We start from the raw sequence: 113,623 nt of genomic DNA on the forward strand, positions 1-113,623 counted from the left end.
AACTGCCCCTGGCTTCGCCAATGGACCGACAGCCCGTGGTGGTCATCGCAGAACGTGGTTCGCGATCACTACCGGAACTCGTCCAAGCCGGCTGGGAGATCGTTGGCTTCAACGTACACAACGGTGAGAACACCATACGTCGAGACCATATACTCAACAAAGATCCCGGCAAGCCCGGCGCATGGCATTGCCAGGGGAATCGCATTAGGCCGAGGCCGGCCGGTTCTGGGGTAGCGTAGGCGGGTTTTGACGATTCGAATGTCGGGGACACGAATCCAGAGGAGGTCCCCGTTGTCCTGGTTCGAGTTGACCTTCGCCGAGCTGCCAGATCCGCGGACCGGCAATGCCACGCAGCATGATTTGATGGAGGTGCTGACGATCGCGCTCACGGCGTCGATCGCCGGTGCGCAAAACTGTACCGAGTTCGCGGCTTTCGGTGTCGATCGCAAAGACCTGTTCGACGAGTTCCTGGATCTGAACAACGGCATCCCCAGTCACGACACCTTCTCCCGGGTGTTTCGGCTGTTGGACCCCGAGGCTTTCACCGAGTGTTTCGGCCGGTTCCTGGAGGAGATGAACCAGGACAGCCGCGGGATCATGGCGATCGATGGCAAGACCCTGCGCCGGTCGTTCGACGCGGCGGCCAACCGGTCGCCACTCGAGGCGGTGACCGCGTTCTCCGCGGAGGGAGGCGTCGTCCTGGGCCAGAAAGGTTTCCGGTCGGGCGACGGCGATAGCGAGATCACGGCCGCGCGGGCGCTTCTGGCGTGCCTGGATCTGCGCGGGGTTCTGGTCACCGCGGATGCGATCCACTGCCAGGACGAGACCGTCCGGACGGTGCTGGAGCAGGGCGGCGACTATCTCCTGGCGTTGAAGGACAATCGCCCCGCGTTGCACAGCGAGGTGGCGAAGCTCTTTGAAGCTGCCGAAGGCCACGGCATCGAACCGCTGGTGACGACCGACAAGGGCCACGGGCGGATCGAGGTCCGGCGACACTATGTCAGCCATGATCTCAGCTGGCTCAACGGACCCAAAACCGCCGCAGGGCTGCCAGAGCTACCGCCTGGGCTGGGCTGCCTCGCGATGGTGGAGGCCGAGGTGACACGCAACGGCCAGACCACCATAACGCGGCGCTACTACCTTGGGTCCGCAAAGATGACCGCCCAACGCTTCGCCGAGGCCGTGCGCGGTCATTGGCGGATTGAGAACAGCCTACATTGGGTCCTCGACGAAACCTTCGATGAGGACAGAGCCCGCAACCGGGCCGACAACGCCCCCGAGAACCTCGCTGTGTTGCGCAAGCTGGCCCTCAACTTGCTACGCAACGCGCGACGGGATCTCTCCATCAGCCTGAAACGCAAGCGGGTCGGCTGGTCCAACCAGATCGCCTACGACATCCTCGGCCAAATGCGATAGCCCTGCGTCCCCAGAACCTGGCTTGGCATGCAGATGGACTACGACCTGGCGCAGGCCGAAGCCAAGGCCGATGCGATCGAGGTGACGGCCATCCCCCGACCGGCCGACGATGGGGAGACAAACGGTTCGCGCCGCTGAGCCCAGCCGCCTATGGAGACCCCCGAAGTCCGAGCCCGCCGCCACTGCCCCGTACGAGTTCGGCACACGGCACACAGAAAGCCCCGGCGCAGCGATGGCGCCGGGGCGGCAAATCGCCGGTCGAGCCAGGCGGATCGCGCCGCGACCCGCCTGGTTTAGAGGCTAGACCGTCTTGCGGCGGCGGGCCACGACGCCCAGCCCCGCAAGGCCGAGGCCGAGCAGGCCCAGGGTCGCCGGGACCGGAACGGCCGTGCCGGTGCGGAAGTTATCGAACGCGAGACCGATGCCGGTCTGCTTCGAGCCGGAGAAGACAAAGTCGATCCGGTCGAACGCCGAGCCCGAGTACTCGAACAGCCACGGCAGGCCGTCCAGCGAGCTGGCGCCGTTGGTCGTGCCCTCGGGACTTTCCAGCGTGGCGACCACGCCGCCGGCCAGGCTGAACACGACGTCCCACTTCTCGGTACCCTGAGAGCTATTGCCGTCGATGTCCCAGATCTCGCCGGAAGCGGCGCTCGATGGCGTATCGTAGACAACGCTCAGAAAGGTGTCGCCGGGGCCGCGATTCGAGAAATCGTCATTGGTCCGCAGGAAGTAGCTCCCAAGCCCCGGCGTCGGCGTCCCGGTCTCCGCATCGCGCGCATTCAACTGGTCGTTCAGAAAGCCGTCCGGCCGGTTCGTGCCGCTCTCCTCAAGGACCGCGCCGCTGAACGTCACGCCGTCCGTCGCCTGGTACTGGCCGGTGAGGGTGTCGTTGTCGGACAGGCCGCGCGACGGGGCATCCTCGAAGTCAATGAAACCGGCCAGAGCCGGCGACGACATCGCCACCGTGCCCAGCAGGACAGCGGCGAAGGCGGTTTTCGAGCGGTTGGGCATCTTGGTATCCCACTGTTGTCGGTGTTCCGCACGGATGCGGCTCACCCGTTGGCATTCAATAAGCGTGCCAATCGAGCAGGACCTTGATCGGAAACGCAAAAACGACACCAGCCCGCATACTGCAATAACCGCTGTAAACCACCACGACGTCCGCGATAAGCAGATCGAAAGATGTGTAAACCACCCCGACACCGCTAGTGGTATTCCCCAAATACCTTAGCCATGCATCATGCCGGTCGGGTTAACCTACGCCTGAACGCCCATCGGCCCCATGGCGGCGCGTTTCAGCGATCCCTATACTCGCGCGCACCATGACCGCAGCTGAGCCGCCCGCCCCCTCCCCATCCGAAAGTCGTCCCCAGGCCCGCCTGCGGGTGCCGCGCGCGCCCGCGTTGGCCCCCGGGCTGTCGGGGGCCGGCTGGCTGGAAACCGATGGCGAGGTGCTGCGCCTTAGCCACGACGACGCGCTGGCCAAGGCGCGCGCCTCAGCGCCGTTGGTTTGCCACGCGCCGGCAACCGCCCGGCGGCTGGGCGCACGGCCGGATTTCGAGTTCTTCGATGTGCTGGAACTCTACGCCTTCGTCCGGCCGGCCAGCTTCTGCACGCCGACCCCACGTGGACTGGCCGACGCGCTCGACCTGCCCCGCCCGGACGAGCTGGAGGACGCGGCGAACACCATCCACCGCGCGATGGCGCAGTTGCTGCGCGAACTGGCGGCGAGCGGCGCGCGCGACCGGGACGCGGCCGGCATCGCCTGGCCGATGGCGCGCGCGGGCTGGAAATGGGGCCCCTACGTCCTGGGCGCGCTGGGCGTGGAAGACAGCGAAGCCGGCCCGCCGCGCCGCGGTGTCGGCCTGCGGGTGTGGGAGCGGTTCGGCGAGTGGTCGGACTCCGCGCCCGAGGCCCCACCCGGGAACGACGGCGTCAGCGCGCAGGAGGCCCGCTGGCGGCTGTCGCAGCTACTCGGCCCCAACGCCGAGGCACGCCCGCAGCAGGCGGACTATGCCAGCGCCGTCTCGCAGGCGTTCCAGCCCCGCGAAGCCGAGGACAGCCCGAACCTGGTACTGGCGGAGGCCGGCACCGGGGTGGGCAAGACGCTGGGCTACGTCGCCCCCGCCAGCGTCTGGGCGCAGAAGAACCAGGGTCCGGTCTGGCTGTCGACCTTCACCCGCAACCTGCAGCACCAGATCGACACCGAACTCGACCGCCTGTTCCCGGAGATGCGGGACAAGCAGCGCAAGGTCGTGGTGCGCAAGGGCCGCGAGAACTACCTCTGCCTGCTGAACTACGAGGAGGCAGTGCGCGGCATCGAGGTACGCCCGCAGGACGCGCTCGCGGTCGGGCTGATGGCGCGCTGGACCCAGCGCACGCGCGACGGCGACATGGTCGGCGGCGACTTCCCCGGCTGGCTGCCGGACTTGGTCGGGCGCGGGCGCACACTAGGCCTGACCGACCGGCGCGGCGAATGCATCTATGCCGCCTGCCCGCACTACAAGAAGTGCTTCATCGAAGGCTCGATCCGCCGCGCGCGCCGGGCGGAGATCGTGGTCGCCAACCACGCGCTGGTGATGATCCAGGCCGCGCTGGGCGGCGGCGAAGAAGGCACGATCCCGCCGCGCACCGTGTTCGACGAGGGGCACCATGTCTTCGATGCCGCCGACAGCGCATTTTCCGCGCACTTGAGCGGGCGCGAGACGGTGGAGCTGCGTCGCTGGCTCTTGGGCGCCGATCGCTCCAGCCGCTCGTCCAGCCGGATCCGCGGCCTGAAGCGCCGGGTAGAGGATCTGCTGGGAGAAGATCCGGACGTCCCGGAGGCGCTGGAAGAGACGCTGCGCGCGGCCCGCTGCCTGCCGGCTGAGGGCTGGCACGGGCGCCTGACCGAGGATGCCGCGGCTGGCCCGGCCGAACGCTTCCTGGCGGCTGTGCGCCAGCAGGTCTACGCCCGCGTCAGCCGTCCGGGCGATCCCTACAGCCTGGAAACCGAGCTGCGGCCGGCGATCCAGCCGCTGGTCGACGGCGCGGGCGAACTGGACACGGCACTGGAGGCGCTCTACCGGCCGATGAAGCGCCTGCACGACGGGCTGTACGCCCGCCTGGACGCGGACGCCGAAGACCTGGACAGCGACACCCGCCGGCGGATCGAGGCGACCTGCCGTTCCTTGACCCGCCGCGGGCTGCTACAGGTCGGCGCCTGGCGACAGATGCTGCAGGCCGCGCAGGACGCCGCCAGTCCGGAAGCCTACGTTGACTGGCTGATGGTCGAACGCGCCGACGGCCGGGACATCGACGTCGGTCTGCACCGCCACTGGGTCGATCCAACGCAGCCGTTCGCGCAGTACGTCGCCCAGCCGAGCCAGGGCATGGTGATCACCTCCGCCACGCTGACCGACGGCTCCGGCGACCGGGAGAGCGACTGGCAGGCCGCCGAACTGCGCACCGGCGCCAGCCACCTGCCCGCCCCCGCGATCCGGGCGGAGGTGAAGTCGCCGTTCGACTACGCCGCCAACACCCGTGTCCTGGTGGTGACCGACGTCCGCAAGGATGACATGACCCAGGTCGCCGCCGCCTACCGCGAGCTGTTCCTGGCCGCCCACGGCGGCGCGCTCGGCCTGTTCACCGCGATCAGCCGTTTGCGCAAGGTCCACGAGCAGATCGGCCCGGCGCTGGAGGAAACCGGCCTGTCACTGTTCAGCCAGCACGTCGACGGGCTCGACGTCTCGACCCTGGTCGACATCTTCCGGGCGGAGGAAGACGCCTGCCTGCTCGGCACCGACGCGGTGCGCGACGGCGTCGACGTGCCGGGACGCAGCTTGCGCCTGATCGTGTTCGACCGGGTGCCCTGGCCGCGCCCGGACATCCGGCACAAGGCCCGGCGGGAGCTGTTCGGCAAGCGGCGTTACGACGACATGCTGACCCGCCTGCGCCTGAAGCAGGCGTTCGGTCGCCTGATCCGCAAGGGCGACGACCACGGCGTGTTCGTCCTGCTCGATCCGATGATGCCGAGCCGCCTGGCCGGCGCCTTCCCCGAAGGCGTCGAGGTCGAACGCGTCGGCCTGGCGGAGGCAGTGCGGCGGACACGCGGGTTCCTTGGTAGCGAGGACGGCTAGGCTCCCGTGACCCCGGCGCCAACAGTCCCGGCGACCGGGCTCAGCCTGCCGGGATTTCCGGGATATCTACCGCCTTGCCCCGGGGGATGTCCCGGTTGCGGTCGTACATCGGCAGTTCGCAGGTCTCGCCCGCCCGGGTCTGGTCGTCCTGGCAGAGGACGTCGAGCGCCGTGCCCGGCGCGATCTCGGGATCGTCGAGCCGGACGATCGCGACCCCGCACTGCAGAAAGGGCGACCAGGCCGACGAGCAGACGCGGCCGACCGACACGCCGTCCTTGATCAGGTTCCGGCCGATCCGGGCCACGCCGCCCGGAACCCGCAGGCCCCAGGTACGGCAGCGCTGGTCCGCTTTCTCCAGCGCGGCCTTGCCGATGAACTCGCCCTTGTCCAGCCGGACCATCGCGCCGAGGCCGGCTTCGTAGGGCGTGACCGTCTCGTCGAAATCGGACCCCGCGTTAAGCAGCCCACCTTCGATCCGCCGCGCGCCGCCAACCGCGACCGGCGTGAGGTCGTAGGGTTTCCCGGCCTCCAAAATACGCGCCCCCACCGCGCGCACATCGATCTCAGGGCCAAGATAGACCTCCCACCCGAGTTCGTTGGTAAAGCCGGTGCGGGTCACGACGACGTCCTGGCCGGCAATCGTCACCCACGCGGCATCGAAATAGCGGAACGGCTCCGGGTAGGGACCGTCGACCGCGGCCTCCAGGACTTTGAGCGAGTCGGGGCCCTGGACCTGACTGATCCAGACATCCGGGTCGAAAATCTCGACATCCAGGCCGCGGGCGTGCGCCTTCAGCCACTGCGTCAGGTCGCCGTCGGCCTGTCCGTACCAGAAACGGTCGTCGGCGAGGCGAACGAGCACGCCATCCATCATCACCCCGCCGGCGTCGTCGCAAGCGATCTGGTAGCTGCATCGCCCGACCTTCACCTTGGCGATGTCGCGGGTGAAGACGGCATTCAACAGCCGTTCCGCATCCGGGCCACGCACCTCGATCGGCAGCTCGCCGGTATGCCGGAGGATGACCTCGCGCCGCAGCTTCCAGTAGGCCTCTTCAGCCGAACCGCTGGTCATGGTCATCGCGGTCAGCCGTCGGTTGTACATCGTGTATTCGGGGTCGTAGGGCAGCTCCTGATGGACCAGCGGGTGCGGCGCCAACGTGCGCGCGAACTCGCTGGCGCGCGTTGCATCGCTCGCCAGCGGCAGGACGGCGAAGCGAACGTTTTCCTGAAGCTTTGACATGCGTTCCGTCCGATCTGTCGTGTGCGGTTGGTTGCCTACTCGGGCGCGGGTGCCAGGCAGCAAGAATGCCTGACGTGCCGCACATCCCCCGAGGACAGCCGAAATAGCCTCAGACGTTCATTTAGACTGAACGTTCTGTCCATAAAATCGACGAAGCCTTGACGATGCAACCGCCGCAGCGTGGCAACCGGTCGCCTTCCGTCTAACATAACGCGCAAACGTGCCACGCACGGCCCAGACGTATAACGGACACGCCTGCTGCATTGACGCGGGTGCCAGCGGCGGGCGATAGCTGCCGCGCGATGACAACGAACGAAGCGAGCAGCACCGCGTCATGATCGACCATCACGCCGCCCTGATCTACACCATGGTCCTCGTCTCCGCCGCCGACCGCGAGATGAGCGACGACGAACTGGAGCACATCGGTAACGTCGTCAGCCACTGGCCGGTGTTCCACGACTTCGACCGCGACAAGCTGTCGACCTACGCGCAGGACTGCGCCGAACTGTTGCGCGGCGAGAATGGTCTCGACACCGCGATCGAGACCATTCGGGCAGCCCTGCCGCACAAGCTGATCGAGACGGCCTATGCGCTCGCCTGCGACATCGCGGCCGCCGACGGCTTCGCCTCGCAGGAAGAACTGCGCCTGCTGGAGATGCTGCGCCACGAACTCGCCGTCGGCCGGCTGGAAGCCGCCGCGATCGAGCGTGCGACCCGCGCCCGCCAAATGACCCTTTAGGGGCGCCAACACGCCGCGCTCGATGCAGGGCGGCTGCGCTATTCCTACACGTGCATGACAGGGCTGGACGTACTATGCTGCGGCGCAGCATCGTGAGGCCTTGTCATGCCCGATTCCCAACCTGTTCCCGACAGCAACACCCCCGCCAGCCAACCACCGCATGCCCGCCCAGCGGACGCGGTCGCTGCGGACCTCGCCACCGATACCGAATCCGGCTTATCAGCTAGCGAGGCCCGCGAGCGGCTCACCCGGCACGGTCCCAACCGCCTGCCCACGGCGGCACGGCGCGGGCCGCTCAAGCGTTTCGCACAGCAGTTCAACAACGTCCTGATCTACGTCCTGCTGGCTGCCGGTGCGGTCACGGGCGCGCTCGGCCACTGGATCGACACCGGCGTGATCCTGGGCGTGGTGCTGATCAACGCGGTGATCGGTTTCCTGCAGGAGGGCAAGGCGGAGAACGCACTGGCCGCGATCGCGGCCATGCTGTCGCCGCAGGCCAACGTCACCCGCGGCGGCCAGCGCCAGCAGGTGCCGGCGGAAGATCTGGTACCGGGCGACCTCGTTCACCTGGCGAGCGGCGACAAGGTACCGGCCGACCTGCGGCTGGTGCGCGCCCGCTCCCTGCAGGTGCAGGAAGCTGCCCTGACCGGCGAATCGCTGGCGGTCGACAAGGACCCGCAGCCGGTCGCCGTCGACGCGGATCTGGGCGACCGGCGCGGCATCGCCCATTCCGGCACGCTGGTCGTCTCCGGACGCGGCACCGGCGTGGTGGTCGCCACCGGAGCGGCGACCGAAATCGGCCGAATCTCCAGCATGCTGTCGCGGGTGGAGACCCTGACCACCCCGCTACTCCAACAGATGGCGGTGTTCGGCCGCTATCTCACCGCCGGCATTCTGGGGCTGGCGGCGATCGCCTTCGGTTTCGGCGTGCTGGCACGCGGCTACGGTCTGGACGAAATGTTCCTGGCCGCCGTCGGCCTGGCAGTGGCGGCGATCCCCGAGGGCCTGCCCGCGATCATGACGATCACGCTGGCGATCGGGGTCAGTGCGATGGCCCGGCGCAACGCGATCATCCGCCGCCTGCCGGCGGTCGAGACGTTGGGCGCGGTCACGGTGATCTGTTCGGACAAGACGGGCACCCTGACCCGCAACGAAATGACCGTGCGCCGGGTGGCCACGCAGGACGCCACCTTCGCCGTCACCGGCGAGGGCTACGGCGCCGACGGCGAGATCACACGCGACGACACGCCGGTGGCAGCCGTCGACCACCCCGCACTCACCGCGGCGATCTGCGCCGGCGATGCCTGCAACGACGCGGAGCTCTCGCCCGACCCCGAAGTCCCGGGCGACATGCGCCTCAGCGGCAATCCGGTGGATGGCGCCCTCAAGGCGCTGGCGCTCAAGAGCGGTGGCACGCCTGCCGGCCGACGGGCCGACACCATCCCGTTCGAAAGCGCGCACAAGTTCATGGCCAGCCTGCAGGACCGTGGCGACGGCCAGCGGGTGGTCTGGCTGAAGGGCGCGCCGGAACGTGTGCTCGCCCTGTGCGATCAGGCGCGCAGCGACGGCGGGGATGTGCCCCTCGATCCGGAGGCTTGGCAGGCCCGGATGGACACACTCGCCGGCCAGGGCTACCGCCTGCTGGCGGTCGCCGAGCGCGCGACCCACGACGGTCACCAAGAGCTCTCCTTCCCGGACATCGAGCGCGGCGGCTTCACGCTGCTCGCCCTGTTCGCGCTGCTCGACCCCGCACGCTCGGAAGCGGCCGACGCCGTGGCTGACTGCCGGTCGGCCGGAATCGCGGTGAAGATGATCACCGGCGACCATGCCGCCACGGCTGGCGCGGTCGCGCGCGAACTCGGCATCGGCGGCGACCGGCCGGCGCTCACCGGGCGCGAGCTGGACCAGATGGACGACGCGCAGCTGGCCGAGGCGGTGGCGCACACCGACGTGTTCGCCCGGACCACGCCGGAACACAAGCTGCGCCTGGTCAGTGCCCTGCAGGCCAAAGGCCAGGTCGCCGCGATGACCGGCGACGGCGTCAACGACGCCCCGGCGCTAAAGCGCGCCGACGTTGGCGTCGCAATGGGTCAGCGCGGCACCGAGGCGGCCAAGGAGGCCGCGGAGATGGTGCTGGGCGACGACAACTTCGCCTCGATCGCCGCGGCGGTGCGCGAGGGGCGGATCGTCTACGACAACCTGAAGAAGGCGATCCTGTTCATCCTGCCCACCAACGGCGGCGAGGCCTTCACGCTGTTGGCCGCGATCGCGTTCGGCACGCTGCTGCCGATCACCCCGGTGCAGATCCTATGGGTGAACATGGTGACGGCCGTGACGCTGGCGCTCGCGCTGGCGTTCGAAGCGGGGGAGCCGGGCGTCATGCGCCGGCCGCCGCGCCGGCGCGACGAGCCGATTTTGTCAGGCTTCCTGGTCTGGCGGGTGGCGTTCGTCTCCGCCCTGCTGGTGCTGGCGGTGTTCGGGCTGTTCGCGCTCGCCCGCGACCGCGGCATGGCGATCGAGGAAGCGCGCACGCTCGCGGTCAACATGCTGGTGGCGGGCGAGATCGTCTACCTGTTCAACGCCCGACGGCTGAACGGCCCGGCCCTGTCCCGCGACGCGCTCGCAAGCGCCGGCCCGGCAGGCCTATCGGTGGTGCTGGTGCTGGCGATCCAGATGCCGTTCACCTACTGGGGGCCGATGCAGACGCTGTTCGGCACGGCTGGCCTGTCCGCGGGGTCCTGGATCACCATCGCCGCCGCCGGGCTTGCCCTGTTCGCCGTGGTCGAGGTGGAAAAAACCCTGCTGCGACGTTTCGCCCGCGCGCGCCGGTAGCCCGGACGCGGTTGTGGCGCGCCTCTCCCGCCGCCACCTAACAGGCGGTTGGTTTGAACAATCACGTTCGGGAAAGGAAAACACGCGCGATGACCAAGCAGCACGTCGGCTTCGTCGGCCTGGGCGCCATGGGCCGGCCGATGGCGGAGAACCTGCTGAAGGCTGGCTTCGACGTTACCGTCTGGAACCGCTCGCCCGACAAGATGCAGGCGCTGGTCGACCAGGGCGCCCGCAAGGCAGAGCGGCTCGCGGAAGTCGCCAAGCCGCATGGCATCGTTCTCAGCATGCTGGCCGACGACGCCGCGCTGGAGGAGGTCGCGCTCGGCGACGGCGGCCTGGTCGAGGCGCTGAGCCCCGGCGGGCTGCACGTCTCGATGTCGACCATTCATCCCGAAACCGCGCGCAAGCTGGCGGACGCGCACGCCGAGCATGAGGTCGGTTACCTCGCCGCCCCGGTGTTCGGCCGGCCGGACATGGCGGCCGCGGGCAAACTGTTCGTCACCTGGTCGGGCTGGCACAGCTACAAGGAGCGCGCGCAGCCAGTGTGCGCGGCGTTCGCGCAGGGCTTCTACGACTACGGCAGCGACGACGTCGCCGCCGCCAATGTGGTCAAGCTGGCCGGCAACTTCATGCTGGCGAGCGCCATGGAGGCGATGGGCGAGGCCTACGCCTTCTGCGAGCAACAGGGGATCGCCCGGGAGCAGGTCAACGCCCAGATGACCGAGACGCTGTTCGCCTGCCCCGCCTATAAGAACTACGGCGACCTGATCGCCCGGCACGCCTACGCGCCCGCCGGCTTCACCGCGACGCTCGGCCTCAAGGACATCGGTCTGGCGCTGGACGCGGGCCGGCAGGCGAAGGTGCCGATGCCGCTCGCCAGCCTGCTGCGCGACCGCCTGCTTTCCCTGACCGCCCGGGGCCACGGCGACAAGGACTGGTCCGCCCTCGGCCTCGCCATCGCCCACGACGCCGGCAACGATCCAACGGAGCGGTAAGGGGTCTTGGAAGGTTCACCACCAAGACACGATGACACCAAGGTGGTGGTATCGCATCAACGAAGTACCTTACAGAGCAATCCGGTGAATGCCATCCTTGATCACCGGCACATTGAAATTGATCAATAGACCCAGCCGGTGGCCTGTTAGCTTTAGGTATGTAAGCAGTTGAGCGCGGTGCACCGGTAGCACCGCCTCAACCGCCTTTATCTCGACCACGAGCTGATTGCTCACCAACAGATCGATCCTCAAGTCGCTGTCGAGTTTCACGCCGTCATAATAAATCGGTACAGTGAACTGCCGGGCACACTCGATACAACGTTGCCCAAGCTCATATACCAGACAACGTTCATAAACCTGCTCCAAGAGGCCCGGACCGAGAGCACGGTGAACCTTGAGCGCACTGTCGACGCAAGCGCGGGCAAGTTGATCTGTTTCTGCCGGAATCGGTTCCACCCCCGCCCCCTCCTCTTATTCGGCGAAACCTAAGCAAATCCGCACGGCCTCTTGGTGCCTTCGTGTCTTGGTGGTGCCCGTCTAACGCCGGCCGAAGAGTTTTTCGATCTCGTCCAGGCCGAGTTCGATGTAGGTCGGGCGGCCGTGGTTGCATTGACCGCTCTTGGGGGTCGCCTCCATCTGGCGCAGCAGCGCGTTCATTTCGTCGATGGTGAGCCGGCGGCCGGAGCGGACAGAGCCGTGGCAGGCCATCCGCGAACACACGCTGTGCAGGCGGTCTTCCAGGCTGAGCGTGTCGTCGCTCTCCTCAAGCTCGTCGGCGAGATCGCGGATCAGGCCCTGTACGTCGACCTCGCCTAGCAGCGCCGGCACCTCGCGCACCACCAGCGCGCCACCGCCGAACGCCTCGACCGTCAGCCCCAGACGTTGCAGTTCCTCGGCACGGTCGGCGACGCGTTGGGCGGCGCGCGCTTCCAGCTCGACCACTTCCGGGATCAACAAGCCCTGGCGGGCGACGCCGCGCGCGGCCAGCTCAGCCTTCATGCGCTCGTAGACCAAACGCTCGTGTGCGGCATGCTGGTCGACCAGCACCAACCCACGCTCGGTCTGCGCCACGATATAGTTCTCGTGCAGTTGCGCGCGGGCCGCGCCCAGCGGATGCTCCGTGCCAGTGGCCGGTGCCTCGGCGGCCGGCGCTTCCGCCCTGGCGCTCGGTGCCTGGTCCATCTGTGGCAGGGGCGCGTGATAGGCCGCCGCGGTCTCCTGCATCCCGGCTGAAGCGTAAGCCGGCTGCCCGGGAGCATACGCGGCGCCCCCCGAACCGCCGCGCGGCGCGTACGCATACGCCCCGCTGCCGCCGCCAGGCGGGACACCCGCACCTTCCGGGCGAAACGCGCCCAACGCCTGCTCCGCAACGCTGCCAGAGGCACGATGACCAGCTTCTGCCAGCTTGTGGCGGATCGCGGAGACGATCAGGCCACGCACCAGCCCGGGCTCGCGGAAGCGCACCTCGGCCTTGGCCGGGTGGACGTTGACGTCGACCTCCGCCGCCGGCAGCTCCAGGAACAGCGCCGCCATCGGGTGGCGGTCACGCGCGAGCACATCCTGATAGGCGCCGCGCAGCGCCCCCTGCAGCAGCCGATCCTTCACGGGCCGACCGTTGACGAACAGGAACTGACTTTGCGCGTTCGCCTTGTTCAGGGTTGGCAGGCCGGCATAGCCGGTCAGACGCACGCCCTCCCGCTCCGCCTGGATCGCCATGGCGTTGTCGGCGAACTGCTTGCCCATCACCGCGGACAGACGGGTCAGGCGGGCATCGAACAGATCGCCGGCCTCGGCCGGGGGATAGCGCAGCACCTGCCGGTCGCCGTCGGCCAGGGTGAAGCCGACCTGCGGGTGCGCCATCGCCAGGCGCTGCAGCGTGTCCTGTACGTGGCTGAGCTCGGTCCGGGGCTGCTTCAGGAACTTGAGCCGCGCCGGGGTGGCGTAGAATAGATCGCGCACCTCGACCCGCGTCCCGCTTGGCAGGCGCGCCGGTTCAACCGGGCCCGCAGCCCCCGCTTCGACCCGGATCTGCCAGGCGGCGTCGCCCCCTTGCGCCCGACTGGCCAGCGTCAGACGCGAGACCGCGCCGATCGAGGGCAGCGCCTCCCCCCGGAAACCGAGCGAGCCGATGTTGACCAGATCGTCGCCGTCCAGCTTGGAGGTGCAGTGCCGGTCGATCGCGAGCTGCAGCTCGTCGGCCTCCATGCCATGGCCATCATCGGCGACCAGGATCAGCGCCCGCCCGCCGTCGCGCAGCGTCACATCGACCTGCCGGGCGCCCGCGTCCAGGCTGTTCTCGACCAGCTCCTTCACCGCCGAGGCCGGGCGCTCCACCACCTCGCCGGCGGCGATCCGATTGATCAGGCCGTCGGGCAACCGCCGCAGCATCGTCGCCAAGGCGCCCTACCCTTTGCGTTCGCGCATGAACGCCTTGGTACGTTGCTTGCCGTCCTCGACCGCCGGCTGGTCGTAGGCGTCGACACCCAGCAGGTCGGCGGCGATCGCGGTTTCCAGCATGAAGTGCTGGAACAGCGCGCCCAGACGGGTTTCGTCAAGCGCCTGCAGGTCGAGCGTGCGCACCGGCCGGCCGTGCGCCAGCAGCGAGTCGCGAGTGGCCCGCGCCTCCGCCTCGAAAAGCTGGCCCATTGTTGCGTCGGCAAGGTAGTCGGCGCCGGGCACAAGATAGGGGTCGACCGCGGCTCCAAGCTCGCCGGCCGGCACATTAACGAGCGTGAACAGCTTGTCCGCCGGCCCGTCGAGGTAGAGCTGCAGCTGGCTGTGCTGGTCGACCGTGCCGATGGCGTCGATCGGTGTGGTCCCGTTGCCCTGCTTGCCCAGGCTTTCCGCCCACAGCTGGCGGTACCAGCGGGCGAACCAGAACAGCCGGTCGCAGTAGGGCATCAGCACGGACTGGCTGACCCCAGCCTCGCGCGCCAGCGCCACCTGCACCGCCGCCCCCTGTGCCGGCGGGGCCATTGTCGGATCGTCGGTTTCGAACGCGGCGGCGTTCACAGCCGCTGCACCCGCGCGCAGTGCGTGCACGTCCAGGCCCAGCAGCATCGCCGGCAGCGCCCCGGTCGAGAGCACGGAGAAGCGCCCGCCCAGATTGGGATCGTGATCGAGCACCCCCAGCCCATGGTCACGGGCGATCTGGCCGAGCGGGCTGTCCAGGTTTTCCGTCATCACGGCGACGTGCTGGCACAGATGCGAATCGCCGTTCGCCGCGCCCAGCCAAGCCATCACGATGGCCAACTGACACAGCGTCTCGGCCGTGCCGCCGGACTTGGAGATCGCCAAAACACCGGTCTCCGCCGGATCGAGACGGGCAGCCATCGCATGGAAAGTGTCCGGGTCGACGTTGTCCAGGAAGCGCACCTCGGGCGCCCCCTGCGGCGGGCCGAATCCCCGCTGCGCCAACGCCGCGACCGCTTGCCCGCCGAGCGACGAGCCGCCGGTGCCGAGCACCAGCATCGTGTCGAATCCGGTGCCGAAATGGCGGGCCAAACGCTGGACCGGCTCCAGGTCGTCAGCCCGCTCGGCTAACTGGATGAACGCTGGCGCACTGCCGTCTCCGCACGCGGCGCGCAAGCGTGCCAGCGATTCCCCGGCACGGGTCAACCACGGCTTCAAACGTTCCGGCGGCAACCCCTCTGGAGCGGAGCCGCGTGCGAAACAACCATCGATGTCTTGAGTATAGGGCACTGTCATGATGCTTCATAACCTAGCAGACTGCTGCCTGAACTGCCATCGGCCCCATGTCCTGATCCGCTGGATCAACACACGCGTAACACGCGTTTTACACCACACCTTAACCTCTACGCGTGTTTCGTGTCGTGATAACGCGGCCACCGCGCACCAAACTGCGACATAGCCGCCTGTGAACCAGCAACGGACAGCTCATGCTCATCGATTCCCTCGCGGGCTTTTTCTCGTCCGACAGCTTCATGCCGCACGGCATGTGCTACCTGTGGGACCCGCTTGTACTTTGGCTGCACGCGGGGTCGGACCTCCTGATCGGGGCGGCGTACTTCTCCATCCCCGTGGTCCTGGCGCTGTTCACGATCAAGCGCCGGGACCTGCAGTATCGCTGGGTGGCCGGGCTGTTCATGCTGTTCATTGTCGCCTGCGGCACCACGCACCTGTTCGGCGTATGGACGATCTGGAACCCGGACTACGCGATCGAGGGCCTGCTGAAGGCGATCACCGCTCTTGTCTCGCTCGCCACCGCGATCGTGCTATGGCCGCTTCTGCCCAAGCTGCTCGCCTTGCCGAGCCCATCCATGCTGGCGCAGTCCAACGCCGAGCTGCAGGCGGAAATTGACCGGCGTCGGGCAGCAGAAACGCGGTTGCAAAACCTCAACGCGGAGTTGGAAAGACGGGTCGCCGAACGTACGGCGGAACTCGAAAACAAGAATACGGCGTTTGAAGCCGAAATCGCCCAGCGCCAGGAAGTCGAACGCCAACTGGTTGCCGAACGCGACCGCGCGGAAGTCGCCAACCAAACCAAATCACAGTTTCTGGCCCTGATGAGCCACGAGTTGCGCACCCCTTTGAACGCCATCATGGGCTTTTCGGAGATGATCAAGACGGAAGCCTTCGGTCCGCTCGGCCAAGCGCGCTACCGCGAGTACGCCCACGACATTCACGCCAGCGGCGAACACCTGTTGCAGTTGATCACCGAGATCCTCGACCTTTCGAAGATCGAAGCCGGCAAGATGGAGCTGCGAGAAGAGCAAGTTGTCCTGAACGAAGTCTCCCAGGAGACCCAACGGCTGTTCCATGACAAGGCGGCGGAACACACCCTCACCTTCGCGACCGAAACGACCGAAGCGGTCACCATCACCGCAGACCGTCTGGCGTTGAAGCAAATGCTGATCAACCTGATATCCAATGCCCTCAAGTTCACGCCACTCGGCGGGCGCATCGACGTGTCCACCGACGTCGCCGACGATGGCAACCTCGAGATCGCGGTCACCGACACAGGCCCTGGGATGGACCAGACGGAACTCGAACAAGCGGTCCGCGCGTTCGGTCAGACCTCGGCAGGGCGCAAGGCTGGCGGCACAGGCCTGGGATTAACCCTGACCGCCGCGCTCGCCCATCTGCACGGCGGCCGGCTGGATATCGATAGCGAACCCGGCCACGGCACCACGATCACGATCGTCCTGCCCGGCGCGCGCATTCATAACTCTGTCACCGACACGGCCACAGCGTAGGCGCAGACCGGACGCCCACGCCGACACCCAGGCGTTTTCCGCGCCTAGCTTGCCCCGTCGCCGATCTGCGGCGCTTCGCGCGTTGGCTCGACGCCTTCCGGCTGACCGACCACGACCACGGCCAAATCATCCGGGTGCAGCAACTCGCCGGCCACACGCTTGGCCTGATCCAGGGTGACGCTTTCAATCAGCTGCTTGCGTTTGTCCATGTAGTCCATGCCCAGGTTCTCCTGCTGCATGGCCACCAGGATCGAGGCGATGTTGGACGTCGACGAGAGGCGCAGCGGGAAGGACCCGGTCATGTACGTCTTGGCGTCAGCCAGTTCTTCCTGCGTGGGGCCTTCCTCAGCCATCCGGCGCCATTCCTGGCGCACCACCTCCAACGCCTTGCCAACACTGGCGTTGCCGGTGCCGAGCCCGCCGCCCATCACCGAGGCGTGGTCGAGGGGGTGCAGATAGCTGTACACGGAATACACCAGACCGCGCTTCTCTCGTACCTCCGTGAACAGGCGGGACGCGAACTGGCCGCCGCCAAGGACGTAGTTCACCAAACTGGCGGCATAGTAATCCGGATCGTCACGCGCGATGCCGTCATGGCCAAGCACGACCCAGGACTGCGGCACGCTTTTCTCGACCACGACCGTCTCGCCCGCGCCCTTGGGCGCGACATCGGTGACCTGCGGCACGTCGCCGGTGGTTTCCGGCAGATCGGCGAAGGCGCGGTCGAGCAGCGGTTTCAGCTCTTCCGGCGTGATGTCGCCGACCACACCCACCATCAACCGGTCGCGCGCGAACCGGGTTTCCACGAAGTCGTGCAGATCCTGGCGCGTGATCCGCTGCAAGCTGGCTTGCGTGCCCGAGGTCGGCTGGCCGTAGGGATGGTCGGGAAACATCAGCTTATCCAGCGTCAGGTTCGCCACCGACCGGGGATCCTGCGAACGCCGCGCCAGACTGGCTTGAATCTGGCTCTTGATTCGCTGCACCGGCTCGGCGTCGAACCGCGGCTGGGTCAACGCGAGAGCCATCAACTCGAAGGCGCGCGCGCGATTTTCGCTCAGCGTCTTGAGTGAGCCGTAGAAGGCATCCAAGCTGGCGTCGAACGACAGCTTGATCGCCTTCTGGGAAAGTGCCTGCTGGAAGTCCTGGCTGGACATCTCCCCCGCGCCCTCGTCAATCGTGGAGGCGACGAGGTTGGCGAGACCCGGCTTGTCCTCCGGATCCAATGCGGCGCCACCCCGGAAAGCCATCCGGAGCGACAGGATCGGGTTGGAGTGATCCTCGACCAGCCAGGCAGTGATCCCCTGATCGGAGACGACCTTTTGAACTTCCGCAGCACGCACCGGGGCCGGCTGCAGGGCGACAAGCGCGGCTACCACCAACCCGGCCAAGGCACAGCGCGCCGGGGTCGTCGTCAGCGTCTTCAGCATCGTGAATGTTCCTGCTTTGGGTAAAGCGGATTAGCTGGTCGGTTCGGGCTTCAGCACCGCGGTGACCGAGGAATCCGGGTCGAGCACCTGCTTCGCCGCGGCCTCGACCTGCTCCGGCGTGACCTCGGAAATGCGCTGTGGCCAAGCCTCAATGTCCTCGACCGTGCGGCCGGTCACCAGCGACTGGCCGATCACCCGGGGGGCGGTGTTGACATCGTCCTGGGCGTAGACGGCATCCGCGCGCAGCCGGTCGATCGCGTTGGCGACCTCTTGCTTGGTGACGCCTTCGCTCAACAGCGTCTCGATCTCCGCGCGCAAGGCCTGCTCGGCCTTGGCGAGATCGATATCCGGGCGCGGCGAAATGTAGAAACCGAAGTCGGTGGTATCGACCGAGCTGGGCGAATACCAACTGCCAGCGGACACCGCGACGGCATCTTCCACCACCAGACGTTCGTACAGCCGGCTGGTCGGGCCACCGCCCAACACCTCGCTCAGGAGCTGCAAGGCGTAGGGCGTCACCGCGTCGTCCGCGGTGTTGTAGCTGGGCGCCAGATAGCGGATCGACAGGGAGGGTTGGCGCACCCGCGAACTCTCCAACTCAACCCGGCGCGGGGCGTTCTGCTTCGGCTCGGCGATCCGGTCGCGGTCGGGCACCTCGGCTTTTGGGATCGGCCCGTAATACTTCTCCGCGAGCGGCCGGACCTCCTCGGCCGTGACGTCGCCAGCGATCACCAACACCGCATTGTTCGGTGCGTACCACCGCTCGTAGAACGCCTGCATGTCGTCGGCCGACACGGTTTCCAGCGTCTGCTTCCAACCGATGATCGGCGTGCCGTAGGGGTGGTGCAGAAACAGCGAGGCGTTCGCCATCTCAGACAACTTGCCGGACGGGTTGGTCTCCACCCGCTGGGCGCGCTCTTCCATGACCACCTGGCGTTCGGTCTTCACGTCTTCGGGCTGGAGCTCCAGGTTCTCCATCCGGTCGGCCTCAAGCTCCATGATCAGCCCGAGCCGATCCTTGGCGACCGTCTGGTAATAGCCCGTGTAATCGTAGCTGGTGAAGGCGTTCTCGCGCCCGCCATTGCGCGCGACGATGTCGGAGAACTCGCCGTCCGGGTGCTTCTCCGTACCCTTGAACATCATGTGTTCGAGGATGTGGGCGATACCGGCCTTTTGGATCGGCTCGTCGGCGCTGCCGACCTTGTACCAGAGCATCTGGGTGACGATCGGCGCGCGGCGGTTGGTGACCACCACCACCTGCAACCCATTGTCGAGCGTGAAAGTCTCCGGATTAAAGATCTGGGCGCGCCCCTGGCCGGGGGCGGCAACTGCAGCGACCGCGAGCGCGAACACGCCCAGGGCGGCCGTCAACAAACGGGGAAATCGGTGCATCGGATCCACGAACCTCGCGCGGGTGAACGGGCACGGGTCACACCGGCAGGTCGCGACGCCCGATCAAACGGGCCACGATGCACGCCGGCGTTCCGAGCGACCATATGGCGACCGCGCCGCCCGTGGGCAACACGATCAAACATGACGATCTTGGGGCAGCCGGCACGACAGTCCGGCCGGCGCTACAGACCGCCCAGGATCCCGCGGTCTTCGCGCTCCTGAATGGGCACCTCGCCGTCCTCGAGCGGCTTGCCCTGGGCACGGTTCTCGCGCAGGCGTCTGGCTTCCGCCTGGGCATCGACGACCTCACCCGGCTGCTCGGGATCGCGCCAGAAAATATAGTCGTCGAGCGGCCCCTGCAGGTCTTCCGCCCGCTCCGCCGCCTCGCGGGCCACGGTCTGGCGGATGTCGGCAGGCGCCGCCCCGGCGTTGGCGTTGGCGAGCAGCCGCTGCTCGCCGTCACTCAGACCGCCACGACCGCCCGGCATCCCCGGTTGTTCCTGGCCTGTGGCCGGCGATGCCAACAGAGCCTGCTGGGCGCGCACCCGCGGGCTGGTCGCCTGCGGCCGCCCGCCGCCGGCACGTGGTGGCGGCAGCTCGCTCAAGCTGGGCGGCATTTCGAGCGGCTCATGCTCCGCGACCTTGAACTCGTCAGGCGCGGTCTGCTTGAGCCCCAGGCTGGTGCGCCAGCTGTCGCTGCAGCCGGCAAGCGCAGGCAGCGCCAGCAGCAGGACCGTGACGAGGCGGATTGGGCGGCGGTGTGTCATGGCGCGGCTCGGCGCTCCATCAATCGGCATCAGTGGGCGGGGCTCGGCGCACGGGCGTCCCAGAGAGGGGTGCACGCGCCTGACTGTTACGCGCTTTCCCGGTCCCGGCGCAAGAAGGCGTCGAGCAAGAGCACGCCAACTCCAACCACGATCGCGCTGTCAGCGACATTGAAGGCGGGCCAGTGCCAGCCGGCAGCGTGGACATCCAGGAAATCGACCACGGCGCCGAAGCGCAGACGATCGATCACGTTGCCGATCGCCCCGCCCACGATCAACCCGATGGCAAGCGCGGTCCAACGCCCGTGCCTCCCGGTGTGGAGCCAGTACAGCAGCCCACCGGCGACGATCGTGGCGAACGCCGACAGAAGCCACGGCTGCCAAGGATTCCCAGCCCCCAGCAAACCGAACGACACGCCGGGGTTCCAGACCAGCACGAGGTTGAAGAACCCAGTGACCTCGATCCGCCGCGGCGGCTGCATCAGGTCCAGAATCCACAGCTTGCTGACCTGGTCGGCGACCAGAACCACCGCCGCCATGACGAGGCCGAACCGGAACATGGTAGATGCCCTTGCGCGCTTACCGAGAGAAGCAGGTATTTCGCATCGACCCGCCGGCTATTCCGCCGCCGCGCCCAAGGCGTGGACAGCGTCGGCACAGCGCGCGCAAGTCTCCGGCGCCTTGGGATCACGATCGACCTCGGGCAGCACCTGCCAACAGCGCTGACACTTCTGCCCCTCGGCCAGGCCGGGCTTGACCGCCACGCCGGGCACCTCCTCCAGGCGGTAGGCATCCTCCGGTCCGGCGCCCTGCTCGACCGTGATCTGCGAGGTGATGCAGACCAGCGCCAGGTCGACGTCGGCGACCGCGTCCAGCAACGCGTCGTCGTTGATGTAGACGGTCGGGTGCGCCTGCAGGCTGGCGCCGATGCGCTTGGCCTCCCGCTCGCGTTCCAGCGCGCCGGTAACCACCCGGCGAACCTTGCGGACCTTGGCCCACTTGTCCGCCAGCGGCTGATCCGCCCAGGCGTCGGCCACCTCCGGGAACAGGCGCTCGTGCACGCTCGCTTCCGGTCCCGTGCCGCGCGCCCACCAGGCCTCCTCTGCGGTGAACGCCAGGATCGGCGCCAGCCAGGCGGTCAGGTGGTGGAACAGCGCGTCCAGCACCGTCCGGCAGGCCTTGCGCCGGATGCTGTCCGGCCGGTCGCAGTAGAGCACGTCCTTGCGGATGTCGAAGTAGAAGGCCGACAGGTCGATCTCGCAAAAGCGGTACAGCTCGCGGTAGACGCTCATCAGGTCGTAGCGCCGGATCGCCGGCATGATCGCCCGATCGATCTCCCACAGGCGGTGCAGCACCCAGCGCTCCAGCTCCGGCATCTCGGCCGGCTGGACGCGCTCGCTCTCGGTGAAGCCGTCCAGGTTGCCGATCAGGAAGCGCAAGGTGTTGCGCATCCGCCGATAGGCATCGGCCTGGTAGCGCAGGATCTCGTCGCCGATCCGCAGATCCTCGCTGTAGTCCGAGGCGACCACCCAGAGACGCAGGATGTCCGCGCCCTTCTCCGCCATGATGTCTTGCGGGGCGATCACGTTGCCGAGCGACTTCGACATCTTGCGCCCGTGCGGGTCGAGCACGAAGCCGTGGGTCAGCACGCCCTCGTAGGGCGCATGCCCGCGCGTGCCCGCGCTTTCCAGCATGGAGGTGTGGAACCAGCCGCGATGCTGGTCGGAGCCCTCCAGGTACAGGCTGGCCGGCCACTTCAGGTCGTCGCGCGCCTCCAGCACGAAAGCGTGGGTGGAACCGCTGTCGAACCAGACCTCGACGACGTCGAAGACCTGCTCGTAGTCCTGGGCGTCGTAGGCATTGCCCAGGAATCGCTGAGCGTCCGAGTTGAACCAGGCATCGCCGCCTTCCTGTTCGAACACCTGCGCGATGCGCTCGATCACTTGGGCGTCGCGCAGCGGCTCGCCCGTCTGCTTGTGCACGAAGATCGGCAGCGGCACGCCCCACTTGCGCTGACGCGACACGCACCAGTCGGGGCGGTTCTCGATCATCGAGTAGAGGCGGGTCTTGCCCGAGGCCGGATAGAAGTCGGTCTCCTCGATCGCCGCCAGGGCCTTCTTCCGCAGGTCGTTCGTCTCCATCGAGATGAACCACTGCGGGGTGTTGCGGAAGATCAGCGGCACCTTGGAGCGCCAGGAGTGCGGGTAGGAGTGGCGCAGCTTGCCCTGCGTGACCAACTTGCCCGCGTCCTTGAGCGCGTCGATCACCCGGCCGTTGGCGTCGCCGTGCTTGCCCTCGGGCGTGTAGACGCGCGCGCCGGCGAACAGCGGTACGCTCTCGACGAAGTAGCCGTCGGCGTCGACGTTGTGCGGCATCGCCAGGCCGTGCTGACGGCCCAGCAGCCAGTCGTCTGTGCCGTGCCCGGGGGCGACGTGCACGAAGCCGGTGCCCTGGTCCATCGTGACGAACCCGCCGGCCAGCAGCGGCACGTCGAACTCGTAGCCCTGGCCGCGGAAGGGGTGCGCCGCCAGCGTCCCGTCAAGCTCGGCGCCCTTGAACTCGGCGACCACCTTATAGCCGTCGATCGCGGTGTCGCTCGCCACCTGTTCTACCAGGGCCTTACCGACGACCAGCTTCTCGCCCGTCTGCGCCAGACTGCCCTCGCCCGGCTCGGTTACCTCGATCACCGCATAGGTCTCCTCGGCGTCGTAGGCGATCGCGCGGTTGCCCGGGATGGTCCAGGGCGTGGTGGTCCAGATCACCACACTGGCGTCGGACAGCGCCGCGTGGCTGGCGGTGACGACCGGAAAGCGCACCCAGATCGTGCGCGAGGTGTGCTCGTGGTACTCGACCTCCGCGTCGGCGAGCGCGGTCTTCTCCGCAACCGACCAGAGGACCGGGCGGTCGCCGCGATACATCCCGCCGTTCTGCAGGAACTTGCCGATCTCGCGGACGATCTGCGCCTCGACCGGGTAGGACATCGTCAGGTACGGGTCCGCCCAATTGCCGACCACGCCGAAACGCTTGAACTCCTCGATCTGCTGGGAGATCCAGTAGTCCGCGAACTCCCGGCACTCCCGGCGGAACTCGACCGGATCGATGCTGTCCTTGTCCTGGCCCTGTTTGCGGTAGCCCTCCTCGACCTTCCATTCGATCGGCAGGCCGTGGCAGTCCCAACCAGGAACGTAGTGGGCGTCGTAGCCCAGCATCTGCATCGAGCGGTTGATCGCGTCCTTCAGGATCTTGTTGAGCGCGTGGCCCATGTGCAGATGGCCGTTGGCATAGGGCGGGCCGTCGTGCAGGACGAACTTCTCCCGGCCCTTGGACTGTTCGCGCAGCCGCCCGAACAGGTCCATCTCGTCCCAGGCCTTAAGCGTTTCCGGCTCGCGCTGCGGCAGGCGCGCGCGCATCGGGAAATTGTCGGCGCGGGGCAGGAAGACGGTCGATTTGTAGTCGACGCTCATTATGCGAAAACTCTCGAAAACAGCGCGGATGACGACGGGCGCGCGCTCGAAGCGCAACTAAAGCCGGTGGCGTGCAGGCAGCTGACGGCCGTGCGCGCTTTGAGCGCGCGCGACTGTATCAACGCCCTGAAAGCGGTCAAGGCACAGGCGGTGCCCACCGATCCGAAACCGCCGTCCGCCTTGCGACCTCGCCAGCCATCCCTGCGACCGAAACGCCACAGAGGCGTCATCCCTGGACGCTTGCGTTGCGGGATCAACTGTGGATATTGCATGCGGTCTTAACGCCACCGCAAGAAATCGTTCGCTTTCGCGGGACAACTCAATGGCCAAAAAGCCGACTGAACTGTCGCTGTTCCTGCGCCGCTGGATCGCGCACCCGCTGCGCGTTGGCGCGGTACTGCCTTCATCACCCAGCCTGTGCCGGATGGTCGCACGCAATACGGTAACCAGCCCCGATGAGCTGGTGATGGAACTGGGGGCGGGCACCGGCACGGTGACCGATTACCTGATCGCCGCCGGCCTACCGGAAGAACGGCTGATCCTGGTCGAGCTGGACCCGGACTACGTCGCTTACCTGCGCACGCGTTTCCCCAAGGCGACCGTGATCGAGGGCGACGCCAGCCAGCCGCGCAAACTGCTCGAGCCCGACTTGGTCGGCAAGCTGGACACGGTCATCTCCGGCATTCCCGCGCTGCAGTTCCCGCTGGCCAAGCAGCGCGCCTACATGGACGAGTGCTTTTCGATCCTGCGCGAAGGCGGGCAGGTGCTGCAGTACACCTATTCGCTGAAATCGCCGCTGCCCTACGAGAAGCTGCAGATGACCGGCCGGCGGCTGGGTCTGACGTTGGCCAACCTCCCGCCAGCACACCTCTGGTGCTACCTGCGCCCCGAGCCGGCACTCGCCGCCGCGGCAGAGTAGCCGAACCGTCGGCGTGAACGCGCCCCATCCTGTTTGAAGCGAGGACCAGGTCGGGCAAGGTCAAGGCACCTTGCCCGACCTGGCTTTAGCGCCGGATTATGACCTCGTCGTCATCCGCCCGGGCTTCCCACCCGTAACGGGCCAGTTCGGGGTCGCTGTGCTCCTCCTGCGGATAGCCGACGCAGAGGTAGGCGACCAGCGACCAGCTCTCCGGCACTTCCAGGGTACGGCGGACGAGCTCTGGTTCCAGGATCGACACCCAGCCAACACCGATCCCCTGTGCCCGCGCGGCGAGCCAGAGGGTATAAACGGCCGTCACCACCGAGTAGCGCAGCGTCTCCGGCATCGTCTGCCGGCCCACGCCGTGGCCCCGCTGCGTGGCTTCCGCGGCGAACACGGCCAGATGCTCCGGCGCTTCGCGCAGGCCAGAGAGCTTGAGGCGGGCATAGGCCCGTGCCCGGTCACCCGAGTAGGCCTGCAAGGCTTCCGCGTTACAGCGTTCGAAGTTCTCCGCGACAGCCGCCCGGCGGTCGGGATCATGCACCGTGACAAAGCGCCACGGCTGCGAGAAACCGACCGACGGCGCCAGGGTCGCCTGCCGGATCAGCGCGTCGAGCGCGCCCTCGGGCAAGGAATCCGGCCTGAACCGACGCACGTCGCGCCGCCAGGCGAACAGCTCGGCAAGTTGCGCGCGGAACGCGGCATCAAACTGCGGCGGACCATCCGCGGAAACATCGGCATTCGGCTGAGCGGGGGAAGTGCTGGGTGTCATCGGCGCGCTCGACTCCTTCGCATCCTTGGTCGGGGCGCATGACAGCCGAGTTCGTGCCGCCTCGCAAGCCGGGATGGCGCGTGCAATCGACGCCATGGGCGCGCGTACGCGTATTCGATTGGCGTGTGTGCCGAACTGGATATCACCTGCCTGTTCGCCACGGCCACCGCCCAAACACAGAACGCCACGCCCTGAGGGCGGGCGTGGCGTTCTGTCAAAGCGGCGCTTTCGTGTTGCGCCCTACATGTCGTCGGTTTCTTCCTCGACCTCGTCGCCGGCGTTCTCAACATCCTGCTGCATGCCGTCCCAGGTGTTGGAGCAGGCCCCCAGCGCGATCAGGGCCGTAACCGACAGAACGCTGGCGAATTTGCGAAACATGGTGTCCTCCCTTGTCATGGTGCGCAGTTAAACGTGACTGCGCTTACGAGGGACCAGATGCGCGCCTAGAAATTCCCCACAAGGCTTGCCATAGCCCATAAACGCAGTTGTCACGTAAGCGGGATGCGGGCCTAGGGTCTGCTCCGCCCTACGTCACGCACAACACGGCCGCGATGATCACGGCAAGCCAGCGCAAACCCCGTGCGACGCCTGGGTCGCCATCGGAGTTCTCCGCCGACCGCCAGACACCGATCATGGCGAGCAGGTTGTACGGCACGGAGATGGCATAGCCGACCACCAGTCCCGTGATCGGGAGATCCCGCGTCACCAGGACCAGATTGAGCGCGGTGGTCATGCCATTGACCAGCACGCCGCCCAGGATCAGCCAGCCCCAAAACGCCGCGCCCAGGGCAACCTCGCCGCGCCAAAGGCGTTTGATGTCGCTCAGAATATTAGACGCTCCCCGGTTGGTCGGATGATCGCCGCAGAAGGACATGGCTCCGGCGCCAAACTCCGTCATCCCTATGCGCGATGACTAGGCGCGGCCCTCCCTGCCACAGCCCGGTGGCGACCATATGTCGCACCCCAGTATCCGGTCTGACGTCTTGCGACAGCCCGATGATCCCGAGTGTCATCGGACTTTAACATTTGACCGGATATTCCCGTGGCGACGACGCAGTTCAACCAAAGTGATGATCCCTTTGCCCGGGCGCGCGACCTGCTTCGGCGGGGGCAACTGCGCAGCGCCGAGTCCGTTTGCCGCCAGGCTCTGAGGCGCACGCCCGATCAGCCCAGCGGTCTCATGATGCTGGGCGTGATCGCCCAGCAGCGCGGCGCCCCGCAACGCAGCCTCACGTACTTGCGCCGTGCCGCCAGCAAGGCCCCGACAAACGCCGAAATCCAGTTCAATCTCGGCGTCGCCCATCAGCATCTGTCCGAGTGGCACGAAGCTGCGGAATGCTATCGCCGGACGTTGGCACTGCAGCCACGCCATCCCGGGGCGCTGAACAATCTGGCAATGGCCTATTGGGCGACCGGGGAAATCGACGCCGCCATCCAAACGTTCGAACAGTTGTTGGCGCTCAAGGGAGAGGACCCCGCCACACTCACAAATCTCGGCATGGCGCTCAGGTCCGCAGGACGCGCCGAAGCAGCCGTGGCCTGCCACCAACGGGCGATCGCAGCACAGCCGAGCCTGGCGCAAGCGCATAACAACCTCGGCAACGCGCTGCTCGACCTGCACCATCCGCAACAGGCGATGGACGCCTTTCGCGCCGCGCTGGCTCACCGACCTGACTACGCCGATGCCTGGAGCAACCTCGGCACCGCACAGGCTGCGTGCGGCCACCACCAGGACGCCGTCGCCGCGCAGTGCGCGGCGCTTGAGCGGGCGCGCGATAACGACCGTTTCTGGCAGCGTTTCGCGGCCACCCTGGAGCCGTGCACCTATGACACCGCCTCCCCGGAAATCGAGCAATGGATCGTGCAGCTGCTCGACCGCCGGTACTGCGACCCGGTGCGACTGACCCGGCCGATCCTAAGCCTATTGGAAACACATGCAGCGTTCCGTGAACTGCTGTCGCTGACCGACCCCTCGCACGATCCGGCCCGGGTATCGTTTAACGAGCTTGCGGCCCGACTCGGCCGGATTGCGCTGTTCGACCGCTTCGCGTGGTTGACCCCGATCTGCAGTCCCCAGGTGGAAGACGCCCTGGCACGCTTCCGGCAGATGCTCGTGTCGCAGGCGCGTGCCGAAGAACAGTTGTCCGCCCCGGCGCTGGCGTGTGCCGCCGCCGTGGCGGCCCAGAGCTTCCTCAGCGAATACCTCGACGTGGTTGAGGCTCCGGATAACGGTCATGTTCAGGCGGCAGCGGCACAATGCACGGCCGATCTCGCAGCCGGGCGCCAACCCACCCCCGAAATCGTCGCTGCGGTTGCCGCCTATCAGCCGCTCCATCAACTGGAAAATGGAGAGCGCCTCAACCGCTTCGATTGGCCCGAACCGATCGCGCGCCTGATCGAGCTGCAGCTCAATGAACCCGCACGGGAAGCAAATCTGCGCGCATCCCTCCCGACGCTGACCCCCATCACCGACGAAACGTCATGTGCCGTGCAGGCACAATACGAGTCCCACCCCTATCCGCGCTGGCGAAAGCTCGATGTCCCGACGGTGCCGTTGTCTCTCGATCGTTATCTGAGAGAGAACGTCGGGACCGGTCCGGTCCACGCCCTGCCCGCGCAGACAGGCGCGCGCGTGCTCGTCGCAGGCTGCGGAACCGGTCGTCACGCCATCCGCACCGCCTTTCGGTTCACAGGCTGCGAGGTGCTGGCGATCGACCTAAGCCGGAGCAGCCTCGGCTATGCGCGTCGCCAGAGCGAGGCGCTGGGCCTGGCGAACGTCTCCTATGCTCAAGCCGATCTGCTGGAGCTTGAGCAGATGGACGAGACGTTCGACGTCATCGAGAGCGTCGGAGTCCTGCACCACCTGGCCGATCCCACGGCCGGGTTGGGACAGCTTGTGAAACGCCTCCGGCCCGGGGGACTGCTCAAGCTCGGCCTGTACAGCCGCGCCGGGCGGGCGGACATCAACTGGGCACGCGCATGGACCGAACAGAACGCCATCCAAGGCGATGCGCGTGGCATCCAGCGGTTACGCGCCTGGGTCCGTGAACGGGCCGAAGCCGGCGATCCGCACGCGCGCAGTCTGTTGCGGCGGTCCGATTTCTTCGCCACCAGCCTGGTGCGGGATATGCTCCTGCATGTGTGCGAGCATCAGTTCGACTTTATGCAAATCCAACGGATGCTCGCGGAATGCGACTTGGCGTTCCTCGGCCTGGAACCCGCCAATATGGCAAGCTATCGCCGTTTCCGCACCCGGTATCCGGAGCCTGACAAACTCACGGATCTGGCGGCCTGGGCCGCGTTTGAACGCGAGCACCCGGAGATGTTTCGAGGCATGTACCAGTTCTGGTGCCAGAAACCCGGGTGATCCGACCCAACGACAGTCGGGGCTCTAGGGGAGCCTTCTAGCTTCCCGCGCCCTCGATCGGCACCGGCGGCTCGTTTTCCAGCACCCGGCGGGCGTGGCGGCAGTCCTCGGCAATTTGCAGGGAGAGTGCCTGCATGCTGTCGAACGTATGGTCGCCACGCAGGAACGCGATCAGCTGCACGCGCAGATGCTTGTTGTAGAGATCCGGGCTGACGTCGAACAGCGAGACCTCGAGCAGAACGTTGTCACCGTGCACCGACGGGCGGGTGCCGATGTAGCCCGCGCCGTCCATCCAGAAGGTGTCCGGCCCGTTGTCGACGCCCGCACGCACGGCGTAGATGCCGTGCATCGGCTCCAGGTATTCGCCGAGCGGCACGTTGGCGGTCGGAAAGCCGATCTCGCGGCCGCGCTTGGCGCCATGCTCGACGCGCCCCTCGACCTCCCAGGGCCGCCCCAGCAAACGCTGCGCCTCGCGCACCTCGCCTGCCTGCAGGCAGGCGCGCACGCGCGAGGAGGAGATCGTCTCGCCATGCTCGTCCTGCACCGCATCGAGTGCGGAGACGCCAAAGCCGTGCGTCTCGCCCAGCCGGGTCAACAGGTCGATGTCACCCTGGCGCTTGTAGCCGAAGCGGAAGCCACGCCCGACCACCACATGCGCCGCCTGCAGATCACGGACGAGCAGGTTGGTGACGAAATCTTCCGCAGGGATCTTGGCGAAGTCCCAGTCGAACTGCAGGACGAACACATTGTCGATGCCGAGCGCCTCCATCAGCCGCAACCGGGTGCGCAGAGCACTCAGCCGGAAGGGCGGCTGGTCCGGCTTGAACAGCCGACGCGGGTGCGGCTCGAAGGTCATCACGTTGCACGGCACGCCAAGCGCGCGGGCACGCGCCTGCGCCTCGGCCAGCACCCCCCGATGGCCGCGGTGCAGCCCGTCGAAGTTGCCGATCGCGACGACGCCGCCGCGCGCACTGTCGGGCAGGTCGTGGGTATGCCGGTAGACGTCCATCGTCGCTCGCTTTGCGCGCTGTCCCAGGGGCATGCCAGCCGCCGTTGGCGTGGGCGGCTCCGGTGTAGCGCGCCTTCGCTCAAGAAAAAAGGGGCCGGCGCCCGTCTGCCACAGGCACCGGCCCCTTCCCGAGCCTCGTGTTCCCCCGCCGCAAGCGAGGGGCGTGCGGTTACTCCGCCGCGTTGGTGTGGCTGTGCGGCGGCGGGACCGCGCCGACCTCTTCCTCGGGGCGGCCACGGACCTCCGCGCGGCTATTGACCATCAGGCGGGCCTCGCCATCGAGCACCGTCTTGCCGTCGACGGTGCAGACGGTGTCGACCTTGACCCGCTTCTTCTCGCGGTTGACCTCGGTCACCGTAACGCGGGCGCGCACGGTGTCGCCGATCTTGACCGGCGCCTTGAAGTTCAGGGTCTGCCCCAAGTAGATGCACCCCGGCCCCGGCAAGCGCGTGCCCAGCACCGTGGAAATGAAGCTCGCCGCCAGCATGCCGTGAGCGATCCGGCCCTTGAACATCGTCTGCTCGGCAAAGTTCTGGTTCAGGTGGACCGGATTGGTGTCGCCGGAAATCCCTGCGAACATGACCACATCGGCCTCGGTCACCGTCTTGCCGTAGCTGTCGGTCATGCCGACCTCCAGGTCCTCGATGAAGTAACCATGGAGGTCCTGCATCGCCCGCATCGGCGCGTCGCCCTTGCGCTCGTCCGTCATCGAACGCTGCCCTTCCTTGTTGCAGTGCCGCAATTCCATGCTGCAGCGCACACTACTAGTCCCACGTGACCGGAGCAAGCGTTTCAACCGCAACGCGCCGCCGACACCCTTCTCAAACACCACGCCAACGAACGGGCTAAGAGCACCAATGTCCAGCGTCCCAGGGCGGCCCTGCAATCATACCACCGGAAGATCAGCCAACGCGGATGGCCGTCGACCACCGGGTCAGCGCGCCTCTCCAACCCGCTTGCACAGGTCCTGCAGACCAGCCTGAAAAGCTTCGCGCCGGCTTTCCGGCAGATCTGCCATGGCGGCGGCCAGCGCGATCAAGGGATCGACCTGTAGGGCACGCTCGCCTTGAGCGGTAACGCTCATCCAAGCGTCCTCAGGCCCGTTGGAATCCATCCGCAAATAGCCTTGCTCGACCAACTGGCTGATCAAGGTGGACGCGCGTCCGGGTGACAGGTGATGGGCCTTGGCGAAGCCTGCGGTCGTGCGCTGCGTCGCCTCGTGCTCGGCGAAGAAGCGCAGGGCATCGATATGATAGGGTCGCAACCCGTTGCGATTCGCCTTGGCGTCGACGACGCGGGACAAAGCCCGCAGCATACGCGCAGCCTGATAGTCCGATTCAGCAACACCCGTTGTCATCTTTGCAGCCCCCTCCCCGGGTGCCGAGATATCCCTGAAGCCATCTCCGGCTGTTTACGTCACGGACGATGTTCTGGATTTTTTTCATCGACCGTGACCGCTCCACGACACGCCGAGAGTGGCCGAACTTCCTGACGACATGTTTCCGGTGATTATTCTACCATACCCATGTGATCTCGATCACACAGATGCCCGACATAGCAGGTCCGATTTGGCATGGTGTCGCGGTTGCGTCGTCTTTGAAGCTATGATTCCGAGCATGCTTGCATGCGCTGTCAAGCGCGAGGCGCACACTTCCCAGTTAGAAACTCACTCCAAACGATATCCGCGCTTTGAAACCTGCCGATTCCCACGTGCGCGCGAACCCCTTAGGGTGAAGACCGTTACGACGCAGAGAGCCGGTTGATGTCGCATTCCCTGAAGAAACCGCCAGACGCGGCCCCGGAACCGCAGAGCGACTCCGAAACGGCCGTCCGCGCGGAGGCCACCCCCCGTCCCGAGGGCGATCCGGCTCCAGCCGCCCCGTCCGATTCCGGTGCGGGCAATCAGGCGACATGCCGGCAGCCGACCGCGCGCCAGGAGCGCATCCTGGAACTGGTGCGCCGACGCGGCTTCGTCTCGATCGACGCGCTGGCGCGGACCTTCGAGGTAACGCCGCAAACGATCCGGCGCGACATCAACCAGTTGTGCGAATTGGAGCTGCTGCGCCGCTACCACGGCGGCGCCGGTCTGCCGTCCAGCGTGGAGAACCTCGCCTATCAGACCCGACAGGTACTGTGGCAGGGCGAGAAGCAGGCGATCGCCCGGGCGCTCGCCGAGCAGGTCCCGGACGAAGCCTCGCTGTTCATCAACATCGGCACGACGACGGAGGAGGTCGCCAAGGCGCTGATGGGCCATCGCGGCCTGCGGGTGATCACCAACAACCTGAACGTCGCCTCGATCATGTCGTCCAAGGCGGACTTCGAGGTGACCGTGGCCGGCGGCCTGGTCCGCACCCGCGACCGTGGCATCGTCGGCGAAGCGGCGATCGACCTGATCGGCGAATTCAAGCTGGACTTCGGGATCATCGGCATCTCCGGCATCGACGCCGACGGCACGCTGCTCGATTTCGATTACCGCGAGGTGCGCGTGGCGCGGGCGATCATGGAGAATTCGCGCCAGGTCTTCCTGGTGGCCGACCATACCAAGTTCGGCCGCAACGCCATGGTGCGCCTGGGGAGCCTGACCCAGCTCTCGGCCGTATTCACCGACCGCAGCCCGCCGGCGCCGATCCGCGACTTGCTCAAACAGTCCGAGGTACAGCTGCACATCGCCCCGGCCCCGGTCGACAGCCAGTCCGCCGCCGACGGCACCCCACGCGACCCGGACGTGGCACCCGCTGGAACGCCTTAACACGCGCAACTGGAAACCCGCCAGGAGCTCAAAACGGGTTGCACATTCTTTGGAGAGCTGATCATGACGTCGGATGACGATACGGTGACCCGAACTGTGATCGTCCCGCTCGCCCCCGCAGAAGTGTGGACGCTGTTCGTCGCCCGGTTTCAGGATTGGTGGCCACAAGCCTACTCCTTCAGTCAGGACCGGCTGTCGACGATCGGCATCGAGCCAAAGTCCGGCGGCCGCTGCTTCGAGCGTGACGTCAAAGGCCAGGAAATCACCTGGGGCACGGTCACCAAAGCGGACCCTCCCGATCACCTGGCCTTCCTATGGCAAATCACCGCGGACCGCCGGATCGAACCAGACCCCGCCCAAGCCAGCGAGGTGGAGGTCGCTTTCGAAGCCACCGACACCAGCACGCGCGTAACCCTGACCCACCGGGCTTTCCAGCGTCACGGGGACGACTGGCGCGCCTATCGCGACGGCATGGCTTCAGAGCAGGGATGGCACTACTGCCTGGACTGTCTTGCCGATGCCGCCCGAACTGCGGGTTACTCCTGACTCAGGACTTCCCATCAATCCGCGGGATGTAAATGCAGGCGCAGGCACCGCCATGCGGCCGGTTCCCGGCAACAAGCTTGCCGCGCATGCGCTCGGCCAGCGCCTTGGTGATCGCCAGCCCCAAGCCGGTCCCGGACGGCCGCACGTTCGTCAGGCCGGCCTCAACCAAGAAGGGTTCGCCTAACTTCTCCAGCAGTTTCTGCGGAAAGCCGGGTCCGCGATCCTTCACGGAAAACCGCACAGCCTGGCCGTCTTGCCCCTGTAGGTCCGACAGCGCGGCGTGTAACGAGACCTGGCCACCATCTGGCGAGAACTTCAGCGCGTTGGACAGCAGGTTGAGCAGCCCCTGGTACAGGGCGCGCCGGTCGGCGTGCACCTGCACGCCCTGCACCTCCGCCGTGTCGACCGAGATCGCGATCGACCGCTCGGCAGCGATCGGCTGGACCGCGGCGACCGCCCCGACGACCGCCGCTTGCGCGTCCTGCGCGCCAAGATCCAGCGGAAAAGCGTCGTTTTCGATCCGGGCCAGATCGAGAATGTCGTTAATCAGATCAAGCAGATAGCTACCGCTGGCGTGAATATGCTCGACATACTCACGCAGCTTCTCCGGCGAGAGCGTCGTCTGCATGGTACGCAGCAGATCGGCGAACCCCAGGATGGCGTTGAGCGGGGTGCGCAGCTCGTGGCTCATGTGCGCCAGAAATTCGCTCTTGGCCCGGTTGGCATTCTCTGCTCGGCGCAGCGCGGCCTTGGCTTCCCACTCGGCCTGCTTGCGATCGGTGATGTCGCGCACGGTGCCTTCGTAGAACAGCGGCGCGCCGCGCGCATCGCGGACCAAGTAGGCGTTTTCGGAAATCCAGATACGCTCGCCCGTGGCGTGACGGTAGACTTCGCTTTCGAAGTCGCGCACCACCCCGTCGCGTGCCAGAATTTCGCGGAAGGTATCGCGTCGGGTGGGGTCGACGTACCACTCCCGGCCGATGTCAGTCACAGCGGCGAGCTGCTCGGCCTCGGTCGCGTAGCCGTTGAGGGCGCACAGCGCCGGGTTCGCGCGCAACTGCCGCCCGTCCGGGGAAGATCGATAAATCCCCTCGCTCGCGCGCTCGAACATCCGGCGATAGTCGACCTCGGCCTCGCGCAGACGCTGCTGCGTCTCGACCAGATCGGTCACGTCGGCGAGGCTGCCGAAATAGCCAATAACCTCGCCAGCGCGGTTAATGATCGGATTGGCGTGCTCGGATGCCCAGATGGTCGCGCCGTCGATCCGCCGAACCCGCACAATGCGCCCCTGCACGGACTGACCGCGATCGTTCAGCTCGCGCACGTAGGCCTGATCATCCGGGTCGGCGTAGAACGCATCGGCGCGCTTGCCGGCCGCCATCAACTGCTCAGCCGTGTCGAACCCGAGCAACTGGGCAAAGCAGTGGTTGGCGTAGGTATACGCACCCGTGCGCGTAGTCGCGTAGATGCCCACACCGGCATCGGCCAACATGCGCAACAACGTCTCGGGTGAAAGCTGCCCCAATGGGCCGGCTTCACTCGACTGGTCGGACGCGCGCAACGCGAATGGCGCAGAATCGTCTCCGGCGCCTGCGTGGCAGTTGCCGCCCTCACCGATACCGTACGAACGCCGGGGCGCGTCGCCGGCGCGATCAGACGTCGTCATTCGCGACCTCTTACGACACGCGACACCAGTTGGGAGTGTAAAGTGTGCCGAATGACGCGTTAAGACTTACTTGACCATAGGAGTCAACTTCACCGGAGCGTGCATGCGAAGATCCACGTAATGGGTTCGGAAGCGAACATCTAAACGCTCCAATAAGCCGCCTATCGGCAACAATCGCGCCATCTCCTTTCGTATATGTTCGTTTTTGCATGTGCGAAGGCGCGTAAATTTTCACTTTCGAACGGCATTCGGTTGCACCCCCATGACAAATCACCTACGGTGCGACGAACAATCGCGCCACGGGACGTCCGGCTGAGCCGCCGCCCGGGCACGTGCCGCCGCAACCAACGGCGGGGATCACAAGGGCGGGGCGAACCCGTCCGGCGCGCCAGTGCCCAAGCGGGTCAGCCGCTTTTTGCAATGACGCGGCCAAACGGGGACCGACACCCCGTGGGGAGGCAACGTGAGTGACGCTCCGAACGCGCGTCCCGGACGCGCGCCCGCCAGCGCTGATGATACCACCTCGGCCAACCCGCGCGCCGAGGAGATGCCGGTTGACCTGCTGGTGATCGGGGGCGGGATCAATGGGGCTGGAATCGCTCGCGATGCTGCTGGGCGCGGTCTGTCGGTCGTCCTGTGTGAGCAGGCGGACCTGGCGCAAGCGACCTCGTCGGCCAGCACGAAGCTGATCCACGGCGGTCTGCGCTACCTCGAACAGTACGAGTTCCGGCTGGTCCGCGAGGCGTTGATCGAGCGCGAGGTGCTACTCGCCGCCGCGCCGCACATCATCTGGCCACTTACCTTCGTGCTGCCGCACGTCTCCAAGCTGCGCCCGGCGTGGCTGGTACGTCTTGGGCTGTTCCTCTACGACCACCTGGGTGGGCGCAAGCGCCTGCCGGGCTCGCGCGGGGTCGATTTCACCAAGGATCCCTACGGCGCGCCGCTGAAACCCGAGATCACCAAGGGCTTCGCCTATTCCGACTGCTGGGTCGAGGACAGCCGTCTGGTCGTCCTCAACGCGCAGGACGCGCGCGAGCGCGGCGCGGACGTGCTGACCCGCACCGCCTGCCGACGTGCGCGGCGCGGCGCGGATGGACTGTGGCACGTCACGCTGGAAGCGACGGGTCCCGGCGGCGAAAACCGAGACTTCAAGGCACGCGCGGTGGTCAACGCAGCCGGCCCCTGGGTAACCCAGGTGCTGGGCCAGGTCACCGGACTGAACCGACCGGTCGGGCTGCGGTTGGTCAAGGGCAGCCACCTCGTCGTCCCCAAACTGTACGAGGGCGACCAAGCCTACATCCTGCAGAACGACGACCGGCGGATCGTCTTCGCGATTCCGTATGAACGCGATTACACGCTGCTCGGGACCACCGACAAACTGTTCGAAGCCGACCCCGCGCAGGTCGAGATCGACACTGACGAGATCGAATACATCTGTCGCGCGGCGAACCGGTACTTCAGACAGCAAGTCACACCGGCGGACGCGATCTGGCACTATTCCGGCGTGCGGCCGCTGTACGACGATGCCAACGAGAACGTCTCGGCCGTCACCCGCGACTACGTGTTCGACGTCGACGGCGGCCTCCAGACAGACGCCGAGGGCGACGGCGGCGATGGCACCCCGCCGCTGCTCTCCGTGTTCGGCGGCAAGATCACGACCTATCGCAAGCTGGCCGAACACGCCCTGGACAAGCTGCTGCCGCTGTTGGGCGACCATGGTCAGTCCGCTGGGGCGTCCTGGACCCACGACGCGCCGCTCCCCGGCGGCGACATCGCGGATGCCGACTTTGACGCCTACCTCGCCGACCTGCAGCGCCGCCATGCCTGGCTGCCGGATTATCTGGCGCGGCGCTACGCCCGCGCCTACGGTACCCGGACGGAACGCATTCTGGCGGGGGCACAGAGCCTGGACGACCTGGGACCGCATATCGGCGACGAGCTGTACGGGGCGGAAGTGCGTTACCTGCAGGAGCAGGAATGGGCCCGCACCGCCGACGACATCCTGTGGCGGCGCTCCAAGCTGGGCCTGCATTTGTCCGCGGCGACCCAGGACGCGCTGGCCGCCCACCTCGGCGAAACCGGTGGCGCCAGGACCGGCGACGGCGCCCGCCTGAAATCCGCGCGCAGCCAGGGGATGGCCGCGAAATGACGCTGACGCTGACAAACGTCACCAAGACCGTCGCCGGCGAGACCCACCTCGCTGACATCTCGACGGAACTGCACCCTGGCGGGTTCTACATCCTGCTGGGACCGACGCTGGCCGGGAAAACCTCGCTGATGCGGCTGATGGCCGGCCTCGACCGCCCGAGCGACGGGCGGATCGAGATGGACGGCCAGGACGTGACCAAAACGCCCGTGCGCAAGCGCAACGTGGCGATGGTCTACCAGCAGTTCATCAACTACCCCTCGTTCACGGTCTACGACAACATCGCCTCGCCGCTGCGCCGCTCCGGCGTGCCGGCCGATCAGGTCGACCAAAAGGTGCGCGAGGCGGCCGAAACGCTGAAAATGAGCCACCTGCTGGACCGCCTGCCGGGCGAACTGTCGGGCGGCCAGCAACAGCGCACCGCGCTCGCCCGCGCGATGGTCAAGGATAGCGACCTGCTGCTGCTCGACGAGCCGCTGGTCAACCTGGACTACAAGCTGCGCGAAGAACTGCGCGTCGAGCTGCGCGAGATCTTCGCCCGGCGCAGCGCGATCGTCGTGTACGCCACGACCGAGCCGGAAGAGGCGCTGATCATGGGCGGCAACACCCTGGTCCTGGACCAGGGCCGGGTGCTGCAGCAGGGCCCGACGACGGAGGTGTTCCGGCATCCGGCCTCGATGCAGGTCGGCCGCTCCTTCTCCGACCCGCCGATGAACTACGCGCTGGGCGAGGTACAGCAGGACGGCAACGGCAACCGCGAGGCCGTGCTGGCCGGCGGCATCCGGCTGCCACTGCAGGATCACCTGTCGAAGCTGCGGCCCGGGCGCTATTACTTCGGCGCGCGCGCCAGCCATCTCTACGTCCAACGCAACCGCAACGACGACCTGTCGTTCAAGGCCTCGGTCACGCTGTCCGAGATCTCCGGCTCGGAGACCTTCATCCACGTCGATTTCGGCGAAGACCAGGACTGGGTCTGCCAGGAGGAAGGCGTGCACAGCTTCGAGCTGGGCCAGCAGATCGACGTCTTCGTGAACCCGCGCGACGTCTACGCGTTCGACACCGATGGCTGGCTGGTCGCCTCGCCCGAGCGCGAGAAGACCCGCCAGGCCGCGCAGTAGGAAAGGCCCATCGATGTCCCGGATCGTCTTGGACCAGGTCGCCCACAGCTACCTGCCCCATCCGCAGACGGAGGCGGACTGGGCCCTGCGTGAAATGCAGCACGTCTGGGAGGACGGCGGCGCCTACGCGCTGCTGGGTCCATCGGGATGCGGCAAGACCACCCTGCTGAACGTGATCTCCGGCCTGCTGCAGCCAAGCCAGGGGCGGGTGCTGTTCGACGATACCGACGTGACCTCCCTGCCCCCGCAGCAGCGCAACATCGCCCAGGTTTTCCAGTTCCCGGTGATCTACGACACCATGACGGTGGCGGAGAACCTGGCGTTCCCGCTGAAAAACCGAAAGTTCGACCGGACCTACGTCAAGCAGCGGGTCGAGGAAGTCGCCCGCATGCTCGATCTGGAAGGCGACCTGCACAAGAAGGGCGCCCGCCTATCCGCCGATGCCAAGCAGAAAATCTCGCTCGGCCGGGGCCTGGTCCGCGCCGACGTGGCGGCGATCTTGTTCGACGAACCGTTGACCGTGATCGACCCGCAGATGAAGTGGCAGCTGCGGCGCAAGCTCAAGCAGATCCACGAGCAGACCGCGAGCACGCTGGTCTACGTCACCCACGACCAGAACGAGGCGCTCACCTTCGCCGACAAGGTGGTGGTGATGTACGAGGGACAGGTCGTCCAGGTCGGCACGCCGCAGGAACTTTTCGAGCGGCCGGGCCACACCTTCGTCGGCTACTTCATCGGCTCGCCCGGCATGAACCTGCTGGATTGCCAACTCGACGGCAAGGAGGCTGTCGTAAGCGGCGGGCGCGTGCCGTTGGACGCGACGACCGCCGAACGCGCCCACAACGCGACCGGCCGCCTGCAGCTGGGCATCCGCCCCGAATTCCTGGACTTCGACGCGCAGGCCCGCGACGGCCTGCCGGTGCAGGTCGATCAGGTCGACGATCTGGGCAATTACCAGATCCTGACGGTGCGCCTGGGCGGCGAGAGCTTGAAGGTGAAGATCGCCGAGGACGCCGAACCGCCTGGAGAGGACGGAACCCTGAAGTTCCCGCCGGAATGGACCCGGCTCTACGCCGACGGACAGCTGGTCGCCTGACGACATGAAGGCCGGTCGGCCGCCGGCCGGCAAGGGATGCACGCGACGTCGCCAACGCGCCCGGACAAACCGGTGCCGTACCCAAAAAGCGACGCGCCAGGGAGGAGAGACGAGACGCCATGGATAGATGGCCCGATAACAGGGCGTGGTTCCCCCGCTTTTCTCACCAGGGCTTCTGAGCCGTCGTCGTGGGGTGCAGTCGACGGTTGCTGTGTGATCCAGAGCGACGCAGGCATGCCTGATCCTTGCGCCGCGTGGGCGCTACCAGGTCAGTTCGGGTCCAGCGTTGTTGATTGGCGGGTGACGGTAGCGCGGGTCGCGCGGATCAACGGCACAATCGGGCGTGCGCCAGGGCGAACTCCTCAGCATAGGGGCAGGCGGAGGCCATGGCGACGCGGATGCGACGAACGGTGACCGTTACCTGCGCGCCGATCTTCATGAGCTTCAGGCGCAGCGACCCGCAGGTCGCCTTCTCCAGCTGGGTGTGCGCGAGTGCGATCCGGCGCAGGGCCGCGAGCAGGACGTAGGCGATCGACGCGAACCATAGGCGGAGCTGGTTGGCCTTCATGGTCGCCGCGCTGGTGCGGTCGGCGAACATATCCAGCTGACATTCCTTGATCCGGTTCTCCATCTCGCCGCGCGCACAGTAGACCCGCTCGTAGAGCGTCCGGGCATCGACCTCTTTCGCCGGCAGGGACGTCACGACGAACCGCGGGTTGGCGCCGTTCTCGTCGCGGTTCGGCATCCACTCGGCCTTGGCTACCACTCGCCGGCGCCGGGTCCAGCTGTTCAGCGTGGTCCAGCGGAAGTCGGCAAACCGGCGGGCCGGCTTACCGGTCCGCTCCGCCTCATCCTCGGCCCAGGCCAGATCGATGTGGATCTGGTCGACCAGCCTGGCGTTGCGTGCGAGACCGAACAGGAAGTCGACCTTGTTTGTTTCGCACCACGCCATCAGCGCCTCGCGCGTAAACCCGCTGTCACCGCGCAGCAGGATCTTGACCTTAGGCCAGCGCTGGCGGATGCGGCTGACGATACGCGACATCTCCTCGACCGAACCCGCGCTGGCGTCGATGTTGGACCGGCGCAGCTTCGCCGCTATGAGGTGCTCGCCGCAGAACACGTAGAGCGGCAGGTAGCAGTAACAGTCGTAGTAGCCGTGAAAGAACCGTCCTTCCTGGCGGCCGTGGATCGGGTCGTCCGTGGCGTCCAGGTCGAGCGTGATGCGTGCCGGAGGCTTGGCGTGCGCGTCCAGGAAGAGATCGACGAACAGGTGTTCGATCGCGTCCGGATCGTGGGCGATCTTGCGGTACCGGTCGCCGTCGACCGGGGCGTGCTCCAGCCGGTTCAGCGTGCTTTTGCCGGCCAGCGGCGCGCAGCGGGCCCGGCGCGCCTCCAGCCTGCCGAGAACGGGCCCGAGCACCGGGTCACGGCGCAGGTCGTCGTGATCGTTCAGATCCTCGTAGCCGAGCGCGATGCCGAACACGCGCTGGCCGACCAGGGTGCGGACATCATGAACGACGCGACCTGCTGTCCGGCCATCCGTGAAGCAGGCGGCGAACCGGTCAACCAGGTTGATCGCCTTGTCGGTCGCGCCCAGCAGCAGCGCGCCGGCGTCCGAGGTGATCGCCCCACCGCCAAAATCCGCCACCAACTCGCGGCGATCGAGGCGTGCGAAAAGCATAGAGTCCGGGTTACACTGTGTCGGCATCGGGGGCTCCGCTGAGATCGGGTTAAGTGTCTGTTGGCGCTTACACTTTCGCCGATTTCAGACCCCGATGCACCTTCCTTCGTGAGAGATCCGGGTTCCTGGTTCTGCCGGTAGCGGTGCTGGTCGCCTTCTCGGCGATCATCCCGCTGATGACGGTGGTGAACTACTCCCTGCAGGACGCGCTTGGCGGCAGCTACTACTTCGTCGGCACGGAGTGGTTCGAGCAGATGCTCCACTCCGACGCACTGCATGGCGCGCTCAAGCGGCAGTTCATCTTCTCCTTCACCGTGCTCGCGATCGAAATGCCGCTGGGCGTGGCGATCGCGCTCGCCCTGCCCCGGCGCGGCTGGCAGGTGTCGCTCTGCCTGGTGCTGTTGGCCCTGCCGCTGCTGATCCCCTGGAACGTGGTCGGCACGATCTGGCAGATCTTCGGCCGCTCGGACATCGGACTCGCCGGCTGGGCGCTGAACGAGATCGGCATCAACTACAACTACACGGCCGAGCCGCTGGACGCCTGGCTGACCATCGTGGTGATGGAGGTCTGGCACTGGACGCCGCTGGTCGCCCTGCTCGCCTACGCCGGCTTGCAGGCGATCCCGGACGCCTATTACCAGGCTGCCAAGATCGACGGCGCGAGCGCGCTGGCGGTATTCCGCTACATCCAGCTGCCCAAGATGCGCGGGGTCTTAACGATCGCGCTGCTGCTGCGCTTCATGGACAGCTTCATGATCTACACCGAGCCGTTCGTGGTTACCGGCGGCGGTCCGGGTAACTCGACGACCTTCCTCAGCCAGTACCTGACCCGTCTGGCCGTGGGGCAGTTCGACCTCGGGCCCGCCGCCGCCTTTTCGATCATCTATTTCCTGATCATCCTGGTGTTCTGCTACGTCTTCTACCGGGCGCTCGAGGGCATCGGGAAGGGAGCGCCGTAAGCCATGGCCGTCCGCAAACGCTCGATCGCGCTCACCGTTTATCTCGTGGTGTTGATGCTGCCGATCTACTGGCTCATCAACATGTCGCTGAAGCCCAACGCGGAAATCCTGGGCGCGCTGACGCTCTATCCGCACGACCTGACGTTCCAGAACTACATCAAGATCTTCACCACGCCCGATTGGTACCAGGGCTACATCAACTCGATCATCTACGTCGGGCTGAACACGGTGATCTCGCTGGCCACCGCGCTGCCGGCAGCCTACGCCTTCTCGCGCTACCAGTTCATCGGCGACAAGCACTTCTTCTTCTGGCTGCTGACCAACCTGATGGCACCCGCGGCGGTGTTCCTGCTGCCGTTCTTCCAGCTCTACTCCACCTTCGGGCTGATCGACACGCACATCGCGGTGGCGCTTGCGCACTGCCTGTTCAACGTGCCGCTCGCCGTGTGGATCCTGGAAGGCTTCATGCGCGGCGTACCCAAGGAGATCGACGAGACCGCCTACATCGACGGCTACGCCTTCCCGCGGTTCTTCGTGCTGGTGTTCCTGCCGCTGATCCGCTCGGGCATCGGCGTCACGGCGTTCTTCTGCTTCATGTTCTCCTGGGTGGAACTGCTGCTCGCACGCACCCTGACCACGACCGCCGCCAAGCCGATCGGCGCGGTGATGACCCGCACGGTCTCCGCCAGCGGCATCGACTGGGGCCTGCTCGCCGCCGCGGGCGTGCTGACCATCGTGCCGGGCGCGATCGTGATCTGGTTCGTGCGCAACTACATGGCCAAAGGCTTCGCTCTCGGCCGTGTGTAACGGGGCCGCGTCCGGGCAAAACGCCCGAACGCGCGCGAGACGACAACGCGAAAACAGGGATAAAGAGCGGACGCCATGGATCTCAGTTGGATGGCCTGGACCACGCCGACGGCGATCTTCTTCGTCACCATCTTCCTGCTGTTGTGCGGGATGACGGTGTGGGAAGTCGTCCAGCCGACCGTGCCGCGCAAGGGCTTGCTGCCGATGGTGACGACCCGTGGCGACCGCTTCTTCATCAGCCTGCTGTCGGGCGCGTGGCTGCATCTGGCGTGGATGTACTTCACCGACATCACGCTATGGGTGCCGCTGGCGATCATGGCGGTGGGCATGGCCGTGATTCTGCGCTGGGGCTAGAGGGGGCACCCACACGCCCGGGAGCAGAGACGACGGGGACACCTTCCGCCGCGGCGCGCCAAGCGCCCAGGGCGGACGCGGACGCTGCGACGAGCAAGCCTTCCGGCGACGCAGCGCCCCCGCGGTCCCGAAACGCCAAGCACGGAAGGCGCAACGAAACCGGGGAGGTTTCAGATCATGAAATCCCGTACCGCCGACGGGTCCGGCTGGTCCCGTTTCCGGCTCCTTGCAACGACCGGGGCGATCGCCGCCACCGTGGCGCTCGCCGCGGGCACGGCCAATGCCCAGGAGATGTCGTTCGAGGAGCGGATGGACGTCGCCCGCAAGTGGGTCGAGGAAGAGTTCCAACCCTCCACGCTCTCCAAGGAAGAGCAGATGGAGGAGATGGAATGGTTCATCAAGGCCGCGGAGGAGTTCCGCGGCATGGACATCAAGGTGGTGTCCGAGACGATCGCGACCCACGAGTATGAATCAGAGACACTGGCCAAGGCCTTCTCCGAGATCACCGGGATCAACCTGACCCACGAGCTGATTCAGGAAGGCGACGTCATCGAGAAGCTGCAGACGCAGATGTACTCGGGCGAGAACATCTACGATGCGTTCGTCAACGATTCCGACCTGATCGGTACGCACTACCGCTATAAGCAGGTGGTCCCGCTGTCCGACTGGATGGAGGGTGAGGGGTCCGACGTCACCCTGCCCACGCTCGACATCGACGACTTCATGGGCAAGTCGTTCACCACCGGGCCGGACGGCAAGCTCTACCAACTCCCCGACCAGCAGTTCGCCAACCTCTACTGGTTCCGCTACGACTGGTTCCAGGACCCGGAGCTGCAGCAGCGCTTCAAGGACCGCTACGGCTACGAGCTGGGTGTGCCGGTCAACTGGTCGGCCTACGAGGACATCGCCGAGTTCTTCACCGAGCACGTCAAGGAGATCGACGGCCGCAAGGTCTACGGCCACATGGACTACGGCAAGAAGGACCCGTCGCTCGGCTGGCGCTTCACGGATGCCTGGCTGTCGATGGCCGGCGCCGGCGACAAGGGCCTGCCGAACGGCAAGCCGGTCGACGAGTGGGGCATCCGGGTCGAAGACTGCCACCCGGCCGGTTCCAGCGTGGCGCGCGGCGGCGCGACCAACGCCCCGGCCAGCGTCTATGCCCTGCGCAAGTACATCGACTGGCTCGACAAGTACGCCCCGCCGCAGGCCTCCGGCATGACCTTCTCCGAGGCCGGTCCCGTGCCCGCCCAGGGTCAGGTCGCCCAGCAGATCTTCTGGTACACCGCCTTCACCGCCTCGATGGCGAAGCCGGACCTGCCGGTAACCGACGAAGACGGCAACCCGAAGTGGCGCATGGCGCCCTCCCCGCACGGCCCATACTGGGAAGAGGGCATGAAGCTCGGCTACCAGGACACCGGCTCCTGGACGCTGATGAAGTCGACCCCGGTCAAGCGCCGCAAAGCGGCCTGGCTGTACGCCCAGTTCACGGTCGCCAAGACCACCTCGCTGAAGAAGACCCACGTCGGGCTGACGCCGATCCGCGACAGCGACATCCGGCACGAGTCCTTCACCGAGCGGGCGCCCGAGCTCGGCGGTCTGGTCGAGTTCTACCGCTCCCCGGCGCGCGTGCAGTGGACGCCGACCGGTACCAACGTGCCGGACTACCCGAAGCTGGCGCAGCTTTGGTGGCAGAACGTTGCCGAAGCGGTGACCGGCGCCAAAACCCCGCAGCAGGCGATGGACAGTCTGGCCCAGCAGCAGGATCGGGTGATGTCCCGTATCGAGCGGGCCGGCGCCCAGGAAGTCTGCGGGCCGAAGCTGAACGAGGAGCGCTCTGCGGAATACTGGTTCAACCAGCCGGGCGCGCCGAAGCCAGCCCTGGACAACGAGAAGCCGCAGGGTGAAACCGTCAAGTACGACGAGTTGATCCAAAGCTGGGAAGAGGCTCGCCAGGAGTAAGCGGCCAACTTTCCAAGACGCGCGAATAGCTTCTGCCTGAACGGCAAAGCTGGATGGGGCGGGTTCAGTTCAAGGAACCCGCCCCTTCTTTATGCAGCTATTGCAATGGGCCGATTAGGGGCTGGGCAAGCTGCGGGGCCGCGGTCGGCCCTGCGTGGACGGCCGCCACGAGCTGCTCAACGGCGCCCTGCAACCACGGCTCGACCGCCAGGGCCGTCCCTGCCGCCAGTCCAGCGGCAAACAGAAACGGCCAAAGATCAACGTGGCGCTCCAGCGCGGCGCCGCGGAGCGGCTGCGACCGGTAACCCGGGCGACGGCGTAGCACACGGCGGATCATCGCATCCTCCTGTGTTGGACCCTGACAACTTGACTGCGATGATCCGCTCAAAGCCAGTGGCCAAGCTGTGGCCGACGTCACACCCCCGTGACCAACAACTGGCATTTTACGTGCTCTCGGTCTTATTGAGTCATTTTTGTACATACCAATGATCGCACTTAGAAGCCTTCTGGATCGCCCTTGCTGAAAACTAGAACGTGTGCAAGAAGGACCCAGGAGCCGCGAATCGACGCTCTCCTAGTCAAATTGGGGAACTCCACCGGTACTATTAACCTCCGCTGGGACAGCGGCGGTTTTGGTTAGTGTGCCCTTACCATTCGGGGAACAACAAGAATGTCAGACCAGTCACAGTATAACACCGACACAGGAACAGATATTCAGACGCAACCGGTGCAAACCGACAGCGCAGATCAGGTTCCGGCCGGCCAACAAAGCCCGTCCGCCACGAACAATACTTCGATGGTATACTGCAACACGTGCGGCAAAGACATGGCCCGGCTTGCGGAGAGCTGCCCAAGCTGCGGCGCCCCCAACCCGCTCGCTAAGCCTAAACAATCTGAAAAAAGTATGGTCCCTGCTGCCCTGCTTTGCTTCTTCTTCGGGGCTCTAGGTTTCCATCGTTTCTACGTTGGGAAAATCATTACAGGCATCCTGATGATCCTGACATTTGGGGGACTGGGGATTTGGGCCCTGATCGACTTTGTCATGATCATTGTCGGTTCCTTCAAAGACAGCGAAGGGCTGCCGCTCAAGCGCTGACGCTAAGGTCGAGTGCAATTCGTGTATTTGACTCTATGCGTTTTGCGCTCGACCTGATCCACCTGCCCTCATAATTGCTGGAAACCACGTCGTGTATTGTCAGGAATGCGGAAAGGAAATTTCCGCGCAGGCGATCCAGTGTCCCGGTTGCGGATCGGAGGTACGGATCAACAGCCATATTGACCCCAATCCCAGCCCGAAAAATTACGGCGTCGCCGTCGCATTGAGCGGAATCTTCGGGGTCGTCGGCATCCACCACTTCTATCTCGGCAATATCGCCCATGGCGTGCTGGATCTGACCATGCTGATCGGCGGGATCGCCTGTCTCGAGTTCGCCGATCCAGTGCATGGCAGTGATTTATTAGCGTTTGGCGGGCTTTTGCTGTTCGCCGATATCATTCACACGCTTGTGGTCACCTACCGGCTTATTGCGGGAAAGCAACGCGATGGTCAGGGCCGGCGCGTCCTGCCCCCACAGCACGCCTGAGGGAGCTTGACGATGGGCTCCACCGTGGCTTGGTTGCTTGTGGATCGCGTGTCCCACGATCGGTGCCGCTTTCCGACCGATCGGTGTAGTCGCGGTTGGTAAAGCGGCACTGGTGCCCCCTCTCCCGCGCCCGGTTCCCGTGGTCTCGTAGTTTGGCGGACATTCCGGCTTTCGCTAGCCGCGACGACATGCCGGGCTGACGTCGCCGGCGTGCAACGGCATACTGTCCAGCATGTCGATGCACATGCAGCTCACCGATTTGGTGCTGATCCTCTCGGCCGTGGTGCCGATCGTGATCGTTTTCGTCCTGTCGGTGATCGTGGCACGGCGCACTTTCTCGATGCGCAACGCCATGCGCGCACGTAAACGCGCGGCCGGCGACGAAAGCAAGCGGGCGTAGCCCCAAGCTTCACGTCTGGCGCAAGCAGGTCGCAAGGCGTCCCTGCCCCGCGCATCTCATCCCGCGTCATCGATCCGCCGCACGAGCGCCACGCCCTTGATCAGGGCGAAGATCGGCTGCCCCGCCTGGATCTCGAGCAACCGTATCGAACGTCGGGTGACCCGGGCCCACAGCGCGGCGTTGCCGATCGCGACCCGCACGTCGACAAGGGGGCCCTCGTGCTCGGCGAGCGCGGTCACGGTGCCGGCGAGTACGTTCACAAAGCTGGTGTCGGTCGGCGGGGTGCGGGCCAGCGCGACGTCGCTGGCGCGCACGCGCAGACGCACCGTGCTCTCCGGGGGATGCGGCAGGTGCGGGACGAACAGCCGATGGCCGGAAACCGCGAGTTCACTCAGCGCATCGACGGCATGCTGCGCAACCACCCGCGCCGTGAGCAGCGTACAGGCGTCCGGTTCGCCCGTTAAGGCGCGCAAGTCGGGACGCGCGACGACCTCCTCGACCGGGCCGGCGGCAACCACCCCGCCCGCCTCGATCACGACCATGCTGTCGGCAAGCCGGACGATCTCGTCCAGCGCGTGCGAGACATAAACGATCGGCACACCGGCTTGGTCGCGCAAACGCTCGATGAACGGCAGGATGCGTTGCTTGCGCTCCTGGTCGAGCGCCGCCAGCGGCTCGTCCATCAGCAACAGCCGCGGCCCGGCGAGCAGCGCCCGCCCGAGCGCGACCCGCTGACGCTCGCCGCCGGACAGGTCGTGGGGCCTGCGTGCCAACAGGGGCTCGAGGTCGAGCAGGCCGACCACATGGTCCAGCTCTTCCGACCGAACGCCCGCGGGCGCGCGCCGGCGTCCGTAGAGCAGGTTGCCGCGCACGCTGTAGTGCGGGAATAACCGGGCATCCTGGAACACCTGTCCGATCCGGCGCTTGTGCGCCGGCATGTCGATCCCACGCGTCGTATCGAACAGGGTTGTGCCCGAAACCGCGATCCGCCCGCGCGCCGGCCGGAGCAAGCCGGCGATGGCGTGGACGATGCTGCTCTTCCCCGCCCCCGAGCGACCGTACAGCGCGGTGACCCCCCGGTCGGGACAGGCAAACGCGGCGTCCAGATCAAACCCCGGAAACCGTTTCGCGACGGCAATATCCAGCATGTTCACCTCCCGTCAGCCGGTCAGCCGGCGTCGAAGACGACGGGCCAGCAGTTCAGAAGCCGCGAGCGCCAACAGCGCCAGGCCAATCGACAGCACGACCAACCGTACCGCACCGGCTTCCCCGCCCAACTGCTGCACCAGGCTGTAGATCGCCAGCGGCAGCGTCCGGGTCTCCCCCGGGATATTCGAAACGAAGGTGATGGTGGCGCCGAACTCGCCCAGGCTGCGCGCGAAGCCCAGGATCGCGGCGACCAGCAATCCCGGCGCCGCAAGCGGCAGGGTGATCGTCAGGAAACGATCCAGAGGGTTGGCGCCCAGGCCATGCGCCGCGGATTCCAGCCGACTGTCGATCGCCTCGAGCGACAGCCGGATCGCACGGACCATCAGCGGGAAAGCCATCACCCCGGCGGCCACGGCGGCGCCCTGCCAAGTAAAGGCGAGCGTGAGGCCGACCACGTCGTTCAGCCAGCCGCCGAGGGGCCCGTTCCGGCCGAAAGCCAGGAGCAGCAGATACCCGACGACGACCGGCGGCAGCACCATCGGCAGATGCACCAAGCCTTCCAAAAGGGTCTTGCCGGGGAAGCGCCGCCGCGCCAGCAGCCAGGCGGTGGCAAGTGCAAGCGGAAGCGTCACGGTGACCGCCAGCAACGCGACGCGGATGCTGAGCAGCAGGGCCTCCCGTTCAAGCGGCGTGAGATCGGGCATTCGCGAAGCCTCCCCAATCCGGCTGTGACCGCGACGGCACAGCTACCGAGGACGATCAAGCAATGCGCGTGCCAGCCCTTGTCGCGCCCACCCCCAGCCGCTCGGCGCGGGTCACGGACAGAGTGCCCTGTCAGGCAAGCGACACTGTGTCGGATTCCCGACGTGGCGCGCGGCGCCCGCAGCGCGGTGACCACGGCTCGGCCGCGCCCGGCGCGCTGCAATCGAAGCCGGCACGCTTCTTGCTGCCAGTCGCTCAGCGGTTCAGGCGACCGCGCTGACACAAGTGTGAAGCCAGGAGGCTGGCATGGCGGTGGAAACGGGTGTCCAGGATACGCCTGCGACGGCACGGCCGCGCGCGCCCCGGCCCGGCTGCGGCGCGCGGACCGCGAAGCCAACGCCGGGCGCGGCCGCCGGCGGATGCGCCTTCGACGGCGCCAAGGTTGCCCTGCAGCCGATCGTCGATGCGGCGCACGTCGTGCACGGACCGATCGGCTGCGAGGGCAACAACTGGGACAACCGCCACGCGGCTTCCTCAGGCCCGGACCTGTATCGTCGGGGCCTGACCACCGACCTCGGCGAGTTGGACGTGATCGGCGGCGGCGAGGCGAAGCTCCGCGCGGCGATCAACCAAGCCATCACGCAATTCGACCCGCCAGCGGTGTTCGTCTACCAGACCTGTGTCTCCGCCCTGATCGGCGACGATATCCAGGCGATCTGCCACGCGGCAGCGGCGCGCCATGGCCGTCCGGTGATTCCGGTCGAGGCGGCTGGTTTCTCCGGCAGCAAGAACCAGGGCAACCGGATGGCGGGGCAGGCGCTGCTGGATCACGTGATTGGCACGCGCGAGCCTGCCTATACCACGGCGACCGACATCACGTTGATCGCCGAATACAACATCGTCGGGGAATTGTGGCAGCTGACGCCGCTGTTCGAGCGGCTCGGCATTCGCCTCTTGTCCTGCATCACCGGCGACGCGCGTTTCCAGGAGGTGGCGCAGGCGCACCGCGCCCGCGCAGCGATGGTGATCTGCGCGCAGGCGATGGGTGGGGTCGGCCGGCAGCTTCAGGAGCGCTGGGGCGTCCCCTACTTCGAAGGTTCCTTCCACGGCTTGGCCGCGACCGCGAAGGCGCTGCGCAATCTGGCCAGGCTGCTAACCGACCGCGGGGCGCCGGCGGACCTGCCAGCACGAACCGAGGACCTGATCGCCGAGCAGGAGGCCGAGGTCGCCCGACGCTTCGCCCCGCTGCGCGACCGGCTCGCCGGGCGGCGGGTGCTGCTCTACACCGGCGGGCACAAAAGCTGGGCGCTGGTGGCCGCGCTGAAGGAAATGGGCATGGAGGTGATCGGCACCTCCGTGCGCAAGGCGACCGAGAACGACAAGGCCCGCGCCCAGGATCTGCTGGGCAGCGACGGGACGCTGTTCGGCGCGATCCCGCAGCCGGAGATGTACCGCATGCTGCGCGCGGGCGAAGCGGACATCCTGCTGTCCGGCGGGCGGACCCAGTTCGTCGCGCTCAAGGCCCGCAAACCCTGGCTCGACACCAACCAGGAACGCCATCACGGCTATGCCGGTTATGCCGGTTTCCTGACCCTGGCCGAGCAGATCGACCGAACGCTGCACGCCCCGGTTTGGGCACAGATCAACCGCCCCGCGCCCTGGGAGGTCGAGCCATGAGCGCGCGCCCCACGGACGCCAAGCCGCTCACCACCGATCCGCTCAAGGTCAGCCCGCCGCTCGGCGCGGCGTTGGCGCTGCTCGGCATCGATCGCAGCATGCCGCTGCTACATGGCGCGCAAGGCTGCACCGCGTTCGCGTTGGTACTGCTGGTCCGGCACTTCCACGAGCCGATCCCGTTGCAGACGACCGCTTTGGGCGACCTCGAAGTCACGCTGGGCGGCGAAGAGAACCTGGAAGCCGCCGTGCGGACCATCGCCGAGCGCCACCGGCCGGCGGTGATCGGGGTCTGCCCGACCGCGCTCGCCACCACCCGCGGCGAAGACCTCGCCGGCGCGCTGACCCGCATCCGCGAGACCCACGCTGAGCTGTTGAGCGACACGCGGCTGCTCCACATCCCCGCACCGGACTACCTGGGCGGCCTGCAGGAAGGCTGGGCGGCGACCGTGACCAGCCTGATCGACAGCGTCGCGTCGCCCGGAAGCCAACGGGCCCGGCGAGTCAACGTGCTGGCCGGCAGTCAGTTGACGGTGGCGGACCTGGACGACCTGCGGACCACGGTCGAAAGCTTCGGCCTCGATTGTGCCCTGATCCCCGACCTCGCAAGCTCGCTTGACGGCCACATGCCGACGGCCTGGAGCCCGGTGAGCGCGGGCGGCACACCGCAGGCGACGCTGGACACGCTCGGGGACGCGATGGCGACGCTTGCCGTCGGCGCGCAGATGCGCCCGGCGGCCGAACTGCTGGAGGCCCGCACCGGCGTGCCGTCGACGGTGTTCAACACCCTGACCGGCCTGGACGCCTCGGACCAGTTGGTCGCATGGCTCAGCCGCGTCTCCGGCCAGCCGGCCGCGCAGACGGTGCGCCGGGCACGCTCCCGACTGCTGGATGCCCTGGCGGACAGCCATCTCGAAGCCGCCGGCGCGCGCGTGGCGATCGCGGCGGAGCCCGACCTGCTACGCGCGCTGGCCAGATTGTGCCACGACCTCGGTTGTCGCATCCCGCTTGCGGTGACGACGACGCGCGGCCGCGGGCGTCGGACCGGTCCCGACGATGCGTGCCCGCCGGCCCTCGCCGATCTGCCGTGCGGGCACGTGCTCGTCGGCGACCTGGACGATCTGGAACGGGAGGGCACCGCGGTTGGCGGGGTCGACCTGGTGATCGGGCCGTCACCGACCTTGCGGGCCGCCCGCGCGCTCGGCGCGCCGCTGCTGCGCGTCGGCTTTCCGCAGACCGACCGGGTGGGCAGCCAGCATCAGGCCCTAGCGGGCTATTCCGGGACGCGCGCACTCGCCTGCGCCATCGCCAACACGCTGCACGATCATCTGACGCGCGACCTGCTGGGTCCGCCAGACGGGCCGGCACGCCCGCGCGTCGGCTCGGACGCGCACGACATCGGGGCCGCCGCCGACTAGCGGCCCATCGAGCAAACCAAGGAGGCTAGCCATGAAGGTCGCATTGGCAAGCGAGACCCTGACGGCCGTCGACGCGCACTTCGCGAAGGCAGCGAACCTGGCCATCTACGACGTGACCCCGGCGGGCTGGACCTTCGTCACCGCCATCCCGTTCGATCAAGCGAATACGGCGACGGATGTCGACCGTGTGGCCGCCCGCATCGCCGCCCTGGACGGCTGCGTGCTGCTGTTCGTCAAGGGCATCGGCGGCCCGGCGGCCGCGCGTGTGGTGAAGGCGCGCGTTCACCCGATCGCGGTGCAGCAGGACACGGCTGCTGACGCGGTATTGGAGCGCGTGCGCGGCATGTTGGCGGACGGCCCCCCACCCTGGCTGGCCAAACGCCTAACCGCTGACGCACCCCAGACCGCGGCGACCAATCCCCCCGTCGCCGGAGCATAATGGACCTAGTGTGATGTCCTGGACGTGGGGGGTCCGAAGGAGGCGAAAATGACGAACGCCCTCTACACTGACCTGATCTCTGGCGGCACGGGCGAAGCCTTCGACCGCCACGTTTTCGCCGCGGTGATCGCGACCGGGTTCGCGCCGCCGGAGCGGCTGCTGACGGATACGCTCGCTCTGTCGCTGCCGGACCTGACGCGGCTGTTCACCGCCTACTTCCCGCACCGGCTGGACCTTCTGGACGTGCACCCCCGCTGGTCCGGCGAACAGGCAGACGAGTTGGAGGAGCCGTCGCTGCGCGCGCTGCTCTACAACAATCACAGCCCCGAAACGAACGCGGACCACGCCCGCTGGCTGGCGCGCATCATCGCGCGGCGCAGCCTGGGCACGCGCCACTTGTGGGAGGATCTCGGGCTGACCCGCCGGGCCGAGATCGGCGATCTGATGCGCCGCCACTTCGCCCCGCTCGCGGCGCGGAACCCCGGCATGCGTTGGAAGAAATTCTTCTACCGCACGCTGTGCGAGCAGGAAGGCGTGCTGCTGTGCAAGGCGCCGAACTGCCAGGACTGCGCGGACTACCGGCTCTGCTTCCCGCCGCCGGAGGTCCTGGCGGCCGAGGACGCCGCCCGGTCTGCCAATCCAGGCGGCGTTTGACCCCGAGACCTCCGCCCGAAACATCCGGAAAACGTCAGAACCCGAGTGCCAGCAGGGCGTCCTCGCTCATCATCTCCTTGGTCCAGGGCGGCTGCCAGGTCATGGTGACGGAGACCGCGCGAACGCCCGCGAGCTGGGCCACGGTGCGGGCGACCCATTTGGGCATGATCTCGGCCACCGGGCAGCCGGGGGCGGTCAGAGTCATGGTGATCCCGACGTCGCCGGTCTCGGAGACCTCCAGCGCGTAGATCAGTCCCAGATCGTAGATGTTGACCGGCAGTTCGGGGTCATAACAGTCCCGCAGCTTTTCGATCAGCGCCGCGCGGCTGGGCGGCGGCGCCGTCGCGTCCTGCCCGTCGACGCGGGCCGTCAGCCCTTCGGTTTCGGCGGGGTCCTCGGGACCGGCGACGATCGGGCCCGGAATCCGCGGTCGCTTGCTCATCGTACCTCTCCGCCTAGTGAACGGCTGGGAAGCGTACGGCCACACCGCTCAGCGCCAGGCCCGGCCCAGCTTCAGCATGTCGCCGACCAGTCCCCGCAACCGGCGCGTCTCGCGGAACGTGCCGGCGATCTCGCGTTCCTTCTGGCGCTTGGGCGTGCCGTCGACGCGGAACCAGGTATCGGCCGCGCGGGTCAGCAGCTTGGGATAGTCGGTGAAGAAGTGCTTATTGCCTTCCAACAGACGCGGCAAACGCCTGTATTTCTTCAGGTCCGACAGCACGAAGCTGTCTTCCAGGGCCTTGCGGTAGGCTTTGAGGGTCTTGGCTGTGAGCGGCTTGCCAGCGGCCTTGGCGGCAACGACCGTCTCGGCCGCCAGCCGACCCGAGGTCATCGCCATGTTCGACCCCTCGCGGTGGATCGAATTCACGAACTGCGCCGCGTCGCCGGCCACGACCCAACCGTCGCCATAGAGTTGCGGGATCGCGTCGTAATAACCTTCCGGGATCATGTGGGCGGCGTATTCGCGGATCTCAGCACCCGCCAGCAGCGGCGCGATCGCCGGGTGCTGCTTGAAGCGCTCCAGCAGGAAGTGCGGACGTACGCGACTTTCCGCGAAATCGCTGACCATGCAGCCGATCCCGACCGACAGGCTATCCTCGTTGGTGTAGATGAACCCGGTGCCCGCCATCCCGGCGGTGATCGTGCCCGCCGCCTCGATCACCACCCCCTGCCCGTTCTTCAGGTTGAAGCGCTGGTTGATCGTGTCTTCGGACAGGAACATCGTTTCCTTGACCGCAAGCGCGACCTCGCTCGGCTTCAACTCCCGGCGCAGGCCGGCACGGCGCCCCAGCAGGGCGTTCACACCGTCCGCCAGGACGACGACATCGGCGGTGACCTCGCCGTCGGCCCGGTCAGTGGCAACACCGGTGACGCGGCCCTCGGCATCGCGCAGCAGATCGGTAACCGTCGTTTCGCAGATCACCAGCGCGCCGGCTTCGCGCACCTTGGAACTGAACCACTGGTCGAACTTGGCGCGGATGATGGTGTACCGGCTGGCCTTGGCCACATTGGCGTCGGGCGCACGATAATGCGTCCCGACATAGGCGTCGTCGTCCAGCATCCACAGCCGCTGCTCAAGCACCTGGCGCTCCAGCGGCGCCTCCTCCCGGAATTCGGGGATCAGCTTCTCCAGCGGATCGGCGTAGAGGATCGCGCCCTGAACGTTCTTCGCGCCCGGGTACTCGCCGCGCTCGATCTGCAAGACGGACAGGCCGGCACGCGCCATCACCAGGGCGGCGCTGTTGCCGGCCGGGCCGGCGCCAACCACGATGGCGTCGAAGTGTTCGCTCATGGCGAGGCTCCTCCGGTCAAAGATGCGCGGCGTCCGGTACGGCGACGCGCGGGTCAGATTGCAGCTGACGGGCGAACGCCCGGGTCAGGGCCGGCAGCAGTTCCAGGCAGTTGCCGACCAGGCCGTAGTGGGCGAAATCGAAGATCGGCGCGGCTTCGTCGTTGTTGATGGCGAGGATCATGTCCGCCCCCTCGCAACCGACGCGGTGCTGCACCGCGCCGGAAATGCCGGCGGCAATGTAGAGGCGCGGGCGGATCGTCTTGCCGGTCTGGCCGATCTGGCGGTCGGCGGCCATCCAGCCCTTCTGGATCAGCGGACGCGAACAGCCGTAGTCGCCGCCCAGGGTCTGGGCGAGGTCGATCACGAGTTGGATATTGTCGGGGTGCTGCAGGCCGAGCCCGCCGGCCACGACGATGTCGGCGTAGGCGAGCTGCGCCTGCGCGGTGATGTCGTCGCGGACGAAATCGAGCACCTTGGTGATCACGTCCTGCTCGCTGAGATCGACGGCCTCCCGGATCACCGGGCCGCTGCGGGCGCGGTCGGGAGCCGCCATCTTCATCACGCGCGGCCGGACGGTGGCCATCTGCGGGCGGGCGCTCAGCGTCTGGATCGTGCACAACAGCGAGCCCCCGAAGGTCGGCCGCGTCGCCGCCAGCGCCCGCCCCTGGTCGATCGCGAGTTCCGTACAGTCCGCCGTCAGTCCGGTGCCCAGCCGGGTCGCCACCGCACCGGCCAGGTCACGGCCGAGCACCGTGGCGCCCAACAGCAGAATCTCCGGCGTGTACGCATCGATCAGGGCGCAGAGCGCCGAGGTGTAGGGCTCCGTTCGGTACTGGGCAAGCACGGGGTCGGTCGCCAGGCGCACCGTATCCGCGCCATAATGGAAGGCCTCAGCGGCCGTGGTTTCACTCGCGTGGTCGGCCGGGCCCAGCACCACGGCGGTCAGATCGGTGCCCAGGCTATCGGCGAGCTTGCGGCCTTCCGACAGCAGTTCCCAACTCACCGGATGGACGCGACCATGCTCCTGTTCGACGAAGACCCAGACGCCTGCGTAGGCCTTGAGCACCTCCGGCAACTCCTGGCCGCGCCGAACCCCCTTGCCGGCGGCGTTGGCGGCGGCGGTGCGGCTGCCCGCGCGCTGATTCGTGACCTCGGTCATGGAGCATCTCCTTACGCTTGAGGCTCAAGCTTGCGGCTGGCGCGCGATCGTGCCCCACAGGTCCGGATCGGCGGCCAGCAGGGTGGACACGGCCGCATCGGCGCGGGCGTCCGCGGCGTCGCCATCGGCTTCGATGAACTGCGCCTTCTCCGAGCGCGGCTGCGGCGCGAACATCTTCACCACCTTGGTGGCGGAGCCACGCAGGCCGCAGGTCGCCGTGTCCTCGATTCCCACGGCGGCAGCGTTCCAGGTCGGGATCTCCGTACGCGCCGCACGCAGCACGTCGGGCAGCGCGCCGCGGCGCAGGGTGAAATGACCATCCAGCACCGTGACCAGGCACGGCAGGCGGGTGGCCAGCACCTGCAAGCCCCCCTCCGCCCGGCGGTGAGCCGTGAGCGTCCCGGCGGCCAGATCGATCTCCGGAATCTCGGCGACATAGGTCAATTGATTGAGGCCCAGGCGCTGCGCGATGCCCGGCCCGACCTGGGCGGTATCGCCGTCGATCGTCTGCTTGCCGGTGAGCACGAGATCGACCGGCCGCTCGCGGCCGATCCGACGGATCGCGGCGGTCAGGGTGTAGGAGGTCGCCAACGTGTCCGAGCCGGCGAAGAAACGGTCGCTCATCAGCACCGCCGCATCCGCCCCGTGCCCCAGCGCCTTGCGCAGGGACTCCGCAGCCATCGGCGGGCCCATGGTCAGCACCGTGACCGTGCCGCCGACCCGATCGCGCAGCGACAGGCCGGCTTCCAGCGCTTCCAGGTCGTAGGGATTGATGATGCTGGGCACGCCCTGGCGCATGATCGTATTGGTCTTCGGATCGACGCCGATCTGTGCGCTATCGGGCACCTGCTTGATGCAGACGACGATGTTGAGGCCGTCGGTCATGGCTCAATCTCCACGGGTCGGATCGCTAATGGCATCGAGCGGGACGAAGGTGCGCCCGGCGCCGTCCGTGTCCTGGCGAAACACGGCGAAGACGCGCTCCCGCTGCGGGGTCGAGAGCTGGAAATCACGATGTGCCGCAGCCAGGCAGACTTGCATCGTGGCTCTGTCTGGCGCGTTATGGGCGGCCAGATAATCGTGGAATCGCTGCAGCACGTGCAGCCGACTCACCCGCAAGACCTTGGGGTCATAGGGGACCTGCAGCGCGTCGAAGAAATCCTCCGCCGTGGTCAGGCCGGCCAACTGGTCGTGCACGCTGGTCATCGCACCGGATCCTTCGCCAGAGACCGGTCGGCCGTGGCCGGCGCGAGTGCGACGGGACCGCCTGTGGTTAGGGCGTGCCAGCGACGCAACTCCTCGCCCCCCGGCGCCTGCTTGCTATAGCGGTAATGCGCCCGCAGCAGCGCCAGGATGCGCTGCGCCTGTCCCGGTTCGAGCGGCAGGCCGAGTTCGGTACAGGCATGCACCACGCCGGCGGTCCCGGAATGCTTGCCGAGCACCAGCGTGTGCTGCCGGCCAAGACGTGCCGGATCGAGCCCGGTATAGGTGGCGGGATCGCGCAGCAGGCCGTGAACGTGGGTGCCGCTTTCATGGCTGAACACATGCTTGCCGACCACCGCCTTGTCCGGCGGGACCGCCCGGTTGGCGGTGCCGGCGACCAGGTCGGCGATACCGGTCAGGCAGGTCAGATCGATCCCGGTGGGGTGGCCGAAGGTGGTCGCCAGGGCGACCGCGACCTCTTCCAGGGCGGCGTTGCCGGCGCGCTCGCCCAGGCCGAGTACGGTGACACTGGCGTAGTCCGCCCCGCCGGCGATCGCCGCCAGGGTATTGGCGGTCGCCAGTCCCAGATCGTCGTGGGCATGGATTTCCAGACCGATATCGCTATGCCCACGCAACCAACCGAACAGCTCGCGGGTCCGGAACGGCTCCAGGACGCCCAGGGTATCGGCGACACGGAACCGGATGGCGCCGGCGCCCTGAGCCGCCTCCAGCACCCGAGCGAGGAACGCGGGGTCGGCGCGGGAGGCATCCTCGCCGCCGACGCTGACGAGCATCCCCAGATCGCAGGCGCGCCGCACGAAGTCGGGCAGAGTCGCCAAGACCCAGTCGCGGGTCGCCCCCAGCTTCGCCTTTAATTGCCGGTCCGACACCGGGACCGAGATGTGAACGCGGTCCACGCCGGTCGCCTGCGCGCTGTCGAGATCTTCCCGGCGAAGCCGGCACCAGGCGACGCACGGCGCGGTCAGGCCGAGTTCGCAAAGCGCCCGGATGTCGTCGACCTGATCCGCGCCCATCACCGGGATGCCCGCCTCGATCTCCGCCACGCCGGCCCGATCGAGGGCACTGGCGATCGCCAGCTTGTCGGTGCGCGTGAAGGACACGCCGACGGCCTGCTCGCCGTCGCGCAACGTGGTATCCGCGAGCAGCACCGGCTCCGGAATGGCCGTCGCGCTCGGATGGACGGCGGAGCGCATCGCAACCTCCCCCCTCATTGGGCTGGTGCCGCACAGCTGCACAGGCCGGCAGCGTTCGGGTTGTCGAAAACGAAGCCCGCCCCGCGCGCATCCTGAACGAAGTCGATCATGGCCCCCCGAAGGAGGCCGGCGCTGTCCGGGTCGAGGTAGATCTCCAGCGCGCCGAAGGTTGCGACGGTATCCTCCGCCTCGGGCCCGATATCGAGACCGAGCCGGTATTGCATGCCAATGCAGCCGCCGGTCCGGGCGACGATGCGCAGGCCCCGCGCGCGCTGCGATTTCGCGACGAACGCTTCAAGCGTCTCCCGTGCGGCGTCGGTCAGGGTGAGCATGCCGGGTCTCCTTGTCGTCACCATGCATGGGCGGCTTGGCTCGGCCACCGCCTGGGCATGCCCTCCCTGAGCAAGCGGCGTGCCAGACGGCGTCAGCCGGCGCTGCGCCGCAGCAAACGGCGCGTGGGACCGCACGTGTCGCCCACGACATGTCAGGATTGCGACATACGCCCCGCCGCTGTGTCGGGGGTGCGACAGGCCGACGCGTCGCGGCGGGGGCTGAGCCTGATGTCCCGGCGTTGGCATCGGCTTTGCTTGCAGGTCGTGGTGGCAACACGAGGAGGCCGCCATGACCCTGCGCGACAGACTGACCCGCGACGCGGCCGATACGGCCAGTTCCCTGCGGTCTCCCACCCCCGGCCCCTGCGCCTTGATGTCAGGGGGCAAGAGCCGGTGCGCGCCCAGTCTGCAAGCGCCACAGCAGGGCGCGACCCACGACCCGGCGGTCTGGGACAAGATCAAGGAGCACCCCTGCTACTCAGCCGAGGCGCACCACTACTTCGCGCGCATGCATGTCGCCGTCGCGCCGCGCTGCAACATCAAGTGCAACTACTGCAACCGGAAGTTCGACTGCGTGAACGAAAGCCGGCCCGGCGTGGTCTCCAAGCGCTGGAGCCCGGAGGAGGCGGCCGAGAAGGTCGCCGTCGTGGCCGCCCGGGTGCCGCAGCTCTCGGTGGTCGGCGTCGCCGGTCCCGGAGACGCGGTGTTCGACGCCCGCAAGACGCTGGAGACCTTCGATCTGATCCGCCGGCGCCTGCCGGACATCCGCCTGTGCGTCTCGACCAACGGGCTGGCATTGCCCGAGCAGGTCGAGGCCCTGAAGGAACGCGACGTCGACCACCTGACGATCACCATCAACTACCTCGACCCCGAGGTGGGCGCCGAGATCCATCCCTGGATCGTCCATAACCGCCGCAAATGGGTCGGCCGCGAAGCCGTGCGCATCCTGCACGAGCGGCAGATGGAGGGGCTCGAACGCGCCGTCGCCGCCGGCATGCTGGTCAAGGTCAATTCCGTCCTGATCCCCGGGATCAACGACGGGGCCGAGATCGCGGCCGTAAACCAAGCCGTGCGGGCGCGCGGCGTGTTCCTGCACAACGTGATGCCGCTGATCTCCGATCCGTCGCACGGCACGGTGTTCGGGCTGGAAGGGCGGCGCGCGCCCACGCCGGCGGAACTCGACGCCGCACGCGAGGCCCTGGGCGGCGACGGCGCGCGGATGATGCGGCATTGCCGGCAATGCCGCGCCGATGCGGTGGGCATGCTGGGCGCCGACCTGCGCGACGAGTTGGACCTGGAGAACGCGGCGCCGGTGCCGGAGGCCGGCAGCGATGCAGCCGACACGACCGCGCACGCCCGCGAAGCCTACCGCGTCCGGGTCGCACAGGCGCGCAACACCCGCACGGCGACCGCATTGCGGGCCAACCGCGCGATCATGGCCGCCGCGCCGAGCGGGGGCGAGCGCCTTGTCGCGGTCTGCACACGCGGCGAAGGGCAGGTGAACCTGCACTTCGGCAAGGCCAAGGAATTCCACGTCTACAAGCTCGGCGCCGCGGGGATCCGCTTCACAGGCGTGCGGCGAGCCGACAACTACTGCCTCGGCGGCACGGGCGATCCCGAGGCGATGACGGAGATCCTGCGCGTGCTCGAGGACGTGGATGGAGTCGTGTGCGTGAAGATCGGCAAGGGTCCGCGCACGCGTCTCGAAGCGAACGGGATGACCGTGCGCGAGGTGCGCCACGGCGTCTTCATCGAAGCCGGTCTCGCCGCCTGGTACGGCGCGCAGCTTCCCGCCGCTGCGACGGCGAGCCCGACCGGCGCCCCGACAAATACCGAAGCCGAAAAAGGAGCGGTGTAATGGCCTACAAGATCCTCAAGTCTCAATGCATCCTGTGTGGCGATTGCGAATTCGAGTGCCCGAACAGCGCGATCCGCTTCAAGGGCGACTCCTATATCATCGATCAGGACAAGTGCTCGGAGTGCGAAGGCCACTTCGACACCCCCCGGTGCGCCGAGGTGTGCCCGGTCCCGGGCACCTGCGTGCCGGCGTGAACCAGGACTTACGACGGTGACGTCGCCGGCCGGCCCCGAGGATCTGGACGCCCCGCCCCGCTTCGTCTTGGGAAGCAAGGTGCGGGCCCGCGCCGCCGTCCGCAATGACGGGTCGGTGCCGCATGTCCCGGTCGGCGACCTCCTCGTCGAGCCGGGCGATCTTGGTTACGTCCGGGACATCGGCAGCTTCCTGCAGCGTTTCCGGATTTACGAGATCGACTTCATCCGCAGCGGCCGGATCATCGGCATGCGGGCCGGGGAGCTCGAGCCGGCCGACTGACCGAGCGGGCCGCAAGGCTCCCAACGATCCGCCGATCAGGGGCGGCGGCGTCTTCGAGGCGCTGCCGCCCTTTTTGCGTCCCGATGGAAGCCGAACGGACGCAGCCGTGTTGGCCTCCCGACACAGTCAGGGACGCCTTTGTCACGTTTCGAACAGGTACATGCATCGCACCGGTCGGCAAGCCCAGGCCCGAAGGGGTGGAATACCGCCGCATACCGACATGATCGCGGCTTTGGCACGGCACTTGCTGTTCCTGGATGGAACGGCGGTGCGCCGCCATCGACGGATCGCAGGGCAAGACCCGAATGGAGGCCAATCCCATGACGAAACTGCGCCAGATCGCCTTCTACGGCAAAGGCGGCATCGGCAAGTCGACCACCTCGCAGAACACGCTCGTCGCACTGAGCGAGATGGACCAGCGGATCATGATGGTCGGCTGCGACCCCAAGGCGGACTCCACCCGTCTGATCCTCAACACCAAGGTGCAGGACACCGTGCTGCACCTCGCCGCCAAGGAAGGCTCGGTCGAGGATCTCGAGCTCGAGGACGTGGTGAAGACCGGGTATGGCGGCATCCAGTGCGTCGAGTCCGGCGGTCCGGAACCCGGCGTCGGCTGCGCCGGGCGCGGCGTCATCTCCGCCATCAACTTCCTGGAAGAGAACGGCGCCTACGAGGGCAAGGACTACATCTCCTACGACGTGCTGGGCGACGTGGTGTGCGGCGGCTTCGCGATGCCGATCCGCGAGAACAAGGCCCAGGAGATCTACATCGTGATGTCCGGCGAGATGATGGCCATGTACGCGGCCAACAACATCGCCCGCGGCATCCTGAAATACGCCCATTCCGGCGGCGTGCGCCTGGGCGGCCTGATCTGCAACGAGCGCAAGACCGACCGGGAGCACGACCTTGCGGAAGCGCTCGCCGACAAGCTCGGCACCAAGCTGATCCACTTCCTGCCGCGCGACAACATCGTCCAGCACGCCGAGCTGCGCCGCCAAACGGTGCTGCAGTACGCGCCGGAGTCCAACCAGGCCGACGAGTACCGGAAGCTGGCCAAGGCGATCCATGAGAACTCGGGCAAGGGCACGATCCCCACGCCCATTGAGATGGAGGAGCTGGAGGAGCTGCTGATCGACTTCGGCATCATGAAGACCGAGGAACAGCAGATCGCCGAACTCGAGGCCGCCGAGCAGCAGTAGCCGGCCCGCAGCCCCGCCCGCCATCAGCGGCTCATCCCCCTTACACGGCTGGGAGTCTCCCATGACCTACGATGCGCCCCCGGAGAGCATGACCGGCGAAGACCTGATCGCCGAGGTGCTCCAGGCCTATCCCGAGAAGGCGGCCAAGCGCCGCAACAAGCACATGGGCGTCGCGCGCGCCCCGGAGGATGGCGGGACGCCGCAATGCGTGCCGCGGTCCAACAAGCGTTCAATCCCGGGCGTGATGACGGCCCGCGGCTGCGCCTACGCCGGCTCCAAGGGCGTGGTCTGGGGCCCGGTGAAGGACGCCGTGCACCTGTCCCATGGCCCGGTCGGCTGCGGCCATTACTCCTGGTCGCAGCGGCGCAACTACTACACCGGCACCACCGGCATCGACAGCTTCGTGGCGATGCAGTTCACCTCCGACTTCCAGGAGAACGACATCGTCTTCGGCGGCGACAAGAAGCTCGACCGGATCATCGACGAGGTCGAGACGCTGTTCCCGCTGAACAAGGCCGTGACCGTGCAATCCGAATGCCCGATCGGCCTGATCGGCGACGACATCAACGCGGTCGCCCGGCGCAAGATGAAGGAGATCCACAAGCCGGTCGTGCCGGTGCAGTGCGAGGGCTTCCGCGGCGTCTCCCAGTCGCTCGGCCACCACATCGCCAACGACACGATCCGCGACTGGATTCTGCCGGAGGCGGACGCCGAGGGCGGCACCGACTACGACGTCAATATCATCGGCGACTATAACATCGGCGGCGATGGCTGGGCCTCCCGCCGGCTGCTGGAGGAGATGGGGCTGCGCGTCGTCGCCATGTGGACCGGCGACTGCACGATCTCCGAGATCCGGCATACGCCCAAGGTCAAGCTGAACCTCGTCCACTGCTACCGCTCGATGAACTACATCTGCGAGTACATGGAGGAGACCTGGGGCGTGCCCTGGATGGAGTTCAACTTCTTCGGGCCGACCCAGATCGCCCAGTCGCTGCGCGCCATCGCCAAGAACTTCGACGCGACGATCCAGGCCAACGCCGAGAAGGTGATCGCCAACCACCATGCGATGGTGGAGCAGGTGATCGCCAAGTACCGCCCGCGGCTCGAGGGCAAGCGCGTCATGCTCTATGTCGGCGGGCTGCGGCCGCGTCACATGGTCAACGCCTATGCCGATCTGGGCATGGAGGTCGTCGCCACCGGCTACGAGTTCGGCCACCAGGACGACTACGAGCGCACCGGCAAGTACGTCAAAGACGGCACGCTGATCTACGACGATATCACCGGCTACGAGATGGAGGCCTTCATCCGCCGCCTGCGCCCCGACCTGGTCGGCTCGGGCATCAAGGAGAAGTACGCCATCCAGAAGATGGGCGTGCCGATGCGCCAGATGCACTCCTGGGACTACTCCGGTCCCTACCACGGCTACGACGGCTTCCCCGTGTTCGCCCGCGACATGGACATCGCGGTGAACAGTCCGGTGCAGGGCCTGATCCAGGCGCCGTGGAAGCAAGCTGCCTGATTCACCGACCCTGATCCGGGAGGCCCGAGCCATGCCCCAAACGACCGACCGCGAATGCGATCACGCCACCCTGTTCCGTGACCCCGACTATCAGCAGATGTTCGAGGCGAAGCGGAACGCCTTCGAATGCCCGCACAGCCAGGAGCGGGTGCAGGAAATCTCCGACTGGACCAAGTCCTGGGACTACCGGGAGAAGAACCTGGCCCGCACGGCCCTGGTGGTGAACCCGGCGAAGGCCTGCCAACCCTTGGGCGCGGTGTTCGCCGCCGCCGGCTTCGACGGCTGCCTGCCGCTGGTGCACGGCTCCCAAGGCTGCGTCGCCTACTTCCGCTCCCACCTGGCACGCCATTTCAAGGAGCCCTCCTCCGCCGTCTCCACCTCGATGACGGAAGACGCGGCCGTGTTCGGCGGCCACAACAACTTCCTCGACGGCATCCAGAACGCCCGCGAACTCTACAGCCCCAAGATGATCGCGGTGTCGACCACCTGCATGGCCGAGGTGATCGGCGACGACCTCAACTCCTATATCCAGACCGCCCGGTCGAAGGGCGCCGTGCCGGAGGACTTCCCGGTCCCCTACGCCCATACGCCGTCGTTCTACGGCAGCCACGTCACCGGCTACGACGTGATGCTCAAGGGCGTGCTGGAGGAAGCCTGGGACGGGATCGAGGACGCCCCCTCCCCCGGCAGTGCGATCAACCTGATTCCGGGCTTCGATGGCTATGCGGTCGGCAACAACCGCGAGCTGCGCCGGATGCTCGATCTGATGGGCGTGTCCTACACGCTGCTGGGCGACGTCTCGGAGGTGTTCGACACGCCGACCGACGGTGAGTTCCGCATGTATGCCGGCGGCACCACGCTGGAGGAGGTGCGCCAGGCCCGCGATGCCAAGGCGACGCTGTCGCTGCAGCAGTGGTGCACGGAGAAGACGCTGGCCCTGCCCAAGGGGGTCGGCCAGGAGACGCGGTCGTTCCACTATCCCATGGGGGTTTCCGCGACCGACGCGTTCCTGATGGCAGTCTCGGAGATCACCGGCCAACCGATCCCGGAGGCACTGGAACTGGAACGCGGGCGGCTGGTCGACGCCATGACCGATAGCCAGCATTGGCTGCACGGCAAGCGGATGGCGGTCTATGGCGACCCCGACTTCGTCTACGGCATGACCCGCTTCCTGCTGGAACTCGGGATCGAACCGGTGCACTGCCTGTCGACCAACGCCAACAAGAAATGGGCGAAGGAGATGCGGGCACTGCTGGCGGGGTCGTCGTTCGGTCAAGCCACGCAGGTTTGGGCCGGGCGGGACCTCTGGCACCTACGCTCCCTGCTGGCGACCGAGCCGGCGGACTTCCTGATCGGCAATTCGCACGGCAAGTCGATCCAGCAGGACCTCGGCATTCCGCTGATCCGTCTGACCTTCCCGATCTTCGACCGGCATCACCATCACCGCTTCCCGACGCTCGGCTACCAGGGAGGCCTGCGGGTTCTGGTGACGCTGCTGGATGCCGTCCTGGACGAGGTGGACCGGAAAACGGCGGACAACTCGATCAGCTACGACCTAACCCGCTGACGCCGATTGCAGCACCGTCCGATGGAGGAGATGCGCCATGCGCAAGGATCCCCTGATCAAGGTCGAGGACAAGCTCGCCATCAATCGCTACCGGGTCGACGAGGGGCGGCCGCACGTACGGATCAAGCGTCACGAAGACCCCTCGCCGCAACTGCTCGCCATGACCAAGATCTGTCCGGCCGGCTGCTACGAGCTGACCGAAGACGGCGCGGTCGAGGTCAGTCCGGCGGGCTGCATGGAGTGCGGTACCTGCCGCGTGGTGACGTCCGAAACCGGAGAAATTGAATGGGCCTATCCGATCGGCGGATACGGCATCCAGTTCAAGTTCGGCTGAGCCCGGTGCTGCGGCGCACTATCGGCCTTGCGCCGGACGCGCGACACGCGCACGATAGTGCAGCGCACACATGCCAAACGTGTTGGTGCGCAGGTCCTTAATGGGTGCTTACGTTGCAATGCAGCGGCCCATCGTTGGAGGAGGGGCCATGCTTTCCAAAACGCATGACACGGTTGCCGCGAGTCTCCCGCCGGCGACGCCGACGGCTTCAGGCGCCCGCCGGCTCAGTGCCTTGTACGAGGTCAGCAAGATCCTGTCGGGCGCGCAGGACCTCAACACCACCCTGCGTGAGGTGCTGACCGTCGTCGCCGCCTACGTCGAACTGCGCCGGGTGACGGTCGCGCTCCGCGACCGAAGCGGCAAGGTCTATGTCGCCGGTTCGACCGACCCGAGCCTGGAGGCCGGCCGAACGGCCGCCAACGCGTATCCGCTCGAAGCCGCCCAGGACGTGCTGCGCGCGAACATGCCAGCGATCATGGCCGTGACCCGCGACGACCCACGGTGCGCGCGCTATTGCGAACACATCGCCGGCGGCGAAGAGCACCGGGTCACGTTCATCTGCGTGCCGGTCCGGCTGGCGGGAGGGCCGATCGGAACCCTGTCGGCGGAACGCGTGAACGACGGCGGCGTAGCCCCCTTCGACGACGATCTTAGTTTCCTGCGGATGATCGGCAACCTGGTCGCGCAGGCGTTGCGGCTCCATGGGTTTCCCGGCACCCAGACAGCAGGCGATCGTCGCGCCCAGCTTGCCGAGCGCCCGGAGGCCGCGCGTCCCACAAGATCCCGAAACCGAACGCCCCAGCCAGGAGAATTTGGCGAAATTGTTGGCGAAAGCCCGGCCATGACCGGCGTCTTGGAGCAGGTCCGTCACGTCGCCCGCACCCGCGCGCCGGTGATGCTGCGCGGGGAAAGCGGCACCGGCAAGGAGATGATCGCGCAGTTGATCCACCGGTTCAGCCCGCGCCGGGACAAGCCGATGATCTGCGTCAATTGCGCGGCGCTGCCGGAAAACCTGCTGGAATCGGAGTTGTTCGGGCACGACAAGGGTGCCTTCACCGGCGCCAACAGCGAACGCAAGGGCCGCTTCGAGGCGGCCCATGGCGGCACGCTGTTTCTGGACGAGATCGGGGATATCCCACACACCTTCCAGACGAAACTCCTGCGCGTGCTGCAGGAAGGCCAGTTCGAGCGGCTCGGCTCGTCACGCACGCGTTCGGTCGACGTGCGGATCATCGCCGCGACCAACCGCAACCTGGAACAGGCGGTCGTCGACGGTGACTTCCGCGCCGACCTGTATTACCGGATCAACGTGGTCTCGATCATCATCCCGCCGTTACGCCAGCGGGTCGAGGACATCGCGCCCCTGGCCGAGCACTTCCTCGCACGCTTCAACCAGGAAAACGGCGACGATCTCGGCTTTGCGCAAGAAGCCCTGGACACGCTGGAGCGCTGCCCCTTTCCAGGCAACGTCCGCGAACTGGAGAACTGCATCACCCGGGTAGCCACGATGGCCCGGGGCGAGCGCATCCAGGCCTGGGATTTCCCGTGCGGTACTAACGGATGCCTGGCCTCGGCCCTATGGCCCGACAGCGCAGCGCACCCGCACGGGGGCGAAACGCCAGCGATCCCATCTCACCCCGCACCGCCTGCGGTGCGCGAGGCGGGCGACACCTCAGGGTCGGAATCGGCGGACAGTTCGGGCGGCCGGCTGATCGAGCGCACACGGCTGGTCACGGCGATGGAAAAGGCCGGCTGGGTACAGGCCAAGGCGGCCCGATTGCTCGGCATGACACCGCGCCAGGTCCGCTACGCGCTGCACAAGCATGGGATCGAAGTCAAACGGTTATAGCTATCGGCTACGACGGGCCGGACTTGCGGGGAAGGTTATGACGACATTCGCGGTCACCAGCGACGACTTCCGACGGATCACCGGTCATGCCGGCCGCAGCCGGCGGTTTCTGATCTACCACGCGGCAAACGGGCATGCGGCGGACGAGCATGTGGGGGATGGGCACGCGGCGAGCGCGCCAACGCCCCGAATGACGCAAAAACTCGACCTGCCGGCGGACTATGCGCTGCACGACTGGGGCGATCGGGACGGCCATCCGGTGTTCGACGTCGACGTCCTGCTATCCGGCAGCGCCGGCAGCAGTTTCGTGCGCAAGCTGGAAGACCGCGGGATCGAGGTGGTGCTGACCAGCGAAACCGATCCGATCCGCGCGATCCGCGCCTACACCACGGGCACCCTGACCCGTGCCGGCGCGCATCACTGCCTCACGCAGGGCATCCGGCGCGCCGTATCGAGCGTGCTTCGCTGAGATGACCAAGCCGACCAGTTAACGCGCGCCGTCTGGACAGCGCACCTTAAGTGAAGTGCCCCCAAACCGGAGACCCAATAATGACCCCACCGAACAGCGCGTTTTCCGCGGAGGACCGGAAGAAGCTGGCAGATGGACTCGCCCGCGTGCTCGCGGGGAGCTACACCCTCTACCTCAAGACCCACAACTATCACTGGAACGTGGAAGGGCCGAACTTCAAAGGCCTGCACGACCTTTTCGAAGAACAGTACACCGACCTCGCCGAGGCGGTCGATGAGGTCGCGGAGCGTATCCGCGCCCTCGGCCACTACGCACCCGGGAGCTTTGCGGAATTCGCCCAACTGAGCGTGATTAGCGAGGAAACCGGTCAACCCGACGCGATGACGATGGTGCGCCAGCTCGCCGACGATCAGGACAGCATCGCCAACACCTGCCGTCAGGTGCTGCAGACCGCCGAAGACGCGGGCGACGCGGCAACGGACGACCTGCTGGCAACCCGCGTGCAGACGCACGAGAAGAATGCCTGGATGCTCCGGGCCTATCTCGCCTGACCCGCTACGTCCGGCGGGCGTGCCCAGCATGGCCCGTCGGACGCACGGCACATCGCCCCTGCATAACGCCCGGACCGTAGCGCCTTGTTTACGCCGTCAGCACCGCGAGCGAGCCGTCCGGGTTTTCGACGATGCGCACGTCATCGACCATCGGCGCGATATTGTCGACCGCCTGTTTGATATCCGCGGGCCATTGGCTGCGCGGAACTTCCGGACGGTCGTAGGCGTCGACGACCTTCTTCTTGCCGTCGCTGCCGCCCTGTGCCTGATCGGCGTCCGAAGACTCCAGGCCCATCTGCTCGCGATAGCGCTTGCGCCGCTTCGCCTCGCCCATGACACGATCCTCCCGATACTCGTTCGTTGTGTCGTTACCTTCTGCCTACCCGACTCACCTTCCGACATTCAACGATCGGACCCAGCCTCGGCTAGCGGCCCCCGGTCGCGTTCGCCGCCCTCGCGGCCTTGTTGGCCGCGCGCTGCTCGGCGCGCTGGGCCCGCGCGCTCTTCGGCTTGCCGCACGGCTCCAACGTCGCTGCCACGTCCGGGGGCGCGAACAGGATCACGGTATCGCCGGTGCCCGGGCGGAAGCCGCGCTCCTTGGCGCGGAACCAGACCTCGCCGCTTGGCTCCAGCACCGCGACCGGCACGGCCTGCTCCGGCAGCTTGATGACCGCCCCGCGCGCTAGACGCAGGCAGCGGAACTGCCACCCCTCGCGCAGCCGGGTGTCCAGCCAGTCACTATCGTATCCGTCGCCCACCAGCACCCGACCGCGCGCTTCCGGCCGCAACTGCGAGGGGGCGGCTTCCGGGTGGCTGGCCAACTGGAAGGTTCGGTCGATTCCCTGCTCAAGCGCGAACTGCGAAGCGACCAGAGCGTTGTAACTGTCGCTGTCCGTCGCCGCGATCACATGCTCGAAGCGGGCGAGGTCGAGCCGCTGTTCCGCCTGCTCCGACAAAATCTCGCCGGCAAAGGTCGGCACATGGGTTTCCACGATCGTCAGATGGTGCGGGTTCGGATCGGCCAGCACGACCGGCAACCCGATCCGATGCAACGCATCCGCGAGCGCCGCCGACCAGGGCGTGGCCCCGACGATCAGTACGTCGTGCTCCGGCCCGGCCGCCAGGCCCAACCGGCGCCCCAGCCAGCCAACCGTACTGCCGTGCAGAACGACCGTGACGAACACCACCAGGAAGGCGAGCGGCACCAACGCATCCGCCTGCGGATAGCCCTGCTCCACCAGCCGCGGGCCGAACACGCCGGCCACGGCCACACACACGATGCCGCGCGGCGCGATCCAGCCGAGGAACAGCCGACGCTTGAAGCTGATCCCCAGCCCCACCGTGGCCAGCATCACCGCAACCGGGCGGATGACGACCAGCAGCACCGCGACGAAGGCCGCCAGCCCCCAATCGACCTGCCGTACCATCGACGGCTCCAGCGTCGCCGCCAGCACCACGAACAGCCCGGAGATCAGCAATACGCCGACGTATTCCTTGAAGCGGCGCAGTTGGTCGAGATTGGCCAATCCCAGGTTGGCAAGGCCGGCGCCGAACAGCGTCACCGCGATCAAGCCGCCTTCGGCCTGCAGCCAGTTGCCGGCGGCGTAGACCACACCGACCAGGCCAGTCAGGACGGGCGCCTTCAGGAATTCCGCAATTTCCCCACGCCGTGTCGCCCAGGCAAACCCCCAGGCAACCGCCAGACCGAGCCCGGCCGCGGCGAGCACACCGCCCACCGCGTGCAGCAGGAAGGCGCCCGGCGAGGTTGCCTGCTGCACCAGGTATTCGAACACCAGCACCGCCAGAATGGCGCCCAAGGGATCGTTCAGAATGCCTTCCCACTTGAGCGACCGCGCGGTTTCCCGGTCCAGCTTGGCCTGGCGCAGCAGCGGGATCACCACGGTCGGCCCGGTGATCACCAGGAGCGCCCCGACGACGAAGGCGACCGGCCAGGAAAAGCCCGCCAGCAGATGCGCCGCGAGCGCGGCCAGCAGGCCGGTGATCGGCACCCCCAGAAGCAGGATGCGCTTGACCGTGCTGCCGACCTGCTTGAGTTCCTCGCGTTCCAGGGACAAGCCGCCTTCGAACAGAATCACGGCCACCGCCAGACCGACCAGCGGGCGCAGCAGCTCGCCGAAATCCGCGTGCGGCTGCACCACACCGGCGACCGGTCCGATCAGCACGCCCCCCGCGGTCAGCAGGATCACCGCGGGCAGATGCAGACGCCAGGCCAGCCACTGCGCAGTGATACCAACCGCGCCGATCAGCGCCAGCTTGCCGAGCAGCAGGTGTTCCAAAAGCCGCGCGCTCCCTATCGATATCGGGCGACCATCCGTTCGGGCCGCCGGTGGATTCTAAATGTGCCGTTACGTCTGGCGACCGTTCGCCTAATCGAGCCCCGAACCGCCATTCGGTGCCTGCCGCAGGGCAACACCCGCGCCTAAATGGCACCAAGCCGACGCAGGGGAAAGGGCATGCCGCCACTCCACGCCGACCTGTGGCGCCCGGTACGACGCGATTTGACACATTTCATAGCCTTGAAGCCTTTCGAATGGGTGTGTTCCTTTCTTCGGTCGTGATCGTTCGGGGGAGCTACAACCTCTGGACGTCGAACCAACAGGGAGAAAGATGAATGAATAACGCGTACAGCCTAAAGCGCGTGGCGCTTGGCGGCAGTTGCGCTTTGGCGATAGCGCTCAGCGCCGGCACGGCCGCCGCGCAGGAGGTGGATCCGAACGCGACCTGGGTGCTCGGCACAACCGACCAGCCGACCACCTACGACCCGGCGGGCGCCTACGACCTGCCGTCCTGGAACATCATGTGGAACGTCTACAGCTTCCTCATGCGGATTCCGCCTGGTGAGACGACGCCGGTGCTGGACGCCGCCAAATCCTGTGAATGGTCGGCGGAAACCAAGTACAAGTGCGTGCTGAAGGAGGGGATCACCTTCACCAACGGGCAGGAGTTGACGGCCGAGGACGTCAAGTTCTCCTTCGAGCGCATGATCGAGATGGACAAGCCGGCCGGCCCCTCCAGCCTGTTCTCGCCGATCCAGTCGATCTCCACGCCCGACGAGTACACGGTCGTCTTCGATCTGAAGCAGCACAACGCGACCTGGCCGTACGTGCTCACCACCGGCGCGGGCGCGATCGTACCCAAGGGCGTCTATCCGGCGGACGAGCTGCAGCCGAGCGACGAGATCGTTGGCTCCGGCCACTATAAGCTCGCTGCCTACAAGCCGAACGTCCAGACGGTGCTGGAAGAGAACGAGGACTATTACGGCGACCCCGCCCGGAACCAGCGGGTGATCATCCAGTATTTCTCGAACTCCTCCTCGCTGAAGCTGGCGATCCAGCAAGGCAACGTCGACGTCGCCTACCGCAAGCTGACGCCGACCGACGTGCAATCGCTGCGCGAGATGGCCAAAGACCAGCCATTCCGCCTGGTCGAGGGTAAGGGCACCGCGATCCGCTACCTGGTGTTCAACCTCGACCTGGAGCCCGGCCAGCAGCAAGCCGTGCGTCAGGCCGCGGCCTACCTGATGGACCGTGAGGCGGTTGCCCAGAACGTCTATAACGGCACGGTCGAGCCGCTTTATTCCATGATCCCGGCCGGCCTGAAGGGCCATACGGACGCCTTCAAGTCGATCTACGGCGTGGGCACCAACGCCGAGAAGGCGAAGCAGGTGCTGAGCGAGGCCGGGATCGAGACACCGGTCGAGCTGCAGCTCTGGTACACGCCGACCCACTACGGCGACAGCTCGGCGGACGAGTACGCCGAGATCCAGCGGGCGTTCGAGACCGACGACATCTTCGATGTCACGCTGAAGTCCACTGAGTGGGCGCGCTACGTCGAGGCGGCGACGACTGACCAGTACCCGGCCTTCCAGATGGGCTGGTTCCCGGACTTCCCGGACGCGGACAACTACACCGCGCCCTTCTACGGTTCCGAAACCTCGTGGCTGAACACCCACTACGAGAACGCACGGGTCGACGAGCTGATCGGCAAGCAGCGCGCGGCGGAAGATTCCGAAGCACGCGTCGAGGCGTTCGAGGAGATTCAGCAGATCGCCGCGGAGGAGGTCCCGATCATCCCGGTCTTCCAGGCCAAGCAGATCGCGACGGTCGGCGATCAGATGACCGGTGTGTCGGATACGCTCGATGCCTCCTACATCTTCCGCTACTGGCTGGTCGGAAAGACGCAGTAGCTAACATTTGACTATGGGCCCCCGACGCGCTAAGCGCCGGGGGCCGTTGCCTTTTCGGCCCTTGTGTTCCTTCCAGATTCGGTTGTCCGACCATGGCCTCGCAGACAACATCGCTGCGCGCCTATGCGCTTACCCGCCTCGTGTTGGCGGTACCAATGATCTTGGTGCTTCTGTCGTTCGTCTTCCTGCTGATGCGCGTGGCGCCCGGTGACCCGGTCGCGGCCGCGCTGGGCGGCAAGGTCAGCGACGAGGTGCTGCAACGCAAACGCGAGGCGATGGGCCTCGACGACCCGGTGTACGTCCAGTTTGCGGACTACATCGCCGATGTCTTCAGTTTCGACTTCGGCATGACGATCACCGACAGCCGGCCGGTGCTGGAGGTGATCCTGAACAACGGCGCGGCGACCCTGGAGCTGGTCTTCTTCGGCATGGTGATCGCGACCACGCTCGGCATTCTGCTGGGCCTGATCACCGGGCGCCTGCGCGACACGCCGATCGACGTCACCGGCCGGTTGTTCGGCATCTTCATCTACGCCACGCCGGTCTTCTTCCTCGGCTTTCTGGGCCAGCTGATCTTCGGCGCCGAACTGAACTGGCTGCCGGCCAGCGGCCGCGCGAGCCCGATCGTGCAGTACACCCTGGAACGCACCACCAACCTTCTGGTGCTGGACGCGATCATCGCCGGCAACTGGAGCGCGCTGTGGGACGTGATCCGTCACTTGATCATGCCGGCGATGACGCTGGGCTTGCTGATCACCGGCGTGCTGCTGCGCATGGTCCGCGTCAATCTGCTGCAGACGCTGCAGGGCGACTACGTCGAAGCCGCGCGCGCTCGCGGGGTGCGTGAATGGCGGGTGGTGTTCCGCCACGCCTTCCGCAACGCGCTGGTGCCCGTGGTGACCATGATCGGCCTGCAGTTCGCGCTCCTGATGTCGGGCGCGATCCTGACCGAAACGACCTTTAACTGGCCCGGACTGGGCAACCAGCTGGTCCGCTACCTGAACAACCGTGATTACACCGGGGTCCAGGGGATCATCACCTTCTTCGCCTTGGTGGTGGTGCTGATCTCGGTGGTGATCGACTTCGTCAACGCCTGGATCGACCCGCGGGTGAGGTACTGATGAGCGCACGCGACGACAGCCAGGCCCCCCGGCGTCCCGGCCTGCTCGCCCGGCAATTCCGCCGCGTTTCCGGGCCGATCAAGGAAAGCCGCGGCCTGCCCCGCGTGGTGCTGTGGATCGGCACGGCGATCACCGGTTTCTGGATCCTGGTCGCGCTCTTCGCGCCCTGGATCGCGCCTTACGGCTACTCCCAATATCAGAACGACGCCGGCGAGCGGTTCGGCAAGCACATCGCCCCCAACATGGACTACCTGCTGGGCACCACCGTGCAGTCGACCGACGTGCTGTCGCGGATCGTCTGGGGCGCGCGCACCGAGGTCGAGGTGGTGATCCTGGCGGTGGTCTTCTCGCTTGCGATCGGGCTGCCGATCGGCCTGATCTCAGGCTTCAAGGGCGGCTGGCTGGACCGTGTCCTGGTGTTGATCATGGATGCGCTGTTCGCCTTCCCCTACCTGCTGCTGGCCATCGTGATCGCCTTCCTGCTATCGGACGTGCTGGCAAGCGGCGTTCTGACGGCGGCAATCGCCATTTCCGTCGTCTACGTGCCGCAGTACTTCCGCGTGGTCCGCAACCATACGATCTCCGTGCGCGAGGAGCCGTTCGTCGAGGCCGCGCGGGCGATGGGCGCGCGGCCGCGCTGGATCGTGACCAAGTACGTGCTGGCGAACGTCGTGCAGTCGGTCCCCGTCGTCGCCACCCTGAACGCGGCGGACTCCATCCTCACCCTCGCCGGCCTGGGCTTCCTCGGCTACGGCATTCAGCCGACCCAAGGGGCCGAGTGGGGCTATGACCTGCAGCGGGCGATCGCGGATGCGGGTGCGGGCATCTGGTGGACCGGCTTGTTCCCCGGCATCGCGATCGTCTCGCTCGTGACCGGCCTGACGCTCCTGGGCGAGGGGCTGAACGATGTGCTCAACCCGCTGCTGCGCCCGCGCCGGACCGAGCCGGTCAAGTTCCCCGACAAGGACAGCGAGGCCCCGGAAGGAGAGCGGACATGAACGAACGCGAACCGATCCTGTCCGTGCGCGACCTGCGGGTCTGGTACGGCACGGCCAAGGGGGCGGCGCAGGCGGTCGACCGGGTCTCGCTCGACATCGCAGCCGGAGAGGCCGTCGGCCTGGTCGGTGAAAGCGGCTGCGGCAAGTCGACCCTGGGGCGCGCGCTGATGGGCCTGACCCCGAACTCGGCGGCGCACGACGGGCAGATTCTGTACCGCGGGCAGGACGTGCTGCAGATGACCAAGCGCCAGCACCATGCCCTGCGGGGCCCGGAGATCGGCCTGATCTTCCAGGAGCCGATGACCCGGCTGAGAACCCGCTGATGCGCATCAACGACCATTTCGAGGAAACGCTGCGCGCCCACGAGCCGAACCTGGGCCGCGAGGAGATCAAGCGCCGGTCGTTGGAAACGCTGGGTCACGTGGGCATCCCGCCCACCCGCTTCCACCAGTATCCGCACGAGTTCTCCGGCGGCATGCGTCAGCGGATTATGATCGCGCTGGCTTTGGTGCTGAAACCCAAGCTCTTGATCGCCGACGAGCCGACCACCTCGCTTGACGTGCTGGTGGAGGCGCAGATCCTGCGTCTGCTCAAGGACCTGCAAAGCGAGTTCGGCACCGCCCTGCTGATGATCACCCACAACCTCGGCATCGTCGCGGAGGCGTGCGACCGGATGGCGGTGATGTACGCCGGCCGGGTCGCCGAGGACGGCGACGTCGGCAGCGTGTTCGCCAACCCGGGCCACCCCTATACGCGCGAGCTGCTGCACTCGACGATCTCGCTGTCGACCCGGGAGTTGAGCCATATCCCGGGCTCGCCCCCGAACTTGGTCACACCACCGCAAGGCTGCCGTTTCCATCCGCGCTGCCCAGACGCCATGCAGATCTGCACCCAGAAAGTGCCGGTGACGACCCATCCGCAGCCGGGCCAACGCGTCCACTGCTGGCGCCACGGCCCCGACGAGCTGATCCCCGAGGGCGGCAAGGCCCCGCTGCAGCAGGAGTTCGACCATGTCGACGAAGCCTGAGGCCGCGTCCGACGCGCCCGCGGCGACCGAGCGGCCAGACGGAGATACCCGGCGGCCGCTGCTGAAGCTTGAGAGTCTGAAGACCTACTTCCCGTTGCGCGGCAACTTCCTGGACCGGCTGATCGGTCGCGAGTCCGGCTGGATCAAGGCGGTCGACGGGGTTTCGCTCGACGTCAAACGCGGGGAAGTCGTCGGCATCGTGGGCGAGTCCGGCAGCGGCAAGTCCACCCTCGGCCGCACGCTTCTCGGGCTGGCCCCGGCAACCAGCGGTGCGGTCACGTTCGACGGGCAGAACGTCGCCGGCCTGAGCGAGCCGCAGCTCCGCAAACTGCGGCTGCGCATGCAGCTCGTCTTCCAGGACCCGCACGCTTCCCTCAACCCGGCGATGGATTTGCGCACGGCGATCGCCGACCCGCTGAAGATCCACGGCATCACCAGCGATCCCGACGAGTTGGACCGTCGGGTGCGCGAGATCCTGGAGGTGGTCGGCCTGAGCCCGCCGGAGCGCTTCCTGGACAATTATCCAGGCGAGCTGTCGGGCGGACAGAAGCAGCGCGCCGTGCTGGCGCGCGCGCTGATCCTGAACCCGGACCTGCTGGTCCTGGACGAGCCCGTGTCGATGCTGGACATGAGCGTGCGCGCCAAGATCCTGAGCCTGCTCGGCCGCCTGAAGAACGAACTGGGCCTGACCTACGTCTACATCACGCACGACCTCGCCACGGCCAAGTTCTTCTGCGACCGCATCGCGATCATGTACCTGGGCCGGGTGGTGGAAACGGGTCCGCCCTCGGCGATCTACGAGGATCCCAAGCACCCCTACACCCGGGCGCTGCTGCGCGCGATCCCGGACCCGGATCCGTCGCGCCACGTGCCGCGCGACCTGCCGCGTGGGGAGGTGCCGGATGCGGCCAACCCGCCGCTCGGCTGCTCGTTCCACCCGCGCTGTTCGATGGCCTACGGCCCTTGCGGCTGGGAGGGGCGCGATCTGCGCGAACTGTTGGAGCGGCGCTGGACCCAACTTCCCGAGGCGCAGTACGAGCGCGAACGCGCCATGATCGGCGATCTGGAACAGGTCGGCAAACCGGCAACTACGGTCCAGGTCCCCGCTGGCAAGGGCTACCAGGGACGTGACGTCGTGGACCTGCTGGAGACGATCCGCGCCGATGCCCCCGACGACCCCTTCTGGCGCGGCGTGCAGAACATCCAGGCGGCCGAGGGTCATGCCCAGGTGGACTTCTACCCCGCCCATGATCCCAGGCTGAAACAGCAGGGCCGCGTTCAGGTCGCCTGCCATCTCTGGGACCCGGAACTGGCACCGGAATCGCAGGCGTCATCCCTCTCGTAGGGCGTGCCCCGCGCACGGCTCACCTTATACTTTGGCAATGGGCCGGATCGCCGGGCGTATTTCCCTGGCGATCCGGCCCACGCGTGAGCGGCGGGCGCGCCTGCCCTACTACCAGGTGCGGTAGGGGAGGAACTTCCCGGACATCACGACTTCGACGCGGTCGCCCTTCGGATCTTGCTTCCGGTTGACGTACATCTCGAAGTCGATCGCCGACATGATCCCATCACCGAATTTTTCGTGGATCAGCGCCTTCATGCTCGCCCCGTAGACGCCCATGATTTCGTACAGGCGATAGATGCACGGATCGGTCGGGACGGTCTGATCCCAGGTCTTGGTCGGACACTCCGCCAGCACGGAGACGGCTTCTTCCGGCAGGTCGCACGTCCGAACCAGCGTGCGCGCCTGCTCCTCGGGCATCGACACCATGCCCATGCAGGCCGCGTGGGTCCAGACCGGCGACATCCCAAGGGTTTCCGCCAGCCCTTCCCAGGTCATGCCGCTCTTCTTCTTTGCGGCGAGCACCATGGCGGCAACATCGTCCTTGGTCATCATCGGCTCGACGAACTGCGATTGTACCATCCGAGGACTCCTTGGTCTGATCGTTGGCAAACAACTGTCGGGAAACACGACAGCGCCTGGACACACCCTGGGCATGCGACTTGCTTGGCGGAGAAGTGCGGCCGGTATGCCAAACACCGCAAATTCCATGCCGGGGTCCACACCCCCGGGCGTCGTGACGCTTGGGCATGACAGGCTGACACTGCTGGACGGCTGGAATCGCGGTGATCTGGCGGATGCCGCGATCTCCTGATCCGCATACCCATCGACACGTCGAACCGACCATGTCGGATTGCGCTCTGCACAATGTTTAACCATATCAGCGCATAGCAGTTTTGCGCAGCGCACAATGCGAGTGCAGATCTCCCGAGTTCTTTAAGTTAAACAATACGCCGCAGACCGGCTCGACAGTCTATATGTAGTAGATCTAGCGGTTTGGTGCGGTTTGGCATGGTTTCTGCACCGCAGCGATCAGGTATTCCTGGCATGTCGAGCCGGAGGAACATGGCGCTACCGCCTCGCCATCCACGCACGCGGTATCCAGCGGCAGCGATGTCCGCGGCTTCCTCACCACGGCTGCGGACGTTCTTCCGCCCCTGGTTCGGGGCAAAGGCAAACGACGTGTCGGGTCCGTCATGCGAGAGGAGGGCCTGCCATGGCCGGATCGTCTGACGACAACGCCACAGACGCCCCCTTCACCGCCGAGCAGAAGGAATACATCGCCGGGTTCGCAGCCGGAACTGCGGCCCGCGGCCTGTTCGCCGGCCACACGCCCGCAGGACAGGTCACCAACGACCCCGCGGCCGCCGGGGCCAACCTTGCCGAGGTCGGTGGCGAGGAAACCTATTACGGGGTCCCGGTCGACGAACTGGCCAAGGAGGAGCAGCTCAAGCGCGCGGAAAATCCGCTGGACATCTGGGACAAGCTGCTCGCGCACGCCAACGCCGATCAGCCGCCAGAGGGCGGCGACGTCTTCCGGTTCAAGTTCCACGGTCTGTTCTACGTCGCGCCGGCACAGGACTCCTTCATGGTGCGCCTGCGCACCCCGGGCGCGGTGCTGACGGCCCCGCAAGTCCGCGGCATCGCCGGGCTCGCGCGCGACTGGGGCGGCGGCTACGCCGACGTCACCACGCGCAGCAACCTGCAGGTCCGCGAACTGCCGCCCAGCAGCATCGTCGAGGTGCTGATGACCCTGGACGAGATCGGACTGGGCGCACGCGGGGCCGGGGCGGATAACATCCGCAACATCACCGCCCCGCCGACCAGCGGCTTCGATCCCCAGGAGATCGTCGACGTCCGCCCGCTGTGCCGGGCGCTACAGCACTACCTCTACAACAACCGCGACATGTATGGCCTGCCGCGGAAGTTCAACATCGCATTCGATTCCGGGGGCGCGGTCAGCGTCCTGTCCGACACCAACGACATCGGCTTCGTCGCGACCCGGGTCGAGGACGGCCAGGGGGTCGAGCCCGGCGTCTACTTCCGGGTGCTGCTGTGCGGGATCACCGGTCACGAGCGCATCGCGTTCGAGTCCGGCCTGCTGGTCCGGCCGGACGAGTGCGTGCCGCTCGCCGCCGCGATCGTGCGCGCGTTCAACGAGACCGGCGACCGCACCAACCGCAAGAAGGCGCGGCTCTGCTACGTGCTCGACCGCCTAGGCCTGGACGCCTTCCTGGAGCGGGTGCAGGCGCATCTCGGCTTCGAACTGCGTTTCCTGGACGCAGAAAAGTGTACGCCGCGCCCGCCGGAGGTGCGCCACGCACATCTGGGCGTGCACCCGCAAAGCACCCCCGGACTCAACTACATCGGCATCGACGTACCGGTCGGCCGAATGACGGCCGAGCAGATGGACGCCCTGGCCGCCCTGTCGGAGGAGCTGGGCGGCGGCGAACTGCGGCTCACCGTCTGGCAGAACGTGCTGCTGCCGCACGTCCCCGACGACAAGGTGGATGAGGCGCTGGCGCGGATCTCGGAACTCGGCTTCAGCCACGAGCCGCACGCGATCATGGGGGGCCTCGTCGCCTGCACCGGCAACACCGGCTGCCGCTACGCTTCGACCAATACCAAGGGGCAGGCGATCGCGCTCGGCCAGCATCTGCGCGACACGGTCGGCCTGGACGAGCCGCTGAACATCCACCTGACCGGCTGCCCGAACTCCTGCGCCCAGCACTACATCGGCGACATCGGCCTCTTGGGCGCGCTGGTGACCCGCGCGGGCGAACTGGTGGAGGCCTATCACGTCTATGTCGGCGGCGGTGCGGGCCAGGACGCCGGCATCGCCCGCGAGTTTGCCAAGGGCGTGCCGTTCGACGAACTGCCGCCAATCCTCGAACGCCTGTTGGCGAGCTACCGCGACCGCGCGGAGCCGGACGACAGCTTCGTCGCCTTCGCGCGGCGGCACGACGTCGGCGCGCTACGCCAAATGGCCGGACTGGAGGAGAGCCCATGACCGCCGATCAGCTTCCCTTGTCCCGGGCGCTTCCGTCGGATGCGCCGTTCACCCCGTCGCAGCGGGCGTGGCTGGAAGGCTTTCTGGCTGGCTTCATGAGTCCGCAGGCGGGCGCGACCGCACCACAGGAACAGTCCGCAAAGGCCGGGCTGCAGGTGCTGTTCGCCTCCCAAACCGGAACGGCGGAAAGCGTGGCCAAAAAGCTCGCCAAAGCCGCCAAGGCCGACGGGCGCCCCGCCCAGGCGGTCGATATCGAGGACATGGACCTCGACACTCTCGCACAGGCCGAACGGATCGCCGTGATCGCCAGCACGACCGGAGAAGGCGAAGCGCCGGATTCCGCCAAGGGCCTGATCAAGGCGCTGGAACAGGCCGACAGCGGCGCGCTCAGCGGCATGTCCTACGCCGTGCTGGCGCTCGGCGACAGCAACTACGAGCAGTTCTGCGCCTTCGGCCGCTACCTGGACGAAACCTTCCAGGCGCTCGGTGCCACGCCGCTCGTCGAACGGGTCGATGTCGACGGCAACCCGGATGCCCCGATGGCCGAGTTCCGCAGCGGTCTGCTCGAAGCCCTGCAGGAGCACGACGGCATGGCGGACACCGCCGCAGGCGCGCTGCCGACCACCGCGACGGCGACCCTGGACGATGGGGACGACGAGGACCGCTGGACACGGGCGCATCCCTTCCAGGCGACCCTGATCGCGAACACGCGGCTGAACCCGGAGTCCGACAAGGAGACCCGACACATCGAGCTGGCGCTCGGCCGCAACGGGCCGACCTACGAACCAGGCGACGCGTTGGGCGTGGTTGCACCGAACGATCCCGAACTGGTGCAGGCCGTGCTTGCCGAAGCCGGCCTCGACGGCAGCGAAGAGGTCTCCGCAGCCAAGGGCACGACCGCGCGCCTGGACGAGGTCCTGACCCACCGCGCCGTGATCACGGAGCTCGCCCCCGCCACCGTGCGCAAGTTCCAGGAACGCGCCGACAGCCAGGATCTGGCCCGGCTGCTGGCCGACGACGCCGGCGACGAACTGACCGCGTGGCTGTACGGGAGGGACCTGTTGGACCTGCTGCGCGCTCATCCCGGAGTGATTGAGCGCGGCGAGGACTTGGCAAGCCTGCTGCCGACCCTGCAGCCCCGGCTCTATTCAATCGCGTCCTCCCCGCGCGCACACCCGGAGGAAGTGCACCTGACCGTCGGCATCGTCCGCTACGACGCGTGTGGCCGCAGCAAGGCCGGCGTCACGACCGGTCACCTGGCCGACCGGCTACAGCCGGGCGACACGGTGGGCGTCTATCGCAGCCCGAACAAGCGCTTCAGCCTGCCCGAGGATCCGGACACGCCAGTCATCATGATCGGCCCCGGCACCGGGATCGCCCCTTTCCGCGCGTTTCTGGAGGAACGGCAGGCCACCCGCGCCGGCGGGGCGAACTGGCTGTTCTTCGGCGAACGGCGGGAAGCCTGCGATTACCTGTATCGCCGGGAGCTGGAGGCGTTTCACCGCGCGGGCCTCCTTACCCGGCTCGACACCGCCTTTTCCCGAGACGGCGCGGAAAAGCTCTACGTCCAGCATCAGCTCGCGCGCAACGGGCAGGAAATCTGGCGCTGGCTGCAGGCGGGCGCCCACCTGTTCGTCTGCGGCGACGCCAAGCATATGGCGCGCGACGTCGAGGCCGCGCTGGTCGATCTGATCGCGGCCCATGGCGCGATGGGCGCGGACGCCGCGCGCGAGCACCTCGACGAACTGATCGCGCACAAACGCTACAAGAAGGACGTCTACTAAGAACGTTCCGACCCCTGGGGAAACCGTGAAGGAGCGCCGCCGCCACGCATGCCCCGTCCCGCGGGCACGCGGGAGACGTCCACGTCGAACCTAGGAGGTCAGAATGGTGGACTACGTAACGCCGACCAGCTTCGTGAAGGAAATGGTCGACGCCGGTGAGCAGAAGTTGAAGATGGCCTGGCGCGACAGCTTTATCCGCGCCTACATGGCCGGCGCCATCCTCGCGCTGGCCGCCGCGTTCGCGGTGTCGATCGCGGTCCAGACGGGCTCCTTTATTCTCGGTGCCGTCCTGTTCCCGGTCGGCTTCTGTATGATCTACCTGATGGGCTACGATCTCTTGACCGGCGTCTTCGTGCTGACGCCGCTGGCCTATATCGACAAGCGTCCGGGCGTCACCATCGACGCGATTCTGCGTCACTGGGGGGTGGTCTTCCTGGGTAACCTCGCCGGCGCGTTGACGGTGGCGGTCATGATGGCGGTCTCGTTCACCTACGGCTTCCAGGCCGAAGCCAACGCGGTGGGCCAGAAACTCGCCAGCATCGGCGTTTCTCGGACGATCGGCTACAGCGAGTACGGCCTGGCCGGCTGGATCACCATCTTCGTGCGCGGCATGATGTGCAACTGGATGGTCTCCACCGGCGTCGTCGGGGCGATGCTGTCGCGCTCCGTCCCGGGCAAGGTGCTCGCGATGTGGATGCCCATCCTGGTGTTCTTCTACATGGGCTTCGAGCACTCGGTGGTGAACATGTTCCTGTTCCCCTCCGGCCTGATCATGGGCGGCGCGTTCTCCGTGATGGACTACGTCTGGTGGAACGAGATCCCGACCATCCTGGGCAACCTGGTGGGCGGCCTCGCCTTCACCGGACTGATGCTCTACATGACCCACCTCCGGATGGGCGACGCCACCATCCAGGCGAAAAAGGATAGCGCGGCCGCAGCACCCGCCGAATAGCATCCAAGGCCGGAGGCCTGGAACGTACCTCCAAGCCTCCGGCCCTTTGCCGCGACACCGGATCATGGGCGCAACCAGCCCAAGGGATAACGCGCATCAGGCTGCACTTCAATACAGTACTCGCGCAATCAGTGTAACCACGCTAAACTCATGCTCGACGGGGTTGGACGGGGGTTGCGCGCGTGCGCTGGCTGGTGACGGGCGGTTGCGGTTTCATCGGCGCGAACCTGGTCGCAGACCTCCTGGCGACCGGCGGACAACAGATCCGCGTATTAGACGATGGCAGCGCCGGCGCGAGCAGCCTGCCGGACCTCGGCGTCGAGTTGCGATCCCTGGAGTTCCACCGCGCGGACGTCCGTGCCCCGGATGCTGTCCGCCAGGCCGCGCACGGGGTCGACGCGATCGTGCATCTGGCGGGCGCGACGGGGGTCATGGGCTCGCTCGCCGATCCGCGCGGCGATGCGACAGCCAACGTACTTGGCACGCTCAACGTGCTGGAAGCGGCCCGGAACACCGACGCGCGGGTCGTTCTCGCGTCCACCACCGGTCCCCTGGTCGGCGACACCCCACGGATCGACGAACGCATCCTGCCGGTCCCCCGCGTGCCCTACGGCGCCAGCAAGCTGGCCGCCGAGGCCTACTGCCAGGCCTATGCAAGCGCCTTTGGCGTCGCGACCTGCGTGCTTCGGTTGACCAACGTCTACGGCCCGGGAAGCGGTCACAAGGCCGACGCGGTCGGCCGTTTCCTGACCGACGGGCTGGCGGGTCGCGCGCTCACGATCACCGGGGACGGGCATCAGACGCGCGACTTCCTCTATGTCGGCGACGTCGTGCAGGCCCTACGCCTGGCCGCCACGCACCCGGGAGCGGTCGGCCAGCTGTTCCAGATCGCCACCGCCCGCGCGACCTCGATCACGGCACTGGCCACAGCGGTGCAATCCCTGCTGCGCACCCATGACCATCGGATCCCGGCTCTGACCTACGCGCCCGCCCGTCCGGCGGAAGTGCGCGCAACCGTGGCCGATCCGGCGAAGGCACGAGATACACTCGGCTGGACGGCCGACACCGACCTCTCGGACGGCCTGGAGCGCTACTACAGCCACCTGACCCATCAGGTCACCTGCCCGTCCTAGGGCTCACGGACGATCATTGCGCCACCCAAACACAAGCGGTGCAGCCCCGTCTCCAGGAACAGCCGCAGCGCGTCACCGGCGGTGCAGACGATCGGCGCTTGCCGGTTAAGCGAGGTGTTAAGCAGCAGCGGCACGCCGGTGCGTTCTTCGAAGCGACGGATCAGGTCATGGAACTGCGGCGTCTGGCTGGCCGAAACGGTCTGCGGCCGGCTGGTGCCATCGACGTGCACGATCGCGGGGACCAGGGCCCGTCGGTCGGCCCGCACCGGCACCGCTTGGCTCATCCACGGCAGGTCGAGATCGGCCTCGAACCAATCGGCCATCCGCTCCCGCAGGACCGCGGCGGCGAACGGGCGGAATGCCTCCCGCCGCTTGATCCGCTGGTTCAGGCGTTCGCGCACGTCCCACCGCCGCGGATCGGCGAGCAGCGACCGGCTGCCCAGGGCGCGCGGTCCCCACTCCATGCGCCCTTGCGCCCAACCGACCAGTTCACCGTCCGCCAACGCTTGCGCCACCGCTTCCATCATCGCGTCTGCGGACGGCCAGGTAACCCGGCAGCCGGCTGCACGCAGCGCGGCCGCCTGTGCGGCGAGCGCGGCGGCGGCCTGCGCGTCCGTCACCTCCGGCCCCAGATAGGCGCCGTGGCCGACCGGTCGCGGTGCCGTGCCGGTCAGGCGGCGGTGGGCGACCAGCGCGGCCCCGACCGCCCCACCTGCATCGCCCGGCGCCGGCGGTACGAAGACCCGCTGGAACCGCGTGTAGGCCGAGATTCTGGCATTCGCCACGACGTTGTGGGCGCAGCCGCCGGCCAGGGCCAGGTCGCGCACCCCCTCCACAGTCCGCGCCGCGTGGCGCAGCACGTGCCAGAGCGTGCGCTCATAGACCACCTGCAAACTGGCCGCCAGATCGGCATGGGCCTCGTCGATCGCGTCGTCCGGCCCGCGCGGCGACCCCAGCAAGGTGGTGACCCGTGGGGCGAACAGCGTGCCAACCTTGGGCGCGCCGCCTTGCCAACGGTAGGTGAAGCCGGGACGCGTATGGCGGAAATAGCGCAGGTCGAGCGCGAAACGCCCGCCGGACCGCAGGCGGATTAACTGCGCGACCGCGTCCATCCGGGTTGGCCGGCCGTAAGCGGCCAGACCCATCACCTTGTACTCGTCCCCAAAGGCCCCGAAGCCCAGGTGCTGCGTCACCGCCTGGTAGAGCACGCCGAGGGAATGGGGAAATGTCACCCGACCGGTCGGGATCAGGGCATCGCCCTCCCCACGCGCCGTCAACGTACTCAGAAAATCGCCGAAGCCATCGACCGACACCACCGCCGCCGCTTCGAAGGGGGAGCTGTAATACGCACTGGCCAGATGCGCTTCATGGTGGGGCACCGCGATCCGCCGCACGCTTTGGGGCGCGCGTCCCAGCCCCTCTGCGATCTCTTCGGGCGCATTGGCGAATGCCCGCCGATTGGCACGTCGGCCGGGCAGCCTGGCCAGTGCTTCCGGGTGGGCAAGCAGGAACAGCAGCTTCGCAAGCCATTCCGCGCCCGAACGGCGGTTAACCGCGATCGCGTCGAGATCGCCCGCCTCGGCCCCCACGCTTGCCAGGCACGCCTGCGCCGCCTGGACCGGCAGGCCGGCCCAATGCTTGATGCGCCGCAGCCGCTCATCCTCCACCGCCGCGACGAGTTGGCCGTCCTGCAGCAAGGCCGCCGAGGCATCGGCGTGATAGGCGTTCAATCCCAGGATGAGCGGCATCCAAACCCCGACCGACCACGCTTAGCGATGCAAAGCGGCTACGGGTAATCGTATCGCGTGTATTCGGGGCGGCAAACGGCCAGTATCCGAACTGTGGCCTTGTGTTACGTCATGCCACGCGCTGGTCGAGCGCTTTGGCGAAGCGTTTGAAGAACTTGTCCGACAGCTTGCCGGCCGCACGGCGCAACAGACGGTCACCCAGACGCGCGAGTACGCTGTCCGGCTCTCCGGCCGCCGCGTAGGTCAGCACCGTGGTTTCACGGCCGTCCGGACGCAGCGTGATATCGGAGTGCCCCGCGGCGAGCCCGAGGGCCCCCTCCCCGCGCGCGCTCAGCCGATAGCTGTCGGGATAGCCATCCTCTAGTCCCTGCACGTCCTCGATCCGCACATGGACGTGGAAGTGCGCGCGGATCGGGCCCCAGGTGCCCTCCAGATCCATCCGGTAATCGTGCGCGCTTTCGACATGCACGGCCTTGCAGCCCGGCACGCTCGCCTTCAGCACCTCGGGATCGCGCATCGCCGTCCAAACGACGTGCGGCGGCGCGTTGAGACGGATATCACCGGTCGCTTCCATGGCCTTGAACGCACGCTCCCAAACGTCACGGACCGCTTTCCGCCAAACAGATAGACCCGGACGTGCGCCACACCAGGGCCGACAGCGGTATACGGACGGCTGCAAGCAAGAGCAAGCCTAACCAGGACATCCGCCGTCGAATGAAAAGAGCCGCCGCTCCAAACCGCCGACCCCAAGCGGTCGGCAATCCGGGAGCGGCGGCTCGCGCCTCTCAAGCGTCCAGGCAAGACGCGGTCAGCTAGCGCACCAGGCCCTGTTCCTGGGCCATCTGATAGGCCGCGCGCGGACCCAGCCACAGCGACGGCAGGATCACCAGCGACACCGGGATCGCGGTGATCACGATGAACTGCTGCAGCGCCGACACCTGGCCGGAGCCCATGAACAGCAGGATCGCCGCCATCACGGCCATCATCACGCCCCAGAAGGCGCGCACCAGGCGCGATGGCTGGTCATGGCCGGTGGCGACCATGGAGATGGTGTAGCTCATGGAATCACCGGTAGTGGCGACGAAGATCGTGGTCAGCACCAGGATGGCCACCGCCATCAATGTGCCCAGCGGTAATGCCTGGGCCACCGTCAGCGTGGCGACGTCGAACTGGAAGTTGGTCAGTGCCTCCTTCAGGTCGATCGCACCGGCAAGCTGATAGTGAATGCCCGAGCCGCCCAGCAGCGTGAACCAGATCGTCGACGCGATCGGCGCCAGGATGGCCACCGCCACGATCATCTCCCGGATCGTCCGGCCGCGGGAGATGCGTGCGACGAACAGCGCCATCAACGGCCCATAGCCCAGGAACCAGGCGAAGAAGAACACCGTCCACCACTTCATCCACCAATCCGGCGCGGTCTGCGCGGTCATGGTCGCCATCTGGAAGAAGTTGCTGACGTAGGCGCCGAAGCCCTGCAGGTAGGCGTTCATCAGGAACAGCGTCGGGCCGAAGATGAAGATCACCGCCCCGATCGCGAGCGCCAGGTAGACGTTCATTCGGCTCAAGAACTGGATGCCGCGGTGGATACCGGTCATCGCGCTGGTGACGTAGATCGCGCCCAGCACGACCAGCACCGCCAACTGGGTCCCGTAGGTGTCGGGGACATCGAACAGCACGTTCAGGCCGTAGGCCACCTGGGTCGCCAAGAAGCCGATCGGGCCGACCGTGCCAGCCACCACCGCGATCACGCAGACCGCGTCGACCAGGCCACCGAACGCCCCGCGCATCACCCGCTCGCCGAAGATCGGGAACAGCAGCGTGCGCGGCTGCAGCGGCTTGCCGTGGGTGTAGTGGGCGTGCACCAGCACCAGCGAGGTCAGCGAGCCCAGAATCGCCCAGGCGAGGAATCCCCAGTGCATGAAGGACTGCGCGAGCGCCCCGTGCACCGCCGCTGCCGTTCCGGTCTCCGCACTGAAGGCGGGCGGCGACTGGGCGATGAAGTGGTAGACCGGCCCGCCCGCAGCGAAGAACACGCCGCCGCCAGCGAGCAGCGTGCACATGATAATGGACACCCACTTGAAGGTGCTCATCTCCGGCTGGTCCAGGTTGCCCATCTTGGCGCTCGCCGCCGGCGTAGCCGCCACGGCGATCGCGATGAAGAAGGTGAGCAGCAGGATCAGCTGGAAGAAGGAGCCCAAATATTTCGCCGTCCAGGCGAAGCCGTCGCTGACCAGCGCGGACAGCAGATTCACGTCGTAGATCGATAGTGCCACGAAAGCGATCACAAACCCGGCGCTGATCCCCAGAACCCAAGGATCGCCCAAGCCGGCGTTCATGCCGATCCGTTCTTCACGCGGCGCCCTGTCCGCAGTGCGCTCTGCCATTGATGCATTCCTGATTGCTATTTGTTGGCTTTTCGGGAGATGCGCCTGGATACGCCCAACCAAACCTGCAACGCCGTTTCCGGCGCAGGTCCGTCCAGACATCCCGATTGACTGATTAGGTCAGTAAAATGACTCAGGCGGCTCATAAGCAAATCAAAAAAATAAAAGGATCTATCGTGCCCGCTTATAAACTACCCTGGGGGCGATAGCGTCTCATAACCGGTTACACGTTTGGATACGCAACCGGTCCGTCGGCCAGACGACTGACGATCAGGTCCCGCAAGCTTTGCGCCGCTGGCGACAGTGAACGGCCCCGCCGGGTGATCAGGCACAACGCGCGCGACACGGAAGGCCCTTGCAGCGGACGCGCGATCAGGCGTCCCTCCGGATCTTCCGGCAACGCCAACTCAGGCAGCACGGTGATTCCCAGCCCGGCGATCAGCATGCCCTCGAGCGTGGCGATGTTCGACACCTCGACCGGCGGCTGGCGCACGTTAGCCGGCAGGTCGGGCACGCTTTCGATCAGCGGGCGGATGCCGGTATCGGGCGCCAGTCCCAGAAACTCCTGCCCCGCAAGATCGTCCCAGCTTAGCGTCCCCGTTGCCTGCGCCAGCGGATGGTCGCGTCGACACACCACGTGGAAGGGGTCGCGCATCACCGTCTCGAAGTTCAGATCATCGTCCGGCGTCCAGCGCGAAGCGATGCCGAAATCGACTTCCTTGCGCCGGACGCGCGCCTGCACGCCGCTCGCGTTGGCGTCCACAAGCTGGACGGAGACGCCTGGATAGTCCTGACGGAAGGCGGCAACCATCTGCGGCATCAGTTTGACCGAGACCGACGGCAGCGTCGCCACCCCTACCCGGCCGCGCCGGCGCGCGGCGACGTCACGCACCTCCGCAATCGCGCTGTTCACGTCCTCCAGCAGACGTCGCGCGGTCGGCAGAAATTCGGCGCCGTTGTCGGTGAGCAGTACCCGTCGGGTCGTCCGGTCGAACAAGCGAACGCCCAGCTCCTCCTCGAACTGGGTGATCTGGATGGTGAGCGCCGGCTGCGATAGAGCGAGACGCCGGGCGGCGCGGGTGAAGCTGCCTTCCTCCGCGACCGCAACGAAGGCGTGCAGGTGTTTGAACGTCACATTCACCGTGCTGCAGCGCCTCCCCGCGCGAACCAGCAATCAACGCCAACCATCAACTCATTCAGGGAACGCCGCGATCCAGCCATCTGGCAGCGGGTCTATGCGCTGGGAACCCGCTCCCTGGTGCGCGAGGAGATATAGGCGCCGCCTACCGCGACGCCCGACCCAACTCGGCCTCGATAAGCTGGCACAGGGCGTGGCCGATCCCGATGTGCAGTTCCTGGACCCGCGCGGTTTCGTCCGCGGGTGCCTGGATCACGTGGTCGCACAGAGCCGGCAGCGCGCCCTCGCGCCGGCCGGTCAGGCCGATCGTGCCGGCGCCGAGCGCGCGGGCGCTCTCCAATGCCTTGATCACGTTGGGGCTGCTGCCGCTGGTGGTGATGCCGATCAAGACGTCGTCGGGGCCGGCGAATGCACGCAACTCGCGGGCGAACACCTCGTCGAACGCATAGTCGTTGGTCACCGCCGTTGCCGTCGAGATGTTCTGGCCTAGCGCCACGGCACGCATCGGCTGGCGTTCGGCCTGGAAGCGGCCGACCAGTTCGGCGGCGATGTGCTGGGCGTCGGCCGCCGATCCGCCGTTGCCGCACAGCATCAAGGTGCCGCCCCGGCGCAAACGCTCGATCACGAAGCCCGCCACCTCGGCAACCGTCTCCGACATCTCCGCCAGACGGGCGTAGTTGGATGCCGTCGTTTCGAACGCGGCGCGGACGGTGGCGGCGGGATCGCGGGCAGGCTCGCGCATGGTGGGACTCGTGCTGATCGACAGTCGGAGGACAGAAGGGGCGAGGCGGTCTGGAAACCGCCACCGTCACTCGTAAGTCTTCCAGCGCCCGGTTTCCAGGGCCGTCTGCACCAACCAACCGACCGCAGCCAGTCGCACGCTGATTTAGCACGCAGATCAACGGCCCGCATTGTGGGTCCGGCGGAGCTCACCCCGATCACTCTCCACCATCTCCCGCACCAGCTCATCGAACGTGTAGTGCGGCTGCCAGCCGAGCCGTTCGCGTGCGCGGCGCGAATCGCCTTGCAGATGCGCAACCTCCGTCGGGCGCACGTAGCGTGGATCGACGCGCACCAGGGTGCGTCCACTCACCCGGTCCACACCGACCTCAGAGGGGCCCACGCCGTCCCAGCCGAGCTGCACGCCGATCTGCGCAAACGCCCGCTCGACGAAGTCGCGCACGCTGTAGGCCTGCCCCGTGGCCAGCACATAGTCGCCCGGCGCGTCCTGTTGCAGGATGCGCCACATCCCTTCCACATAGTCGCGCGCGTGCCCCCAATCGCGCTTGGCATCCAGATTGCCGAGGTAGACGCAGTCTTGAATGCCGGCCTCGATCGCCGCGACCGCCCGCGTGATCTTGCGGGTCACGAAAGTCTCGCCGCGGGTCGGCCCCTCGTGATTGAACAAGATGCCGTTGGACGCGTGTAAGCCGTAGGCATCCCGGTAGGTGACAGTGATCCAGTAGGCGTACAGCTTGGCCGCGGCGTAGGGACTGCACGGCTGGAACGGCGTGTCCTCGTTCTGCGGCGGCGGGGCGTTGCCGTAAAGCTCGCTGGTCGAGGCCTGGTAGAAGCGCGTGTGCATCAACCCCAGAACCCGCATTGCCTCCAACAAACGCAGCGTGCCAAGCGCATCGGCGTTGGCGGTGTACTCCGGCGTCTCGAAGGAGACCTGAACGTGGCTCTGGGCAGCCAGATTGTAGATCTCGTCCGGGCGCACCTCCTGCAGGATCCGGATCAGGTTGGTGGCGTCCGTTAGGTCGCCGTAGTGCAGGAGGAACCGCCGATTGCACGCGTGCGGGTCCTGGTACAGATGCTCGACACGCCCGGTGTTGAACGAGGACGCGCGGCGCTTGATGCCGTGGACAACATAGCCCTTGCCCAGGAGCAGTTCGGCCAGATAGCCCCCATCCTGCCCCGTCACGCCGGTGATAAGTGCGGTCTTCACGCCCCAGCCAACCCGCCAAGTGCCAATCGGCGTGGGAAGGACACACAACGCCCCACGCGTCAGGCGCGAGTATGGTCGCGCAAATAATCGCGACCGGCAAGCCCGATCGCGTCGCGCGCGGCTTCAGACGATACCGAGGTCGCGCAGCACGGCTTCGATGCGTGGCTTGTCGTCGTAGTTATTGAGTTCGTGCACCGGCGCGCCGCCAAGCGCTACCTCGCAACACTGCACGCGGTGCCCGTTCTCCAGGAAGCGGAGCTGCTCCAACCCCTCGTGCATCTCCAGCGGCCCCGCCGGCCAGTCGCCGTAACGTGTCAGCGCCTCCGTGCGGTAGGCGTAGATGCCCATGTGCTGGAACACCGGCGTGCCGAGATCCGCCGCATCGGTCCGGCGTGTGGGCAGGATCTCCTTGGAGAAATAGAGCGCCCGTCCCTGCCGGTCGAACACCGCCGAAGTCTCCCCCACCCGGCCCTGCCGACGGGTCTCCTCGAACGCCGCCAGCATGGTCGCATCGCAGCGCACGACCGGGGTGGCGACCGAAATATCGGGATCGGCGCGCATCGCCTGCAACAGCAGATCGATCACATGCGGCGGGGTCAGCAGGGCGTCGCCCTGGAAGTTCACCACCACCTCCGGCGCGGGGTCGAGGCTGACGGCCGCTTGCGCGCAACGTTCGGTGCCGTTGGCGCAGTCCGGTGCGGTCATCGCCACATCCGCCCCGAAGCTCCGACAATGCTCAGCGATCCGGTCGTCGTCGGTGGCGACCACGACGTGGTCGGCGCCGGCGACCTGACGCGCACGCTCCCAGCTACGCTGGATCAGCGTTTTCGCCATACCGGTCGCACCGGTCAGTTCGGCCAGCGGCTTGCCGGGGTAGCGCTTGGACTCGTAGCGGGCGGGAATCAGGATCGCGGTATGCAAGGCTGTCCCTAAAGATCGCGGGTCGGGCTAGACGGCACCCAGCTGCAGCAGGTGCATGAAGGTGATGATGCCGCGCGGCTGCGGGTGGCCGAGCGCGCGCGTGTCCGTGCCAATCTGTTCCGGATCGGCCACGAACACGGCAGAGATCTTCTTTTCCTGCATCACCGCGAGCACGGACGCGACCATCGTGTCGGTACCGACCATCACCGGCTGGCGGGTCATGATGTCGGCGGCGCGTACGCTGTTGAGCGCATCGTCCACCGTCTGCTCGGCGCGCGCCTGCATGTAGCGGCGCAGGTCGCCGTCGGTGATCACCCCCATCAGGCCGCCATCCGCGTCCAGGATGCCGACAATGCCAAAGCCGTTCGAACTGATCTTCTCGATCGCCGCGGCGACCGTGCTGTCCGCCGGCACGGTGGGCAGCATCTCGCCGGTCACCATCACCGACGAGACGGCCTGCAACGACACCCCCAGCTTGCCGCCGGGATGGAACTCCTGGAAGTTGCTGGCGGTGAAGCCGCGCGCGTCCAGCAGCGCCATCGCCAGCGCGTCGCCCAGCGCCAGCTGCATCATCGTCGAGGTTGTGGGCGCCAGATTGAGCGGGCAGGCCTCGCGCGCCTTGGGCAGGATCAGCGCGGTGTCGGAAGCCTTGGCCAACATGCTGTCGGCACCACTGGTGATCGACAGCAGGGTCACCCGCTGGCGCTTGGCGTAGCCGACCAGGTCGCGCAGCTCGGCGGTCTGCCCCGACCAGGAAAGCGCCAGGATGATGTCCTTGGTGGAGATCATGCCGAGGTCGCCGTGGCTGGCCTCGGACGGGTGGACGAAGAACGCCGGCGTGCCGGTGGAGGCGAAGGTCGCGGCGAGCTTGCTGCCGATGTGCCCGCTCTTGCCGACGCCGACCACGATCAGCCGGCCCTCCATCCCCAAGATCGTCTCGACCGCCTGGGCGAAAGCACCGCGCAGCGGCGCGTCCTGCAGCGCGGCACGAAGCTGGCGCACACCGTCAAGCCCGTGGTCCAGCGCTTCGGTGCCGGTGCGAATATAGCTGTCCGCCTGCTGGATCGCGTCTGTCTGCGCTTGGGTGGCTTGCTCGTTCATGAACCGCTCAAAAAACCGGAAAGGACGGACATCCGCGCCCGCCTGAATCACGAAACCTCGACTCGGAAGTGCCTAACAGGGCGGCTACATGGGCACAAGTGCGACGCCGCGCCGCCATCCAGCTAGCGACGCTGCCCTATCCGGCGCGCTACCAGCGGGAAACGCAGGGAATCTTGCCGGTATCGATCCGGTCGCGGTAACGCTGAGCGATCTCCGTGACCTCGCTGAGCAAGCCATCGTCAAGCCGGATCGGGTCCAGACCGAGCCGCAGCAGCGTATCGTTGCGCACGTAGAGGTCGTTGGTCTCGGCCTCCTTGCGCGGGTTATCCAGATAGGCGATCGGCGTTCCGGTCAACGCGGACACCTTCTCGGCAAGCGCCTTGACCTGGTGCGTCTCGGTCATCTGGTTGACGATGCGCACCCGTTCGCCAGTCTGGGGCGGGTTTTCCGCGGCCATCGCGATACAGCGCACCGTATCCTGGATATGGATGAACGCACGCGTCTGCCCGCCGGTTCCGTGGACCGTCAACGGATAGTTCACGGCTGCCTGCATCAGGAAGCGGTTGAGCACCGTGCCGTAGTCGCCGTCGTAATCGAAGCGGTTGATCAGCCGATCGTCGCGCGCGGTCTGGTCGGTCTGGGTGCCCCAGACGATACCCTGGTGCAGGTCGGTTACCTTGACGCCATCATTCTTGTTGTAGAAGGCGAAGAACAGCTGATCCTGGGTCTTGGTCAGGTGGTAGATGCTGCCCGGGTTCGGCGGGTAGAGGATCTCCTGCGTGACCTCGCGGCCATCCTCCAGCGCGACCTTCACCTCCAGATAGCCCTCTGGGATGCGCACGCCGGCCGTGCCATAGCCGTAAACGCCCATCGTGCCGAGATGGATCAGATGCGCGTCAACGCCGGATTCGACGATCGCCGCCAGCACGTTGTTGGTGGCGTTCAGGTTGTTCCCCACCGTGTAGCGTTTGTGCCAGGAGGATTTCATCGAATAGGGCGCGGCACGCTGCTCGGCGAAATGTACGATCGCCTCCGGCTGCCAGGCGCGCAGCAGCGTGAGCAGCCGATGGTAGTGCTCGGCGACATCGAAGCGCACGAAGTCGATCTCGCGTCCGGAGACTTGCGTCCAGGCCTGCAGTCGCGTGCCCATCGGGCAGATTGGAGTGAGCGAGCCAGCCTCCAGCTCGTTGTCGATGTTCCGCCGCGACAGGTTGTCGACGATCGTCACCTCATGCCCGCGCGCCGACAGTTCGAGGACGGTCGGCCAGCCGCAGAATCCATCGCCACCCAAAACCAGGATGCGCACGCGTTACCCCTCCAACCTCGGCCGAGGTGGCCGTATTGCACCTCGAATACAGGCCAGAGGGCGCTACGCGTGACAAGTGAAAGCGGGATGACACATTCGCTTCAGTTTCTTGACGGGGACGGCGACTTATCAAAACCCGCGCATGCCGACCGCCCCGGCCAACCGCCATCCATCCGGTCGAGGCGCAACCGCGCGCCCCGCATGCTTTAGGTGGTTGTATCGTCGGGCATGAAACGGCTGTCGCGGCGCTCGGCTGGAATTGGACAGTTGCCGCAGTACGGGAAGCCGCTCAGCTTGTAGCGCAAACAGCAGGAGCTTCGGACTTGGCCCTGTGGCGTCTCCCGCATCGCCACCGCCAACGGATTGGGGCCTCCGTTCAGGCCATCCCGGGTATCGAAAAGCGCGCGCACCGGTGCCAACTGCGCCGGCGGCAGCTTGTCGGCCAGTTGCTCGAGCGTCCAGTTCAGGACCGTCGCCGCATTGCTCCAGGGCACGCCCTTCGGCAGCCGGCTGGCCCGCATCACCGCCTCCAGGAGCGGAGCGGCCTGCGCGAACACCAGCTCGTCCAACCGGTGCTCGACGGGGGCGCGCCGGGTGGGCCCGCGCACTTCCAGACCAGCCGGGCAGCCTTCGGCATCGGTGACCAGCGCGACCGCGTCGACGCCCAGCGGCGGCAGCTCGTCGAAAAGGAGCGTAGCTCCGATCAGGACCGGCCAGGTGGTGGCCAGATACCACTGGCTCCAAACCGACGCGGTTGCGCGCAGGTCCTGACTACCCTGCGCGGCGTGGAAGCGCATCAGCAGCCGATCGACGTCGCGATCTGCCAGCAGGGTTTGCAGATTCTGACCGCCGGGGCCCCCGGACGGCCCGACGATCCGGCCGCGACCAAGCGGCCAGTGGGTGGCAAGCAAGGCATCCAGTTGATCGGCGAACCGATCCGCGGAACTGGGGTCGGCACTGGCCGTCATGGTGCCGGCTTCAGACGACATAGCAGAGCGGGATCGCCTTCTCCGGATGATCGATAACCCCCATCTGCACCCCGTAGACCCGTTCCAGCACCTGCGGCTGGACCACGTCGTCAGGCGGCCCTTGCGCGACCAGCCGGCCGCTGTGCAGCGCGATCAACTGATCGCAGAAGCGCGCGGCCAGATTGATGTCGTGCATGACCACCACGACGGTCAGCTGGCGCTGACGGCACAGCTGTACCACCAGTTGCATGACCTCGACCTGATGGGCCACGTCGAGCGCCGCGATGGGCTCGTCCAGCAGGATACAGCGGCTGTCCTGGGCCAGCAGCATCGCCAGCCAGGCCCGCTGACGCTCGCCGCCCGACAAAGTATCCACCAGCCGGTCCGCCAGACTGTCCATGTGAGTCAGCGTCAGAGCTTCCTGCACCCGCTCGCGGTCGCCCTGTTCGAAGCGGCCGAGGGCACCGTGCCAGGGATAGCGACCGAGCGCGGCCAGTTCCGAGACCGTCAGGCCGGTCGCATCCGGAAGCCGCTGGGCCATGTAGGCGACCTCGCGGGCGAAGGTACGTTGCGGCCATGCGGCAAGATCGCGGTCGGCGAACGCGATCTTGCCCTCGCTAGGCGTGTTCTGCCGGGCGAGCAGCTTCATCAGCGTGGTTTTTCCGGAGCCATTGTGACCGATCAGGCCGTACACCTGAGCGTGCTCCAGCCCGACACTGATGTCCCGGAGCAGCTCGTGTTCGCCGATGCGGAAACCGACATTGCGCAGATTGAAGCCGGCCGGCGCACCCGCGTGCGCTGGCCGGCCGCCGGGAAGTACGTTTGTAAGCGTTGCTACCATTTGACCGAATAGGTGATTGAAGCCGTCCGTCCCTGGCCGGCATTGAAGTAGTCCGGGTTTGCCGCAGCTTGATGCAACACCGGGAAATAATCCTCGTTCAAGAGGTTCTGGATCCCCAGTTCCAACGTTCCATAGCCGGTATCGAAGCTGGCGAACAGGTCGAACAGAACGTAGGAATCGACGTCGCCACCGCCGTATTGCGAGGAGTCCGGGTTGCGGTGACCGGAATAGAGCCCCTGCAGGCGCAACGAGGCCCAATCGGTAGGATCGTATTCGACGTAGGAGGTGAGCTTGATCGGCGGCACCCGCGTGCTCGGCAGGTCCTCCTCATAGTCGTCGTCGCCGTCGATATCGACCTCGCCTTCCATCCAGGTGAAGGTACTGCCGACGCGGACCTGCTGCGTTACCTGCAGGTTGCCGGAGAGCTCAAGGCCATAGATGCGCTCCGGCTCCTTGGCGATGCTCAGGTCGGTGTAGCTGTAAGTGGTGCCCTTGTCGGACTGGCTGTAGAAGCCGGTGATCGAACCGTCCCACCGACCGTAGTTGCCGCGCAGGCCGATCTCGTAGTTGTCGACCTTCTGCGCTTCGGATTCCAGGTTCTCGGCGTCGGTCTGGCTGGTGTAGGCGATCGCCGCACCCATGTCGGCGAGCGAAAAGCCCTGCGAATAGCCACCGAACAACTCAACGCGATCGGTGACGAACACGACGGCACTGGCGTTGAACAGCGTCTCGTTGAAAGTCAGCTCCCCGCCATCGACGTCGACGCCGTAATAGTTGGTCACGTCGCCGACATCGAGGGTGATGTACTCATGCCGCACCCCGCCGCGCAGCATGGCGATCTCGCCCACCGGCACCTCGGCCTGGACGAAGCCGGCATAGGCGTTTTGTTCCTGGTCCGGGGTGATCACCGAACCATCGACCCGGTTCGACACGGTCTTGTCGTGCAGGTAGTCGGTCCCCCAGACGAGGTTGAACGGCAGGGCGTCGAAATCGACCGGCGTATCCACCGTCAAACGTCCGCCGAGCTTCTCGGAACTGTATGAATCCTGGGGGTAGCCCGGCCATTTGGCGAGCTGGGTCGCGAGGTCGCTGTAGTAGACCTTCGATTTCACCTCGCTGCCGAACACGTCGCGGTTCCGGTACGACAGACTGCCGACAGTGCTCTCGGTGAACATGTTCTCGCCACCCTGATCGCCGCGCACCGCCGGCGTCTTGATGTCCTCGCTAGGCACGCCGGTACCGATGCCGGCCCAGTTGGTGTCCTGCTCGATGTCGTAGTGGTTGACGGTGACTTCGAGCCGCTGATCGCCGCCATCGAACTCGTACCCCAGCTTGCCCAGCATGTCGTACTCATCCGTATCGGCGAGGCCGCCCTGGGCCCCGAAGCCGTAGGCCGGGATCCGGTCGCCGTCCGCATCGAAGCGGCTGTTGCGCTGCACGAACGTGCCGCTGAACAGGTAATCGATCTTCCCGGTCCGCCCCGAGACACGGTGGTTGGTGTGCCATTCCAGCGACTCGTCGGGATGCGTGGTCGAGAGTTTGAAACCGCCTTCGGAATGGCCGTTGATCGCCCCATCCTCGGGACGGCGCGTGATCACGTTGACCAGACCGCCGGTCGCCCCGAAGCCATAGGCCGCCGTGCCGCCGCGCACCACTTCAACGCGCTCGATCGCATCGGCGTCGATCGTGTTCAGCGCACGGCCGCTGTCACGCAGGCTCATCGTTTGCGGCACGCCGTCGATCATGGTGAGGAACTTGCGCCCCCGGATCGTCTGGCCATAGTTGGTCAGCGCTTCGGTACTCTGGCTGAAGCCGGGCACGGTCTTGGACAGGATATCGCCAAGATTCCGGCCGGTGCGCTTCTGCTTGCTGATTTCCTCCTGGTCGACCACCGTCACCGAGCGGGTGAGCTTGGACGCGGGGGTATCGGTGCGCGTGGCCGAGACGACCACGGGGCCCAGTTCCTCGCCGCCTATGCTTGCCTCCGCCGGGGCGATCCGTTCCAGCGTCACCGTTTGTGCGCCCGTCTTGCTGTAGCTGAGTCCGCTGCCGGCAAGCAGTTGACGCAACGCCGACGCGGCGGTGTATTGACCTGACACGCCGTCCGTCGTAGCCCCATCGGCGACCTCCGAACGATACCCGACCTGCCACCCGGTCACGTCGCTGAACGCGTTCAACGCGGAAGCCAGAGATTGCGGGCCGATGTCGAACGCATAGGTCTGCTGCACCTGTTGGCTGGGCTCCTGCCCGCTCTCCTGTGCCCAGGCCGGGACGGCCAGGGTGCTAATCAGAGCCGTGACGGCCAAGGCGGCGGCCAGTCGCTGGCGCGGTGCCGGGTTGTCTTCACGCGATACTGCCGCCGCACCTTCGCTGTGCGCGGCCCCCCATTCGGTCATGCTGCCCCCATTGTCTTAGCGCGGTCGCACAAGGTCAATTGCGAATGCACCTCATTCGCATCCCTGCCCTTGACGACTGGGCCGCACGGATCGCGTAAAATTTTTCTACTCCCCGGCGCGGGGCCAGACAGGGCCGCTTGGCGGCCTAGTAGAGGATGAGGAGACGGTCGGACACGCGGGCGAGGTTCGCCCCGGTCAGGCGGGCCAATTGCGCGACCGTGCCGACGGGATCATCGAGGCGATAGTTCCCGCTCACCCGCAAACGTCCCAGGGACGGGTCGGCAACGACGATCAAACCGGGATGGTAGCGGGCCAAGCTGTCGATTACGGCATCCAGGGGGCGATCCTGAAACACCAGGCGCCCGTCGACCCAGCTGGCCGTTTCGGCGAAGGCCACGGGGGTCGGAGACGTCAAACCATCCCCCCCAACCTGCACCCGCTGCCCGGGCGTCAGACGTGCCGACCTTTCCCCGGCACGGACGCGAAGGCTGCCGCGACGCAAGGCGACGGCGGCGGTCTCACCGGCACGCGAGACCGCGAAGGCCGTGCCCGTGACCTCGACGGTTGCGCGTCCGAGCTCGACCCGAAAAGGACGCTGCGGCCGCTTGACGACGTCGAAATAGGCGCGGCCGGCAAGCACGCTGACGGCACGCTGTTCATCCGACATATCAACACTGATCGCGCTTGCCGTATCGAGCAGTACGGTGGACCCATCGCCCAGGGCGATCTGCCGCTGCTCGCCAACCGCGGTCATATGATCCGCGCGCAAACGCAGCGGCAGATCGAAGTAAACGCCCGCCCCCGCAAGCAGAAGCAGCACGGAAGCAGCCAGCGCAAGCGCCCGACGTCCCCGCCATGAAGGCCGCCTGTCGGTATCCGCCGCCAGCCGATGCGCCGCCTGGTCGAGCTCGGGGGCTTGCCAGGCCGCCTGGACCCGCCGGTATGCCGCGCGGTGCGCCGGATCGGCCTCGTACCAGGCCTGGAACGCCTGCCGGTCGTCTTCGGAGGCCGCGGTATCCTGGAGCTGGATGAACCAGGCTAACGCCTGTTGCAGGGCGGGCTCCTCTCCGTCGTGCCCTCCAGTATCGCCCCAGTCCTGATCGCCGCGCGCCATAAACCGACATTCACCCTGAAGTTGTAGCCTCACACTGACCTAGACGTTTGCCGGGGCGCCGTCGCGCAATCAAGGCTCGTTAAAACCCTCGTAACTGTGCAGACACGCGTTGAGCGCGGCGGTCAGGTCTTTCTGGACGGTGCTCTTGGAAACGCCCAAATCGGCTGCGATCTCCGCGTAGCTCCACCCATGCAGCTTGGCGCGCAGGAACACATCCCGCTCTCGCTTCGACAAGCGCGCGAGCGTCCCCTCCAAGCGCGCGACCATTTCCCGGTCGCGCGTTCGGGTCTCCGGGGTCGGGGCCGAAGCGGCAACGTTCGCGATCTCTTCCGCCTCCGGACGCCGGTCGATCAGGGCGCTGCGGCGGCGCTCGCCACGCAAGTGGTCCAACGCCAGATTCCGAGCGGTCTGGTAAATGAACGGCTGGACATACTCGACGGATCGTTCACTCGCCGCCGCGCGAACACGGAGATAGGTCTCTTGCAGCAAGTCCTCGGCGGTCGCGGCGTTGCCCACCATGCGCACCAAAGTACGCAGGAGCAGCGGACGCTGCCCATTGAAAACCTGATCGAGATGCTGGTGCCGCGTGCTCGCCACTGTCCAAAGGGCCGCTCTACCGCCGAAAACCGGCGCGAGCCTAGGCTAACCGCGAACCGTTCGCAATAATGGGCCTTTAAAAGGAAACGCGTCGACGAAAACTGGGTTCAATGGGCTATAATCTTCCATAGCACATATTTCCACAGAGTTATTTATATTATTACTTAACAAGTATAAATAAGCATGGCTGCAAAACAAAATATTAACAGCCAATAAGACCATCTAAACCTCATACCTTGTGTGGCTGAAACATGATCTAGCGCGGCGGGCCAGCTCGGCGCATTGTTCGGGAGACAAGCCCGCTACGATGCCGCCAACCTCGCCCCGTCGCGAACTCGACAGCAGGGTCGATCGTGATGCGCACAAGCCAGAGATGGTGTCTGGGAGTGGCGCACGACGCGCCACATACTCTCTCGCACGCCCCCAGCATTTGCCCCAAAGGACGAGCGCTAAAACGAGCGGCACAGGCAAGGTTGGGTCTCCTTGCCCGTGCCTCTTGCTCTGACGTCACTGAGATAGCGTACGATCGGCAACCAAGCCGGCCGCCGGGGTTTCAACCTGTTCGATTTGCGCGCGGTCATGATCGTGCTCATGCTCCTTGCCGGCCGGCCACGGCAGGACACCGGTCGCCAAGCCCGCCGACAGCAGCACGAGGATCGCCGCGAGCGTGGCTCTAAGCAGGTGGCGTGGAATTGGGCCGCTGGCGCGCATCCGCTCGCCAAGCTCTTCCGGCATCGTCTTGAAGCCGTGCACCATCGAGGCGATGATCCCCTCACCCGTCAACGCGTCCTCGACGATCAGGCCAATCACGTGCAGCACCGCCGCCGCGATCGTCAGGTTGGCGAACAGCCCATGCAGGTGATGCAGCGCTTCCACCGGCAGGACCGCCGTCAGCACGGTCGCGGCCAGCAGAAGCAGAAGCGCCCAGGCGCCGAGCGCGCTGGTCGGGTTGTGCCCGGGCGTGTGCCGCGGTTCACCCCGCATCAACCCGCGCACATGCGCGATCGCCGCGCCGGGGTTCGGCAAGAAATCGCGGAAGCGGGCATGCTCGGTGCCCGCAATGCCCCAGACGAGGCGGAAGGCCAGCAGTGCGACCACCAGATAGCCGGCGATCACATGCAGCGTGGTCACGCGTTCCGGGGTGAAATAGGCCGTCAGCACAGCCGTCACCAGCAGCCAGTGGAACAGGCGCATCGCACCGTCCCACACGAAAATCCGTTTCATCTGCAAATCCTCCTGATCTTGCATCTTGGTTTTGCCGCAAGGCGGGGAGCGGGAGCCGCACCCAGGCGGCTCCCGCGACGGCCCACACGGCGGTGCGGGGGCAGAGGCTTAGCGGCACCCGCCGCGCTTGTGGCCGTCGAACCGCGATCCACGCGGCCCGTCACGCCAAGAGGATCGGTCGGGGCGCATATCCTGCAGTTCCGCTTCGCTCACCTGGCCATCGCCGTTCGCATCCGCCCGCGCGAACACCCGATCGGCGAAGGAGGTCACCTCGATCGCCTGCAACACCTCGTCATCGTTGGCGTCCAGACGGCGGAACAGGAATTCGGCGCGGCGGTCGTCGTTCGGACGGCTACGCTGCATAGCCGGCGCGGCGCGGGCCTGGTCGAATTCGTCGGGCGACAGGGCGCCATCACCGTTCTTGTCCAGCTGATCGAAGCGCGCTTGCGCCATTGCCTGGCGACGGTCGTCCAGGCCGTCTTCGAACTCATCCTCGCTGACGATCCCGTCGCCGTCGGCGTCCATCGCCGTCAGCTGCTCCTGCACGAAAGCGTGCAGCTCGTCCCGGGTCACCGCACCGTCGTCGTTGGCGTCGGCCGCCGCGAAGAAGGGGGGAACCGACGGCCGGCCGAACGCGGGCATCGCGGCCTGCGCCTGCAGCGCGACCCCAGCGGCGCCGACGGCCACGGCGAGGGCGAAGGTGCTGGTGAGCCATTTGGTCTTGCGGGTCATGCTCGTCTCCTGCTGTTGGCTGGGCCGTCATGGTCTGGCCCGTTGGCTTGCAGGACTGAGATGACGCCGATCCCGGGCTCACCGCCAGCTTTGGTGTGTAACGCTGTGTTTCAGACCGCAGGGGTTGAAACATCCTGTTACAAATCGCCGCCTGCACGGCCTGCCGCAGCCCCCTACTCTCACCCGAGCCGAAGCACTTGGAGACCCCGACCGTGGCGAGCGACCCTGCCCCGCATATCCTTGTCGTGGACGATCACCGGGACATCCGGGACGGCCTGCGCCGCTACCTGACGCGCGAGGGCTTGCGGGTCTCCGCGGCCGCTGACGGCGCGGAAGCCAGGTCGCTCCTGAACGGACACGCAGTCGACCTCGCCGTGCTCGACATCATGATGCCGGGGGAAGACGGCCTGAGCCTGTGCCGGCACGTCCGCGATCATCTCGACCTGCCGGTGATCCTGCTGACGGCGAAGGAGTCCGAAACCGACCGCGTGGTCGGGCTGGAAGTCGGGGCGGACGACTATGTCGTGAAGCCGTTCAGCCCACGCGAACTGTTGGCGCGCATCCGTTCCGTGCTACGGCGAACCCACGCCTTACCGCCGCAACGCGGCAGCGCCCGCGGCCACCGCGCGCACTTCGGCGGCTGGGAACTGGATGCCGCACGCCGCGAGGTCACCACGCCCACCGGTCGGGTGGTCAGCTTGAGCGACAGCGAGCACCGCCTGCTCGTCGCTTTCCTGACCTACCCACAAACGGTGCTGTCGCGCGAGCAACTGCTGGACCTGGTGCACGGCCGCGACACGGAAGCGTTCGAACGCTCGGTCGACATCCTGGTCAGCCGCCTGCGCCGCAAGATCGAAGCCGATCCCAAGCGCCCGCAGCTGATCCAGACGTCCCGCGGCGGCGGCTATCAGTTCGCGCAGGAGGTCACATGGTCATGACCCACTGGCTGCCCACAAGCCTGACCGGCCGCCTGGTGTTGGCGGTCGTGGTGGCAGTGGTGGCCGCCCAGGCAGTCGCGGGGGTGATCCTGTTGCGCGAGCAAAGGCACGTGACCCGTCACGTGGTCCGTGCCTTCACCCTCGACCGGGTGCCTGGAATCGCGCAGTTGATCTTGCCGATGTCGCCGGACCGGCGCGCGGAAATCCTGCGCGTGCTGAACAGCAGCACGACCCGCTACACCCTTGCCGACACACCGCTGGCGGAGACGGGTGAACGCGACCTGCGCTTTCAGGCACGACTACAGCGCGCGATGCCGCCGGCGATCGTCGATGTGCGCGCGACCATCCGCAGCGTCCCGGAACGTGGTCGGGGTCGTTACGGCACGCCGCTGCCCGACGGCGATGTCCTGACCCTGTCGCTGCACCTGCCGGACGGCCGTTGGCTCAACATCGAACGCGTGCTGCACCCACCGATCCCGGAGATGATCTGGCCGATGGCCCTGTCGCTCGGCCTTTCGGCGATCGCGGTCGCCGTGGCCGTCGCCCTGGCCGTGCGGCGGATCGTGCGGCCGTTGGCAACATTGTCCGACGCCGCCGACCGGCTTGGCCGCGGCGAAAATGTCGGCCCGCTGCTGGAAGAGGGCCCGGCCGACGTGCGCCGCACGACCCACGCCTTCAACGTGATGTCGGAACGCCTGACCCGCTTCGTCGCCGACCGCACGCGCATGCTGGCGGCGATTGCCCACGACCTGCGCACGCCGATCACCGGCATGCGGCTGCGCGCCGAAATGATCGACGAAGCCGAAACGCGCGAACGCATGCTGGCCGGCTTGAACGACATGGCGGAGATGACGGAAGCGGCCCTGACGTTCGCCCAAGCCGATGCACAGGAAGAAGACAGCCGGCGCATCGATCTTGCCAGCCTGGTCCAGAGCATCTGCGACGACTTCGCGGACGCGGGCGAAGCCGTGCGTTTCCAGGGGCCCGATCGGCTGGATGCCATCTGCCGCCCGACAGCGCTCAAGCGGGCCGTGCGCAACCTGATCGTCAACGCCGTGCGCTACGGCCAGGCGGCCGAGGTGACGCTGACGCACACCGCGACGGCGATCACGCTGACGATCGCGGACGATGGCCCCGGCCTGCCCGAAGATCAGCTGGAACGCGTGTTCGACCCGTTCGTGCGCCTGGAGGAGTCCCGCAGTCGGGAGACCGGGGGCAGCGGCCTCGGCCTGTCGATCGCGCGCAACATCGCCCGCGCCCACGGCGGCGACGTCACGCTCGCCAACCGCCCGGAAGGCGGCGCGGAAGCCCGGCTCACCCTGCCGCTTTGAAGCCAACTCCGGGAAAGGCCAGCCCCTCAGCCACCGCCCAGGGCGCAGCGCTCATCCGGGCCGACGGCTAACCGACCGGCGTCGAGACGCATGCGCCCGCGCGCGTGGATGCGCGGCCGTTTCGGCCAGCAGTTCGGCAACCCGATGGGCCCGACCCGAGGCACTGGACATCGGGGATTTGGCCAGCAACTGCCGGGCGGCAATCGCTGGATCAAGATCGGCCGGCAGTTCGAGCAGCCAGCCGATCAGAAAATCATGCGCGGTGTGCGCCGGGTCCAACCCGCCACGCTCCTGCAGCACGGCCGTCATCAGGCCACCCGGATCGATATTCTGATTGTCGTTGCTCACGTGCGGCAGAGCAGACGGCCGCGGATCACCCGTCACTGGGCGCGTCATCGACGATCCTTTCTCCCGGATGGTCCCGTCCGGGCAAGAGGTTGAGATTTTGCGGAAAGGACCGGTCTCCCGGCTTGCGGCTGCTGGCGCGGACGGTTCGCCTTCCCGGGGCACGCCCCAGTGGCTGATTGAACCGCCGCTTGCCGCTCACGGTCGCGGGCACGGCTCCGGAATTGCACCGGATTCCCTGTTGCGCCGCTTGGGCGCAACATCCCTTCCAAGAAAAGCATAGTAGTTTGCTGCGCAATTCTCCGCAACATTTTGATTCCACGCCGCAACGACCTTCGGCCCTGGGCGCGCGATCACAGCACTCTCTTAATCGCCTTTGCACAGGCCGCCGATCAAAGAGCGAATTTAGATTATTATTGTCCTAGGTCCTCCAGAATATCGTCGAACCGAGCTTTCGCCCGTTGGGGAAGATCGGCCGGGAGTTCTGGACGGGCGACATCCGTCTCGCCGACGCGGATCAACATCACCATCCCCATCGCGAAGTGCGGCGAGCACTTCACGCCGTAAAAACCGGGCTGATCCAGCGTGATGCGGATCTCCTCGTTGATCTGCCCCTTGAAACCCGCGTAGCCGGACGGCACAAAGCCATCGATGCTCGCCGCGTTGTGGCCCCCTTGGGCGGCGATGAACTGCACGGTGTCACCGGGCGCGATTTCCAGATAGGCCGGCTCGTACACCATCGCACCAGCGTCTCCGCGGGTCAGCATCTTGACCTCGTGCACCTCGGCCGCGACCGGACTGGTCAACAAACACGCGGCGGCGACGATCGCCATGAATCGCATCAAGCAACCTCCTTAGATTCCTGAGATTGGGGGAGCGGGTCTTTGAAACGGATGGCCAGGGCCCCATCCGAAGGGTCGCGGCGAATACTCGCCTGAACGCCGAAGGCATCCCGCAGGCTGCTTTCCGTCAGCACAGCCTCCGGCGGGCCTTCCGCGATCAGGGCCCCATCCTGCAACAGCGCGATGCGGTCGCAGTACATCGCGGCGAGGTTCAGATCGTGCAGCGCAATCAACGCGGTCACGGGCAACTGCCGGACGAACGACAGGATGCCGATCTGATGCCGGATATCGAGGTGGTTGGTCGGCTCGTCGAGCAGCAGAAAGTCGGGCGCCTGCGCCAGGGCGCGGGCAACATGGACCCGCTGACGCTCGCCGCCCGACAAGGTATGCCAATAGCGATGCGCCATCTCCGCCATGTCGACCCGGTCGAGGGCATCGGCGACGGCGGCTTCGTCGTCCTGCGACCAGGGCGAGAGGGCGTTGAGGTAGGGTGTCCGACCCAGCTCGACGGCGTCGCGCACGGTGATGTGGTCGGTGGTCTCCGCCTGCTGTTCGACCAGCGCGATACGTTGGGCAATGTCGCGCCGACGCATTTGGGTCAACGGCGTGCCGTGAAGCCTCACGCAGCCGTCCGCACAGGGTCGAATGCCAGCGAGCAAGCGCAGGAGCGTCGACTTGCCCGAGCCGTTCGGGCCGATCACCCCCATGGTCTCCCCCGGACGCACCGACAGGGAGACATCGCGCAGCACGCGTTTCGCGCCCGCAGACCAGCTCACGTTATCGGCGCGCAGAGTCATGACTTGCGTTGCCCCTGAACCAGGATGAAGGCGAAGGCCGGCGCACCGACAAGCGCCGTAACGACGCCGATCGGCAGCACCTGACCGGAGATCACCGTCCGCGAGACGACGTCAGAGACCACCAGGAAAACGGCGCCGACAAGCGCGGAGGCCGGGATCAGACGGCTGTGCCGCACGCCAACGACCAAACGCGCCGCATGCGGAATGACCAGGCCGACAAAGCCAATCGAGCCAACGATGCTGACCATCACCGCCGTCATCAGGGCCGCGGCGGCGATCAACAGAGCCTGGACGCGCCAGACGGCGATGCCGAGCGAGGCGGCCGAATCGGTACCGAAGGTGAAGGCATCGAGCGCGCGCGCGTACCAAAGGCACACGCACGTGCCGATCGCCGCGGCCGGCAGCGCAAGTGCGCCGTCGGGCCAGCGCACGCCACTGAGGTTGCCCAACAGCCAGAACATGATCCCCCGCACCTGCTCGGCACTGGCCGACTTGGTGACGATGAACGAGGTCAGGGCGTTGAAAAGCTGCGAACCGGCAACGCCGGCCAGGATGATCTGGCCCTTGCCGCGCCCGGCCCCGCGGGCCAGCAACGCCACGAAGGCGAAGGCCGCGAGCGACCCGACGAAGGCGCCAAACGACAGGGAGATGGCGCCGCCGCCGATGCCGAGAATGGCGACGCTCACAGCCCCGGTCGACGCCCCGGCGGAAATGCCAAGGATGTAGGGATCGGCCAAGGCGTTGCGCAGCAGGGCCTGCAGGATCACGCCGGACAGCGCCAGCGCCGCGCCGCAGCAGGCCGCCACCACGGCCCGGCTGAGCCGATAGTTCCAGACGATCCCGGCCTCGATCGGATCCAATTCGTAGGACGCGCCAAACAGATGATTGGCAACCGTTTGCCCAACCACCGTGACCGGGATCGGGGTCTCGCCGATCGACGCGCCGAGGGCAAACGTGACGACAAGCAGGAGCAAGGCAAGGGTGCCATAGCCGGCACCTCTTGCCACTGCCATCTGACGTACGGATCGAATCACTTGCTCAGCTCGTACGACTCGACCGCGTCGGCCAACGTTTCGAGCCCATTGACCAGCCGCAGGGTCGGCTGCATCGCATGGGCGTCCATGATCACGATCCGGTCCTGCTGCACCGCGTCCATGTGCCGGGTCACGGGATCGGTCTTCAGGAACTCGAGTTTGCGCTTGTAATCGTCGGCCGGGAACCGGCGCCGGTCCATGCGCGCGATCACGATGATCGTCGGGTTCTTCTGCGCAATCGTCTCCCAGCCGACGGTCGGCCATTCCTCGTTGGAGTCGATGACATTGCGGATCCCCAGTTGCTTCAGCATGTAGGCAGGCGCGCCGTTCTGGCCCGCGACGTAGGGATCGATGTCCATTTCCGCGCTGGAGAACCAGACGACGGCTGATACGTCCTGGTCCAGCTCGATCCGCTCGACCTGTTGGCGGGCATCGCGCTCGCGGGTCTTGAGGTCCGCAATCACCTCGTCACCGGCTTCGGGCACATCGAAAATCCGCGCGAGTTCCCCGACAGTGCGGTGGATCAGGTCGGTCGTGACCTGAACGTTGCGCGTGCCGTCGCCGCCGGTGGTGTTGTCCTTGCCGACGCAATCGGTGGGCAGGATGTAGGTTGAGATACCGAGTTCGGCGAACTGCTCGCGCGTCCCGACGATCCCCTGCGGACCGACGTGCCATTCGAACTGCGAGGTGACCAGCTCGGGCCTCTTGGCGACGACGCTTTCGAAGCTCGGGTCATTGTCGGCCAGGCGCTCGACCTGCTGGTTGATTTTCTCGAACCGGTCGAGCACCGGATTGAACCAGACCGCGGTGCCGACGACCTTGTCGCCGAGCCCCAGCGCGTAGAGCATTTCCGTACCGGCCTGACCGAGCGAAACCACCCGCTGTGGGGGCGAATCGAAGCTGATCTCGCGGCCGCAGTTGTCGAGAGACAGGGGATAGCTGGTATCCGCCGCTTGCGCGGCGCCGGCCGCGGTCATGGCGAGCGGAACGGCGACCGCCGCCGCGGCGAGGAAAATAGAAGGTCGCACCATGGGAATCGGGAACTCCAATCTGAAGGCGGAATCTAGGGAGGATAGAACGTTATGATATAACGTTATTCAGTCAAGAGGGGGACTGCGCCTGCGAAAACGCTCGTAGCGTAGCCGCAGGCTAAGAAACTCAGACCACACACATGACTGCCTCTTCCGCACCGGTTGGGATGTCGGCGGAGGTGCGATGGCATAGAAACCCGATGCGGCGACAGGGCTCACGCCTGGAGACGCATAAGAATCGCGCCGACCTTCAAGGATCGGCGCGCATGCGCGAAATTCGAGAGATGAGTGTGCCCGCATCCTGTTCCCTCCGGCGCACCCCGGCCGGTTTCAATGGGGTTCTGTGCGACGGCAGGTCTCCTGGCTCGCGGCTTGTCAACGCTTCGCCTTCCCAAGAGCGGTTGCTCTCAGTGGCCTGTTGAAGCGCCCGAATCCGCTTACAGTTGCGGGGGCAGCCTCGGACTTGCGAATGACATTGGATGCCATCCGCGCACCGAATTCCCAATTATCCCCTTGCGGGGACCGTCGAACGACGCAAACGATAGTGGCTTGCACGTACACTGTCCAGCTTCGAAAGGTCGCGCCCAGCATCCCGGGACAGCGTGCAAAAAGGCCGCCGGAACCCGGGTCCCGGCGGCCTTCATCCAGCTAGGTCGTCAGCCCAGGTTTACCGCTTCGACGGCTCCTGCTCGTACTCGACGGGCAGTGGCGTCTCGCTGGTGCTTTCCGGCAGCACCGGGTATTCGACACGCGGCTGCTCGCCGGTGACCGACTGCAGGAAGGCGACGATCCGGTCGATCTCGTCCTCGGACAGTTCCTGGCCGAGCTGGGACACGCCCATCAGCGCCACCGCGTTCTCCAGGCTCCAGACCTTGCCGGAGTGGAAGTACGGCTGCGTGATCGCGATGTTGCGCAGCGGCGCGGCACGGAAGACGTACTCGTCACTCGCCGTCTTGGTGACCTGGAAGCGGCCCCGGTCGTCACGCGGCAGCACGTCCGCCCCCGGCTTCTCGATCAAGCCAAACGGATAGTAGCCCTGGCCACCGATGTTGACGCCGTTGTGGCAGCCCACGCAGCCGGTGCTCATGAACTCCTGCAGGCCCTGCTTCTGCTTGGCGGTGAGCGCGTCGGTCTCACCTTTAAGATAACGGTCAAACGGCGAGTTCGGGGTCAGCAGCGTGGCCTGGAAGGCTTCCAGCGCCTTCGCCATGTTGTCGAACGTGACCGGGTCCTCTTCCTCCGGGAAGGCCGCCCCGAAAGCCTCGACGTAGCCGGGCATCGACTTCAGCGTCTTGACCGCGCGTGCGGGCGTGTTGGCCATCTCGACACCGGCCTGGACCGGCCCCTTGGCCTGCTGCTCCAGGTCCTCCGCACGGCCGTCCCAGAACTGGGCGGTGTTGAAGACCGCGTTGAACACCGTGGGCGCATTCCGTGGACCACGCTGCCAGCCGTGACCGATCGAGGTCGGCTGGTTGTCGTCGCCGCCCAGACCCATCTGGTGGCACGAATTACAGGAAATCGCGTGGCTGGCCGACAGGCGCGGATCGAAGAACAGCATCCGGCCAAGCTGAACCCGTTCGGGCGTGACCTTGTTGCCGTCCAATTCCGGCGGCTCGGTCGGGATCGGATCGAACAGGTCGTTCGCCCGCTCGATCAGCTGAGCGTCGTCGATCTCCGCCATGTCGCCATCTTGTGCGGCTACGGGGTGCCCCGACATCATGGCCGCTGCAAGAGCCAACGCCCCAGCGGCACTCATCAAATATCGCATCGTATCCCCCTGACGTGAAATTCCATTCCCTACCGTCCCGCCCGAGGCGGGTTGGCACGGGTGGCTAGGCCTTGGCCCAGAGGTTGCACCAGCCGGTCGGATCAATCTCGCCGGCGACGATCTGGCAGCCGCCCATGTCCTGGCCGCCTTCCGGTGGAATCCAGAACTGGCAGTTGGTGCACTGCTGATCGCCCTTGGGATCGGGTTGATACTGAACCGCCTGTTTCGGTGCTTTCTGAGCCTTGGCGTTGTGCCCACGCGTCAGCGTGTAGCCGCCGGCCCCCACAGCAGCCGTAACGGCGAACGCTTGGCGGATGAAACCGCGGCGTGTGGGCATCCGGTTTTTCGGATGAGTCATTGTGACGTGCTCCTCATGTGCAAACCCATGGGCAAAGGCCCAGGCTTCGGCCCACGCCCATCACTAGAATTAGAACACTTCCAATAAGAGGCGTCGACGCCCGGCGGCAGCACGACCACGTCGCTGACGCGAAAAACAGCAGTTTGCTGCGTCCTTACACGCACGCGGCACAAGCGCCCGACCATTCCGGTATAGTATTGGCGCGACGCCCGTTCCCGTCGAACAGACCTCACCACTGCCAGCGCACTTGCCCCTCATAGCCGCCTGACTGTCGGGTGGAGCTTGGAAAAACAGACGATTACGCGGGGCGGCCAAGGAGACTATCGCGCGCAATCGCAAGACCAGTACAGCGGTCCAAACCGGGGTTGATTAGAATAGCACGCGCCCGGTTAGGCACGCTTGATCCACCGCAAGCCAGCGATGCAACCGGGCACCCCCTGACCTGCGAAAAGCAGATAATACCCATAAAGATACTCAGGTTATAAAGAGCGCGACGCTGGACGTCGCCGGCACCCGCGCCCGACTGCAAGACGCTCGTGTGACGACGCCCGTGGACCTCTCATCCCACGGAGCACGAACATGGCCCGTTTGACCGATACCGAACGCGATCTGATCCAAGCGGCGCGCCAACGCGGCCCGCACCCCTTGCTGCAATCGCCGCCGCTGCACGAACTCACCGCCGCTCAGTTACGCCGCTACGCCGAAGCCGAGCGCGCACGCTACCTGGCACCGATCCTGGCAGGTGCCGCCAACCGCATAATCGACGCCGTACGGCGCAAGCGCGTCGAGCGCGAAACCCGGCGGGCGCTCATGGAGCTAAGCGACCGCGTGCTCGAGGACATCGGCATGCGGCGGGCCGAGATCCCAGAACGCGCCAAGCAGCGCGCGCGGCAGTCCGTCCAGCCCCGCCAGGCAGCCGCGCCAAAGCAGGGTGCGGCACGCTGTCGCTCGGTTGAGATGGATCATAGCTGGCCAGCCCACGCTTGAGCGCATCATCACGGCCAGTTCCGAACATTCATCACCGCGCGGCCTGACCACTACGAACCGTGCGCGGAGCGTGACGCCATTCGATCGACCAGGAGTTCGACATGATCGAGCGTATCGTCTTGACCGTGATCTATGCCGCGCTGCTGGCGATGGCGCTGGCCGTGCCGCTCGAATTCGCGATGGCCTCTGCGGGCATGGGCCTGTTCATCGCAGCGATGACGCTACTGATAGCGACACTGCTGGCGGCACCGTTCATCGATCTGGCGCTCTCCGCCTTCACCGGGAACCAGCGGCCGGATGCACCGCGCCGGGCCGGCACCCCGCGTGTCCGTCCCGCCTGAATCGGCAACGGCGATCGTGCCTCGCAGACGTTGGTGATCGCAGACACCGCATAGCGTTGTTCCAGCTTAATCGGCCCGTCCGGCACACCTCCTTTGGGGTGCGCCGGACGGGCTTGATGCGTTTGCTGCGAACCGGGCTACGATCTTTAAGACCCAAGACGTGCGGATCGTTGCCTCAGGGCGGCGGCGTCAGTCACGTGCAGCCGGGGCGTTTCGGGAGTCAGGTGTTCAAACTTGCTCTGCCGCACGTCCGGATGCCATGACCGGGTTCAAGCGCTCCGCAACGAAGGCCCTCCGTTCCGTCAGATCACATGCGCACCAGTTCCCCGACGATCCATCCCGTGATTCTCTCCGGCGGCTCCGGCACGCGGCTTTGGCCGGTATCGCGCCACCTCTACCCGAAACAGCTGCTGCCGCTGATCGGCGACAACAGCATGCTGGCGGACACCGCGTTGAGGGTGGGCGAGTCGACCCGGTTCGCCGCACCGACCGTGATCTGCAACGAGGAGCACCGCTTCCTGGTCGCGGAGGAATTGCGCAAGGTGCAGGCGCATACCGGCACACCGCCGGGATCGATCATCCTCGAACCATTCGGCCGCAACACGGCCCCGGCTGCGGCGGTCGCGGCCTTGCAGCTGGCCGAGCGTGACCCCAACGCCCTCCTCCTGCTGCTGCCGAGCGACCACGTGATCGCGGACACGCAGGCGTTCTTGAGGGCAATCGACCGCGCCGCCAACGCCGCGGCCAACGGCTGGCTGGTCACCTTTGGCATGACGCCGACGCGCCCGGAGACCGGGTACGGCTACATCCGGCAGGGCACGGCCCTGGACGCCGGCGACGGCTGCTACCAGGTCGCCGAATTCGTCGAGAAGCCGGACCAGGCGACCGCCGCGCGGTACCTCGCCGACGGCGGCTACGCCTGGAACTCCGGCATGTTCCTGCTGCCCGTACGCACGCTGTTGAGCGAACTGGAACGGCTGCAGCCCGACGCGCTCACCGCCGCACGGTCGGCGGTGGCGCACGCGCAGGAAGACCTGGATTTCCTGCGGCTCGATGCCGGGTCGTTCGAAGCCGCGCCGTCGATCTCGATCGACCACGCGGTGATGGAGCACACCGACCGCGCCGCCGTCGTCCCGGCGGAGATCGGCTGGAGCGACGTCGGCTCCTGGGCCTCGCTCTGGGAGATCGCGGACAAGGACGCCGACGGTAACGCGATCAGCGGCGACGTCGTCACGCAGGATGCGCGCAATTGCCTACTGCGTAGCGAACAGCATCTGCTGGCCGCGATCGGGGTCGAGGACTTGGTGGTGATCGCCCAGGACGATGCCGTCCTGGTAGTACCGCGCGACCGGGCCCAGGATGTCGGCGCCTTCGCCAAGACCCTACGCGCCGAGCAGCGCTCGGAAGCGGACGTGCACAGCCGCGTCTACCGCCCATGGGGCAGCTATCAGGGCGTCGACCTGGGTCCGCGCTTCCAGGTCAAGCGCCTGACCGTCTCGCCCGGCAGCCGGCTTTCGCTACAAAGCCACAAGCACCGCGCCGAGCATTGGGTCGTCGTGGAGGGCGTCG

General features: G+C 66.7%; 103 protein-coding genes and 2 riboswitches (1 of these 105 cut by a window edge). Of the genes, 49 read left to right on the forward strand and 54 right to left on the reverse strand.

All coding sequences use genetic code 11. From position 1 onward, the window contains the following. The first annotated feature begins 291 nt into the window (after window positions 1–291). Window positions 292–1,416 (forward strand): ISAs1 family transposase, encoded by a 1,125-nt coding sequence (locus tag RHOSA_RS0117660; protein ID WP_027289719.1) that lies wholly within the window; start codon window positions 292–294, stop codon window positions 1,414–1,416. 300 nt (window positions 1,417–1,716) lie between these two features. Here RHOSA_RS0117660 and RHOSA_RS0117670 read toward each other — a convergent pair whose 3' ends face one another. Continuing rightward, entirely contained in the window at window positions 1,717–2,427 is a 711-nt protein-coding gene (locus tag RHOSA_RS0117670; RefSeq protein ID WP_027289720.1) for a VPLPA-CTERM sorting domain-containing protein, read from the reverse strand. A 311-nt stretch (window positions 2,428–2,738) separates the two neighbouring features. On the opposite strand from RHOSA_RS0117670, the gene RHOSA_RS0117680 reads away from it, so the two are divergent. Continuing rightward, window positions 2,739–5,534, forward strand: a complete 2,796-nt coding sequence (locus tag RHOSA_RS0117680) for an ATP-dependent DNA helicase (RefSeq protein WP_027289721.1) — start codon at window positions 2,739–2,741, stop codon at window positions 5,532–5,534. A 40-nt stretch (window positions 5,535–5,574) separates the two neighbouring features. Here RHOSA_RS0117680 and RHOSA_RS0117685 read toward each other — a convergent pair whose 3' ends face one another. Further along, window positions 5,575–6,774, reverse strand: coding sequence for an aminomethyl transferase family protein (locus RHOSA_RS0117685; protein ID WP_027289722.1), 1,200 nt, complete (start codon window positions 6,772–6,774; stop codon window positions 5,575–5,577). A gap of 334 nt (window positions 6,775–7,108) precedes the next feature. Between RHOSA_RS0117685 and RHOSA_RS0117690 the strand changes: the two genes are divergently transcribed. From RHOSA_RS0117690 to RHOSA_RS0117700, 3 genes are all read left to right on the forward strand, one after another. Continuing rightward, window positions 7,109–7,513 carry a tellurite resistance TerB family protein gene (locus tag RHOSA_RS0117690; RefSeq protein ID WP_027289723.1) on the forward strand — a complete coding sequence of 135 codons (405 nt, stop codon included), beginning with the start codon at window positions 7,109–7,111 and terminating at the stop codon, window positions 7,511–7,513. Between the two features lie 105 nt (window positions 7,514–7,618). After that, window positions 7,619–10,345 (forward strand): HAD-IC family P-type ATPase, encoded by a 2,727-nt coding sequence (locus RHOSA_RS0117695; RefSeq protein WP_027289724.1) that lies wholly within the window; start codon window positions 7,619–7,621, stop codon window positions 10,343–10,345. Window positions 10,346–10,398: 53 nt separating this feature from the next. Further along, on the forward strand, window positions 10,399–11,340 hold the full coding sequence (locus RHOSA_RS0117700; protein ID WP_276570092.1) for an NAD(P)-dependent oxidoreductase: 942 nt from the start codon (window positions 10,399–10,401) through the stop codon (window positions 11,338–11,340). Between the two features lie 69 nt (window positions 11,341–11,409). Here the strand turns inward: RHOSA_RS0117700 and RHOSA_RS0117705 are convergent, their stop codons facing one another. The 3 genes from RHOSA_RS0117705 to RHOSA_RS0117715 form a co-directional block, all read right to left on the reverse strand. Continuing rightward, on the reverse strand, window positions 11,410–11,796 hold the full coding sequence (locus tag RHOSA_RS0117705; protein WP_027289726.1) for a GxxExxY protein: 387 nt from the start codon (window positions 11,794–11,796) through the stop codon (window positions 11,410–11,412). Between the two features lie 81 nt (window positions 11,797–11,877). Beyond that, a complete protein-coding gene (mutL, locus tag RHOSA_RS0117710) occupies window positions 11,878–13,728 on the reverse strand; it encodes a DNA mismatch repair endonuclease MutL (protein WP_037256601.1) in 1,851 nt (616 codons plus the stop codon). Window positions 13,729–13,743: 15 nt separating this feature from the next. Next, window positions 13,744–15,048, reverse strand: coding sequence for a phosphoglucose isomerase-related protein (locus RHOSA_RS0117715; protein WP_081728818.1), 1,305 nt, complete (start codon window positions 15,046–15,048; stop codon window positions 13,744–13,746). Window positions 15,049–15,239: 191 nt separating this feature from the next. On the opposite strand from RHOSA_RS0117715, the gene RHOSA_RS23385 reads away from it, so the two are divergent. Further along, window positions 15,240–16,556: a sensor histidine kinase gene (locus RHOSA_RS23385; RefSeq protein ID WP_051432290.1), complete on the forward strand. Its 1,317-nt coding sequence runs from the start codon at window positions 15,240–15,242 to the stop codon at window positions 16,554–16,556. Between the two features lie 44 nt (window positions 16,557–16,600). Here the strand turns inward: RHOSA_RS23385 and RHOSA_RS23390 are convergent, their stop codons facing one another. From RHOSA_RS23390 to ileS, 5 genes are all read right to left on the reverse strand, one after another. Then, window positions 16,601–17,983, reverse strand: coding sequence for a M16 family metallopeptidase (locus tag RHOSA_RS23390; RefSeq protein WP_051432291.1), 1,383 nt, complete (start codon window positions 17,981–17,983; stop codon window positions 16,601–16,603). 30 nt (window positions 17,984–18,013) lie between these two features. Then, window positions 18,014–19,375 carry a M16 family metallopeptidase gene (locus tag RHOSA_RS0117730; RefSeq protein ID WP_051432292.1) on the reverse strand — a complete coding sequence of 454 codons (1,362 nt, stop codon included), beginning with the start codon at window positions 19,373–19,375 and terminating at the stop codon, window positions 18,014–18,016. Window positions 19,376–19,557: 182 nt separating this feature from the next. Beyond that, on the reverse strand, window positions 19,558–20,142 hold the full coding sequence (locus RHOSA_RS0117735; RefSeq protein WP_027289730.1) for a DUF3035 domain-containing protein: 585 nt from the start codon (window positions 20,140–20,142) through the stop codon (window positions 19,558–19,560). Between the two features lie 86 nt (window positions 20,143–20,228). Further along, window positions 20,229–20,699 carry a signal peptidase II gene (gene lspA, locus RHOSA_RS0117740; RefSeq protein ID WP_027289731.1) on the reverse strand — a complete coding sequence of 157 codons (471 nt, stop codon included), beginning with the start codon at window positions 20,697–20,699 and terminating at the stop codon, window positions 20,229–20,231. A gap of 57 nt (window positions 20,700–20,756) precedes the next feature. Further along, a complete protein-coding gene (ileS, locus tag RHOSA_RS0117745; protein ID WP_027289732.1) occupies window positions 20,757–23,603 on the reverse strand; it encodes an isoleucine--tRNA ligase in 2,847 nt (948 codons plus the stop codon). 322 nt (window positions 23,604–23,925) lie between these two features. On the opposite strand from ileS, the gene RHOSA_RS23395 reads away from it, so the two are divergent. After that, the gene (locus RHOSA_RS23395; protein WP_037256605.1) at window positions 23,926–24,522 is read left to right on the forward strand and encodes a class I SAM-dependent methyltransferase; all 597 of its coding nucleotides are present in this window, start codon (window positions 23,926–23,928) and stop codon (window positions 24,520–24,522) included. 85 nt (window positions 24,523–24,607) lie between these two features. Here the strand turns inward: RHOSA_RS23395 and bluB are convergent, their stop codons facing one another. The 3 genes from bluB to RHOSA_RS0117765 form a co-directional block, all read right to left on the reverse strand. Continuing rightward, window positions 24,608–25,294, reverse strand: a complete 687-nt coding sequence (gene bluB / locus RHOSA_RS0117755) for a 5,6-dimethylbenzimidazole synthase (protein ID WP_027289733.1) — start codon at window positions 25,292–25,294, stop codon at window positions 24,608–24,610. A 240-nt stretch (window positions 25,295–25,534) separates the two neighbouring features. After that, window positions 25,535–25,672 carry an entericidin gene (locus RHOSA_RS25275; RefSeq protein ID WP_156092810.1) on the reverse strand — a complete coding sequence of 46 codons (138 nt, stop codon included), beginning with the start codon at window positions 25,670–25,672 and terminating at the stop codon, window positions 25,535–25,537. 148 nt (window positions 25,673–25,820) lie between these two features. Continuing rightward, window positions 25,821–26,192: a hypothetical protein gene (locus tag RHOSA_RS0117765; protein WP_051432293.1), complete on the reverse strand. Its 372-nt coding sequence runs from the start codon at window positions 26,190–26,192 to the stop codon at window positions 25,821–25,823. Window positions 26,193–26,336: 144 nt separating this feature from the next. Between RHOSA_RS0117765 and RHOSA_RS0117770 the strand changes: the two genes are divergently transcribed. After that, window positions 26,337–28,661 carry a class I SAM-dependent methyltransferase gene (locus RHOSA_RS0117770; protein WP_027289735.1) on the forward strand — a complete coding sequence of 775 codons (2,325 nt, stop codon included), beginning with the start codon at window positions 26,337–26,339 and terminating at the stop codon, window positions 28,659–28,661. A gap of 37 nt (window positions 28,662–28,698) precedes the next feature. Here RHOSA_RS0117770 and RHOSA_RS0117775 read toward each other — a convergent pair whose 3' ends face one another. From RHOSA_RS0117775 to RHOSA_RS0117785, 3 genes are all read right to left on the reverse strand, one after another. After that, a complete protein-coding gene (locus RHOSA_RS0117775) occupies window positions 28,699–29,670 on the reverse strand; it encodes a bifunctional riboflavin kinase/FAD synthetase (RefSeq protein WP_027289736.1) in 972 nt (323 codons plus the stop codon). A gap of 169 nt (window positions 29,671–29,839) precedes the next feature. Next, window positions 29,840–30,349 carry a MaoC family dehydratase gene (locus RHOSA_RS23400; RefSeq protein WP_437123688.1) on the reverse strand — a complete coding sequence of 170 codons (510 nt, stop codon included), beginning with the start codon at window positions 30,347–30,349 and terminating at the stop codon, window positions 29,840–29,842. Window positions 30,350–30,604: 255 nt separating this feature from the next. Continuing rightward, the gene (locus RHOSA_RS0117785) at window positions 30,605–31,027 is read right to left on the reverse strand and encodes a winged helix DNA-binding protein (RefSeq protein ID WP_027289737.1); all 423 of its coding nucleotides are present in this window, start codon (window positions 31,025–31,027) and stop codon (window positions 30,605–30,607) included. A gap of 405 nt (window positions 31,028–31,432) precedes the next feature. Here RHOSA_RS0117785 and RHOSA_RS23405 point away from each other — a divergent pair, with 405 nt between their 5' ends. Both RHOSA_RS23405 and RHOSA_RS23410 read left to right on the forward strand, forming a co-directional pair. After that, complete coding sequence (locus RHOSA_RS23405; protein ID WP_081728819.1) at window positions 31,433–32,419, forward strand: DeoR/GlpR family transcriptional regulator; 987 nt, start codon at window positions 31,433–31,435, stop codon at window positions 32,417–32,419. Window positions 32,420–32,482: 63 nt separating this feature from the next. Then, a complete protein-coding gene (locus RHOSA_RS23410) occupies window positions 32,483–32,965 on the forward strand; it encodes an SRPBCC family protein (protein ID WP_051432294.1) in 483 nt (160 codons plus the stop codon). A 1-nt stretch (window position 32,966) separates the two neighbouring features. On the opposite strand, the gene RHOSA_RS23415 is transcribed toward RHOSA_RS23410, so the two are convergent. Next, window positions 32,967–34,631: a sensor histidine kinase gene (locus tag RHOSA_RS23415; RefSeq protein ID WP_081728820.1), complete on the reverse strand. Its 1,665-nt coding sequence runs from the start codon at window positions 34,629–34,631 to the stop codon at window positions 32,967–32,969. Window positions 34,632–35,178: 547 nt separating this feature from the next. On the opposite strand from RHOSA_RS23415, the gene glpD reads away from it, so the two are divergent. Genes glpD through RHOSA_RS0117815 form a run of 3 tightly spaced genes read left to right on the forward strand, consistent with a single transcriptional unit; the run spans window position 35,179 to window position 38,991 of the window. Continuing rightward, the gene (glpD, locus tag RHOSA_RS23420; protein ID WP_081728821.1) at window positions 35,179–36,780 is read left to right on the forward strand and encodes a glycerol-3-phosphate dehydrogenase; all 1,602 of its coding nucleotides are present in this window, start codon (window positions 35,179–35,181) and stop codon (window positions 36,778–36,780) included. Continuing rightward, entirely contained in the window at window positions 36,777–37,895 is a 1,119-nt protein-coding gene (locus RHOSA_RS0117810) for an ABC transporter ATP-binding protein (protein WP_027289738.1), read from the forward strand. Before glpD ends, RHOSA_RS0117810 begins: the two co-directional genes overlap by 4 nt. A gap of 13 nt (window positions 37,896–37,908) precedes the next feature. Further along, entirely contained in the window at window positions 37,909–38,991 is a 1,083-nt protein-coding gene (locus RHOSA_RS0117815; RefSeq protein ID WP_027289739.1) for an ABC transporter ATP-binding protein, read from the forward strand. Window positions 38,992–39,316: 325 nt separating this feature from the next. Here RHOSA_RS0117815 and RHOSA_RS0117820 read toward each other — a convergent pair whose 3' ends face one another. After that, on the reverse strand, window positions 39,317–40,699 hold the full coding sequence (locus RHOSA_RS0117820; protein ID WP_027289740.1) for an IS1380 family transposase: 1,383 nt from the start codon (window positions 40,697–40,699) through the stop codon (window positions 39,317–39,319). A 116-nt stretch (window positions 40,700–40,815) separates the two neighbouring features. Here RHOSA_RS0117820 and RHOSA_RS0117825 point away from each other — a divergent pair, with 116 nt between their 5' ends. The 4 genes from RHOSA_RS0117825 to RHOSA_RS0117840 all read left to right on the forward strand — a co-directional run bounded on the left by RHOSA_RS0117825 (window position 40,816) and on the right by RHOSA_RS0117840 (window position 44,751). Continuing rightward, window positions 40,816–41,631 carry a carbohydrate ABC transporter permease gene (locus tag RHOSA_RS0117825; protein ID WP_244880664.1) on the forward strand — a complete coding sequence of 272 codons (816 nt, stop codon included), beginning with the start codon at window positions 40,816–40,818 and terminating at the stop codon, window positions 41,629–41,631. A gap of 3 nt (window positions 41,632–41,634) precedes the next feature. Next, window positions 41,635–42,438: a carbohydrate ABC transporter permease gene (locus tag RHOSA_RS0117830; RefSeq protein WP_027289742.1), complete on the forward strand. Its 804-nt coding sequence runs from the start codon at window positions 41,635–41,637 to the stop codon at window positions 42,436–42,438. A 75-nt stretch (window positions 42,439–42,513) separates the two neighbouring features. After that, window positions 42,514–42,792 carry a DUF2160 domain-containing protein gene (locus RHOSA_RS0117835; protein ID WP_027289743.1) on the forward strand — a complete coding sequence of 93 codons (279 nt, stop codon included), beginning with the start codon at window positions 42,514–42,516 and terminating at the stop codon, window positions 42,790–42,792. Between the two features lie 291 nt (window positions 42,793–43,083). Beyond that, a complete protein-coding gene (locus RHOSA_RS0117840; RefSeq protein WP_156092904.1) occupies window positions 43,084–44,751 on the forward strand; it encodes an ABC transporter substrate-binding protein in 1,668 nt (555 codons plus the stop codon). A gap of 97 nt (window positions 44,752–44,848) precedes the next feature. Here the strand turns inward: RHOSA_RS0117840 and RHOSA_RS0117845 are convergent, their stop codons facing one another. Continuing rightward, a complete protein-coding gene (locus RHOSA_RS0117845) occupies window positions 44,849–45,088 on the reverse strand; it encodes a hypothetical protein (RefSeq protein ID WP_027289745.1) in 240 nt (79 codons plus the stop codon). 333 nt (window positions 45,089–45,421) lie between these two features. Here RHOSA_RS0117845 and RHOSA_RS0117850 point away from each other — a divergent pair, with 333 nt between their 5' ends. From RHOSA_RS0117850 to RHOSA_RS25280, 3 genes are all read left to right on the forward strand, one after another. Next, window positions 45,422–45,847 carry a TM2 domain-containing protein gene (locus RHOSA_RS0117850; RefSeq protein ID WP_215905021.1) on the forward strand — a complete coding sequence of 142 codons (426 nt, stop codon included), beginning with the start codon at window positions 45,422–45,424 and terminating at the stop codon, window positions 45,845–45,847. Between the two features lie 91 nt (window positions 45,848–45,938). Then, window positions 45,939–46,334, forward strand: a complete 396-nt coding sequence (locus RHOSA_RS24880) for a TM2 domain-containing protein (protein WP_169816650.1) — start codon at window positions 45,939–45,941, stop codon at window positions 46,332–46,334. A 244-nt stretch (window positions 46,335–46,578) separates the two neighbouring features. Next, window positions 46,579–46,734 carry a hypothetical protein gene (locus RHOSA_RS25280; protein WP_156092812.1) on the forward strand — a complete coding sequence of 52 codons (156 nt, stop codon included), beginning with the start codon at window positions 46,579–46,581 and terminating at the stop codon, window positions 46,732–46,734. A 56-nt stretch (window positions 46,735–46,790) separates the two neighbouring features. Here RHOSA_RS25280 and modC read toward each other — a convergent pair whose 3' ends face one another. Both modC and modB read right to left on the reverse strand, forming a co-directional pair. Further along, a complete protein-coding gene (gene modC, locus RHOSA_RS0117865) occupies window positions 46,791–47,882 on the reverse strand; it encodes a molybdenum ABC transporter ATP-binding protein (protein WP_027289748.1) in 1,092 nt (363 codons plus the stop codon). Between the two features lie 12 nt (window positions 47,883–47,894). Next, window positions 47,895–48,587 (reverse strand): molybdate ABC transporter permease subunit, encoded by a 693-nt coding sequence (gene modB / locus RHOSA_RS0117870; protein WP_027289749.1) that lies wholly within the window; start codon window positions 48,585–48,587, stop codon window positions 47,895–47,897. A 304-nt stretch (window positions 48,588–48,891) separates the two neighbouring features. On the opposite strand from modB, the gene nifE reads away from it, so the two are divergent. Genes nifE through RHOSA_RS23435 form a run of 4 tightly spaced genes read left to right on the forward strand, consistent with a single transcriptional unit; the run spans window position 48,892 to window position 52,770 of the window. Next, entirely contained in the window at window positions 48,892–50,262 is a 1,371-nt protein-coding gene (gene nifE, locus RHOSA_RS0117875; protein ID WP_027289750.1) for a nitrogenase iron-molybdenum cofactor biosynthesis protein NifE, read from the forward strand. After that, a complete protein-coding gene (gene nifN, locus RHOSA_RS23425) occupies window positions 50,259–51,677 on the forward strand; it encodes a nitrogenase iron-molybdenum cofactor biosynthesis protein NifN (protein WP_051432298.1) in 1,419 nt (472 codons plus the stop codon). Before nifE ends, nifN begins: the two co-directional genes overlap by 4 nt. A gap of 31 nt (window positions 51,678–51,708) precedes the next feature. After that, window positions 51,709–52,116 (forward strand): nitrogen fixation protein NifX, encoded by a 408-nt coding sequence (gene nifX / locus RHOSA_RS23430; protein WP_051432299.1) that lies wholly within the window; start codon window positions 51,709–51,711, stop codon window positions 52,114–52,116. Window positions 52,117–52,164: 48 nt separating this feature from the next. Further along, window positions 52,165–52,770: a nitrogen fixation protein NifQ gene (locus RHOSA_RS23435; RefSeq protein ID WP_051432300.1), complete on the forward strand. Its 606-nt coding sequence runs from the start codon at window positions 52,165–52,167 to the stop codon at window positions 52,768–52,770. Window positions 52,771–52,804: 34 nt separating this feature from the next. On the opposite strand, the gene RHOSA_RS0117895 is transcribed toward RHOSA_RS23435, so the two are convergent. From RHOSA_RS0117895 to RHOSA_RS25445, 7 genes are read right to left on the reverse strand one after another with little or no spacing between them, the layout of a single operon-like run. After that, the gene (locus RHOSA_RS0117895; RefSeq protein WP_051432301.1) at window positions 52,805–53,212 is read right to left on the reverse strand and encodes an iron-sulfur cluster assembly protein; all 408 of its coding nucleotides are present in this window, start codon (window positions 53,210–53,212) and stop codon (window positions 52,805–52,807) included. A gap of 48 nt (window positions 53,213–53,260) precedes the next feature. Next, window positions 53,261–54,562, reverse strand: a complete 1,302-nt coding sequence (locus RHOSA_RS0117900; protein ID WP_027289752.1) for an FAD-dependent oxidoreductase — start codon at window positions 54,560–54,562, stop codon at window positions 53,261–53,263. Window positions 54,563–54,578: 16 nt separating this feature from the next. Next, window positions 54,579–55,721, reverse strand: a complete 1,143-nt coding sequence (locus tag RHOSA_RS0117905) for an electron transfer flavoprotein subunit alpha/FixB family protein (RefSeq protein WP_027289753.1) — start codon at window positions 55,719–55,721, stop codon at window positions 54,579–54,581. A 24-nt stretch (window positions 55,722–55,745) separates the two neighbouring features. Beyond that, window positions 55,746–56,606, reverse strand: coding sequence for an electron transfer flavoprotein subunit beta/FixA family protein (locus RHOSA_RS0117910; protein WP_027289754.1), 861 nt, complete (start codon window positions 56,604–56,606; stop codon window positions 55,746–55,748). A gap of 3 nt (window positions 56,607–56,609) precedes the next feature. Beyond that, window positions 56,610–56,927 (reverse strand): nitrogenase-stabilizing/protective protein NifW, encoded by a 318-nt coding sequence (gene nifW / locus RHOSA_RS0117915; protein WP_027289755.1) that lies wholly within the window; start codon window positions 56,925–56,927, stop codon window positions 56,610–56,612. Next, window positions 56,924–58,138 (reverse strand): homocitrate synthase, encoded by a 1,215-nt coding sequence (gene nifV / locus RHOSA_RS23440; RefSeq protein ID WP_081728823.1) that lies wholly within the window; start codon window positions 58,136–58,138, stop codon window positions 56,924–56,926. The genes nifW and nifV overlap by 4 nt, the downstream gene beginning before the upstream one ends. Before the next feature lie 14 nt (window positions 58,139–58,152). Next, complete coding sequence (locus tag RHOSA_RS25445) at window positions 58,153–58,470, reverse strand: HesB/IscA family protein (RefSeq protein ID WP_037256607.1); 318 nt, start codon at window positions 58,468–58,470, stop codon at window positions 58,153–58,155. A 289-nt stretch (window positions 58,471–58,759) separates the two neighbouring features. Here RHOSA_RS25445 and nifB point away from each other — a divergent pair, with 289 nt between their 5' ends. The 10 genes from nifB to RHOSA_RS0117975 all read left to right on the forward strand — a co-directional run bounded on the left by nifB (window position 58,760) and on the right by RHOSA_RS0117975 (window position 68,290). After that, window positions 58,760–60,328, forward strand: coding sequence for a nitrogenase cofactor biosynthesis protein NifB (gene nifB, locus RHOSA_RS23450; protein ID WP_051432302.1), 1,569 nt, complete (start codon window positions 58,760–58,762; stop codon window positions 60,326–60,328). Further along, the gene (locus RHOSA_RS0117935) at window positions 60,328–60,522 is read left to right on the forward strand and encodes a 4Fe-4S dicluster domain-containing protein (protein ID WP_027289756.1); all 195 of its coding nucleotides are present in this window, start codon (window positions 60,328–60,330) and stop codon (window positions 60,520–60,522) included. Before nifB ends, RHOSA_RS0117935 begins: the two co-directional genes overlap by 1 nt. Window positions 60,523–60,538: 16 nt before the next feature. Continuing rightward, window positions 60,539–60,802, forward strand: coding sequence for a nitrogen fixation protein NifZ (locus tag RHOSA_RS0117940; protein ID WP_027289757.1), 264 nt, complete (start codon window positions 60,539–60,541; stop codon window positions 60,800–60,802). Between the two features lie 320 nt (window positions 60,803–61,122). Next, window positions 61,123–62,001, forward strand: a complete 879-nt coding sequence (gene nifH / locus RHOSA_RS0117945; protein ID WP_027289758.1) for a nitrogenase iron protein — start codon at window positions 61,123–61,125, stop codon at window positions 61,999–62,001. A gap of 61 nt (window positions 62,002–62,062) precedes the next feature. Further along, window positions 62,063–63,520 (forward strand): nitrogenase molybdenum-iron protein alpha chain, encoded by a 1,458-nt coding sequence (gene nifD / locus RHOSA_RS0117950; protein ID WP_027289759.1) that lies wholly within the window; start codon window positions 62,063–62,065, stop codon window positions 63,518–63,520. Between the two features lie 31 nt (window positions 63,521–63,551). Continuing rightward, complete coding sequence (nifK, locus tag RHOSA_RS0117955) at window positions 63,552–65,087, forward strand: nitrogenase molybdenum-iron protein subunit beta (RefSeq protein WP_027289760.1); 1,536 nt, start codon at window positions 63,552–63,554, stop codon at window positions 65,085–65,087. A 37-nt stretch (window positions 65,088–65,124) separates the two neighbouring features. After that, window positions 65,125–65,421, forward strand: a complete 297-nt coding sequence (locus RHOSA_RS0117960; RefSeq protein ID WP_027289761.1) for a ferredoxin family protein — start codon at window positions 65,125–65,127, stop codon at window positions 65,419–65,421. A 148-nt stretch (window positions 65,422–65,569) separates the two neighbouring features. After that, window positions 65,570–67,270 carry a nif-specific transcriptional activator NifA gene (gene nifA / locus RHOSA_RS23455; RefSeq protein ID WP_051432303.1) on the forward strand — a complete coding sequence of 567 codons (1,701 nt, stop codon included), beginning with the start codon at window positions 65,570–65,572 and terminating at the stop codon, window positions 67,268–67,270. Between the two features lie 37 nt (window positions 67,271–67,307). Continuing rightward, the gene (locus RHOSA_RS23460; RefSeq protein WP_051432304.1) at window positions 67,308–67,739 is read left to right on the forward strand and encodes a NifB/NifX family molybdenum-iron cluster-binding protein; all 432 of its coding nucleotides are present in this window, start codon (window positions 67,308–67,310) and stop codon (window positions 67,737–67,739) included. An 80-nt stretch (window positions 67,740–67,819) separates the two neighbouring features. Further along, complete coding sequence (locus tag RHOSA_RS0117975; protein WP_027289762.1) at window positions 67,820–68,290, forward strand: Dps family protein; 471 nt, start codon at window positions 67,820–67,822, stop codon at window positions 68,288–68,290. Window positions 68,291–68,378: 88 nt separating this feature from the next. On the opposite strand, the gene RHOSA_RS0117980 is transcribed toward RHOSA_RS0117975, so the two are convergent. Next, window positions 68,379–68,624 carry a hypothetical protein gene (locus RHOSA_RS0117980; RefSeq protein ID WP_027289763.1) on the reverse strand — a complete coding sequence of 82 codons (246 nt, stop codon included), beginning with the start codon at window positions 68,622–68,624 and terminating at the stop codon, window positions 68,379–68,381. 91 nt (window positions 68,625–68,715) lie between these two features. Continuing rightward, entirely contained in the window at window positions 68,716–70,587 is a 1,872-nt protein-coding gene (locus RHOSA_RS23465; RefSeq protein WP_051432305.1) for a cation:proton antiporter, read from the reverse strand. Between the two features lie 335 nt (window positions 70,588–70,922). On the opposite strand from RHOSA_RS23465, the gene RHOSA_RS0117990 reads away from it, so the two are divergent. The 6 genes from RHOSA_RS0117990 to RHOSA_RS23475 all read left to right on the forward strand — a co-directional run bounded on the left by RHOSA_RS0117990 (window position 70,923) and on the right by RHOSA_RS23475 (window position 76,988). Beyond that, window positions 70,923–72,497, forward strand: a complete 1,575-nt coding sequence (locus RHOSA_RS0117990; RefSeq protein WP_027289764.1) for an ABC transporter substrate-binding protein — start codon at window positions 70,923–70,925, stop codon at window positions 72,495–72,497. 92 nt (window positions 72,498–72,589) lie between these two features. Next, the gene (locus tag RHOSA_RS0117995; RefSeq protein ID WP_027289765.1) at window positions 72,590–73,618 is read left to right on the forward strand and encodes an ABC transporter permease; all 1,029 of its coding nucleotides are present in this window, start codon (window positions 72,590–72,592) and stop codon (window positions 73,616–73,618) included. Then, on the forward strand, window positions 73,618–74,616 hold the full coding sequence (locus RHOSA_RS0118000) for an ABC transporter permease (protein WP_037256610.1): 999 nt from the start codon (window positions 73,618–73,620) through the stop codon (window positions 74,614–74,616). Before RHOSA_RS0117995 ends, RHOSA_RS0118000 begins: the two co-directional genes overlap by 1 nt. Continuing rightward, window positions 74,613–74,939, forward strand: coding sequence for an ATP-binding cassette domain-containing protein (locus tag RHOSA_RS25560; protein ID WP_051432306.1), 327 nt, complete (start codon window positions 74,613–74,615; stop codon window positions 74,937–74,939). The genes RHOSA_RS0118000 and RHOSA_RS25560 overlap by 4 nt, the downstream gene beginning before the upstream one ends. Beyond that, complete coding sequence (locus RHOSA_RS25920) at window positions 74,939–75,643, forward strand: ABC transporter ATP-binding protein (protein ID WP_051432307.1); 705 nt, start codon at window positions 74,939–74,941, stop codon at window positions 75,641–75,643. The genes RHOSA_RS25560 and RHOSA_RS25920 overlap by 1 nt, the downstream gene beginning before the upstream one ends. After that, a complete protein-coding gene (locus tag RHOSA_RS23475) occupies window positions 75,627–76,988 on the forward strand; it encodes an ABC transporter ATP-binding protein (RefSeq protein WP_051432308.1) in 1,362 nt (453 codons plus the stop codon). The genes RHOSA_RS25920 and RHOSA_RS23475 overlap by 17 nt, the downstream gene beginning before the upstream one ends. A gap of 108 nt (window positions 76,989–77,096) precedes the next feature. On the opposite strand, the gene cynS is transcribed toward RHOSA_RS23475, so the two are convergent. Next, window positions 77,097–77,567 carry a cyanase gene (cynS, locus tag RHOSA_RS0118015; RefSeq protein ID WP_027289767.1) on the reverse strand — a complete coding sequence of 157 codons (471 nt, stop codon included), beginning with the start codon at window positions 77,565–77,567 and terminating at the stop codon, window positions 77,097–77,099. 634 nt (window positions 77,568–78,201) lie between these two features. Between cynS and RHOSA_RS0118020 the strand changes: the two genes are divergently transcribed. The 4 genes from RHOSA_RS0118020 to RHOSA_RS23480 all read left to right on the forward strand — a co-directional run bounded on the left by RHOSA_RS0118020 (window position 78,202) and on the right by RHOSA_RS23480 (window position 83,864). After that, window positions 78,202–79,995: a NirA family protein gene (locus RHOSA_RS0118020; RefSeq protein WP_027289768.1), complete on the forward strand. Its 1,794-nt coding sequence runs from the start codon at window positions 78,202–78,204 to the stop codon at window positions 79,993–79,995. After that, window positions 79,992–81,779 (forward strand): diflavin oxidoreductase, encoded by a 1,788-nt coding sequence (locus RHOSA_RS0118025; protein ID WP_027289769.1) that lies wholly within the window; start codon window positions 79,992–79,994, stop codon window positions 81,777–81,779. Before RHOSA_RS0118020 ends, RHOSA_RS0118025 begins: the two co-directional genes overlap by 4 nt. Window positions 81,780–81,882: 103 nt before the next feature. Beyond that, complete coding sequence (locus tag RHOSA_RS0118030; RefSeq protein WP_207140345.1) at window positions 81,883–82,731, forward strand: formate/nitrite transporter family protein; 849 nt, start codon at window positions 81,883–81,885, stop codon at window positions 82,729–82,731. A 182-nt stretch (window positions 82,732–82,913) separates the two neighbouring features. Next, entirely contained in the window at window positions 82,914–83,864 is a 951-nt protein-coding gene (locus RHOSA_RS23480; protein WP_037256612.1) for an NAD-dependent epimerase/dehydratase family protein, read from the forward strand. On the opposite strand, the gene RHOSA_RS0118040 is transcribed toward RHOSA_RS23480, so the two are convergent. From RHOSA_RS0118040 to RHOSA_RS23510, 16 genes are all read right to left on the reverse strand, one after another. Then, window positions 83,861–85,612 carry a carbamoyltransferase family protein gene (locus RHOSA_RS0118040; RefSeq protein ID WP_027289771.1) on the reverse strand — a complete coding sequence of 584 codons (1,752 nt, stop codon included), beginning with the start codon at window positions 85,610–85,612 and terminating at the stop codon, window positions 83,861–83,863. The two genes, RHOSA_RS23480 and RHOSA_RS0118040, sit on opposite strands and share 4 nt — an antisense overlap. 109 nt (window positions 85,613–85,721) lie before the next feature. Beyond that, a complete protein-coding gene (locus tag RHOSA_RS0118045; RefSeq protein ID WP_027289772.1) occupies window positions 85,722–86,186 on the reverse strand; it encodes an SRPBCC family protein in 465 nt (154 codons plus the stop codon). Between the two features lie 238 nt (window positions 86,187–86,424). Beyond that, entirely contained in the window at window positions 86,425–87,996 is a 1,572-nt protein-coding gene (locus tag RHOSA_RS0118050) for a BCCT family transporter (RefSeq protein WP_081728825.1), read from the reverse strand. A 223-nt stretch (window positions 87,997–88,219) separates the two neighbouring features. Next, on the reverse strand, window positions 88,220–89,137 hold the full coding sequence (locus RHOSA_RS23485; RefSeq protein WP_051432309.1) for a LysR family transcriptional regulator: 918 nt from the start codon (window positions 89,135–89,137) through the stop codon (window positions 88,220–88,222). Between the two features lie 142 nt (window positions 89,138–89,279). Beyond that, window positions 89,280–89,876 (reverse strand): D-sedoheptulose-7-phosphate isomerase, encoded by a 597-nt coding sequence (locus tag RHOSA_RS0118060; protein ID WP_027289774.1) that lies wholly within the window; start codon window positions 89,874–89,876, stop codon window positions 89,280–89,282. A 156-nt stretch (window positions 89,877–90,032) separates the two neighbouring features. Further along, window positions 90,033–91,082 (reverse strand): GDP-mannose 4,6-dehydratase, encoded by a 1,050-nt coding sequence (gene gmd / locus RHOSA_RS23490; protein ID WP_051432310.1) that lies wholly within the window; start codon window positions 91,080–91,082, stop codon window positions 90,033–90,035. A gap of 123 nt (window positions 91,083–91,205) precedes the next feature. After that, a complete protein-coding gene (locus RHOSA_RS0118070; protein ID WP_027289775.1) occupies window positions 91,206–92,003 on the reverse strand; it encodes a 3-deoxy-manno-octulosonate cytidylyltransferase in 798 nt (265 codons plus the stop codon). 27 nt (window positions 92,004–92,030) lie between these two features. Continuing rightward, a complete protein-coding gene (locus RHOSA_RS23495; RefSeq protein ID WP_037259076.1) occupies window positions 92,031–93,104 on the reverse strand; it encodes a KpsF/GutQ family sugar-phosphate isomerase in 1,074 nt (357 codons plus the stop codon). 148 nt (window positions 93,105–93,252) lie between these two features. After that, entirely contained in the window at window positions 93,253–94,410 is a 1,158-nt protein-coding gene (locus RHOSA_RS0118080; RefSeq protein ID WP_027289776.1) for an NAD-dependent epimerase/dehydratase family protein, read from the reverse strand. A 206-nt stretch (window positions 94,411–94,616) separates the two neighbouring features. Continuing rightward, a complete protein-coding gene (gene fhuF / locus RHOSA_RS0118085; RefSeq protein WP_027289777.1) occupies window positions 94,617–95,399 on the reverse strand; it encodes a siderophore-iron reductase FhuF in 783 nt (260 codons plus the stop codon). Then, window positions 95,389–96,219 (reverse strand): ABC transporter ATP-binding protein, encoded by an 831-nt coding sequence (locus RHOSA_RS0118090; protein ID WP_081728827.1) that lies wholly within the window; start codon window positions 96,217–96,219, stop codon window positions 95,389–95,391. Before RHOSA_RS0118090 ends, fhuF begins: the two co-directional genes overlap by 11 nt. Further along, window positions 96,213–98,615, reverse strand: coding sequence for a TonB-dependent receptor (locus tag RHOSA_RS23500; protein ID WP_051432312.1), 2,403 nt, complete (start codon window positions 98,613–98,615; stop codon window positions 96,213–96,215). Before RHOSA_RS23500 ends, RHOSA_RS0118090 begins: the two co-directional genes overlap by 7 nt. Window positions 98,616–98,760: 145 nt before the next feature. Beyond that, window positions 98,761–99,729 (reverse strand): FecR family protein, encoded by a 969-nt coding sequence (locus RHOSA_RS0118100; RefSeq protein WP_027289779.1) that lies wholly within the window; start codon window positions 99,727–99,729, stop codon window positions 98,761–98,763. 69 nt (window positions 99,730–99,798) lie between these two features. Beyond that, entirely contained in the window at window positions 99,799–100,326 is a 528-nt protein-coding gene (locus RHOSA_RS0118105) for an RNA polymerase sigma factor (RefSeq protein WP_027289780.1), read from the reverse strand. Window positions 100,327–100,833: 507 nt separating this feature from the next. Further along, window positions 100,834–101,550, reverse strand: coding sequence for a cytochrome b/b6 domain-containing protein (locus RHOSA_RS23505; RefSeq protein ID WP_169816651.1), 717 nt, complete (start codon window positions 101,548–101,550; stop codon window positions 100,834–100,836). A gap of 108 nt (window positions 101,551–101,658) precedes the next feature. Further along, on the reverse strand, window positions 101,659–102,282 hold the full coding sequence (locus RHOSA_RS23510; protein WP_037256614.1) for a CREC-EF hand family protein: 624 nt from the start codon (window positions 102,280–102,282) through the stop codon (window positions 101,659–101,661). A gap of 212 nt (window positions 102,283–102,494) precedes the next feature. Here RHOSA_RS23510 and RHOSA_RS0118120 point away from each other — a divergent pair, with 212 nt between their 5' ends. Both RHOSA_RS0118120 and RHOSA_RS0118125 read left to right on the forward strand, forming a co-directional pair. Next, window positions 102,495–103,220, forward strand: a complete 726-nt coding sequence (locus RHOSA_RS0118120; RefSeq protein WP_027289781.1) for a response regulator — start codon at window positions 102,495–102,497, stop codon at window positions 103,218–103,220. Next, window positions 103,217–104,551 (forward strand): ATP-binding protein, encoded by a 1,335-nt coding sequence (locus RHOSA_RS0118125; RefSeq protein WP_169816652.1) that lies wholly within the window; start codon window positions 103,217–103,219, stop codon window positions 104,549–104,551. The genes RHOSA_RS0118120 and RHOSA_RS0118125 overlap by 4 nt, the downstream gene beginning before the upstream one ends. 51 nt (window positions 104,552–104,602) lie before the next feature. On the opposite strand, the gene RHOSA_RS0118130 is transcribed toward RHOSA_RS0118125, so the two are convergent. The 7 genes from RHOSA_RS0118130 to RHOSA_RS0118160 all read right to left on the reverse strand — a co-directional run bounded on the left by RHOSA_RS0118130 (window position 104,603) and on the right by RHOSA_RS0118160 (window position 110,726). Beyond that, a complete protein-coding gene (locus tag RHOSA_RS0118130; protein WP_027289783.1) occupies window positions 104,603–104,947 on the reverse strand; it encodes a hypothetical protein in 345 nt (114 codons plus the stop codon). A 42-nt stretch (window positions 104,948–104,989) separates the two neighbouring features. Next, a riboswitch (cobalamin riboswitch) is annotated at window positions 104,990–105,178 on the reverse strand. Window positions 105,179–105,309: 131 nt separating this feature from the next. Further along, window positions 105,310–105,729, reverse strand: a complete 420-nt coding sequence (locus RHOSA_RS0118135) for a pseudoazurin (RefSeq protein ID WP_242468895.1) — start codon at window positions 105,727–105,729, stop codon at window positions 105,310–105,312. Window positions 105,730–105,737: 8 nt separating this feature from the next. Beyond that, window positions 105,738–106,535 (reverse strand): ABC transporter ATP-binding protein, encoded by a 798-nt coding sequence (locus tag RHOSA_RS0118140; RefSeq protein WP_027289785.1) that lies wholly within the window; start codon window positions 106,533–106,535, stop codon window positions 105,738–105,740. After that, a complete protein-coding gene (locus RHOSA_RS0118145) occupies window positions 106,532–107,548 on the reverse strand; it encodes a FecCD family ABC transporter permease (protein ID WP_037256616.1) in 1,017 nt (338 codons plus the stop codon). The genes RHOSA_RS0118140 and RHOSA_RS0118145 overlap by 4 nt, the downstream gene beginning before the upstream one ends. 17 nt (window positions 107,549–107,565) lie before the next feature. Further along, window positions 107,566–108,600 carry an ABC transporter substrate-binding protein gene (locus tag RHOSA_RS25835; protein ID WP_200372095.1) on the reverse strand — a complete coding sequence of 345 codons (1,035 nt, stop codon included), beginning with the start codon at window positions 108,598–108,600 and terminating at the stop codon, window positions 107,566–107,568. A gap of 333 nt (window positions 108,601–108,933) precedes the next feature. Next, window positions 108,934–109,142, reverse strand: a riboswitch (cobalamin riboswitch). Between the two features lie 125 nt (window positions 109,143–109,267). Further along, window positions 109,268–110,368, reverse strand: coding sequence for a cytochrome-c peroxidase (locus RHOSA_RS0118155; protein ID WP_215905022.1), 1,101 nt, complete (start codon window positions 110,366–110,368; stop codon window positions 109,268–109,270). A gap of 64 nt (window positions 110,369–110,432) precedes the next feature. Then, a complete protein-coding gene (locus RHOSA_RS0118160) occupies window positions 110,433–110,726 on the reverse strand; it encodes a high-potential iron-sulfur protein (RefSeq protein WP_027289789.1) in 294 nt (97 codons plus the stop codon). Window positions 110,727–111,305: 579 nt separating this feature from the next. Here RHOSA_RS0118160 and RHOSA_RS23515 point away from each other — a divergent pair. The 3 genes from RHOSA_RS23515 to RHOSA_RS0118175 all read left to right on the forward strand — a co-directional run. Continuing rightward, window positions 111,306–111,713, forward strand: coding sequence for a DUF1127 domain-containing protein (locus RHOSA_RS23515; protein WP_037256618.1), 408 nt, complete (start codon window positions 111,306–111,308; stop codon window positions 111,711–111,713). Between the two features lie 101 nt (window positions 111,714–111,814). Continuing rightward, window positions 111,815–112,054 (forward strand): hypothetical protein, encoded by a 240-nt coding sequence (locus RHOSA_RS0118170; protein WP_027289790.1) that lies wholly within the window; start codon window positions 111,815–111,817, stop codon window positions 112,052–112,054. A 311-nt stretch (window positions 112,055–112,365) separates the two neighbouring features. Further along, window positions 112,366–113,623, forward strand: partial view of a mannose-1-phosphate guanylyltransferase/mannose-6-phosphate isomerase gene (locus RHOSA_RS0118175; RefSeq protein ID WP_027289791.1) — the 5' portion only. The gene runs 188 nt beyond the window's last position; 1,258 of the gene's 1,446 nt are visible here — the first part of the coding sequence; its start codon is at window positions 112,366–112,368; its stop codon lies beyond the right edge, outside the window.

This window comes from Rhodovibrio salinarum DSM 9154, assembly GCF_000515255.1.
GTDB lineage: Bacteria > Pseudomonadota > Alphaproteobacteria > Kiloniellales > Rhodovibrionaceae > Rhodovibrio > Rhodovibrio salinarum.

What these genes read in the sequence shown, in the direction of transcription:
- RHOSA_RS0117670 (WP_027289720.1), bottom strand. Translation starts at nt 2,427, where the DNA reads ATGCCCAACCGCTCGAAAACCGCCTTCGCCGCTGTCCTGCTGGGCACG.
- RHOSA_RS0117680 (WP_027289721.1), top strand. Translation starts at nt 2,739, where the DNA reads ATGACCGCAGCTGAGCCGCCCGCCCCCTCCCCATCCGAAAGTCGTCCC.
- RHOSA_RS0117685 (WP_027289722.1), bottom strand. Translation starts at nt 6,774, where the DNA reads ATGTCAAAGCTTCAGGAAAACGTTCGCTTCGCCGTCCTGCCGCTGGCG.
- RHOSA_RS0117690 (WP_027289723.1), top strand. Translation starts at nt 7,109, where the DNA reads ATGATCGACCATCACGCCGCCCTGATCTACACCATGGTCCTCGTCTCC.
- RHOSA_RS0117695 (WP_027289724.1), top strand. Translation starts at nt 7,619, where the DNA reads ATGCCCGATTCCCAACCTGTTCCCGACAGCAACACCCCCGCCAGCCAA.
- mutL (WP_037256601.1), bottom strand. Translation starts at nt 13,728, where the DNA reads ATGCTGCGGCGGTTGCCCGACGGCCTGATCAATCGGATCGCCGCCGGC.
- RHOSA_RS0117715 (WP_081728818.1), bottom strand. Translation starts at nt 15,048, where the DNA reads ATGACAGTGCCCTATACTCAAGACATCGATGGTTGTTTCGCACGCGGC.
- RHOSA_RS23385 (WP_051432290.1), top strand. Translation starts at nt 15,240, where the DNA reads ATGCTCATCGATTCCCTCGCGGGCTTTTTCTCGTCCGACAGCTTCATG.
- RHOSA_RS23390 (WP_051432291.1), bottom strand. Translation starts at nt 17,983, where the DNA reads ATGCTGAAGACGCTGACGACGACCCCGGCGCGCTGTGCCTTGGCCGGG.
- RHOSA_RS0117730 (WP_051432292.1), bottom strand. Translation starts at nt 19,375, where the DNA reads ATGCACCGATTTCCCCGTTTGTTGACGGCCGCCCTGGGCGTGTTCGCG.
- RHOSA_RS0117735 (WP_027289730.1), bottom strand. Translation starts at nt 20,142, where the DNA reads ATGACACACCGCCGCCCAATCCGCCTCGTCACGGTCCTGCTGCTGGCG.
- lspA (WP_027289731.1), bottom strand. Translation starts at nt 20,699, where the DNA reads ATGTTCCGGTTCGGCCTCGTCATGGCGGCGGTGGTTCTGGTCGCCGAC.
- ileS (WP_027289732.1), bottom strand. Translation starts at nt 23,603, where the DNA reads ATGAGCGTCGACTACAAATCGACCGTCTTCCTGCCCCGCGCCGACAAT.
- RHOSA_RS23395 (WP_037256605.1), top strand. Translation starts at nt 23,926, where the DNA reads ATGGCCAAAAAGCCGACTGAACTGTCGCTGTTCCTGCGCCGCTGGATC.
- bluB (WP_027289733.1), bottom strand. Translation starts at nt 25,294, where the DNA reads ATGACACCCAGCACTTCCCCCGCTCAGCCGAATGCCGATGTTTCCGCG.
- RHOSA_RS25275 (WP_156092810.1), bottom strand. Translation starts at nt 25,672, where the DNA reads ATGTTTCGCAAATTCGCCAGCGTTCTGTCGGTTACGGCCCTGATCGCG.
- RHOSA_RS0117765 (WP_051432293.1), bottom strand. Translation starts at nt 26,192, where the DNA reads ATGACGGAGTTTGGCGCCGGAGCCATGTCCTTCTGCGGCGATCATCCG.
- RHOSA_RS0117775 (WP_027289736.1), bottom strand. Translation starts at nt 29,670, where the DNA reads ATGGACGTCTACCGGCATACCCACGACCTGCCCGACAGTGCGCGCGGC.
- RHOSA_RS23400 (WP_437123688.1), bottom strand. Translation starts at nt 30,349, where the DNA reads ATGCGGGCGATGCAGGACCTCCATGGTTACTTCATCGAGGACCTGGAG.
- RHOSA_RS0117785 (WP_027289737.1), bottom strand. Translation starts at nt 31,027, where the DNA reads ATGACAACGGGTGTTGCTGAATCGGACTATCAGGCTGCGCGTATGCTG.
- RHOSA_RS23405 (WP_081728819.1), top strand. Translation starts at nt 31,433, where the DNA reads ATGTCGCATTCCCTGAAGAAACCGCCAGACGCGGCCCCGGAACCGCAG.
- RHOSA_RS23410 (WP_051432294.1), top strand. Translation starts at nt 32,483, where the DNA reads ATGACGTCGGATGACGATACGGTGACCCGAACTGTGATCGTCCCGCTC.
- RHOSA_RS23415 (WP_081728820.1), bottom strand. Translation starts at nt 34,631, where the DNA reads ATGACGACGTCTGATCGCGCCGGCGACGCGCCCCGGCGTTCGTACGGT.
- glpD (WP_081728821.1), top strand. Translation starts at nt 35,179, where the DNA reads ATGCCGGTTGACCTGCTGGTGATCGGGGGCGGGATCAATGGGGCTGGA.
- RHOSA_RS0117810 (WP_027289738.1), top strand. Translation starts at nt 36,777, where the DNA reads ATGACGCTGACGCTGACAAACGTCACCAAGACCGTCGCCGGCGAGACC.
- RHOSA_RS0117815 (WP_027289739.1), top strand. Translation starts at nt 37,909, where the DNA reads ATGTCCCGGATCGTCTTGGACCAGGTCGCCCACAGCTACCTGCCCCAT.
- RHOSA_RS0117820 (WP_027289740.1), bottom strand. Translation starts at nt 40,699, where the DNA reads ATGCCGACACAGTGTAACCCGGACTCTATGCTTTTCGCACGCCTCGAT.
- RHOSA_RS0117830 (WP_027289742.1), top strand. Translation starts at nt 41,635, where the DNA reads ATGGCCGTCCGCAAACGCTCGATCGCGCTCACCGTTTATCTCGTGGTG.
- RHOSA_RS0117835 (WP_027289743.1), top strand. Translation starts at nt 42,514, where the DNA reads ATGGATCTCAGTTGGATGGCCTGGACCACGCCGACGGCGATCTTCTTC.
- RHOSA_RS0117840 (WP_156092904.1), top strand. Translation starts at nt 43,084, where the DNA reads ATGTCGTTCGAGGAGCGGATGGACGTCGCCCGCAAGTGGGTCGAGGAA.
- RHOSA_RS0117845 (WP_027289745.1), bottom strand. Translation starts at nt 45,088, where the DNA reads ATGATCCGCCGTGTGCTACGCCGTCGCCCGGGTTACCGGTCGCAGCCG.
- RHOSA_RS0117850 (WP_215905021.1), top strand. Translation starts at nt 45,422, where the DNA reads ATGTCAGACCAGTCACAGTATAACACCGACACAGGAACAGATATTCAG.
- RHOSA_RS25280 (WP_156092812.1), top strand. Translation starts at nt 46,579, where the DNA reads ATGCAGCTCACCGATTTGGTGCTGATCCTCTCGGCCGTGGTGCCGATC.
- modC (WP_027289748.1), bottom strand. Translation starts at nt 47,882, where the DNA reads ATGCTGGATATTGCCGTCGCGAAACGGTTTCCGGGGTTTGATCTGGAC.
- modB (WP_027289749.1), bottom strand. Translation starts at nt 48,587, where the DNA reads ATGCCCGATCTCACGCCGCTTGAACGGGAGGCCCTGCTGCTCAGCATC.
- nifE (WP_027289750.1), top strand. Translation starts at nt 48,892, where the DNA reads ATGGCGGTGGAAACGGGTGTCCAGGATACGCCTGCGACGGCACGGCCG.
- nifN (WP_051432298.1), top strand. Translation starts at nt 50,259, where the DNA reads ATGAGCGCGCGCCCCACGGACGCCAAGCCGCTCACCACCGATCCGCTC.
- nifX (WP_051432299.1), top strand. Translation starts at nt 51,709, where the DNA reads ATGAAGGTCGCATTGGCAAGCGAGACCCTGACGGCCGTCGACGCGCAC.
- RHOSA_RS23435 (WP_051432300.1), top strand. Translation starts at nt 52,165, where the DNA reads ATGACGAACGCCCTCTACACTGACCTGATCTCTGGCGGCACGGGCGAA.
- RHOSA_RS0117895 (WP_051432301.1), bottom strand. Translation starts at nt 53,212, where the DNA reads ATGAGCAAGCGACCGCGGATTCCGGGCCCGATCGTCGCCGGTCCCGAG.
- RHOSA_RS0117900 (WP_027289752.1), bottom strand. Translation starts at nt 54,562, where the DNA reads ATGAGCGAACACTTCGACGCCATCGTGGTTGGCGCCGGCCCGGCCGGC.
- RHOSA_RS0117905 (WP_027289753.1), bottom strand. Translation starts at nt 55,721, where the DNA reads ATGACCGAGGTCACGAATCAGCGCGCGGGCAGCCGCACCGCCGCCGCC.
- RHOSA_RS0117910 (WP_027289754.1), bottom strand. Translation starts at nt 56,606, where the DNA reads ATGACCGACGGCCTCAACATCGTCGTCTGCATCAAGCAGGTGCCCGAT.
- nifW (WP_027289755.1), bottom strand. Translation starts at nt 56,927, where the DNA reads ATGACCAGCGTGCACGACCAGTTGGCCGGCCTGACCACGGCGGAGGAT.
- nifV (WP_081728823.1), bottom strand. Translation starts at nt 58,138, where the DNA reads ATGCGCTCCGCCGTCCATCCGAGCGCGACGGCCATTCCGGAGCCGGTG.
- RHOSA_RS25445 (WP_037256607.1), bottom strand. Translation starts at nt 58,470, where the DNA reads ATGCTCACCCTGACCGACGCCGCACGGGAGACGCTTGAAGCGTTCGTC.
- nifB (WP_051432302.1), top strand. Translation starts at nt 58,760, where the DNA reads ATGACCCTGCGCGACAGACTGACCCGCGACGCGGCCGATACGGCCAGT.
- RHOSA_RS0117935 (WP_027289756.1), top strand. Translation starts at nt 60,328, where the DNA reads ATGGCCTACAAGATCCTCAAGTCTCAATGCATCCTGTGTGGCGATTGC.
- nifH (WP_027289758.1), top strand. Translation starts at nt 61,123, where the DNA reads ATGACGAAACTGCGCCAGATCGCCTTCTACGGCAAAGGCGGCATCGGC.
- nifD (WP_027289759.1), top strand. Translation starts at nt 62,063, where the DNA reads ATGACCTACGATGCGCCCCCGGAGAGCATGACCGGCGAAGACCTGATC.
- nifK (WP_027289760.1), top strand. Translation starts at nt 63,552, where the DNA reads ATGCCCCAAACGACCGACCGCGAATGCGATCACGCCACCCTGTTCCGT.
- RHOSA_RS0117960 (WP_027289761.1), top strand. Translation starts at nt 65,125, where the DNA reads ATGCGCAAGGATCCCCTGATCAAGGTCGAGGACAAGCTCGCCATCAAT.
- nifA (WP_051432303.1), top strand. Translation starts at nt 65,570, where the DNA reads ATGCTTTCCAAAACGCATGACACGGTTGCCGCGAGTCTCCCGCCGGCG.
- RHOSA_RS23460 (WP_051432304.1), top strand. Translation starts at nt 67,308, where the DNA reads ATGACGACATTCGCGGTCACCAGCGACGACTTCCGACGGATCACCGGT.
- RHOSA_RS0117975 (WP_027289762.1), top strand. Translation starts at nt 67,820, where the DNA reads ATGACCCCACCGAACAGCGCGTTTTCCGCGGAGGACCGGAAGAAGCTG.
- RHOSA_RS0117980 (WP_027289763.1), bottom strand. Translation starts at nt 68,624, where the DNA reads ATGGGCGAGGCGAAGCGGCGCAAGCGCTATCGCGAGCAGATGGGCCTG.
- RHOSA_RS0117990 (WP_027289764.1), top strand. Translation starts at nt 70,923, where the DNA reads ATGAATAACGCGTACAGCCTAAAGCGCGTGGCGCTTGGCGGCAGTTGC.
- RHOSA_RS0117995 (WP_027289765.1), top strand. Translation starts at nt 72,590, where the DNA reads ATGGCCTCGCAGACAACATCGCTGCGCGCCTATGCGCTTACCCGCCTC.
- RHOSA_RS0118000 (WP_037256610.1), top strand. Translation starts at nt 73,618, where the DNA reads ATGAGCGCACGCGACGACAGCCAGGCCCCCCGGCGTCCCGGCCTGCTC.
- RHOSA_RS25560 (WP_051432306.1), top strand. Translation starts at nt 74,613, where the DNA reads ATGAACGAACGCGAACCGATCCTGTCCGTGCGCGACCTGCGGGTCTGG.
- RHOSA_RS25920 (WP_051432307.1), top strand. Translation starts at nt 74,939, where the DNA reads ATGCGCATCAACGACCATTTCGAGGAAACGCTGCGCGCCCACGAGCCG.
- RHOSA_RS23475 (WP_051432308.1), top strand. Translation starts at nt 75,627, where the DNA reads ATGTCGACGAAGCCTGAGGCCGCGTCCGACGCGCCCGCGGCGACCGAG.
- cynS (WP_027289767.1), bottom strand. Translation starts at nt 77,567, where the DNA reads ATGGTACAATCGCAGTTCGTCGAGCCGATGATGACCAAGGACGATGTT.
- RHOSA_RS0118020 (WP_027289768.1), top strand. Translation starts at nt 78,202, where the DNA reads ATGGCCGGATCGTCTGACGACAACGCCACAGACGCCCCCTTCACCGCC.
- RHOSA_RS0118025 (WP_027289769.1), top strand. Translation starts at nt 79,992, where the DNA reads ATGACCGCCGATCAGCTTCCCTTGTCCCGGGCGCTTCCGTCGGATGCG.
- RHOSA_RS0118030 (WP_207140345.1), top strand. Translation starts at nt 81,883, where the DNA reads ATGGTGGACTACGTAACGCCGACCAGCTTCGTGAAGGAAATGGTCGAC.
- RHOSA_RS0118040 (WP_027289771.1), bottom strand. Translation starts at nt 85,612, where the DNA reads ATGCCGCTCATCCTGGGATTGAACGCCTATCACGCCGATGCCTCGGCG.
- RHOSA_RS0118045 (WP_027289772.1), bottom strand. Translation starts at nt 86,186, where the DNA reads ATGGAAGCGACCGGTGATATCCGTCTCAACGCGCCGCCGCACGTCGTT.
- RHOSA_RS0118050 (WP_081728825.1), bottom strand. Translation starts at nt 87,996, where the DNA reads ATGGCAGAGCGCACTGCGGACAGGGCGCCGCGTGAAGAACGGATCGGC.
- RHOSA_RS0118060 (WP_027289774.1), bottom strand. Translation starts at nt 89,876, where the DNA reads ATGCGCGAGCCTGCCCGCGATCCCGCCGCCACCGTCCGCGCCGCGTTC.
- RHOSA_RS23495 (WP_037259076.1), bottom strand. Translation starts at nt 93,104, where the DNA reads ATGAACGAGCAAGCCACCCAAGCGCAGACAGACGCGATCCAGCAGGCG.
- fhuF (WP_027289777.1), bottom strand. Translation starts at nt 95,399, where the DNA reads ATGTCGTCTGAAGCCGGCACCATGACGGCCAGTGCCGACCCCAGTTCC.
- RHOSA_RS0118090 (WP_081728827.1), bottom strand. Translation starts at nt 96,219, where the DNA reads ATGGTAGCAACGCTTACAAACGTACTTCCCGGCGGCCGGCCAGCGCAC.
- RHOSA_RS23500 (WP_051432312.1), bottom strand. Translation starts at nt 98,615, where the DNA reads ATGACCGAATGGGGGGCCGCGCACAGCGAAGGTGCGGCGGCAGTATCG.
- RHOSA_RS0118100 (WP_027289779.1), bottom strand. Translation starts at nt 99,729, where the DNA reads ATGGCGCGCGGCGATCAGGACTGGGGCGATACTGGAGGGCACGACGGA.
- RHOSA_RS23505 (WP_169816651.1), bottom strand. Translation starts at nt 101,550, where the DNA reads ATGAAACGGATTTTCGTGTGGGACGGTGCGATGCGCCTGTTCCACTGG.
- RHOSA_RS23510 (WP_037256614.1), bottom strand. Translation starts at nt 102,282, where the DNA reads ATGACCCGCAAGACCAAATGGCTCACCAGCACCTTCGCCCTCGCCGTG.
- RHOSA_RS0118125 (WP_169816652.1), top strand. Translation starts at nt 103,217, where the DNA reads ATGACCCACTGGCTGCCCACAAGCCTGACCGGCCGCCTGGTGTTGGCG.
- RHOSA_RS0118130 (WP_027289783.1), bottom strand. Translation starts at nt 104,947, where the DNA reads ATGACGCGCCCAGTGACGGGTGATCCGCGGCCGTCTGCTCTGCCGCAC.
- RHOSA_RS0118135 (WP_242468895.1), bottom strand. Translation starts at nt 105,729, where the DNA reads ATGGCGATCGTCGCCGCCGCGTGTTTGTTGACCAGTCCGGTCGCGGCC.
- RHOSA_RS0118140 (WP_027289785.1), bottom strand. Translation starts at nt 106,535, where the DNA reads ATGACTCTGCGCGCCGATAACGTGAGCTGGTCTGCGGGCGCGAAACGC.
- RHOSA_RS0118145 (WP_037256616.1), bottom strand. Translation starts at nt 107,548, where the DNA reads ATGGCAGTGGCAAGAGGTGCCGGCTATGGCACCCTTGCCTTGCTCCTG.
- RHOSA_RS25835 (WP_200372095.1), bottom strand. Translation starts at nt 108,600, where the DNA reads ATGGTGCGACCTTCTATTTTCCTCGCCGCGGCGGCGGTCGCCGTTCCG.
- RHOSA_RS0118155 (WP_215905022.1), bottom strand. Translation starts at nt 110,368, where the DNA reads ATGCGATATTTGATGAGTGCCGCTGGGGCGTTGGCTCTTGCAGCGGCC.
- RHOSA_RS0118160 (WP_027289789.1), bottom strand. Translation starts at nt 110,726, where the DNA reads ATGACTCATCCGAAAAACCGGATGCCCACACGCCGCGGTTTCATCCGC.
- RHOSA_RS23515 (WP_037256618.1), top strand. Translation starts at nt 111,306, where the DNA reads ATGGCCCGTTTGACCGATACCGAACGCGATCTGATCCAAGCGGCGCGC.
- RHOSA_RS0118170 (WP_027289790.1), top strand. Translation starts at nt 111,815, where the DNA reads ATGATCGAGCGTATCGTCTTGACCGTGATCTATGCCGCGCTGCTGGCG.